Below are 109,163 nucleotides of genomic sequence, written 5' to 3' on the forward strand. Positions count from 1 at the left end.
GGATGGCGCGCGGGCGCAACGCCGATCATCGAATCCCGGCTCACCAATGTCGCGAGCCGCGCCTCGTCCCAGCCTTGCGTCCCCGCCGGGCGCGCCGGCACCACCAGGTAGCGCAGCTCGGCATTGCTGTCGTGGACGCGCAGCTCGACATCCTCGGCCAGCACGGTGCCGAATTCCGCCAGCACGCCGCGCGGGTCGCGCACCGCGCGTGCCCGGTATGCGCGCGACTTGTACCAGGCCGGCGGCCGCCCCAGCACGCTGCGCGGGTAGCAGGAACACAGCGTGCAGACGACCAGGTGGTGCAGGCGGTCGGTGTTGAACAGCGCGGTCAGCACGGTGTCGCCGCGCGCCAGGCCCAGTTCCTCGACGGCGTCGCCGGCGCTGGCGGCCAGCCGCGCCGCATAGGCCGGGTCCGCCCAGGCCTTCGCCACCACCCGCGCGCCGTTATGGGCGCCGCGTGCATCCATGCGCTCGATCTCCGTGCGGATGTCCTCCGCCGTGATGATGCCGCGCGCGACCAGCAGGTTGCGCATCGCCATGCCGCGCAGGCGCAGCGGCGAGATCTCGGTGATCCCCGCGTCGTCGTCCGCCTGATAGGGATGATCGTCGTGATCATGGTGATGATCATGGTCGTGGTGGTGGTGATGCCCGGCCGGCTCGCCCTCGACACGGTGCGCGCCGGCCTCGCGCAGCCGCGCCTCCTCCGCCTCGAATTCGGCGAGGCTGATCACGCCCTTCTGCTGGACCATGGTCGACACGCCATGGATCCACCGCTCGTAGTAGGGCGTGCCCCAGTAGGTCTCGGAATCGAGGCTCTCCTGGATGTGGCGGTTCTCATCGGTGGTGAAGATACGCCGCGTGCGGTCGGCCAGCAGGATGCGCATCGCGTCGGCCTCCTTTTCCCAATGGGCGGCCTGGTGTTCCGTCTGGTCGATCGGGCCGTCGAAGCGGCCGCCGACATCGTGCGGCGCGTGGTCATGGTCGGTCATGCAATCCTCCGGATGGCCCATGGTGCCAGCAGGATCGGCGTCTCGACAGGGGGCGCCGCGGCCAGCATCCTCCGGCCACCGACCGGGAGAGCCAACCATGACGACAATGACACGACGCGCCGCGCTGGGCCTGGCGGGCGCGGCCATCGCCGCCGGCACGGCGCGCGCGCAGCCCGCCTGGCCGGCGCGCGACCTGCGCCTGGTCTGTCCCTTCCCGCCGGGCGGCACCACCGACGTGGTCGCGCGCCTGATGGCCGCGGCGATGCGCGAGCCGCTCGGCCGCGTCATGGTGGTCGAGAACCAGCCGGGTGCGGGCAGCACGCTCGCCGCCGGCCGTTTCGCGCGCGAGGGCGACGACCACGCGCTGTTCCTCAGCCAGATCGCATCGCACGCGATCGGCCCCGCGCTCTATCCCAACCTGCCCTATGACCCGGAAGCGGATTTCCGCGCCGTGACGCTGCTGGTGACGGTGCCCAACGTCATCGTCGCGAACCCGCGCAAGGTGCCCGATGGCGACATCCGCGCCTTCCTGCGCGCGGCGCGCGCCACGCCCAACGAACGCAACTTCGCCTCGGCGGGCAATGGCACCTCCACGCATCTGAGCGGCGAACTGATCGGCCAGCTGGCCGGCGCGCGGCTGACGCATGTGCCCTATCGCGGTGCCGGGCCGGCCATGACGGCGGTCATCTCGGGCGAGGTGGACACGCTGATCGACAACCTGCCGACCGCCCTGCCGCAGATCCGCGCCGGCACTGTGCGGGCGCTCGCCGTCACGGCGCGCACGCGCGTGCCGGACCTGCCGGACGTGCCGGCGCTGTCGGAACTCGGCGCCGAATTCGGCCTGGACGGGTTCGAGGCCGAGGCCTGGTTCGGCCTGCACACGCACAAATCCGCCTCGGATCCGGTGGTCGCGCGCATGGCGGCCGCGGCGCAGGCGGCGCTGGCCGACCCCGCGGTGCGGCGGCAACTGGCCGAGCGCGGCACCACGCCGCGCGGTGGCCCGCCGGCGGACTACGCCGCGCTGGTGACCAGCGAGCGCGCCCGCTGGCGGCGCGTGGTGCGCGACGGCAACGTCCGCGCCGATTGATGCGGCCGGCCGTTCCGCGCGCCGTCCGCAGCCCTCGGCACGGCCCCCTTTGACCGAAGCTGCCGGGCGGTCGATGCTGTCGCCAACGGAGGAATCATCGCCATGCCCTATCCCTTCACCGCGGCTGATCTTGAAGCCCTGCGCGAGTGGGACACGCCCACCATCTGCAACGCGCTGGAGGTCGTGGCCCCGCATCGCCGCGGCTACGGCTTCACCGTGCGGCCGATGACCGCGGTGTTTCCGAAGCTGAAGCCGATCTGCGGCCTGGCACGCACCGGCACGCAGCGCGCCGCCTTCCCCTCGGGCCGCAGCAAGGATGCCGACAAGGCCACGCGCATCGCCTGGTACAGCTACGTCGCGGATGCCGAGCTGCCGACCGTGGTCTGCCTGCAGGACCTCGATGACACGCCCGGCGTCGGCGCCTTCTGGGGCGAGGTGAATTCCGCCGTGCATCTGGGCCTCGGTGCGCAGGGCGTCGTGACCAACGGGTCGGTGCGCGACCTGGACATGTTCGCGCCGGGCTTCCAGGGCATCGCCGGCGTGGTGAACCCCTCGCACGCGCACGTCCACATCGTCGCGGTGAACGTGGATGTCACGATCCACGGCATGCAGGTGAAGAACGACGACGTGGTGCATGCCGACCTGCACGGTGCCGTGGTCATCCCGCATGACGTGGTGACCAGGATCCCCGCCGCGATCGACCTGCTGACGCGCAAGGAGAAGGTGATCCTCGACATGGCGCGTTCGCGCGGCTTCAACATCGAGAAGCTGAAGCAGGCCCTCGCGCAGTCCGAGGACATCCACTGAGCACACCGCGCACGCCGCTGTGTTCCGTGCTGCCCGGGTGGGTCGACCACTATGGGCACATGAACCTGGCCTACTACCTGGTGGGCTTCGACCTGGCGACGGACGCGCTGTGGCCGTCGCTGGGGCTGGGGCCTGCGTTCCACGCGCGCGGCCTCGGCACCTTCGCCGCCGAATCCTGGCAGGCCTACAATCGCGAGGTGACCGAGGGCGCGCCGCTCGCCTTCGACAGCGAGGTGCTGGCCCATGACGCCAAGCGCCTGCTGTGCCGCCACACCATGTTCCACGCCACCGAAGGCTGGCAGGCGGCGGAGAACGAGGTGCTGTACCTCTGCATGGACCTCGGTGCGCGCCGCGTGGGCGCCTGGCCGGAGGATGTGCTGGCACGCTTCGCCGAACGCGCCAGGGGCGGTGCGCCGAAGCGGCTGGCGTTGAAACGCTGACGCCTCCGCGGGCCGGGCGGCGAACACACCGCCCGCACCGGGGTCAGTTCAACCGGTCGCGGATCCGCTCGATCCCCGCCTCGGCGCATTGGTCATCCAGGTGGCCGCCGGGCGCGCCGCCTACGCCGATGGCGCCGACCACGTCCTCCCCGGCGCGGATCGGGATGCCGCCGCCCACCACCAGGAAGCCCTCGATATCGGGCAGCCGCGCCGCGGCGGGGTTGGTGCGCACCGTCTCCAGGATCTGCGTGGTGTTCGCGCGCATGCTGGCGGCCGTGTAGGCCTTGGCGCGCGCGGATGCGATGGTGTGCGGCCCGGCGCCGTCGGCGCGCAGCAGCGCGCGCAGCACGCCCGACCGATCGACCACCGCCGCCGTCACGCGAAACCCGCGCCCGGCGCAGGCCTCGACCGCCGCCGCCACGGCTTCGGCCGCCAGCCCGGCGCTGAGGGTGCGTTCCGTGACCAGCCCCTGCGCGCCGGCAGGAAGCGGAGCGATGGCAAGGCCGACAAGCAGAAGCAGACGACGCATCGAGGCACCCTTTCGGCGCGCGGTGATGCGCCGGATGTTGCGCCGCTCCGCCACGGGCGGGAAGGGGGCATCACCCGCCGTGGCGCAGCACCCCGCCCACCACCGTCGCCACCACCCGGGTGTCGCGGATGGCCGCCGCATCGCCGCCGAGGATGTCGGTGTCGAGCACCGCGAGGTCGGCGAGCTTGCCGACCTCCAGGCTGCCCTTTTCGTGCTCCTCGCGCTGCGCCCAGGCGCCGAGCGTGGTGTAGGCGGCCAGCGCCTGGTGCGGCGTGACGGCCTCGCGGGCATCGAGGTCGGCGCCGGTCTGGCTGCGCCGCGTGACCATGGCGCCGATCGCGGTGAAGGGATTCACGCGGCACACCGCGAAGTCGGAATGCCCCGGCGCGGGGATGCCGGCGGCGATCAGGCTGCGATGCGGCCACATGTGGCGCATGGCGTCCTGCCCGCGATTGGCGACATAGGCCTCGCCCAGCTCGTCCATGAAGCCGGTGGCGGAGGAATCGACGAAGCCGCCGCGCTTCAGCCGGTCGAGGATCGGCGGCGTGACGTAGCAGCAGTGTTCGACCCGCATGCGATGGTCGGCCACCGGATGCGCGGCGAGTGCGGCCTCCATCACATCCAGCGCGAAGTCGATGCCGCGGTCGCCGACACCCTCGATCATCACCTGCAGCCCGGCCTTGTGCGCGGCGGTCGCGCGCTGCGTCAGGTCGTCGCGGTCATGCAGCAGCATGCCCGTGTTCGGCACCGGTTCGCCGGGCACCGCGGCGCCACGATAGGGCTCCCAATAGGCCGCGGTGCGCCCGGAGGTCGAGCAATCCGGGCACCATTCCACGCCCACCAGCCGCAGCCATTCGTCGCCGAAGCCCGACCGGATGCCCGCGCCGATCAGATGCGGGATCAGCGGTTCGTCGCGCCCCGAGGCGATGATGCCCATCCGCATCCGCCAGCGCCTGTCGCGGTGCATGTCCTGGTAGGCGCGGATCGCCTTGGACGGCGTCAGCGAATTCGCCACCGACGTGATGCCGTGGCGCAGGCATTCGTCCTGCACCATCTCCATGCCCTCGGCGATGTCCGCTTCGCTGTCGGCGCCGTGCACGGCATTGAGGAAGACATGCGCGGCGGTCTCGCGCACCAGGCCGGTGAAGGTGCGGGTGGCGGGGTCGCGGTCGAAGGCGCCGAAGGGCGGGTCGGGCGCATCCGCGGCCACGCCGCAGGCGGCGAAGGCGGCGCGATTGGCCAGGCCCAGATGGCCATCCGTGCGCAGGATGAAGACGGGATGCCCGGCGCTCGCTGAATCCAATTCGTCCAGCGTCGGGTAGCCGCCGGATGCACGTTCGTTCAGCCGGTAGAAGGCGCCCCAGCGCCCCGGTGGCAGCGCGCTGCACACGCGGTTGATGGTCGCGAGCAGCTCGGACCGCGACGCCACGCGATCCGGCGACACCAGCGTCCAGGTGCGCAGCCGCACGGCATAGGAATCCGGATGAGCGTGGCTGTCGACGATGCCGGGGATGACGCGCCGGCCCTGCGCGTTCAGCACGCGCGTGGCGGGGCCGATGTGCTCGCGCATCGCATCGCTGCTGCCCAGCGCCACGATCCGCCCGCCGAGCGCCGCAAGCGCTGCGACCTCGGTGCCCGCCGCGTCCATCGTCGCGACGCGGCCATCGAGCAGGACGAAATCTGCGTTCATGCCGCAGCCCTGTCGATGTGGTCGCGCAGCCGGTACCAGCCGCCGATCAGCGGCAGGAACCAGTTCGGGTTGCCGTTGTAGAGCGGCACCGTCGGGAAGCGCAGCCCGTCCAGCGCGAAGGGTTCGTTCTCGGCGCCGGCGATCTTCAGCGCCGCGCGATGGCCGAGCCAGGTCGCCATCGCGACACCCGACCCCTGGCAGCCGGCGGCGTAGTGCACGCCGCCCTGCACGCCGATATGCGGCAGGAAGTCGAAGGTGAAGGCCACGTTGCCGGTCCAGGCATGGGTGATCTGGACATCCTTCAATTCCGGGAAGACGGCGGTCATGAAGCCGTGCAGCACCGGCGCCGCCTGGTCGGGCGCGACCGGCCCGAAGCTCGCCCGCCCGCCCCACAGGATGCGGTTGCCATAGGGCGAGGGGCGGAAGTAGTTCAGCACCCGCTTGGTGTCGCTGATCATGCGGCGGCCGGGGAAGAACTTGTCGATGGCGTAGTGCGGCAATTCCTCGGTGGCGATGATGTAGGAGCCCACCGGGATCATGCGCCGCGCCAGCCAGGGCATGGCGGACCGCCCCTTGCCGTCGCGCGAATAGCCGTTGGTCGCGACCAGCACCGCCCCGGCGCGCAATTGCCCGCGGTCGGTCGCCAGGCGGAAGCCCGACCCGTCGCGCTTGATGGCATTGACGCGCACGCCATCGACCAGCCGCGCGCCGGCGCGGTCGGCGGCGGTGGCCAGGCCGCGCGCATACTTGCCCGGATGCAGGCTGCCGGACGCCTCGGCGATCATGCCGCCATGGTAGTGGTCGCTGCCCAGCGCCTCGTGCTGGCGGTCCTTGGGCACCATCGCGGTGGGCAGGCCGGTGACCTCGGCGATGAAGTCGGCGCGTGCGGCCAGCGCGTCGTAGTGCTTGCGCGTCCAGGCCGGCACGAAGCGGCCGCAGCGCACGTAGTCGCAGTCGATCGCCTCGCGCGTGATGGTTTCCTCGATGAAGGGAAAGGAGGCCGCGGCGGCCTGCGCGATGGCCTTGGCGCCGGCCGCGCCGTGCGTCTTCTCGAGCGCGCCGGAGGCCACCTTCAGCCCGCCCGAGACCATGCCCCCATTGCGCGAGGATGCCCCCCAGCCGATGCGCTCGGCATCCAGCACCGCGACCTCGTGGCCCAGCCGCCGCAGCGTCAGCGCCGCCGAGAGCCCGGCATAGCCGCCACCCACCACCGCCACGCCGATGTCGGTCGGCATGGTGCTGTCGCGCGTCGGCGGCTCGGCCGCCTCCCACCACCACGGGGTGGTCTTGAAACCGGGCGCGAGGAGCGCCTGCGCAGAGGTCATTGCCGGATCAGCCCGCCCATGGTGAGATTTCGTCCGGGAGAGTTTCACGCCGGCACGGCGGCAACCGCAAGTGGTGCCGCCAGGCGCCGCTGCACCTGGGCGTATTTCAACCCATGCGCAAGCGACAGGACCCGCCATGAATCGAGGAGAGACCGTGATGCAGAGCTTCCAGCAGGATTGCGTGGACCTTGCCCTGGCGAAGTACCGGCGTGGCGAGGTGGATCGCCGCACGCTGCTGGCCGGCCTGGCCGCCCTCGGCGCCGCGGTCTTCGCCGGCAACGACGCGCAGGCGCAGGCGGCGCGGCAGCTCGTCATGGTCAATTGGGGCGGCATCGCCAACCAGGGCTTCGGCAACTTCTACGGCGCGCCCTTCGTGGCGGCCAATGCCGGCTGGACCGTCGCGCAGGACAGCACCGGCCCGTCCGCCGGGCGCATCCGGTCGATGGTCGAGAGCGGGCGCGTCACCTGGGACCTGTGCGATTCCTCGGCGACCTCGTCCTTCCTGCTCGGCGGGCTGAACCTGCTCAACCGCATCGACTACAACATCGTCAACCGGGAGAACGTGATCGGGCCGGTCTTCGCGCTCGAACATGGCGCGGCGCCGTATTCATTCTCGAACGTGCTGGTCTATGACAGCAGCAAGTTCCCCACCGCGCCGACCGGCTGGGCGGATTTCTGGGACCTGCAGAAATTCCCCGGCACCCGCCTGCTGCGCCGCGACGCCGCCGGCACGCTCGATGCCGCGCAGCTGTCGCTCGGCAAGGACCCGGCCAATCTCTATCCGCTCGATGTGCGCGCGACCCTGGCGCGCGTGCGCGAGATCCGGCGCAACCTGGTCTTCTGGACCGGCGGCGCGGAATCCGAGCAGTTCATCCGCACCGGCGAGGCCGTGATGGGCCAGATCTGGCACACCCGGGCGAAGGTGCTGGAGCAGGAGAGCAACGGCCGCTTCAAGTTCATCTGGAACCAGGGGATCCTGCAGCCGGGCATCTTCGTGATCCCGCGCGGCAATCCGGGCGGCGAGATGGCGCAGCGGCTGCTGGCCTCGATGCTGGCCAATGCCGAACCGCAGGTGGAGCTGCTGAAGTTCCTCGGCAATGGCCCGACCAACCCGCGCGCCGCCGCCCTGGTGCCCGAGGAGTTCAAGCGCTTCAACCCGACCGAACCGGCCAATGCGCGCGTCCAGGTGGCGCAGAACGGCCGCTGGTGGGGCGAGAACTACGCGCGGGTGAACGCCGACTATATCGACATGGTGACCGGCTGAGCGCAGTCTTGCTGCGGCGCAGCAAGGGGCGGGCATCGGCGTGATCCTGGTGGTGAAGTCGGGCGGCGAGCAGGCATTGCCGGATTGGCAGGCCTGCTTCGCCGAGGTGGCGCCGCAGTTGCGATTGCGCTGGTGGGATGATCCGTCGGTCGACCCCGCCAGCATCGACTACGCGCTGGTGTGGGACCCCGAGCCGGGGCGGCTCGCGCAATTCCCGCGCCTGCGCGCGATCTTCGGGTCGGGCGCCGGGGTCGATTTCATCGCCGCCGATCCGCTGCTGCCGCGCAACCTGCCGCTGGTGCGCTGCGTGCCGCCGGAAGCGACGCAGCGCATGGGCGAGCATGTCGCCTGGGCGGTGCTGTCGCTGGCGAAGGATGCGCGGCGCATGGCACTGGCGCAGTCCCGCGGCGACTGGGACTATTTCGAAGCGCCCTTCGCGGCTGCGGCGCGTACGGTCGGCGTGATGGGCCTGGGTGCGATGGGGCTGCGCAGCGTCGCGATGCTGCAGGCGCTGGGCATCCCGGTGGTCGGCTGGTCGCGCACGGTCAAGGCGGTGGCGGGGGTTGATACCTTCGCCGGCGCGGCGGGGCTGCCGGCCTTCCTGGCGCGCAGCCGGGTGCTGGTCTGCCTGCTGCCGGCGACCGACGAAACCCGCGGCATCATCGCCGCGCCGCTGCTGGCGCGGCTGCCACCTGGCGCCGGCCTGGTGCATGTCGGGCGTGGCGTGCAGATGGTGTTGCCCGATGTGCTGGCGGCGCTCGACAGCGGGCACCTCGCCGGCGCGGTGCTGGATGTCTTCGACCCCGAGCCGCTGCCCGCCGACAGCCCGGCCTGGGCGCATCCGCGCATCACCGTCACGCCGCATGTGGGGTCGCTGCCGAGCCGCCTGGAACGCGCGCGCTACGTCGCCGACTGCATCGCGCGTTTCGAGCGCGGCGACCCCCTGCCCAACATCTACGATCCCGAGCGAGGCTACTGATGCCCCTGCCGCCCCCGCCGGTGAAGCCGGACCCCAGCCGCGTGCAGACCGAACGGGAGGTGCGCGAGGACCTCGCGGCCGCCTATCGCCTGGTGGCGCATTTCGGCATGACCGACCTGGTCTTCACGCACCTGTCCGCGCGCCTGCCGGGCGAGGGGCATCGCTTCCTGGTCAACCCCTATGGCCTGTTGTTCGAGGAGATCACGGCGTCCTGCCTGGTGGTGGTCGATGCCGATGGCGAACCGGCGCAGCCGACCGACTGGCCGGTGAACCCGGCCGGCTTCGTCATCCATTCCGCGCTGCATCGCGCGCGCGGCGATGCGATGTGCGTGATGCACACGCACACGCTGGCCGGCATGGCGGTGGCGGCGCAGACGGGCGCGCTGCTGCCGCTGAACCAGATCAGCATGGAATTCGACGGCCGCGTCGCGCTGCACGACTACGAGGGCATCGCCGATGACGACAACCTGTCCGAGCGCGACCGGCTGGTGCAGGACATGGTCAACCGCCCCTGCATGATCCTGCGCCACCACGGCTTGCTGACCGTGGGCAACACGGTCGCGGAGGCCTTCTACTGGATGTACTACCTGGAGCAGGCGTGTCGCATCCAACTGGCCGCGCAATCCTCCGGCGTGCCGCTGGCGGTGCCGCCGGCGCCGGTGGTGCGCCGCGCGCGCGACCAGTTCGGCACCGGCCCGACCAAGGGCTGGCTGCCCTGGCAGGCGCTGCGCCGCAAGCTGGATCGCGAGCAGCCGGACTACGTCGCGTGAGCGCCGCCGGGCACGCGCTGGCGATCCGCGGGCTGACCAAGCGCTACGGCGACTTCACCGCGGTGGATGACGTGTCGCTGGAGGTGGGGCAGGGCGAGTTCCTCACGCTGCTCGGCCCGTCGGGGTCGGGCAAGACCACCATCCTGATGGCGGTGGCGGGCTTCGTCGCGCCCAGCGCGGGATCGATCCTGCTGGACGGGCGCGACATCACGCCGCTGCCGCCGGAGAAGCGCAACTTCGGCATGGTGTTCCAGGGCTATGCCCTGTTCCCGCACATGAGCGTGGCCGACAACGTGGCCTTCCCGCTGCGCGTGCGCGGGCTCGGGCGGGCCGATCGCGACGCCAAGGTGCGCGCGGCGCTGGACCTGGTGCAGCTCGGCCAGTTCGCCGGGCGCCTGCCCAGGCAGCTGTCGGGCGGCCAGCAGCAGCGCGTCGCCCTGGCCAGGGCGCTCGTCTTCGACCCCAGCCTGCTGTTGCTGGATGAACCGCTCTCCGCACTCGACAAGAAGCTGCGCGCCGAATTGCAGGAGGAGCTGAAGGCACTGCACCGGCGGGTCGGCCGCACCTTCATCAACGTCACGCACGACCAGGACGAGGCGCTGTCGCTGTCCGACCGCATCGCCATCCTCAACCACGGCAAGCTGATCCAGTCCGGCGCGCCGGGGGAATTGTACGAACGCCCGCGCACGCGCTTCGTCGCCGACTTCCTCGGCAAGTCGAACTTCATCGAGGGCAGCGTGGCGTCGTCGGATGCCGGCGGCTTCGTGCTGGCGGCGGGCCCGGAGCGCATCGCCGTGCGCGGCCAAGGCGCGCCGGAGGGCACGCGGCGCCTGCTCTCCCTGCGGCCCGAGAAGATCGTGCTGCTGGGCGAAGGCGCCGGCGCCGACAACGTCGTCGAGGGCCGCCTGCTCGCCTGGTCGTATCTCGGCGCCGATTTCGCGCTGCGTGTCGCGACGCCGGGCCTGGGCGAGATCCGCGCCGTGCTGCCCGCCTGGCAGGCCGCCTTCGCGCCGGCCGAGGGCCTGCCGATCCGCCTTGGCTGGTCCGCCGATGCCGCCGTGCCGGTCGAGGACGACGCGCCATGACCGCCGCCGGGCGTCCGGGCATCGGCTGGTGGCTGCTGATCCTGCCGGCGCTGCTCCTGCTGCTGGCCTTCTACATCGCGCCGATCGTGCAGGTGCTGGCGATCAGCGTGACCGAGCCCGAACCGGGCCTGGGCAACTACGAACGCATCTTCACCTCGGAATCCGTGCAGCGCGTGATCCTGACCACGCTGCGGATCTGCCTGATCACGACGGTGCTGGCGCTGCTGCTGGGCTATGCCATTGCCTATGCCGTGACGCTCGCCACGCCGCGCGCGCGGGGGTGGTGGATCCTGGCGGTGCTGGTGCCGCTGTGGATATCCGTGCTGGTGCGCGCCTTCGCCTGGGTCACGCTGCTGCGCCGCCAGGGGCTGGTGAACAACACGCTGATCAATGCCGGCGCCATCACCGAACCCCTGCCGCTGGTGTGGAACGAATTCGGCATCATCGTCGGCATGGTGCACTACATGGTGCCCTTCGCCGTGCTGCCGATGATGGCCTCGATGCGCGAGATCGACCCGCGCCTGCTGGCCGCCGCGCGCGGATTGGGCGCATCGCGCGGGGAGGTGTTCCGCCGCGTCTTCTTCCCGCTGTCGATGCCCGGCGTGATCGCCGCGGCGGTGCTGGTCTTCATCTTCTCGCTCGGCTTCTACATCACGCCGGCGATCCTGGGCGGCGGCAAGACGCTGATGGTGGCGGAATGGATCAGCCTGCAGATCCTCGACCTGATCCGCTGGGGGCTGGGGACCATGATGGCGACCATGCTGGTGCTGACCATCATCGCCACGCTGGCGGTGTTCTCGCGCCTGGTCGACCTGCGGCGCATCTTCGGGTCGGGGGCCTGAGGCGATGGACGGCATCCATCCGCCCGGACCGGCGGCGCGCGGCCTGGCCTGGGCCACGGCGCTGTACCTGCTGCTGCCGATCCTGATCATCGTGCCGGTGGCGCTGACCGACCAGCGCTATCTGTCGCTGCCGCAGGATGGCATTTCCTTCCAGCATTTCCGCACCGTGCTGGCCTCGCCGGAATGGCTCGGGTCGATCTGGCAATCCTTCACCATCGCGGTGGCGGCCACGATCCTGTCGGTGGTGGCGGGCACGCTCTGCGCCATCGGCTGCTGGCGCATCTCGCGCCGCGCGACGGAACTTGTGCGGGTGCTGATGCTGCTGCCGCTGATCATCCCGTCGATCGTCTATGCCATCGGGCTGTACCGGTATTTCGGACCGCTCGGGCTGCTCGACCGCTTCGCCGGCGTGGTGATCGCGCATGGCGTCACCGGCATTCCCTATGTGGTCATCACCGTCTCGACCGCGCTGGCGGCCTTCGACCCGCGGCTTGAACAGGCGGCGCGCGGCATGGGCGCGTCGCTGTCGCAGACGCTGCGCTGGGTGATCCTGCCGCGCATCGCGCCGGGCATCTTCTCCGGCGCCATCTTCGCCTTCATCCATTCCTGGGACGAGCTGGTGATGGTGCTGTTCATCGCCTCGCGCGATGTCTTCACCCTGCCGCGCCGCATCTGGGACGGCATCAACGAGAACCTGGATCCCGCCATGGCCGCGGTCGCGGTGCTGCTGGTGCTGTTCACCACCCTGCTGCTGATGGTCGACCGCGCGCTGCGCCGCCGCAGCGAAGGCTGACGCGCTTCAGCCGCGCGGCGCCGCCCGCCGGCGCCGCCAATGGCCCAGCGAGATCCACCCGCAGCCCAGCAGCGGCAGCGCCATCGCGCCCAGGATCAGCGGCCGCAGCAGGGCATCGAGGAACCACCGCTCGGCCTCCTGCGGCCGGCCGGGCGGGATGTACAGGCGCAGGCGGTCGCCTTCGCCGAGCCGGTTCAGATCCTCGGCGACGGGGCGCAGGGTGATGGTGACCTCGCCCGTGCCGTCGGGGCTGAAGAAGCGCAGCACCGGCGCGACGGTCGGGATGGTCACGCTGCGGTCCAGGTGGTCGCGCGATTCGGCGGTGCCAGGCTCCAGGCGCACGACTTCCGCATCCACCAGGTCGGCACCGAGGATGCGGACCGCCGGCCCCAGGCTGGCCATCGCCGCGACCAGCGGGAAGGCGGCGATGACGAAGAAGGCGATCGTGCCGGGCAGGCCGAAATCCAGCAGCGCCCGGGGGCCGGGCGGCGGCGGCCGCTCCGCCTGCATCAGCGCGTGGAACAGGGCGATGCGCTGCGCGTCCTGCAGCACGCCGCCGGCTTCCTCGAAGCGCAGCAGGTCGCGCGCGCCGATCCCCGCCCGCTCGGCGACCTCCAGCGTGGTCAGGCCGAGCGCCACCCGGCGTTCGCGGAACTGCGCCGGCGTGATGGCGAAAAGCGGGTCGGGCGGCGTCTCGCGCATGCTGTGCCCCGGTTGCTGCGGCCGGGCGGCGGCGCCCCTGTGCCTGCCGCCATGATGGCGTAGTCTGGCGCAGAAGCTTCGCCGCTTCACCAATCGAAAGAGGACGCCCGATGGCCCAGGCGATGAGCGAATTCGACCACCGCTACAACATGCTGATCGAACGCTTCGCGTCCGAACCCGAGCCGGCCTTCAACAGCGACGCCGAGCAGACCGCCGGCTGGGGCCGCCGCTGGGGCTGCGCCAACGACATCGGCCGCCTGCGCGTGGTGCTGATGCACCGCCCCGGGCCCGAGATGGCCGTGCTCGACACCCTGCCGCTGATCCCGGAACTGGGCGCCCATGGTGATCCCGCGACGGGTGCCTATTGGCGCGGCGAGGTGATCCCGAGCCTCGCGGAACAACAGGCGCAGCATGATGCGCTCGTTGCCGCGCTGCGCGAGGAAGGCGTCGAGGTCGTGATGCTCAACGCCGCCGCCCCCGGCCGCCACAAGTCGATCTACACGCGCGATTCCTGCATCGCCGTCGATGGCGGCGCCGTGGTCACCCGCATGGGCCCGCGCATCCGCCGCGGCGAGGAACGCCCCGTCACGCAGACCCTCGCCGCGCTGGGCATGCCCATCCTGCGGACCATCCACGGCACCGGGCTGATGGAGGGCGGGTCCTTCGCCTATATCCGCCCCGATGTCGCGGTGGTCGGCGTCTCCTCCCGCGTCAACGAGGAAGGCGCGCGGCAGCTGGAAGAAGTCCTCGCCGTGCAGGGCACGCGCCTGATCCGCGTGCAGATCCCCGGCTACCGCCTGCATATCGACGGCGCCTTCGTGATGATCCACCACGACGTCGCGCTGGTGAATCCCTCCACGCTGCCCTTCGTCTTCATGGAGGAACTGAAGCGCCTGGGCGTGAAGATGATTCCGCTGAACCACCAGGACCCGTCCTGGGCGATCAACTGCCTGGCGGTGGCGCCGGGCCGCGTGCTGATGAGCGACCAGGTCGGCCCGCGCACGCAGGAGGCGCTGGACAAGGCCGGCATCAGCGTGCGGCTGGTGACCTACGACAAGGTGTATCTGGGCGGCGGCGGCATCCATTGCTCGACCTCGCCGCTGGTGCGCGACGCGGTGTGATGGCTGGGGCGGTGTCCGCCCGGCCGGGCTCGCGGCAGGGCCTTGGTCGCGGCGTGCCGCGCGGCGCCTTCGCCCGATCGGATGAAGCCGCCTGATCGGGGCCTGCGCTACGGCAGCGCCGCCAGCACCGCCTTTGCCGCCGCGACCGAGGGCAAGCCCTCCGGCGCGCGCAGCAGCGCCAGCGCCTCCGCGAACCCCGCGCGCTGCGCCGCCGCCACGGCGGGATCAAGCATGGGGCGCAGCAGCGCCTCGGCCAGGGCCTCGGGCGTGCAATCCTCCTGGATGCGTTCGGGCACCACCTCGCGCTCGGCCAGCAGGTTCACCAGGGAGGCATGCGGCACCTTCACCAGCCGCCGCACGATCGCCGCCGTGATCGGGTTCACGCGATAGGCGACGACGTGCGGAATGCCCGCCACCGCCATCTCCAGCGACGACGTGCCGGACTTGATCAGCCCCGCCCCGCCGGAGCCCGCCACCGCGGCGAAGGCATCGTGCTTGGCGTCATTGCCATCCAGCAGGATCGGCGCGGCGGGCCAGTCGGCGGCGGCGGCGCGCACCGCATCCGCCACGATGGGCGCGACCGGCAGCACCGCGCGCAGGCCCGGCAGGCGCTGCGCGGCGATCCGCAGGGCGGCGCCGAACACCGGCAGCAGGCGCGTCGCTTCCATCCGCCGGCTGCCGGGCATGACGATGACCGGGCGCTCGCCCTCGGCCAGCGCGTGCGTCGCGCGGAAGCGCGCGGCATCGCCGGCATCGGCACCGCTTTCCAGCACCGGATGACCCACGAAGGTGACCGGGATGCCGGCAGCCTCGAAGAAGATCGGCTCGAAGGGCAGCAGGCAGAGGATGCGGTCCACCTTGCGGCGCAGCTTCACGACGCGCCCCGGCCGCCAGGCCCAGACCTGCGGCGCCACGTAGTGCACGATGGGCTGGCCGATCGGGCGCACCATTTCCGCCAGGCGCAGCGTGAAGCCGGGGCTGTCGATGGTGACGATCACATCCGGCCGGCGCGTCGCGACATCCGCCGCGGCATCGGCCAGCAGGCGCTTCAGCCGGAAGACCTTGGGCAGCACTTCCAGCAGCCCCATCAGCGCCAGTTCGCGATAGTCGAACAGGCTCACCACGCCCTGTTCCGCCATGCGCGGCCCGCCGATGCCGGCGAATTCCAGTTCGGGCCGCTGCGCACGCAGCGCCGTGATCAGCCGCGCGCCCAGCACGTCGCCGGAGGCCTCGCCCGCCACCACATACACCAGCGTCATGCGAAGGCCGCCGGCGCGGGGCGCGCGAAGGGCGCGCGTGGCCAGTCGCGGTGGTTGCGGACCTGGCCGTCCTCGCGCACACGGTCGATGCGCGCGGGGTCGAGCTCGCAGAACACCCATTGCTCGGTATCGGGCGCGCCGCGCGCCAGCACGCCGTCCTCGGGGAAGCCGCGGTCGATCGGGCCGAACACCGCCGCATGGCCGCGGTTCACATCCAGCGCGGCGGACCAGGGTGCGACGCCCACGGTCGGCGTGATGGCGACGTAGCACTGGTTCTCCATCGCCCGCGCCGCCGCGCCGATCGCCACGCGGTTGAAGCCATGCACCGTGTCCGTGCATGACGGTGCGAGCACCAGCCAGGCCCCGGCCTCGACCTGCGCGCGCACATGCTTGGGGAACTCCACATCGTAGCAGATGGAAATGCCGATCCGCCCCCAGGGCGTGTCGAACACCGCCGGGTCGGCGCCGCGCGTGACGCCCCAGCGTTCCGTCTCGAAGCGCGTCATGGCGCGTTTTTCCTGGAAGGCGAGGCGGCCATCCGGGGCGATCAGCGGCGCGCGGTTCACCACGGCGCCGTCGTCGCGGCGCATCGGCAGCGTGCCGGGCAGCAGCCATACGCGCAGCCGTTGTGCGGCCGCGCGCATCGCCGCCAGGATCGCCGGTGCGGCATCGACCATGGCGGCGAGTTCGCGCGCCTCGTCCGTGGCGCCGCCGGCCAGCGCGGCACCCAATTCGACACAGGCGTATTCCGGCAGCACCAGCAGGTCGGCGCCGGCGCGCCCGGCGTCGAGCCGCGCTTCCAGCGCGCGCGCGAAATCCGCGACGCAGCCGGGCCGCGCCACGCCGTATTGCAGCAGCCCCAGGCGCAGCGGCGCGGTCACAGCGGGTCCTTCACCCAGAAGCCGAGCGCATGCGGGCTCTCGCGCGCATCGCCCACTTCCTTCCAGTCGAAGACCACCGAGATATCGGCGCGGCGCACGAAGCCGCGCTTCGTCCAGAAGGCATCGAGCGGCACGTAGCCGGGCGGCGTCCGCGGGTCGTTCACGTTGCGCACCACCGCGCAGAAGGCCGCGGCCGGCAGTCCCAGCGCGCGGGCATGCGCTTCGCGCTCGATGAAGAACCGCACGCCGGCGCCGCGGCCGCGATAGTCGGGCAACAGGACGCTCTCGCCGAAATAGCAGAAGCGCGCGGGGTCCAGGCCGCGTCCGCGGAAGGCAGCCTGCACGCGGGCATTCGCCTCGGCCATCGGCTGGCAGGTGGCGCAGCCGACGGCGCGGTCGCCATCGATCGCCGCGACCACCGCGGCGCCCGGGCTGGCGGCATAGGCTGCCAGGTAGCCTTCCTCGTAGCCGGCCTCGCCCTCGTACAGATAAGGCCAGTCGCGGAACACCGCGATGCGCAGCCCGGCCAGGCGGGGCAGCCAGGCGCGCAACGCGTCGCCCTGCAATGTCTCGAAGCGAAGGGCGTCGGGCATGGCGCGATGATTAGAGCAGATCCCGATCGGATGGAATTATCCGAACGCGTGAAGTTGCTCGTGGAAACAAGGGTCTAGAGCATGCTGCGTTCGCCCGCGCTCACTTAGCAGGCTCTAGCCTGCTGTTTTCAGGGCATCGTCACGCGTTCGGATGATCCCATCTGAACGCGATCGGCTCCAGAGGCATCGAAGCGAGCGAGGGCGAGCGCACATGGCTGTGGGCGCGCACGAGACCTGGCCGGGACGGGCGCTTGGGCCCGGCACGGGCAGGGCCATGCAGGCCGGTGCCAGGTGTTCCGGCCCTGCGTTCAGCGGTCGCGCACCACCCGGAAACCGGCGAAGGCGAAGCGGTCAGCCGCACCGCCGCGCACGCGGTTGCCGGCACGCACATACCAGGGCAGGTGGCTCCAGGACCCACCGCGCATCGCGCGCGTCGAGCAATCGCCCGTCACCCGCGCCGTGCCGTTCTGCGGCTGGCCTTCCAGCGAGGGGTTCAGGCAGTCCTGCGACCATTGCCAGACATTGCCCAGCATGTCGTACAGCCCAAACGCATTGGGCCGGAAGCTGCCGCCGGGCGACGTGTAGACGTGGTTGTCGGTGCACCGGAAGGTGAAGGCCGGCCGGCGATCGAGGTTCAGCGCATTGGCCAGCGTCAGGTCGGCGACATTGGCGTATTGGCAGGCGATGGTGCTGCTGTCGCCCCAGAACCGGGCCGTGGCGGTGCCCGCGCGCGCGGCGTATTCCCATTCGGCCTCGCTCGGCAGGCGATAGCGCCGGCCGGCCTTGCGGGTCAGCCAGTTGGTGTAGTTGGTGGCGTCCTCCCAGCTCACGCAGACCACCGGATGGTCGTCGCCCTGCGGAAAGCCCGGGTCGCGCCAGGACAGCCCTCGGCGCTCCAGGTATTCGTAGCTCGCGCCGTTGTTCACGAAGGTCCAGCAGCCGGTGCCCGGCTCGAAGCCGGTCTCGGCGACATAGGCGGCGAATTCGCCGCGCGATATGGCGCGCTGCCCCATACCGAGGCCGGCCGGAATGACGATCCGCAGTTGCGGCGCGGATCGCCCGCGCACATCCGCCGGCACGCCCTCGCGCTCTTCCTCGATGGGCGGCACGCCCATGGTGAAGGACCCGCCGGGCAGCATCACGACCTCGGGGCAATCCGGGCAGTCGCGGAACGGCGTGCGGGAGGCCGGCTGCGCCGAGGCCGGCGCCGCCCACAGGATCGCGGCAACGAAGACACCCGCCAGAACAGACAGGACGCGGGCGACCTTGGCTGCGAGCATTCGAACCTCCCGATGGCGGTCGCAGCGTAACGCAGCGACATGAGGAAATGGTAGTCACGCAACGAACAGCGCCCGGCGTTTGTCGGTTTTTCTGCCATGCCACGCCCAAGGCGGCGCGGTGTTGCGCCATCATTTCCGACGCGGGGTTGTGCCATGCAGGGATCAGCCGTGACTTGCGGTCGCTGCGAACGGTTCACACTGCCAGCATGGCGCGTGCTTGCGGCATCCGATGCACGCGCCGGACGACCAGGGGCCAGGCAGCACGCGCGCCCCGTGGCGCGGGGTCAGGCGCCGTACAGCGCCTTCGGATCGACCAGCGGCGCGGCGATCTCGGCGATCGCGTCGTCGCGGATGGCGCGGAAGAAGCAGGTGCGCCGGCCGGTGTGGCAGGCGACGCCGACCTGGTCGACCAGCGCCAGCAGCGTATCCCCGTCGCAGTCGATGCGCAGGTCCACCAGCGACTGCACCTGGCCCGAGGTCTCGCCCTTGCGCCACAGCCCGCCGCGCGAGCGCGAGAAGTAGCAGACCCGCCCGGTCGCCAGCGTCTCGGCCACCGCCTCGGCATTCATCCAGGCCATCATCAGCACCTCGCCGGTATCGTGCTGCTGTGCGATGCAGGGCACGAGGCCGGCGGCATCGAAGCGCAGCGCATCCAGGAAGCGGGCGGTGGTGTCGGCACTGGTCATCCCCAGATGATACAGGATCATCGGGACCGGAGGCGAGGATCACCCATGCTGGACGCGGCGGCACGCGATCGGGCCCTGCAGGAAGCCGAGCAGGCCTGCCTGCGCCGCGGCGCGCAGCTCACGCCGCTGCGCCGCCAGGTGCTGGAGCTGGTGCTGGAGGCGCAGGCCCCGGTCGGCGCCTATGCCCTGCTGGACCGGCTGAAGGCGCAGCGCCCGGGGGCGGCGCCACCCACCGTGTACCGCGCGCTGGATTTCCTGCTGGAGCACGGGCTGATCCACAAGGTGGAGCGGCTGAACGCCTTCATCGGCTGCACAGATGCCGGGCATGGCCACGCCCATGACCACGGCCATCCACACCAGTTCCTGATCTGCCGGAACTGCGGCGCCACGGCCGAGATCGCCGACCATGCGGTCTCCCACGCCATCGAATCGGCGGCGCGGCGCGCCGGCTTCGTCCTGGCGCTGGCAACGGTCGAGATCGAGGGCACCTGCGCGCGCTGCGCCGCCGCCTGATCCCCCGGCTTGGCGCTGCGTCCCGCCGTGGCGTTGCGCGCCTCCGGCCGTCGCCTTGCGATGTATCATTGCCCGGCGCGCCGGCCGGACTAGTCTGCCCCCGGTGCGAGAACGACCGCGGCCATGACGGCCGGGGCAAGGAGGACGACAGCCGCCATGCTTTCCCTGAACCCGATCCGCGCGCTCCGCCGGGGGGGGCTCGCCCTCGCCGTCGCGGGCTGCGCCTTCGCCGCGCCCGCCGTCGCGCAACCCGCCGCCCCGTCCGGCGGCTTCACCGCGGCCGACCTGGCGCGCGCCTGCGGCCCGGCGGCGAACGACGCCAATGCGCCGGCCTCGCGCGCGGCGTGCTACGCCACCCTGGTCGCGATCGGCCAGACCCATGCGATCTACACCTCCGGCCGCCAGGCAGCGCGGCCCGTGTTCTGCCTGCCCGAGCCCTCGCCGCAGATCGAGACGGTCTCGGCGGCCTATGTCTCCTGGGTCGCGGCGAACCAGCAATATGCCGGGGTGCGCGCGGCCGAGGGCGTGCTGCGCTTCGCCGCCGCCACCTATCCCTGCGCCGCGCCCGCCGCCGCGCCGCGCCGCCGCTGAGCCGGAGGAGAACGCCATGACGACCTTCAAGTCCCTTCGCCTCGTCGCCGTGCTGGCGGCCGGCCTTGGCCTGGCCGGCTGCGCGGGCATGTCCGACAGCCAGCGGGCCACCGCCACGGGCGCGGGCATCGGCGCGCTGGGCGGTGCCGCGATCGGCTCGCTGTCGGGCAATGCCGGCTGGGGTGCGCTGATCGGTGCCGGCGTCGGCGGTGTCAGCGGCTACGCGATCGACCGCGGCCGCCGCTGATACACGCTTCGGACGGCGCATCGCGCGCCGTCCGCGGCGCGGCCATGCCCGCCATTGCGGCCGGCCGGGCCGCTTCCGGGCGCCGCGCCGCCACCGCAGGGCCCGCGAGGCGCGTCGCCGCAGCGCCTGGCGCTGCGGCCGCGAGGATCTGGCGGCCTGGCGCCACCCGCGCCATCGCGCTGCGGCCCGCCCGCTGCCACGTCCGATTGCACAGGCCCGACGGCGACGCTTGCGACCGCGCGCGCCGCTGCCGATGCTGTGGGCCGGCGGGCGAGTCGCACCAGGCCCCGCCGCATGGCGCAGCAGGCGCCAGTGCAGGAGGAGATCAGCCCGGATGCGACTTCCCCAGATCCTGGCGGTGGCTTTGGTCGCCGCCGCGCCGGCCGCCGCGCAGGCACCAGCGCGCGGGTCACACACCGCGACGGTGGGCGAACTCGCGACGCTCTGCGCCGTGCCCGCCGGCGACCCGTCCTTCGCCCATGCCAGCGGGCTGTGCCGCGGCTTCATCGGCGGCTTCGCGCAGTACCACGCCGTGATGACCCAGCCCGGCACGCGCCACCGCCCGCTATTCTGCGTGCCGACGCCGCCGCCGTCGGGCGAACAGGCCGCTTCCGCCTTCGCCGCATGGGCGCGCAGCAATCCGCAGGCGGCGGGCGAACTGGCCGTGGACGGCCTGGCCCGCTGGTTCATCGCCACCTATCCCTGCCCGGCCGCGCCCCCCGCGCGCCGCCCGGCGGCACGCTGAGACGGAGGGCGCAGATGCGCAGGATCATCATTCTTCCCGTCGCGGCGCTGGCAGTCGGCCTCGGCGGCTGTGCCGGCAACGACCACATGACCGCGGGCGGGCGCGACGTGCTGCTGGGCGGCGCCGGCGGCGCGCTGGCCGGTGCGGCGATCGGGTCCTTCACCGCCAGTGCGGGGGCCGGCGCGCTGATCGGCGCCGGGGTCGGCGTGGTCGGCGGCTACCTGTGGCACCAGCACGAAATCGCCGAGCGCCAGGCGGCCGAACGCCGGCAGGCGCAGCTCAACGCGGCGTATCAGCGCGGCGTGCAGCAGGGCGAGCGCAGCCGCACCACCACGCGCACCCAGTAGCGCCGGCGTCGCGCCGGGTTTCCCCGGCGCGGCCTGGCGTCAGCGCGGCAGCGTCGCCATGCCCTGTTCGAGGTCGGCGATCAGGTCGGCCACGTCCTCCAGGCCGATATGGATGCGCATGGTCTGCCCGCCCAGGTCCTCGCTGGTCGCGGTGCGCGTGATCGACCCCGAGGTCGGCAGCGCCAGGCTCTCGTAGCCTCCCCAGGACGCGCCGATGCCGAACAGCTTCAGGCTGTCGATCAGGCGGAACATGTCGGCTTCCGTATAGACCGGCTGCAGCACCACGCCGAACAGCGAGCACGACCCGCGGAAATCCCGCGCGAACAGCGCGTGCTGCGGATGCGACGGCAGGCCCGGATGCAGCACGCGCTGCACTTCCGGCCGGCCTTCGAACCAGCGCGCGACGGCCAGGCCGCTCTGTTCCTGGTGCTTGAGGCGCACCGGCATGGTGCGCGCGCCGCGCAGCGCCAGCCAGCAATCGTCGGGGGCGGCGAAATGCCCCATCTGCGAGGCCGCGGTGCGGACCTTGAGGTAGTCTTCCTCGGTATTCGTCGTGATCGACCCGAGCAGCACGTCGGAATGCCCGCCGACATACTTGGTCAGCGCCTGGATCGAGACATCCACGCCGTGCTCGAAGGGCATGAAGTTGTGGATGCCCCAGGTGTTGTCCATCATCACCGTGCAGCCGCGCGCATGGGCGGCGCGGGCGATCGCCGGGATGTCCTGGATCTCGAAGGTGTGGGAGCCGGGGCTCTCGGTGTAGACCACCTTGGTGTTGGGCTGGATCAGCGCGGCGACCTCGGCCTCGCCGATCACCGGGTCGTAGAAGGTGGTCGCGATGCCGTATTGCGCGAGCAGGCCGTTGGCGATGTTGCGCGCCGGGCCGTAGCAGCTGTCGGGCAGCAGCAGGTGGTCGCCGGTGCTCAGATACGCCATCAGCGGCACGGTCACGGCCGCGAGGCCCGTGCCGACCAGCACGCAGCGGGTGCCGCCCTCGATCTCGCAGATCACGTCCTCAAGCGCGTAGTGCGTCGGGCCGCCGGCGGTGCCGTAGGTCATCACCCGGTTGAAGCGGTCCTTGGCGTAGTCGCGCCGCGCCTGGGTATTGGGCATCAGCACGGTGGAGCCGCGATGCACCGCCGGGTTCACGAAGCCATGCGCGCGCGTGCCGGCGCGCCCGGCATGGGACATGCGCGTGGCGAAGCCCTGCGACTTGTGCGGAGGGGTCAGGTCATCGGGCATGGTCAGGCGCTCTTCTGCTTGATGGTTTCGGGCCGCGAGGCCCATTCGGTCCAGGATCCGTCATAGACGGCGGGTTCGGGCAGGCCGGCACGCACCATGCCGAAGGCCAGCACGCAGGCGGTCACACCCGACCCGCAGGAGGTCACCACCGGCTTGCCGCCGGTCGCACCCGCTGCGGCGAAGATGGCGCGCAGCGTCGCCGGGTCCTTCGCGCGGCCATCGGGGCCGGCCATCTCGCTGACCGGCACGTTCGCCGCCCCCGGCATGTGGCCGGAGGGCAGCCCGGCGCGCGGTTCCGCCGCGCTGCCATCGAAGCGGCCCTTGGCCCGCGCATCGATCACCAGCGCCGAGCCATCGGCCACGATGCGCTTCACGTCGCCGATGCCCGCCAGCATCGACGCCCGGAAATCCGGCACGAAGGTCGTGGCTGCCGGGGCAGGGGCCTCGCCGGTCTCGACCGGACGGCCGTCCTTCACCCAGGCCGGCAGCCCGCCATCCAGCACCGCCACCTTGTCGTGGCCGAACAGCCGCATCATCCACCAGCCGCGCGGCGAACCCCGCAGCCCGTGCTGGTCGTAGAACACCACGCGCGTGTCGTTCGCCACACCCAGCGCGCCGACCATGCGCGCGAATTTCGCCGGCGTGGGCACCATGTGCGGCAGGTCGGTCTCGTCATCGGCGATCCTGTCGATGTCGAACAGCCGCGCACCCGGGATGCGCGCCGCGCGGAAGGCATCGTGCTTGTTGCCGGCTTCGTTGGGCAGGAAGGTCGAGCAGTCGAACACCACCAAGTCCGGCTTGCCCAGTTCGCCCGCCAGCCATTCCGTCGTCACCAGCATGTCCATGCGCGTCACTCCCCCGCCAGCACCAGCGTCACGCGCCGGTTGGCCTTGCCCTTGTTCTCGATCCTGGTCACGTCGACACGCCCGATCTCACCGGTGCTGCGAACATGCGTGCCGCCGCAGGGCTGGAGATCCACCGGCGCGGCGGGATCGCCGATCCGCACCAGCCGGATGCGCCCCGACCCGCGCGGCGGCTGCACCGACAGGGTGCGGACCAGGGACGGGTTGGCATCCAGCTCCGCCTCGGTGATCCAGGTGTCGGTCACCGCATGGTCGGCCGCGACGAGCGCGTTGAGCGCTTCGGTCAGTGCTTCCTTGGTCGGCGGGTCCGGCAGGTCGAAATCAAGCCGCGCCTTCTCCACCGCGATCTGCCCGCCGGTCACGCCGGCGCCGGGGATCAGGCTGCACAGCAGGTGCATCGCCGTGTGCAGGCGCATGAAGCGATGGCGGCGGTCCCAGTCCAGCACCGCGGTCACCTCGGCGCCGACATCCGGCAGCGCGGCGCCAGGCACCGGGACGTGCAGCACGGTGTCGTCGGGGCCCTTCACCGCCTCGGCGATGGCGGCCTCGCCGCCCGCCCAGCGCAGCACGCCCGCATCGCCCGGCTGGCCGCCGGCGCGCGCGTAGAAATTCGTGCGGTCCAGCACCACGCCCTCGGGCGAGCTTGCCACCACGCGCGCGGTGGCCTCCCGCGCATAGGCATCGTCGCGATACAGCAATCCGGTCGGCATTCAGGCGGTCCAGTCGTTGAGAAGTGCCGCGCGCCGGCGCGCGAAGCCGGACAGGCAGAGCGCGCCGGTGGCGTTCGACATGCGGTTGTCGTCCAGCATCGCGATCGCGTCGGCGGCGTCCAGCACCAGCAGGCGGATATCCTCGTGCTCGGCATGCAGGCCATGGGTGCCGGCGTGGCCGGGCCCGGGCAGGCGGCAGCGCGCGAGGAAGATCGTGATGCCCTCGTCGCAGCCGCCCTGACTGAGGATGTAGCGGCCCATCGGCAGCAGGCGGTCGGCGACCAGGCCGGTTTCCTCGGCCAGTTCGCGGCGCGCGGCCTCGGCGGGGTCCTCGCCCTCCTCCAGCAGGCCGGCGGGGCATTCCACCATCACCGGGTCGAAGCCGCCGGCCAGGGCGGGCAGGCGGAACTGTTCGATCAGCGCGACGCGGTCGGCCCAGGGATCCCACGGCAGCACCGCCACCGCCGGGCCGCGGCGCCACAATTCCCAGGTCTGCAGCCCGCCCTCATGGCCGTCGAAGCGGGTGCGGCGGAAACGGATGCGCTGCAAGGGGAAGCGTCCGTCCCAGACGACCTCGTCCGAGAGCACGCTCAGGCCGGGATGCGCGGGGATGGGCTTCGCCTTGGGCGGTCTGGCGCTCATGCGCGGCGGAAACTACCCTCCGCGCCAGGAACCGTCCATGACCCCCGAATCCTCCAAGCGTCCCGACGCGGCCCCAGGCGACGCGGCCTGCCACGGCGCGACCGCGGACCCGGCCGCGATCGCGCGGGCGCGGCGCCGGGGCATCATCCTGGTGGTGATCGCGACCTTCACCTTCGCGCTCTCGGCCGCCTGCGCGAAGGCGATCGGCGCCGCCATCCCGGTCGCCGAGGTCATCCTTTTCCGCAACCTGTTCGCGATCCCGGCCCTGCTGCCGGTGGTGCTGGCCGCCGGCGGCTGGGCGGCGTTGCGCACGCGCAATCCCATGAGCCACGCCGCGCGCACGGTATTCGGCATGATGGGCATGGTCGGCGCCTTCTACGGCTACGTGCACCTGCCGCTGACCACCGTGACGGCGCTCGGCTTCACCATGCCGCTGTTCCTGACCGTGCTGTCGGTGCCGCTGCTGGGCGAACGCGTGGGCTGGCGGCGCGGCCTGGCGGTGCTGGTCGGCTTCCTGGGCGTGCTGATGATGGTGCGCCCGGGCGGCGAGGGAATGCGCGGGGAGGGGCTCGCGGTCACCCTGTGCCTGCTGGGGTCGGTCGGCTGGGCGCTGGCCATGATCACCATCCGCCGCATGGGCGAGGCCGGCGAGAGCGCCGTCGCGATCGTCTTCTGGTTCGCGGTGGGGTCGGCGGTGCTGGCGGGGATCGCCTCCGTGCCGGTCTGGGTCTGGCCGAGCCCCTGGCACTGGGCGTTGCTGGCGGGGATCGGGCTGATCTCGGCCCTGGCGCAGGTGCTGATGACCGATGCCTACCGGTCGGGCGAGACGACGCTGCTGGCCCCCTTCGAATATGCCGGGATCGTCTGGACCACGGCGCTGGGCGCCTTCATATGGGCGGAATTGCCCGACGGCTGGGATTTCGCCGGAATCGCCGTGCTGGTGGGGGCGGGGCTGTACATCTGGCACCGCGAAGTCACGCTCGGGGTCCGGCGCTGATCCCCGCCACGGCACGGCATCCGACGATCGACTTGTCGGCGCGCGCCCCCGCAAGCAAAGGTCTCCGTCGATGACCGCCGCCGCGCCCCGGCCGCCCGCACCGCCCGCACCGCCCGACCCGCCTGCGCGCACGAGCTGGCGCGAGGCCGACCGCCTCGCCGCGCTGCGCCGCTATGGCATCCTGGATGCCGAGGCGCAGTTCGACGACTTCGTGAAGATCGCCGCGCAGATCTGCGATGCCCCCATCGCGGTGGTCAACTTCATCGACGAACACCGCCAGTGGTTCGCGGCGGAACTCGGCCTGGGCGTGCGCGAGACGCCGCTCGATGTGTCGATCTGCGCGCATGCCATCCTGCAGCCGGGCGTCTTCGTGGTGCCGGACCTGACGCAGGACCGGCGCTTCGATGGCAACCCGCTGGTCACCGGCGACCCGCGGCTGCGCTTCTATGGCGGCGCCCTGCTCGAGACCGCCGCCGGCCTGCCGCTCGGCACCATGTGCGTGCTGGACTACCAGGCGCGGCCGCAGGGGCTGACGGAACACCAGGCCTTCGCGCTGCAGGCGCTGGCGCGGCAGATCATGGCGCAGCTCGAGATGCGCATCCTGGTCGCCGAGAAGGAGCTGCTGGTGCGCGAGGCGCATCACCGGGTCAGCAACAGCCTGCAGATGGTCCAGTCGATCCTGACGCTGCAGGCCGGCAAGGCCGGCGACTCCGAAGCGGGCTTCCTGCTGCACGACAGCGCGGCCCGCGTGCAGGCCTTCGCCGAGATGCACCGGCATCTGTACAAGTCGGGCGCCGGCATCGATGTCGGCCTCGCCGACTATCTCGGCCGGATCATCGACCAGCAGAACGCCGCGCTCGGGTCGGCATCCGGGGGCAGGCGCGTCGTGCTGTCGGCCGACCAGGCGCGCTGGCCGGCGGCCGACGCCCAGGCCATCGGCCTGGTGGTGCTGGAACTGGTGGCGAACGCGATCAAGCACGGCCAGGGCGTGGTCAGCGTGACGGTCGGCAGCGCCTGCGGCCGGCTGCAGCTGTCCGTCGCGGATGAAGGCACCGGCCTGCCCGCGGCGTTCGACCCCGCCGCCGGCATGGGGCTCGGCATGGTCATCCTCGGCGGGCTGGTCAGCGCGCGTGGCGGCGAGATCGCGGTGGATCGCTCGCGAGCCCAGACCCGCTTCGTCGTCACGCTCGCCACGCCGGCGGAGGCGTAACGGGGCGGCCGACGCGATCCGGACGGGTCCGAGCGCCGCGCGGTGGCGGTCGTGGCGGTGGTTCTTGCGCTGCGGGATCTGATGCGCATTTCGCTTGCGAGGGGCGTGCGACGTCGGGTTAGTGGCCGCGCGGCGCCTCGGCATCGCCAAGCAAGCCCAGGGACACGCATCATGAACACCGCCGTTCCACCCGGCCGCGGCGGACCGGCCGGGACTTTCGCGGCCGCGCCGGTCGCCAGCCAGCCGGCACCCCGCACGGGCTTCACCACGGCCGGGCTGCCGCCGGCGCAGCAATTCGATGCCTGGCGCCACCAGGCCGTGCCCTTCCTCGACATCACGCCCCCGGCTGCCGGCGCCGCGGCCGGCTTCGAGGCCGGCGCCACGACCCTGCGGTTCGGGCCCTTCCTGATGTACGCGTCGCGGCTGCCGGCCCATGGCCATGCGCGATCCGCCGCCCGCATCCGCCGCGATTCGCTCGACCACTGGATCATCGCCATGTGCCGGCGCGGCACGCACCGCCAGCGCAGCGGCGAGACGATGATCGAATGCCGCCCGGGCGTCCCCTACGTGCTCAGCATGGCCCGTGCCTTCGAGGCGCAGCGCAGCGGCGGGGAGATCGACTGGGTCACGCTGCATGTGGCGCGCGACTCGGTGCCGGAACTGGAGGCGACGCTGGCCTCCTCGCTCCATGCGCCGCTCGATGGCGCGGCGGGGGTGCTGCTCGCGGGCTTCATGGCCGGGCTGCGCGACGGGGTGGACAGCGTGCAGGCGGCGGACCTGCCGCATCTCGCGACTGCCGCCCAGGCCTTGCTGCACGGCGCGCTGCACCCGGCCGGCGCGGGCGGCGCGCTGCAGCTGGAACAGCTCCAGCTCGCGCGGCTGCGGCGCATCATCCGCGACAACCTGGGCGCCGCGACGCTCACGCCCAGGCGTCTCGCGGCGCTGGCGGGCATGTCGCGATCGCAGCTCTATCGCCTGTTCGAACCGATGGGCGGCGTCGCGCACTTCATCAAGCGCGAGCGCCTGCGCCGCGCGCGCCGCCTGCTGTCGGACCCGTCGGAACGCCGGGACATAGCAACGCTGGCCGAGGAGGCCGGCTTCTTCGACCCGTCATCCTTCAGCCGCGCCTTCCGCCGTGAATTCGGCTGCACCCCGCGCGAGGCCCGCGCGGCGGAGCTGGCCGGCGGCGCGCCGGCAGCGGCCGCACCGGCGCGCGGCACCGTTCTGGCGCTGCTGCGGGACCTGTAGAGCAGATCGCGTTCAGATGGGGTCATCTGAGCGCGTGAAGATGCTCTGAAAACAACAGGCTAGAGCAGATCGCGTTCAGATGAGGTCATCTGAGCGCGTGAAGATGCTCTGAAAACAACAGGCTAGAGCCTGCGACGCGAGCGCGCGCGAACGCCGCATGCTCTGGCGCCGGGCCTGCCGGAACACCCGCGCGACATCGGCGGCGCGGCGCAGCGGCCGCGGATCCGCCGCGACCGCGGGCGGCATGGTCAGGCCGCCCGCGCGCGGCCCTCAAGGAATTCGATCACCACCGCGTCGGCGCCGATCTGCAGCGCGAGCCCCGTGCGCTGCGGCCGCAGGGCCAGGCGGACGCCCTGCGAATTGACCAGCCACAATGTGCCGGGGATCTCCGCGCCGGGAACCACCGCCCCGCCGCGCAATTGGCCATAGACGCCGGCGAAATCCTCGACCCGCCGCAGGTTGTACACTTCTCCTTCGGCGCGGATGCGGGCCATGCCCGCGCCGCCGGCGCCGACGCCGCGCATGCGGAACGGGCGGCCCACGCCCTGCTGCGTCAGGACACCGCTGCCCCAGGAGACCTGGCCGATGACGCCGACGCGCCAGTTGCGCAGCACGACCGTGGCATCGGGGGTCGGCGGCGGTGGCGGGGTAGTTGCCGCCTGCGGCGCGGCCGGCGGTTCGGCGGCGCATCCGGCGATCACCAGGGCCGGCAGGGCGAGCAGGAGGTGGCGCCGCGTGGCGATGGGCGAGTGCATCCGATGTTCCCCTTGGCGACGGCAAAGGCGCCTTGGCGCCCACGACAGGAGCTACTGCCCCTCTGACCCCGGCGTAAGCGCGCGGCGACCGGGCTGGACCACCCGGCCCAGTGCCCGGACGCAGGGCCAAGCGGCCGGCGGTGCTACAGCGCCTTGCGGAACCATACCCGGGCATGGCCCGCCGGCATGCCATCGAGCCGGCCGAATTCGGCATACCCGTTGCGCTGCCAGAAGCCCGGCGCCTGGAAGCTGAAGGTGTCGGTATAGGCGTTGGTGCAGCCGCGTTCGCGCGCGATGGCTTCGGCGCGGGCCAGCAATTCGCCACCGACGCCCTTGCCGCGCATCTCCGGGCTCAGCCACAGCCAATCCACGAACAGCCAGCCCCAGAAGGTCAGGCCGAGCAGCCCGCCCAGCGTCTTGCCCTCCGGGTCGTGCACCAGCAGCGTGACGGGCTCGCGGTCGTAGTCGCCGCCCATTTCCTGGTTGAAGGCGTGCAGGCCGCGCTGGATGGCGCCCACCGCCTCGAATTCCGGCGCGGCGTCCTCGACGATCTCGAAGCCGCGCGTCTCAGCCATGCTCATCCGCCGAATCGTCCCCATGCCGCGACCGCCACGGTGAGCAGGCCGAGAGCCAGATTGACACTGACGCCTTTCCGGATCCTGTCCAGCGCGGCCGCTGCCGCCGGCCCGTCGCCCGCCGTCAGCGCCGCCTGCATCGCCCGCCCGGGGCCGAGCGCCACCGCGGCGAAGATGCCGGCCATGAGCAGCGCGGTCAGGTGCATCAAATGGACATGCCAGATGCTGCTGCCGAAGCCCCAGTACCAGCCCAGCCACAGCGCCCAGCCGGTCAGCAGCATGATCGGCACGACATGCCACAGGATGCGGAAGAAGCGGCGGAACACGCTGCCCATCAGCGCCAGGCGCTGCGGCCCCTCCAGCGCCTCGTGCGCGGCCGGGCGCAGGGCCAGCAGGGCGAAGGCCATCCCACCCACCCAGACCACCGCGCCCAGCACGTGCAGCACATAGATCAGCGTGGCCATGTCAGCGATCCTTCAGCGCGCGCAGCGCGGCGGCCAGCGCCCGCGCCTCGGCGGCGGCGACCCCCTTCGGCGCGGCCTCGACCGCACCCAGGCCGGCCATGAAGGCCTGCGCGAAGGCGGTCCGGTTGCCCAGCGCCGCACCCACCAGCGGCAGGTCGCGCTCGCGGATGGCGGCATGCACCTGGTCGAGCAGCCTGCCCGAGGACGGCGCGCGGTTCAGCACCAGCGCCACCCGGCGCCCTTCCTTCTTCGCGAGGTCGAGCGTCGCGTCCATCGACCACAGGTCGGCCGCGGAGGGTTGCAGCGGCACCAGCACCAGGTCGGCGCCGCGCACCGCGGTGCGGGCATCGCTGTCGTCGTGCGGCGCGGTGTCGAGCAGCACGACATCGCTCTCAGCCCGCAGCCGGTCGAGGATGGAGGGCAGGCGCCATCCGGTCGGCGCCTCGAAATGCAGCGGCCGGGCCTTGGCCGAGCGCCCGCGCACATCGTCCCAGCGCGCGAGCGAACGCTGCGGGTCGATGTCGAGCAAGGCGACGCGCGCACCTTCCTCGGCGTAGGCCGCGGCCAGGTTGGCGGCGATGGTGGACTTGCCGGCGCCGCCCTTGCGCTGCGCGACGGCGATGACGAAGGCCATGCGCGACTCCGTGTGTGGCGGCGCAGCATAGCAGAACGTCGCCCGTCGCTCAGGCCGCCAGAAGGCGCCCCGCCTGACCGCCCCCTCGGCGGCGCCTCACGCGGCGCGACGCAGTGGCTGGTCCGGCGACGTTTGCATGCCGATGGCGGCGAGGAACCGATCGACCTCGGCGCGCAGGTCGTCGCACACGCGCGCCACTTCGCCGGCCGTCGCCAGCACGGCCTCCCCGGCCGCCCCGGCGCGTTCGGCACCCTGCGCCACCTCGCTCAGTTGCGCGGTGGCGGCGCTGCTCTGCTCGGCCACGGCGCGCACCTGGCCGGCGATATGCGTGGTTGCCGCGCCCTGTTGTTCGACCGCGGCGGCGATCGCGGTGGAGGCGCTGCTGACGCGCTCGATGGCGCCGCCGACCTCGGCGATGGCACCCACCGCCTGTTCGGTCACCGCGCGGATGCCGGCCACCTGGCGGCCGATATCCTCGGTCGCGCGGGCGGTCTGCGCGGCCAGCTGCTTCACCTCGGAGGCGACGACGGCGAAGCCCTTGCCGGCATCGCCCGCCCGCGCCGCCTCGATCGTGGCATTGAGCGCGAGCAGGTTGGTACGCCCGGCGATGTCGGCGATCAGGCGCACCACCTCGCCGATCTGGGCGGCCGCCTCGGACAGGCCGCGCACCGTCGTGTCGGTGGCGCCGGCGCGTTCCACCGCCGCGCCGGTGGCGCTGGCGGCCTCGGCGACCCGGCGGGTGATCTCGCCCACGCTGGCCGAGAGCTGCCCGCCCGCCGCCGCGACGGCGTCGAGGCCCCTGGCCGACAGGGCGGCGCTGGCGCTGCTGGCCGCGGTGCCTTCGCGCGTGCGCGCCGCGGCTTCGGCCATCGCGTCCGCGGCCTGGCGCATCCGCCCGGCCGACGCGCCCAGCGTATCGAGGATGGTGCCGACCGACGCCATGAAGTCCCGCGTCGCGGCGTCGCGCGCGGCCTGGCGCCGGTCGCGCTCGGCCTGTTCGTCCGCTGCCGCGGCTTCCAGCCGCGCGCGTTCGTCGATGGCGGTGCGGAACACGCTGACCGCCGCGGCCATGCGCCCGATCTCGTCGGCCCGGCCGCTGCCCGGCACCTGCGCGACCTGCTGCCCGGCGGCCAGCGCCTGCATGGCGCCCGCCAGGCCGCGCAGCGGTGCCGCCAAGCGCTGGGCCGCGCGCGCGCCGATGGCGCCGGCCAGCAGCAGCAGCAGCAGCGCCGATCCGCCGATCCAGCCCATCGCCTCCCAGGCCACCGCTTCGAAGCTGCTCATGGGCAGCAGCACCACCACCGCCCCGGTCGGTGCGCCGGCCAGGTCCAGCAGCGGGCGCTGGGCGATGCTGTAGCGCAGGCCCGCCACGGTGCCCGGCGCCACGCCGGTGCGCGCGGCCTCGATCGCGGCGCGCGTCGCCTCGGGCAGCGCCGCGATCTCGAGCCCGGCGATCGTCGTCTCGCGCAGCCGCCCGGCGCCGATCAGCACGATCTCCCCGCCGGTGGCGCGCGCGATCTGCGCCGCCGTCGCGGCATCCAGGTAGCCCGCCGCCTTCAGCGTGCCGATGATGCGCCCGCCCTGGCGCAGCGGCACGGTCGCGCCGATCGCCATCTCCCCGGTGGCCGGCGAGACCACGCCGCCCAGTGCATCCTGCCCGCGCAGCGCCAGCGCCACGTCGGGCACGCGCGCCTTGTCATCGCCATGGCGCGATGGGTTGTGCGCGCGCAGCACCACGCGCCCGGCGGCGTCGGTCAGTTCCAGCACGCGCAGCCGCGGGTCGGCGGCGCGGCTCGCGGCGAAGACCGGCACCAGCAGGGCCGCCAGGCGGTCGCGCTCGCCCGCCGCCATGGCGGCCAGCAGGTCCTCGCGCACGGCCAGCGCGGCGGCCTGCGCGCCCATCGCGCGGGTCAGCCGGGCGCCTTCCTGTTCGGCGAGTTCGGCGGCGCGCGACGCCGCGTCGGCGGCCTGGGTGCCGAGCGCGCGCTGCACGCCATAGGAACCCGCAAGCGCGGCGGCGAGCGCGACCGCCAGGGCCGGCACGATCGCCAGCAGCAGCAGTCGGAGGGAGAGGGATGCGCGCATCGGGATCTGGACTCCGGGAATACCGCCCGCAATCTCGCGCCGAAGGGATGAATGCCGCGTTTGCGGGCACCGCCCAGGTCAGTCCAGGAACGGATTGCCCCCGCGCGGCCCGCGCGCCCGCGGCCCGTAGTGCTGCGCCAGGTAGTCCACGATGGTGGCGCGGAAGTCGCCGTCGATCGGGTTCATGCCGTGCTTCTCGGCCATCCAGTCCATCAGCTCGTCCCAGCGGTCGCGCGAGAAGGCCGAGCGGCGGATCAGCGCCGTGTTGTGGCAGGCGGTGCAGTAGGCGAAGGTTTCCGACCGGCCTTCACCCTCGGCCAGCACGGTCTCCGCCTCGGCGCGGGCGGCGATCTCGGCCGCTGCCTCGGCCTGGCGGCGCGCCAGGTCGGCATCCTGCGCGAAGGCAATCGAGGCGGTGAGCAGCGCGCCCACCGCCAGCACCATCAACCCCCGCATCAGCCGACCAGCACCGCCGCGCGGCTGATCGGGTTGGCACCATAGCCCTGCGGGTTCCAGTTCGCCGCGACATGGGGCTGCATGCGGCCGTTGCTGTCGGTGGCGCGGTACCAGATCTCGAAATAGCCATCGGAAGGGAAGGCGATGCGCCCGCTCCAGCGTTGCCAGGCGTGGCGGTTGGGCGGCGCCGCCACCGCCATGGCCTGCCAGGATTGCCCGAAATCGACCGAGACATCGACTGCGCGGACGGTCAGGTCCCCCGCCCAGGCCTGGCCGCGGATATCGAGGGCGCGCGTGCCCGCCGGCAGGCGCGACCCGTGCGCGTGGCTGGTCAGCACCGAGCGCACCGGCATGCTCTCCATGTCGGTGAAATCCGCGCCGTTGTTGCGGCTGCCCGGCACGATCGGGCGCACCGGCACCCGGTACGACGTGCCACCCATGCCGCGCCCGGCATGCGGCGTGGCGCGCAGCTCGATCCGCGTGAACCACTTCTGGCTCAGCGAGCCCGGCCAGCCCGGCACGATCAGGCGCACCGGCGCGCCATGCATCTGAGGGATGGGCTGCCCGTTCATGCGGATGGCGATGATCGTGTCCTCGTCCATCGCCTTGTCGATCCGCATGCCGCGGCTGATCGCCGGCCCCTGCGCCGAGAGATGCGTGTCGGCGCCGTGCTGGCCGGTGAATCTCGCGCTCTCCTTCAGGCCGGCGGCGCGCAGCACGTCGCGCAGGCGCACCCCGGTCCATTCCGCGCAGGAGATCGCGCCATTGCCCCATTGATTGCCCGCCGCCTGCGGGGTGAAGCCGGCGCGGCCATTGCCGCCGCATTCCATCTGCAGGCGCAGCGTGACCAGCGGGAAGCGGGATTCCAGCTCGCCCACGCTCAGCTCGAGCGGCGTGTTCACCTCGCCATCGATGGCGACCTTCCAGGCGCGCGGGTCCGCGGCGGGGTCGGGCACGGAGCCATTGTTGCGGATGAAGAACTTGTCGGCCGGGGTGATGTCGTCATCCAGCAGTGCCTCGGGCGTCTCGGCGTTCAGCGGGCGCTCGCCCTGCAGGATCAGGCGCGCCTTGCCTTCCATCTGGAGGAACTGCGGCGCGGCGCCCTGCGCGAGGGCGGCCGGCAGCAGCCCGCCGGGCAGGTGGCGCGCGAAGGGGATGGCGCCGCCCAGCGCCACGCCCATGGCCGCCAGCGCCGCGCCCTTCAGCGTGTCGCGTCGGCCCCAGACCAGCGCATCGGCGCGCTCGGGGTCGTCGCGGTAGAGTTCCTCGACCGAGCGTTCCGTCCTGCTGGGTCCCGGCATCGGTTCCTCCTGTATTGATTGCGTGTTTATGCATGAAGGATGTCGCATCCATGTCCCCCGCGGCAAGTCCCCTGGAGATCCTCACGCCCGCCGAGATGGCGCGCGCCGATGCGCTGGCGGTCGCGGCGGGCATCCCGGTCACGCGGCTGATGGAGGCGGCCGGCCGCGCCGTGGCGCGCGCGGCGATGCGCCGCTTCCGGCCGGTCCGCACGCTGGTCCTGGCCGGCCCGGGGAATAATGGCGGGGATGGCTATGTCGCGGCGCGGCTGCTGGAGCAGGCCGGGTGGCCGGTCGCGGTGGCCGCGCTGGCGCCGCCGCGCGATGGCGCCGCCGCGGTCGCGGCCGCACGCTGGCGTGGCCCCCTGCGGCCCTTCGCGCCCGTGGAAGCGGCGCGCGCGGGCCTGGTGATCGACGCGGTGTTCGGCGCCGGCCTGGCGCGCCCGGTCGAGGGCCTGGTCGCCGCCACGCTGGCGGCCGCCGGCGGGCCGGTGCTGGCGGTGGACATGCCATCCGGCCTGGATGGCGCGACCGGCCAGGTGCTGGGCCATGCGTCGCAGGCCGCGCTGAGCGTGACCTTCTTCCGCCGCAAGCCCGGCCACCTGCTGCTGCCCGGCCGTGCCCTGTGCGGCGAGGTGGTGCTGGCGGATATCGGCCTGCCGGCCGCCGTGCTGGCGGAGGTCGCGCCGCGCTGCGCGCACAACCAGCCCGGGCTGTGGCGCCTGCCGCCGCTGCAACCGGACGCCCACAAATACGGCCGCGGGCACGTCACGGTGGTCGCCGGCGCGGGCATGACCGGCGCGGCGCGGCTGGCGGCGGCCGGCGCGCGGCGCGGCGGGGCAGGGCTGCTGACGCTGCTGGCGCCCGACCGCCGATCCGCCGAGGTGCTGCGTGGTGGGGCGCCCGGCGTGATCGTGACCGAGGCGCCGCTGGAGGAGTTGCTGTCCGATCCGCGCCGCGCGGTCTGGGTGATCGGCCCCGGACTGCCGGCCGAGGCGGCGACGCTGGCGCAGCTGCGCCGCGTGGTGGTGGCAGGTCGCGCGGTGGTGGCCGATGCCGGCGCGCTGGGCGCGGCCGCCGGCGATCCCGCGGCGCTGTCGGGTTGCGCCGTGCTGACACCGCATGAGGGCGAATTCACCCGGGTGTTCGGCGCGATCGGCGGCGACCGGCTGGCGGCGGTGCGGCGCGCGGCGGCGACGACCGGTGCGGTGGTGCTGCTGAAGGGGCCGGATACCGTGATCGCCGCCCCTGATGGCCGAACCGCGATCAACGATCATGCGCCCGCCTGGCTGGCGACCGGCGGGACGGGGGATGTGCTGGCGGGGCTGATCGCCGCGCTGATCGGGGCTGGCATGGCGCCCTTCGAAGCAGCGGCGGCGGGCGCGTGGTTGCATGGCGAGGCCGGTTTCGCCTGCGGGGAAGGGTTGCTGGCCGAGGACCTCGCCGGGCGGTTGGCGGCGGCGCGGCTGCGTGCCTGCGGGGTGTCCGTGGCGGCGGCGCGGGGTTGAAAATTCGGGTGAGAGATAGTGACAAAACAGGAGGTTACCGTCGACAGCTTAGAAAGAAAATGAGCTGGGCTCGCCCAATGATGAGTCTCCGTCTCAACTTTCCGTGTAACGCGATAGGCTGGAGGTCCCGAAACTACCATTGCGCGAACCACATCTTGTGATGCGCCAAGGTCTTATCCACAAGATCAAGGGGAATTCCAAATTTATAGCAATTCGTCACGAATGTGTTGAAAGGCCGAATTCTCTCACGATAGATTAACCTGCGGGAAAACCCCGGGGGATGATCCATGAGCAGCACTCTCGTCAGCGCGCTTCACACCGAGGAGCGTTCCATCATCGCGGAACTTCGCGCCTCCAGGCCGTTCCAAAGGCTGGAAGGCATCCACAAGTTGCTGTCGCTGTATGACGCACAGCCGTCGGTGGCAGTGAGCCTGGGGATCGCTTCGGCAGAGCCCGAGCGCAGCGCCGCGCCGGTCATCCAGCTCGCCCCGCCGCCCGCCGGCGGCACGCCCATCCCGATGCCCGGCCCGGTCGGTGCCGCCCTCGAACCCGCCATGATGGAGGTGGCGCGCGCCGCCGGCGGTGGCTCGGCGGTCGCGACGGCCAGCGTGTCGCAGGAAGAACCGGCGGGGGTCGTCTCCTCCGTGCGCGCGGCGCTGCTGGGGATCGGCAAGGCCTGACCACCGGGCCGCGGCGTCGCCGGCGACCGCGCGCACAGCTGCGCCGGCCGGCGCGATCGCAGGTGAGGCACGGCAGGGTGTGATGATGCGTCTGGCAGGGCCGCGCACCGCAGGGTGGCGCGGCCTTGTCGTGCCGGGTGCCGGCGAGCGTCGCGCGGTGACGCGCGCTGGTATCGATGGCCGCGGTGACGCGCGCTGGTATCGATGGCCGCGGTGACGCGCGCTGGTATCGATGGCCGCGGTGACGCGCGCTGGTATCGATGGCCGCGGTGACGCGCGCTGGTATCGGTGCGCGCGGTGACGCGCGCTGGTATCGGTGCGCGCGGTGACGCGCGCTGGTTGCGGTAAGCGCCGTCGCGCGCGCCGGTTGCAGCACTGGCGGTGACGCGGTCTTGCCGCGCATCCGCCCACCCGCCTGCTGAAATCCTGGCGCTTCACGGTATGTGTCGCTAGGTTTCAACCCCGACGGGAAACGGGGTGGCGCATGTCAGACGTCGCGGTGCAGGCCGGGTTGATCGACAGGGCGATGAAGCGCGTCACCACGCTGTGGCGCGACGTCGCCGCCGCGGTCGGCGTGGCCGATCCCGACCCCGACCTGGCCGCCCGCCTGGCCGCCTGCCTGGAAGCCCGCGGCGGCGAGGTCTCCGCCCGCAACCGTGCCGCCGGCCTGGCCGAGGCCTACCGCACGCTCGATGGCCCTGGGCGCACCGATTTCCTGCGCGCGCTGGCCTTCTTCGATTCCGATGCCGATGCCGTCGCCCGCGCCATGGAGAAGGTCGTCGCCGCGGCCGATGCGGCCGAGCGTGCCGTGGCCACCGCCCGGCTGCGGCGCGCGCTGGAGCCGCCGCGCATCCGGCTGCTGACCGCCTTCGCCGCCATCCCGGACGGGGTGAAGTTCCTGGTCGACCTGCGCGCCGACCTGCTGGCGCGCATGGACGGCGACAAGCTGCTCCAGGCGCTGGAGACCGACCTCAAGGGCCTGCTGGCCGCCTGGTTCGACGTGGGCTTCCTGGAGCTGCGCCGGATCGACTGGCATTCGCCCGCCATCATCCTGGAGAAGCTGGTCCAGTACGAGGCGGTGCACCGTATCCGCACCTGGCGCGACCTGCGCAACCGGCTCGATTCCGACCGCCGCTGCTATGCCTTCTTCCATCCCCGCATGCCGGAGGAGCCGCTGATCTTCGTCGAGGTCGCGCTGGTCCAGGGCATGTCGGACAGCGTGCAGCGCGTGCTGGATGAGAAAGCGCCCGTGCTCGACCCACGCAGCGCGGATACCGCGGTGTTCTATTCCATCAACAACTGCCAGCGCGGGCTGGATGGCATCTCGTTCGGCAATTTCCTGATCAAGCGCGTGGTCGGGCTGCTGTCCGACGAATTCCGCAACCTCAAGGCCTTCGGCACGCTCTCGCCGATCCCGGGCTTCCGGCGGTGGCTCGATGGCGCGCTCGCGACCGGCGCGGTGGCGCTGAGCGAGGAGGAGCGCAAGGCGCTGCTCACCGCCGCGCCGCCCAGCCTGGCCTTGCCGGCCCCGCAGGCCGAGGCGCTGGCCGAACCCGCGGCCTTGCGGACCGACGATGCGGTGGCGGCGCTGCAGCGGCTGATCGCGCGGCGTGGCTGGTCGCGCGACGAGGCGGCCGCGAAGGTGCTGGAGCCGCTGCTGACACGCCTGTGCGCGCGTTACCTGGCCAAGGAGGATACGCCGGGCCGCGCCGGGCGCGCGCGCGACCCGGTGGCGCATTTCCACCTGTCCAATGGCGCGCGGATCGACCGGCTGAACTGGCGCGGCGACACCTCGGACAATGGCATGCGCCAGGCGCTCGGGCTGATGGTGAACTACGTCTATGACCCCGACCGCATCGAGGAGAACCACGAGGGGTATGTCGGCGAGGGCAAGCGCGCGGTCTCGGCGGCGCTGAAGAAGCTGGCGAAGGGCTGACCGACCGTTCGGGACGGCGTGGGGCGGCGCGTTCCCACGCCGTCGGCGTTCTCGAATGGTCTGCGTGCGCGCTGCGCTGCGGCATGGGCGAGGTGATCCGGGACACGGCGGGCATCCCGGCGTTCCGCCACAACGGGTCGCCTCGACAGGGAAGACGCCCATGGTGCCACTCGCGCAATTCGCCTTCGTGCTCCTGCTCGCGGCCGCGCCGGTCCTGCTGGCGACCGTGGTCGCGCGGCGCGCCGCCCCGCCACGGCCAAGGCGCGGCGGCGATCCGGTCGCCTTTCCGCTGCGCCGCGGCCTGGGCTGACCGACCGGCCGTCGCGCCGGCACCGGCACTCGCGGACGATGCCCGAGCACCGGGCCGCGGCATCGGGCGGCGCGCCGCACCCCGGCGCGGGCAGCGTCGCGGGGCGCGAAGCCGCCATGCCGCCAGGCGGGGCCGCCCGGCGGCGACCTCCGTCATCGCGGCAGCGACGCCCGGCGGCGGCGGCCTTCTCGGCGCCGGGTCGAACGCCCATACTCCGCGGCGGATGTGGCGGGGGGATGCGGATGACCGTGCAGGGCAGGGGACAGCGCCTGGACACGCCGGATGCGGCGCGGCGCGTCGAGATCCTGCACGCGCTGGAGCGCAAGCTGCTGTGGCTGTCGGCCTGGATGATCCACCACGCCAACCACATCCGCCCCAACCGCGACGGGCTGAAGGTGGGCGGGCACCAGGCCTCCTGCGCGTCGTCTGTGTCGATCCTCTCGGCGCTGTATTTCGGCATCCTGAAGCCGGCAGACCGCGTGGCGGTGAAGCCGCATGCCGGGCCGGTCTTCCATGCCATCAACTACCTGCTGGGGCGGCAGGACCGCGAACGGCTGTCCACGCTGCGCGCCTTCGGCGGCATCCAGCCCTATCCCTCGCGCGTGAAGGACGGGGCGGAGGTCGATTTCTCCACCGGGTCGGTCGGGTTGGGCGTGGCGCTCGCCTCCTTCGGGTCGCTGGTGCAGGACTATGTGCGGCTGCACGAATTGGCGCCCGAAGGGCTGCCCGCCGGCCGCCATGTGGCCGTGGTCGGCGATGCCGAACTCGATGAGGGCAACATCTACGAAGCCCTGCTGGAAGGCTGGAAGCACGACATCCGCAATGTCTGGTGGGTGGTGGACTACAACCGGCAGTCGCTTGATTCCGTGGTGCCCGACCGGCTGTTCGGCCGGATCGAGGGCCTGTTCCGCGACATGGGCTGGAACGTCGTCACCATCAAATATGGCCGCAAGCTGGAAGCCGCCTTCGCGCGGCCCGATGGCGAACACCTGCGCCGCTGGATCGATGACTGCCCCAACAGCCTCTATGCCGCGCTGACCTTCCAGGGCGGGGCCGCCTGGCGCGCGGCGGTGCTGGCGGAACTCGGCCGCATCCCGGGCATCCGCGCCATCATCGACCCGCTGACCGATGACGAACTGGCCGCACTGATGACGAACCTCGGTGGCCACGACATCGAGACGCTGGGCGACGCCTTCCGCGCCCAGGATGCCGAGGGCGACCAGCCGACCTGCTTCATCGCCTATACCGTGAAGGGGATGGGCCTGCCCTTCGCCGGCCACAAGGACAACCATTCGGGGCTGATGACGCGCGAGCAGATGGGCAGCTTCCGCGAGCTGATGCGCATCCGCCCCGGCCATGAATGGGACCTGTTCGAGGGCCTCGACATTCCCGAGGCCGAATTGCGGGACTTCCTGGCCGACATCCCCTTCGCGCAGCCGTTGACACCCGCGGGGCGGCGGCTGGCCTCGCCCACCATCCATGTGCCGGCGGTCTTCGCGGCGCCCAAGGTGGCCGAGGGCCGCAAGCAGTCCACCCAGGCCGCCTTCGGCGAGATCCTGGCCGAGATCGGACGCGGCAGCGGCGAATTCGCGGACCTGTCCAGGCGTATCGTCACCACCAGCCCCGATGTGACGGTCAGCACCAATCTCGGCGCCTGGGTGAACCGGCGCGGCATCTTCGACCGGCACAAGAAGAACGACGTGTTCCGCGACGCCAAGCTGGCCTCCGCGCAGCGCTGGGGCATGTCGCCCGAGGGCCAGCATGTCGAACTGGGCATCGCCGAGCAGAACCTGTTCCTGGTGCTGGCGGGCCTTGGCCTGGCGGACCGCCTGTATGGCGCGCGGCTGCTGCCGGTCGGCACGGTGTACGACCCCTTCGTGAACCGTGGCCTCGATGCGCTGATCTACGCCTGCTACCAGGATGCGCGCTTCCTGCTGGTCTCCACACCGTCCGGCCTGACCCTGGCGCCGGAGGGCGGGCAGCACCAGTCGGTCAATACGCCGCTGATCGGCATGGCGGCGGACCGGCTGGCGAGCTTCGAGCCGGCGCATGCGGATGAACTCGCCATCCTGCTGCGCCACGCCTTTGACCACATGCAGAAGCCGGATGGCTCGGCCGTCTGGCTGCGGCTGTCGACGCGCGGGCTGGAGCAGCCGGCGCGACCGCTGGACCCCGCCGCGGTGATCGCGGGCGGGCATTGGGTGGTGCCGCCGGCGCCTGGTGCGCGCATCGCCATCGCCTACCAGGGCGCGGTCGCGCCCGAGGCCGTCGCCGCCTTCGAGGAACTGCGCGGCGAGGACCCGGCCGCCGGCCTGCTGGCCATCACCAGCCCCGACCGCATGCACGCGGATTGGCTGGCCTCGCGCCGCGCGGCGCGCAGCGGCGTGCGCCTGGGGTCGCATGTCGAACGGCTGCTGGCGCCGCTGGCGCGCGATGCCGCGCTGGTCACGGTGCTGGACGGCCATCCGGCGGCGCATGCCTGGATGGGCGCGGTGCGCGGGCAGCGGGTGGTGCCGCTGGGCGTGGATCGGTTCGGGCAGGCGGGCGATATCCCGGACCTGTATCGGGAATACGGGCTGGATACCGACGCGATCCTGGATGCGTGTGCGGAGGCGCTGCTGGGCTGACCCGGAACGGCACGCGCGCGGCTGTCGCGGCGGCAGTCCGGGGCGCGGCCGTGGCCGACCGCGCCCCGCCATTCGCTACTGCTGCTGGCGCTGCTTCGTCTCGCCGGATGCCGACTGCCGGGCCTCCTGCGCCGAGCAGTTGAGCTGGACCTGCTGGCCCGAGACGCCCTGCACCGACTGCAGCGGCAGGTAGTGGTGCTGCTGGTCGTCGCCCTTGGTCAGCTTGATGCGATCGCCTTCGACGCGGTCCACCGTGCCGACATTCTGGCCGTCATTGCCGACGACGCTCATGTGCTCGCGGATCTGGTTGGCGTGTGCGCTCATGCGTTCTCTCCTGTTCGGTCAAGAGACCCGTGTGCGGTCCCGTCGAAGGAACGTGCGGGCGGGGCAGGGGATGCGCCCACGCGCGGAAGCGTGTTGTAACGCGGGCCGGGCGCGGCGGCGGACGTTGTGGCGCGGCGTTGTGGGCGACGCGGCGTGTCCGCCGCGCCGACCGAATCCACCCTGCCGCCGGCGACGCCTTGGGCGCGCCCGCGCGATCCGACATGCCCGCTGCGTCGCGGCGCCGGCGGGGCGTGGCGCCGGCGGGCCGCCGTTCCTCCGCCGGGAGGGGCTTGCCGCCAGGCCGGCCGGCGCGGGCGCATCGGCGCGCCGCATGCCGGGCTGGCCGCTTGCCGGCGCAGGGCCGCCCAAACCGCCTTGGAAACCCCGCCATCCTGCGCTAAACCCCCGGCCCTGCCGCCCAATGGCGCCTTGCGGGCGTGGTGGAACTGGCAGACACGCCGGATTTAGGTTCCGGTGGCGCAAGCCGTGGGGGTTCGAATCCCTTCGCCCGCACCAAAGGCGCCGCCGGTTTTCTCTAGCTGTTGGAAGTCTCTCGATGCAGGTCACCGAGCTCGCGAATGACGGGCTGAAGCGCGCCTATTCCGTCGTCGTCACCGCGGGCGACATCGCCACCACGCGCGACAAGCGGCTGGCCGAGATCGCCAAGACCGTCTCCATGCCCGGCTTCCGCCCCGGCAAGGTGCCGATGTCGGTGGTCAAGCAGCGCTACGGCGCCGCCGTGCTGGGCGAGGTGCTGGAACAGCAGGTGTCGGACGCCTCGCGCCAGGTGGTCACCGACCGCGGCCTGAAGCCGGCGCTGCAGCCCAAGATCGACATCGTGAACTTCGCCGAGGGTGCCGACCTCGAATTCCGCATGGACCTCGAGGTGCTGCCCGAGGTGCCGATGCCCGAATTCGCCGGCATCGAGCTCGAGCGCCTCAAGACCGAGCCGACCGACGAGGCGATCGACAAGGCGCTGGCCTCCATCGCCGAGCGCAACGGCACGCTGGAGGATGCCGAGCCCCGCGCCGCCGGCACCGGCGACATCCTGGTCTGCGACTTCACCGGCCGCCTGCCGGTCAACCTGCTGAAGAACGGCATCGGCCTGGGCGCGCGCCCCGGCAACCCGGGCGAGGTCCCCGGCGAATGGTCGGTCGATGTCTCGACGGGGCTCGCCAGCGTGGTGGACGCCATCGGCACCGAGCGCGGCCTGCCGTATTTCGACGCCAAGGTAAGCGGCACCGCGACCGTCGACGGCTACATCCGCGTCTTTGCGGCACGGCCCAACGGCTTCGCGGTGAAGCCCGGCGGCGTCTATACCTTGTCGGTGCAGGCGCATGTCGCGGCCGGCGCGCTGCCGAGCGCCATGTCCGCGCATTTCGGCTTCAACGAGCGTTCGGCCGACGCCTTCCTGCGATCGACCCGCGCCAATTGCAGCCTGAACCCGCATGGCGACCGCGCGACCTTCACGCTGGCGGACGACGCGACGCTGGCCTTCGCCCGCCCGTTGATCGAGGTCCCGGTCCCGGCCGGCGCCGTGGTCGACCTCACGCTGCGCGTCGGCCCGATGCGCGTGGTGGCCGGCGCCGAGGAAGGCGAGGCCCCGGCCTTCGCCGGCGGTGCCGCGACCGACATGCCGATCGAAGTGGGCGGCCAGGGCTTCATCCCCGGCTTCACCGAGCAGATGGTCGGCATGGCACCTGGCGACAGCCGCGACATCGATGTGACCTTCCCGGCCGACTACGGATCGGCGGACCTGGCCGGCAAGCATGCCCGCTTCACCATCGCCGCCAAGGCGCTGAAGGCGCGCAAGCCGGTCGCGATCGACGACGACCTGGCGAAGGCCGTCGGCATGGCCGACCTGGCGGCGCTGAAGGATGCGATTCGCGGATCCCTGCAGCGCGAATACGACGCGCTGTCGCGCATGAAGGTGAAGCGCGCGCTGCTGGATGTGCTCGCCGACCGTGCCTCCTTCCCGGTGCCCGAGGGCATGGTCGAGGCCGAGTTCACCCAGATCTGGCAGCGCGTCGAGGCCGACCTCAAGGCCGGGCGGCTCGATGCCGACGACCAGGGCAAGGACGAGGAGACGCTGAAGGCCGAATACCGCACCATCGCCGAGCGTCGCATCCGCCTCGGCCTGATGCTGTCGGAGATCGGCCGCGCCAACAACGTGCAGGTCGGCCCGGAGGAGATGACCCGCGCCGTGCGCCAGGAGGCCTCGCGCTATCCGGGCCAGGAGCAGCAGGTGCTGGAGTTCTTCCGCAAGAACCCCCAGGCCGCCGAGAACCTGCGCGCGCCGATCTTCGAGGAAAAGGTCGTCGACTTCATGCTGGAGCTCGCGAAGGTCAGCGACCGCCAGGTGACGCCGGAGGAACTCTCCGCCGCCGTCGCCTGAACCGGGCGGGCGGTGCCGGGATGACGGGGGGCGGCCGGGCGACCGGCTGCCCCTTTTTCGTGCAGGCGCCGCGGCCGCAGGGCAATGCAGCGCGCGGCGCGTGGAAATTCATGCGCGTCGCGCCGGCCGGCTTGCGCGGCGCACCGCGCCTCGCCTACATCGCAGTACCGAAGTGCGATCGGCCATCCAGGCCGGCGGGTAGGGGAGCGGTTCAAGCGTGGCTGACGCGATTCTGGAAACCAGCGGCCTGACGAAGGAGTTCCGCGGCTTCGTGGCCGTGAACGACGTGAACCTGTCGGTGAAGCGCGGCACGATCCACGGGTTGATCGGCCCGAACGGCGCGGGCAAGACCACCTGCTTCAACCTGCTGACCAAGTTCCTGCCGCCCACGCGCGGCACCATCCGCTACGACGGGCGCGATATCACCGGCATGAAGCCGGCGCAGGTGGCGCGGCTCGGCCTGGTGCGGTCGTTCCAGATCTCGGCGGTGTTTCCGCACCTCAGCGTGCTCGAGAATGTGCGCGTGGCGCTGCAGCGCCAGCGCGGCGGGTCGTTCGACTTCTGGCGGTCCGATGCGGTGCTGCGCTCCTACGATTCGCGCGCCCGCGAACTGCTCGAGGATGTCGGCCTGTCGGGCTACGCCAACCTGACCGCCGGCGAGTTGCCCTATGGCCGCAAGCGCGCGCTCGAGATCGCGACCACGCTGGCGCTCGACCCGGTGATGCTGCTGCTCGACGAACCGACCGCCGGCATGGCGCATGACGACGTGGACCGCATCGTGGCGCTGGTGCGGCGCGTGGCGGCCGGGCGCACGGTGCTGCTGGTCGAACACAACCTCAAGGTCGTCTCGGGCCTGTGCGACACCATCACGGTGCTGGCGCGCGGTTCCGTGCTGGCCGAGGGCGACTACGCGACGGTCGCGCGCAACCCGGATGTGATCGCCGCCTATCTCGGCAGCGAAGCCCCCGCGACGGAGGCCGCCCATGGCTGACGCCATCGCCACCCTGCCGATCGCCGCCCAGGATGGCGGTTCCCCCCTGCTGGTCGTGAAGGGCCTGGAGGCCTGGTACGGCGAAAGCCACGTGCTGCACGGCGTGACGCTGGACATCCGCGAGGGCGAGGTGGTCACGCTGCTCGGCCGCAATGGCGCGGGCAAGACCACGACGCTGCGGTCCATCATGGGGCTGGTGCCGAAGCGGTCGGGGTCGGTGCATTACGCGGGGCGCGAGCTGATCGGCGCGCGGTCGGACATCATCGCGCGATCGGGCATCGCCTATTGCCCGGAGGAGCGCGGCATCTTCGCCTCGCTGGACGTGACCGAGAACCTGATGCTGCCGCCGGTGGTGCGCCCTGGCGGGCTGCCGGTCAGCGAGATCTACGAGCTGTTCCCCAACCTCAAGGAACGCGCGCGCAGCCAGGGCACCAAGCTGTCGGGCGGCGAGCAGCAGATGCTGGCGATCGGGCGCATCCTGCGCACCGGTGCCAAGCTGCTGCTGCTCGATGAGCCTTCGGAAGGCCTCGCACCGGTCATCGTGCAGCAGATCGGCCGCACCATCCGCGAGTTGAAGCGCCGCGGCTTCACCGTGCTGCTGGTCGAGCAGAACTTCCGCTTCGCGCAGACCGTCGCCGACCGTCACTACGTGATGGAACATGGCCGCGTGGTGGATATGGTCCGCAACGAGGATCTCGAATCCTCGATGGACCGGCTGCACCAGTATCTCGGCGTCTGACCGCGCCGCGCCACACCACGGCGCATCGCGCCGAGACGTCCAGGAGAGTATTCCATGAGCCAGCCCACCCGTCGCGGCATCCTCGCCGGCACCGCCGCGACCGCCGCATGGGGCGCCTTGCCCTACCGCGCCGCGCGCGCGCAGGCGGCCAATACCATCAAGATCGGCGTGCTGGGCGATGGCTCGGGGCTGTATCGCGACCTCGGCGGGCCGGGGTCGACCGTGTGCGTGCGCCAGGCGGTGCAGGAATTCGGCGCCCAGGGCTTCAATGTCGAGGTGATCGAGGCCGACCACCAGAACCGCCCCGATGTCGGTTCCACCATCGCGCGGCAGTGGATCGACCGCGACGGCGTGGACATGCTGACCGACTGCACGACGTCGTCCGTCGCACTCGCGCTGAACCAGCTGGTGCGCGAGAAGAACAAGGTGATGCTGAATTCCGGGGCCGCCACGTCGGACCTCAGCGGCGCGGCCTGCACGGCCAACACCATCCATTGGACCTACGACACCTGGATGCTGGCGAATTCGACCGGCGGCGCGATGGTGCGCGCGGGCGGCGACAGCTGGTTCTTCATCACGGCCGACTACGCCTTCGGCCATGCGCTGGAACGCGACACGGCGAATTTCGTGCGCAATGCCGGCGGGCGCGTGCTGGGCCAGGTGCGCACGCCCTTCCCGGGCACCACCGATTTCAGCAGCTTCCTGCTGCAGGCGCAGGCGTCGCGCGCGAAGGTCATCGGCCTGGCGAACGCCGCGGCGGACACCACCAACTGCATCAAGCAGGCGGCGGAATTCGGGCTGACGCGGCGCGGCATCAAGCTCGCGGGGCTGCTGGTCTTCCTCAGCGACGTGCATGCGCTGGGGCTGCAGACCGCGCAGGGCCTGGTGCTGACCGAGACCTTCTACTGGGACCTCAATGACCGCACCCGCGCCTTCACCACCCGCGTGCGCCCGCGCATGCCCAACCAGGCGCCGCCCACCATGGTGCAGGCCGGCTGCTATTCCGCCACGCTGCACTACCTGAAGGCGGTGAAGGAACTGGGCGTTGCCGCGGCCAAGGCCGATGGCGCGGCGACCGTCGCGCGCATGAAGGCAATGGCGACCGAGGACGACGCCTTCGGCCCCGGTTCGGTGCGCGCCGATGGGCGCAAGCTGCACCCCGCCTACCTGTTCGAGGTGAAGGCGCCGGCCGAAAGCCGCGCCGCCTACGACTACTACAAGCTGCTGCAGACCGTGCCCGCCGACCAGGCCTTCCGCCCGGTGGCCGATGGCAATTGCGCGCTGGCGCGCAGCTGAACCAGCCCATCACAACGGCGCGGCGGGGATGGCCCCGCGCGCCCGGACCTGCCGATCGAGGGAGATACGAATGACCGGGATCAATCGTCGCGCAATGCTGGCCGCCGGCGCGGCTGCCGGCGCGCTGCCCTGGCGCAGCGCCCGCGCGCAGGCCGCCAATACCATCAAGATCGGCGTGCTGAACGACCAGTCCGGCCTGTACCGCGACGTGAACGGGCCGGGCTCGGTGGTCTGCGTGCGCCAGGCGATCGCCGACCTTGGCCTGGCCGCGCGCGGCATCAACGTGGAAGTCGTGGTGGGCGACCACCAGAACCGCCCGGATGTCGGCGTGAACATCACGCGCCAGTGGATCGACCGCGATGGCGTCGACATGATCATCGACGTGCCGACCTCCTCGGTCGCGCTCGCAGTGAACACGGTCGTGCGGGAGAAGAACAAGGTCTACATCAACTCCTCGGGCGCCACCTCGGACCTCACGGGGTCGGCCTGCTCGCCCAACACGGTGCACTGGACCTACGACACCTACATGCTGGCGAAGTCGACCGGCGGCGCGATGGTGCGCGCGGGCGGCGACAGCTGGTTCTTCATCACTGCCGACTACGCCTTCGGCCATGCGCTGGAACGCGACACCGGCAATTTCGTGCGCGCCGCCGGCGGGCGCGTGCTGGGCCAGGTGCGCACGCCCTTCCCGGGCACCACCGACTTCAGCAGCTTCCTGGTGCAGGCGCAGGCGTCGCGCGCCAAGGTGATCGGGCTGGCCAATGCCGGCGGGGACACCATCAACTCGATCAAGCAGGCGGCCGAATTCGGCGTCACGCGCCGCGGCGTGAAGCTGGCCGCGCTGCTGATGTTCATCTCGGACGTCCATTCGCTGGGCCTGCAGACGGCGCAGGGGCTGGTCTGCACCGAGACCTTCTACTGGGACCTGAACGACCGTACCCGCGCCTTCACCGGCCGCGTCGTGCCGAACATGCCGCAGGGGCTGCGCCCGGGCATGGCGCAGGCCGGCTGCTATTCGGGTGCGATGCACTACCTGAAGGCGGTGATGGAACTGGGCGTCGCGGCGGCCAAGGCCGATGGCGCGGCGACCGTCGCGCGCATGAAGGCGATGCCGACCGAGGACGATGCCTTCGGCGCGGGGTCGATCCGCGTCGATGGCCGCCGGCTCTGCCCGGCCTACCTGCTGGAAGTGAAGACCCCGGCCGAGAGCCGCGGTCCCTGGGACTACTACAAGCTGCTGCAGACCACCCCGGCCGACGAGGCGTTCCGCCCGCTCGCGGAGGGTGGCTGCGCGCTCGTGCGGAGCTGACGCGCGCGCCGCTGCGCCTGCCGTCCCGGCCCGTGCTTGAAGGCCGGGCCGGGCCGCGGGACGCGGCGGCGCCGATCATCGGGCCACGCAGTCCCGATGGATGCCGTGCCTGACGCCCCGGGCGGGAGCCAACCCAGCCCGGGGACGACGACAATCAACAGGAGGATGTCCCGATGGAGCTGACCCGCCGCAGTGCCCTGGCCGCCGGCACCGCCGCCGCGATCGCGCCGCTGAGCCGCGCCCGCGCGCAGGCGAACACGATCCGCATCGGCGTGCTGACCGACATGTCGGGCACCTACCGGGACAATACCGGCCCGACCTCGGTTGCCTGCACGCGCGAGGCAGTGGCCGAGTTCGGCGCCAGCCACGGCTTCACCGTGGAAGTGGTCGAGGCCGACCACCAGAACCGCCCCGATGTCGGCTCCAACATCGCGCGCCAATGGTACGACCAGGGCGTCGATGTGATCGTCGACGTGCCGACGTCGTCGGTCGGGCTCGCGGTCAACCAGATCGCGCGGGAGAAGAACAAGGCCTACCTGAATGTCGGCTCCGCCACCGCGGACATGACCGGCCCCGCCTGTTCGCCCAACACAATCCACTGGGCCTACGACACCTACATGCTGGCGAAGTCGACCGGCGGGGCGATGGTGCGCGCGGGCGGCGACAGCTGGTTCTTCATCACGGCCGACTATGCCTTCGGCCATGCGCTGGAACGCGACAACGCGAATTTCGTGCGCGCCGCGGGCGGGCGGGTCGTGGGGCAGGTGCGGACACCTTTCCCCGGCACCACCGACTTCAGCAGCTTCCTGGTGCAGGCGGCGGCGGCGCGGCCCAAGGTGATCGGCCTGGCGAATGCCGGCGCGGACACCGCCAACTGCGTGAAGCAGGCCGCCGAATTCGGCATCACGCGGCGCGGCATCAAGCTGGCGGCGCTGCTGCTGTTCGTGAACGACGTCCAGGGCATCGGCCTGCAGACCGCGCAGGGGCTGGTCTGCACGGAATCCTTCTACTGGAACACCAACGACAAGACGCGCGCCTGGACGCAGCGCGTCATCCGCCGCACGCCGACCAACTACCCGAACATGATCCATGCGGGCTGCTATTCGGCGACGCTGCATTTCCTCAAGACCGTGGCGGCGATGGGCGTGCCGGCGGCCAAGGCCTCGGGCCTCGAACTGATCAACCGCATGAAGGCCACGCCCAGCGAGGATGACTGCTTCGGCACTGGCACCATCCGCGCCGATGGCCGCCGCCTGATCCCGTCCTTCCTGTTCGAGGTGAAGTCGCCGGCCGAGAGCTCCGGCCCGTGGGATTTCTACAAGCTGCTGCAGACCACGCCGGCCAACGAGGCATTCCGCCCGCTCGCCGAGGGGAACTGCCCGCTCGTGCGGAGCTGACAGCCCGCCGCACCACGATCGACGCGCATCAAGACGCGGCAACACCACAGGGAAGGACACCACGACATGACCGAGATCAACCGCCGGACCGTACTGGCCGCCGGCGCAGGACTGGGCGGGCTGCCGTTCACCCGCGCCCGCGCGCAGGCGGCCAACACCATCAAGATCGCGCTGCTGTGCGACTTCTCAGGCACCTATCGCGACGTGACGGGGCCGAACGAACTGGCCTGCGTGCGCCAGGCTGCCGCCGAATTCGCCAATCGCGGCTTCAACATCGAAGTCACCTTCGCCGACAACCAGAACCGCGCGGATGTGGGCTCCAATATCGCGCGCACCTGGTTCGACCGCGACGGCGTCGATTGCCTGGTCGATGGCGGGGCGTCGTCGGTCGCGCTCGCGGTCAACGACGTGGTGCGCGAGAAGAACAAGGTCTACGTCAATTCGTCCTCCGCCACGTCGGACCTGACGGGGCGCGCCTGCTCGCCCAACCTCGTGCACTGGACCTACGACACCTACATGCTGGCGAAGTCGACCGGCGGCGCCACGGTGCGCGCGGGCGGGGACAGCTGGTACTTCATCACGGCGGACTATGCCTTCGGCCATGCGCTGGAACGCGACACCGCGAACTTCGTCCGCCAGGCCGGCGGGCGGGTGCTGGGGCAGGTGCGCACGCCGTTTCCGGGCACGTCGGATTTCTCCTCCTTCCTGCTCCAGGCGCAGACCTCGCGCGCCAAGGTCATCGGCCTGGCCAATGCCGGCAGCGACACCATCAACTGCATCAAGCAGGCGGCGGAATTCGGGCTGACGCGGCGCGGCATCAAGCTGGCCTCGCTGCTGATGTTCATGCCGGACGTGCATTCGCTGGGCCTGGAAGCCACGCAGGGGCTGATCTGCACCGAGACCTTCTACTGGGACCTCAATGACCGCACCCGCGCCTTCACCAACCGCGTGCGCGCAAACCTGCAGCCCAACGTGCCGCTGTGCATGAACCACGCGGGCGGCTACGCCTCGGTGCTGCACTACCTGAAGGCGGTGGCCGACATGGGCGTGGCGCAGGCCAAGGCGAATGGCGCCGAGGTGGTGGCGCGCATGAAGGCGATGCCCTGCGACGATGACTGCTTCGGCCCCGGCAGCATCCGCCAGGACGGGCGCAAGCTGCACCCGGCCTATCTGTTCGAGGTGAAGTCGCCGGCCGAGAGCCGCGGCCAGTACGACTACTACAAGCTGCTGCAGACCACCGCCGGCAACGACGCCTTCCGCCCGATGGCGGAGGGCAATTGCTCGCTGGTGCGCAGCTGATCCTGCACCGATGACCACGCGGCGGCGCCGAACCACCGGCGCCGCCCAGCACGCAAGGGAGAACGGAGTGATGCACGCCAGTCGCCGAAGCCTTCTCGCCTCCGCCGCGCTCGCGGCGCCGATCTCGCGCGCCCGCGCCCAGGGCGGCACCATCCGCATCGGTGTGCTGACCGACATGTCGGGGCCGTATCGCGACACCACCGGTCCCGGCAGCGTCGTCATGACGCAGGCGGCGGCGGCGGAATTCGCCAATCGCGGTTTCACGGTCGAGGTGCTGCAGGCCGACCACCAGAACCGCCCCGATGTCGGCGCCAACCTGGCGCGGCAATGGTACGATCAGGGGGTGGATGCGATCGTCGATGTGCCGACATCCTCGGTCGCCTTCGCGGTCAACACCATCGCGCGCGAGAAGAACAAGGTCTTCCTGAATTCCGGCGCGGCCAGTTCCGACCTCACGGGCGCGCAATGCAGCCCGAACACGGTGCACTGGACCTACGACACCTGGATGCTGGCCAAGGGCACCGGGGCGGCCATCGTGCGCACCGGAGGCGACAGCTGGTTCTTCGTGACCGCCGACTACGCCTTCGGCCACGCGCTGGAACGCGACACCGCGAATTTCGTGCGTGGCGCGGGCGGGCGCGTGGTGGGGCAGGTGCGCTACCCGTTCCCCGCCACCACCGATTTCTCGGCCTTCGTGCTGCAGGCGCAGGCGTCGCGCGCCAAGGTGCTGGGCATGGCCAATGCCAGCACCGACACGGTGAACACCATCAAGGCGGCGCGCGAATTCGGCCTGCACCGGTCGATGAAGTTCGCCGCCCTGCTGATGGGCGTGATGGACATCCACGCGCTGGGGCTGGAATCCGCGCAGGGGCTGCTGCTGACGGAATCCTTCTACTGGGACCTCAATGACCGCACCCGCGCGCTGACGCAGCGCACCCGCGCCGCCAACCAGAACCGCCCGCCCGCCATGGTGCCGGCGGGCTGCTATGGCGCCACGCTGCACTACCTGAAGGCGGTGGCGGACATGGGCGTGGCCGCCGCCAAGGCCGATGGCCGCGCCGCGGTGGCGCGCATGAAGGCGATGCCGACCGATGACGACGCCTTCGGCCCCGGGCGCATCCGCGAAGATGGCCGCAAGCTCCATCCGGTGTATCTGTTCGAGGTGAAGTCGCCATCCGAATCCCGCGCGCCCTTCGACTACTACAAGGTCGCCGCCACCACGGCCGCGGAGGAAGCCTTCCGCCCGCTGGCCGAGGGCGGTTGCTCGCTCGTGCGTTCCTGACAAGGATCTGACTGCCCATGCTCGAAATCATCGAGAACTTCCTCGGCATCCCGGCGCCGCTGCTGTTCGGGCAATTGCTGCTCGGCCTCATCAACGGCGCCTTCTATGCGATGCTCTCGCTCGGGCTCGCGGTGATCTTCGGGCTGCTCAACATCATCAACTTCACCCATGGCGCGCAGTTCATGATGGGCGCCTTCGTCGCCTGGATGCTGTTGGCCTGGGGGGGCTTGGGCTATTGGTGGGCGCTGCTGATCGCGCCGCTGATCGTGGGTGCCACCGGCGTGGTCATCGAACGGCTGATGATCAGCCGGCTTTACAAGCTTGATCACCTGTATGGCCTGCTGCTGACCTTCGGCATCGGCCTGATCATCGAGGGGCTGTTCCGCAACCACTTCGGCTCCTCCGGCCTGCCCTACCGCATCCCCGCCGAGCTCTCGGGGGCGTGGGACCTCGGCTTCATGTTCATGCCGGTCTATCGCGGCTGGGTGGTGGTCTTCGCGCTGGCCTGCTGCCTCGCGACCTGGCTGGTCATCGAGAAGACGCGCCTGGGCGCCTATCTGCGCGCCGCGACCGAGAACGCCGCCCTGGTGCAGGCCTTCGGCGTGAACGTGCCGCGCATGATCACGCTGACCTACGGGGCAGGGGTGGCGCTGGCCGCACTCGCCGGCGTGCTGGCCGCGCCGATCTATTCGGTGAACCCGCAGATGGGCACCAACCTCATCATCGTGGTCTTCGCGGTCGTCGTGATCGGCGGGATGGGGTCGATCCTGGGGTCGGTCATCACCGGCTTCGGGCTCGGCATCGTCGAGGGACTCACCAAGGTGTTCTGGCCGGAGGCCTCGGCCACGGTCATCTTCGTCATCATGGCGATCGTGCTGCTGGCACGTCCCGCCGGCCTGTTCGGGAGGGCGTGAGCCATGGCGTCCGAAACCACCGCCGGCGCGATCGCGCCCACCACCCGCGACGAGGGCGGCATCTGGGGCTTCTCGACCGCGCAGCTCGCGGCCCTGGGCGTGCTGGTCGCGTTCCTCGCGGTCGCGCCGTTCTTTCTCTACCCGGTCTTCCTGATGAAGCTGCTGTGCTTCGCGTTGTTCGCCTGCGCCTTCAACCTGCTGATCGGCTATGTCGGACTGCTGAGCTTCGGCCATGCCGCGTATTTCGGCATGGGTGGCTACATCGCCGGCCACGCGGCGAAGGTCTGGGGCCTCAGCCCCGAGGTCGCGGTGCTGGCCGGTGCGGCCGTGGCCGGCCTGCAGGGCTGGGTGTTCGGCTGGATCGCGATCCGCCGGCAGGGCATCTACTTCGCCATGATCACGCTGGCGCTGGCGCAGATGATCTACTTCGTCTGCGTGCAGGCGCCCTTCACCGGCGGCGAGGACGGCATCCAGGCGATCCCGCGCGGCTCGCTGTTCGGCTCGGTCAGCCTGTCCTCCGACATGAACATGTACTGGTTCGTCGCCGCCATCTTCCTGGCCGGCTTCCTGGCCATCCACCGCATCATCCATTCGCCCTACGGCCAGGTGCTGAAGGCGATCCGCGAGAATGAACCGCGCGCCACGTCGCTGGGCTACCGCACGGATGACTACAAGCTGGTGGCCTTCATCCTGTCGGCCACGCTGGCCGGTGTCGCGGGTGGCGTGAAGTCGCTGGTCTTCGGCATCGCGACCCTGACCGACGTGCACTGGGCCATGTCGGGCGAGGTGGTGCTGATGACCCTGGTCGGCGGCCTCGGCACGGTGTTCGGCCCGGTTGTCGGCGCCGCGGTGATCGTGACGATGCAGAACTACCTGGCGGAGATGGGCGCCTGGGTCACGGTGATCCAGGGCGGCATCTTCATCACCGTCGTGCTGGCCTTCCGGCGCGGCATCGTCGGTGAGATCGCCAACCTGTTCCGGGTGAAGCTGTAGCCCGGCACGCAACGCGCGAGATGGCGGCATGGCCAAGGCGTATTGGGTCGCAACCTATCGTTCGGTCGGCAACCCGGAGGCGGTTGCGGCCTATGCCGCGCTCGGCGGCCCGGCGCTGACCGCCGCCGGCGGCCGCATCCTGGCCCGCGGGATGCCCGCGCACCTCTACGAGGCCGGGTTGCAGCAGCGCACCGTGGTGATCGAATTCGACAGCGTCGATCAGGCGCGCGCCGCGCATGACAGCCCGGCCTACCAGGCGGCGCTTGCCGCGCTGGGTGACGGCGCGGTGCGCGACATCCGGATCATGGAAGGCGCCTGACCGCCGGCGCGCTTGCCCGCGCCTGCGGCTCGCGCCACGCTGCACCGCAGCACAGCGGTGAGGCGATCATGGCGGCGAAGAAATTCCACCTCGGCTGGTTCCTCCAGGGTTCCTCGGTGCAGGCCTGGGGCGAGGATTGGACCGGCAATATCGGCACCGAATGGATGGTGCCGGAATTCTTTGTCGAGATGACGCGCAACCTCGAACGCGCCTGCTTCGACTACGTGCTACTGGAAGACAGTTCCTACATCGGCGAATCCTACGGCGGGTCGCGCGAGATCTACCTGCATCACGGCCTGTCCACGCCACGGCAGGACCCCTCGGTGGTGGCGGCGATCCTGGCGCGCGAGACGTCGCGCATCGGGATCGTCGCGACCTTCGGCACCTTCGCCTATCCGCCGTATCTGCTGGCGCGGCTGGTGGCGTCGCTCGACCAGGTCTCCTCCGGCCGGATCGGCTGGAACGCGGTGACCGGGTCGTCGGACTATGCCGCGCGCAATTTCGGCCTGGACGGGATGCCCCCGCACGACACGCGCTACGACATCGCCGACGAATACATGGAGGTGGCGCGCAAGCTCTGGGGCAGCTGGGAGCCCGGCGCGATCGTCGCCGACCGCGAGAGCGGCATCTTGGTGGACCACACCAAGGTCCATGCGATCGACCATGCCGGCCAGTACTTCAAGGTGCGCGGGCCGCTCAATTCCGGTCCCTGCCCGCAGGGCCAGCCGGTCATCGCCCAGGCCGGCGGGTCGCCGCGCGGGCGGGAATTCGCCTCCCGCCATTCCGACACCATCGTGGCGATGGTGAAGGGCACGGCCGGAATGAAGGCCTATCGCGACGACATCCGCGCGCGGATGGTCGCGCACGGTCGCAACCCGGACGACTGCAAGGTACTGTTCCTGGTCTCGCCGGTGCTGGGCGATACCGAGGAAGAGGCCCGCGCCCGCCACAAGCGCCGCCTGGCCACCACCGAGGAGGAGATCGCGCGGCGCCTCGCGCATCTGTCGAAGATCACCAACCTCGATTTCGGCGCGCTGCCGCTCGACAAGCCGCTGGGCAGCCTGACCACGAACGGCCACCAGCAATCGCTCGACGAATTCCTGCGCAAGGCCGGCAACAGGACGTTGCGCGAGGCCGCCGAGATCTACTCGGACGCCGGCTCCATCCCGCTGGTCGGCACGCCGGCGCAGGTGGCGCAGCAGATGGGCGCGGCCATGGAGGAGATCGGCGGCGACGGCTTCCTGATCACCACCAACCAGACCTCGCGCCGCGTCATCGCGGAGATCGCCGACGGGCTGGTGCCCGAGCTCCAGCGCCGCGGCCTGACGCGCCGGTCCTACGACCACGCGATGTTCCGCGACAACCTGCTGGCGTTCTGAACCGGGCGCAGCCGTCCGGGCGTGGCCGGCGGGGCTGGCGCCGGACCGCCGCGCGGCGGGTATCAGCCCGTCTTCGGCCCGTAGACATCCGGCACGTACAATTCGCGCGGCAGCGTCGCGCGCTCGTAGTTCGGGTTGAACACGCGCTCGGGCAGCACGACGGGTTCGTGCGGCACCTCGCCATAGGGGATGACCGACAGCAGGTGCGCGATGCAGTTCAGCCGCGCCAACTTCTTGTCGTTGCCTTCCACGATGGTCCACGGCGCCTCGGCGATGTTCGTGCGCGCGAACATGTCCTCCTTGGCCTTGGTGTACTTCTCCCACCGCACGCGCGACTGCAGGTCCATCGGCGAGAGCTTCCACTGCTTGATCGGGTCGTGGATGCGCATCAGGAAGCGGAACTGCTGTTCCTCATCGGTGATGGAGAACCAGTACTTCACCAGCACGATGCCCGACCGCACCAGCATGCGCTCGAACTCCGGCACGTCGCGGAAGAATTCCTCGACCTGGTTCTCGCTCGCGAAGCCCATCACGCGCTCGACGCCGGCGCGGTTGTACCAGGACCGGTCGAACAGCACGATCTCGCCGGCGGCGGGCAGGTGCGGGACGTAGCGCTGGAAGTACCATTGCGACTTCTCGCGTTCGGTGGGGGCGGGCAGGGCGACCACGCGGCAGGACCGCGGATTCACGCGCTGGGTGATGCGCTTGATGACGCCGCCCTTGCCGGCGGAATCGCGCCCTTCGAACAGCACCACCAGCTTCAGGCCCTGGTGCGCCACCCAGTCCTGCAGCTTCACCAGCTCCGACTGCAGGCGCAGCAATTCGCGGAAGTAGAAGGCGCGCTCCAGCGTCGCCTTCTTCCGCTTGCCCAACAGCGCGCGCAGCTCCGCCGGGATGCGCGCGTCGTCGATCTCCTGCTCCAGCTCCTCGTCGAAATCATCCTCGAGTTCGAGGTCGAGCCAAGGGCGGTCATCGGCGTGGTCGGTCATGCGGCGGCTCTCGGATACGGTGCGGCGGTGCGGGCGCAACGCGCGGTCGGGGAACATGGCTGCGCCGGGTCGCGCGACCCGGCCGGCCGCCGCTGTAGCGCCTTCGCGCGATGGCGGTGTGACGGTTCCGCGTCAGTCCCGCGAAACGCCGCCGAAGGGGCTCAATCCGCGAAGGACCCCGCGGCGGTGATGATCGGGCGCCAGCGCGCGATCTCCTCCGCATGGAAACGCCGATGGAAGGCCAGGCTGGCGCGTTCCGGCGTGGCCGGGTCGGTCACCAGCTCGGCGAAGCGCGTGCGCAGGCGTTCGTCCTGCAGGGCCAGCAGCAGCGCGGCGTTCAGGCGCTGCTGCACCGCCTCCGGCGTGCCGGCGGGCGCATAGAGGCCGTGCCAGGTGCTCATGGTGATCGCCGGCGCGCCGGCCTCGGTGGTGGTGGGGATGGCGGGCAGGCCGGCCAGCCGCTGCGGGCTGGTCACGCCATAGGCGCGCACCCGGTTGTCGCGGATGAAGGGCGCGGTGTTGGTGGCCTGGTCACACAGCAGGTCGAGCCGCCCGGCCATGAGCTCCGTGATCGCCGGCGCGGTGCCGCGAAAGCCCACGATGGTGGCGCGGTTGCCGGCGGCCTGTTGCAGCAGCAGCCCGCACAGGTTGGCCGCCGAACCGAGGCCCGCGGTGCCAAGGTTCAGCGCCTCGCCGCGCCGGTTCAGCTCGGCCACCAGCCCGGCCAGGTTCTCCGCCGGGAAGCCCGGCTTGGCGATGATCGTCATCGCCGCATCGGACACCAGGCCGAGCGGCGCGAAGCCGTTCAGCGTGTCGAAGGACAGGCGGCGGAACAGCGTCGCGCCGGCCGCCATGCCGACATTGGTCATCAGCAGCGTGTAGCCGTCGGGCCGCGCCTGCGCGACGCGCTGCGCGCCGACATGGGCGGGGCCGATATTCTCGACCACCACGGGCTGCGGCAGGTGCTTGCCCAGGGCTTCCGCGACCAGGCGGGAGATCACGTCGGTCGGCCCGCCGGCGGCGGCGCCCGCGACGATGGTGATGGTGCGGGACGGGTAGTCCTGCGCCAGCGCGGGTGATGCGAGCATCAGGGCGGCCGCGGCCAGGGCGGTCCTGCGGGAAGGGGTCATGGCGGTTCCTCCGGCGCGATCCCGTTGGCCGGGCCGTCGCTGAGGCAATCGCAGCATCTTTCGGGGGCGCCGTCATCCCGGCCCGGGGCCGATGGAACGGCGCTGTCCGCCTGCATGCTAGACCGGCAGCCCCGCCGGCGGCTTCACGCTGCGCAGCACGAAGGCGCTTTTCGTGTCCTTCACCCCCGGCAGGCGCAGCAGCCGGCGCGTCGCGAATTCGCCATAGGCTTCGAGGTCAGCGGCCACGACCTGCAGCAGGTAGTCGGTCTCCCCGCTCATGGCCCAGGCGGCCAGCACCTCGGGCATGCGGCCGATGGCGGCGTGGAAGGCCTCGACCGTTTCCTCCGACCGCGAGGCCAGGCTGACCTGCACGAAGGCCGTCAGCCCCAGCCCGAGCCGCGGCGCGTCCAGCACGGCGGCATAGCCGGCGATGACGCCCGAATCCTCCAGCCGCTTCAGCCGGCGCTGGCAGGGCGTTGCGGACAGCCCGACACGTTCGGCCAGCGCGACCACCGGGGCGCGGCCATCGCGCTGCACCTCGCGCAGCAGCTTGCGGTCGATGGCATCGAGGGTGATGGCGGAATTCGTCATGGATCGGGCTACCTGTAGAGAAATTCCCTCAATTTACCGCGAATCGACATCGGCTTCGCCCGTTTTTCGCGTCGATCCGCTGCGATCCTGCTGCGAACGCAGGAGGCTTCGACCATGGACATCCCGCCCGACCGCACGGCCGTCGCCGGCATCGCCTCCGATGCCAACCCGATGGGCACGGATGGCTTCGACTTCGTCGAATTCACCGGCCCCGACATCGCGCAGATCGAACGCGTCTTCGCCAGCCTGGGCTTCGCGCCGGTGGCGCGGCACCGCTCCAAGCGCGTGACGCTGTGGCGCCAGGGCGACGTGAACTTCGTGCTGAATGCCGAGCCGGAATCCTACGCCCAGGCCTTCGGGCGCATCCATGGCCCCTGCGCCTGCGCCATGGCGTTGCGCGTGGCCGACGCGGCCGCCGCCTTCGACCGCGCGGTGCGGCTGGGCGCACGCCCCTTCCATGGCCGCGTCGGCCCGATGGAGCTCAACATCCCGGCCATCGAGGGGATCGGCGGGTCGCTGATCTATTTCGTCGATCGCTACGGCCCGGCGGGCAGCATCTGGGATGTCGATTTCCGCTGGATCGATGGCGCCGAGCGCAACCCGAAGGGCGCCGGGCTGACGCTGATCGACCACCTGACGCACAACGTCCATCGCGGCCGCATGGAGGCCTGGGCGGGCTTCTACGAACGTCTCTTCAACTTCCGCGAGATCCGCTACTTCGACATCGAGGGCAAGCTGACCGGCCTGAAGTCCAAGGCCATGACCAGCCCCTGCGGCCAGATCCGCATCCCGATCAACGAGAGCAGCGACGATCGCAGCCAGATCGAGGAATACCTGCGCGCCTACAATGGCGAGGGCATCCAGCACATCGCCATGGGCACGGCGGACATCCACGCGAGCGTCGAGGGCCTGGCCGCCGGCGGGGTGCGCTTCCTCGACACGCCGGACACCTATTACGAATTGCTGCCGCAGCGCCTGCCCGACACCGGGGAGGACATGGCGCGCCTGGCCCGCAACCGCATCCTGATGGATGGCTCGCCCTCCGGCGGGCGGCTGCTGCAGATCTTCACCGAGACGGTGATCGGCCCGATCTTCTTCGAACTGATCCAGCGCAAGGGCGACCAGGGCTTCGGCGAGGGCAATTTCCGCGCCCTGTTCGAATCCATCGAACTCGACCAGGTGCGGCGCGGCGTGCTGAAGCCGGCGGCCGAATAGACCCGCGCCGCCAGCCGCGGGCGGCCGCCGCCCAGCCGGCCGCGATCGTCCCGACAACCCGGGCTTAACCCGGTGCCGTCATGATCCCCGCGGTTCCTCGGGGGGCGCGGATGCAAGGCTGGCTTGGCTCGATCGCGGTGCGGATCTACCTCGTGCTCGGCGCCTTGACGCTGCTTGCCGCGGGTGGCGGCATCGCCGCGCATGTCACGCTGGTCGACTACGGGCGGGACGTCGCGACGGTCGGGCGGCTGCAGGAACGCGCCTACCTCGCGCAGCGCATCGATGCCGGCGTCTATGCCGTCGTGATGGAAAGCCGCGGCCTGTACATGGCGAAGGACCGCGCGGAATCCGAACGCTTCGCCGCCGGGCTGCGCCGCCACCTGGCCGATATCCGCCGCGATGCCGGCCGTCTGTCGGTCGTCGCCGCCGGCGTCGAGACCGTCCCGCCGCTGCTCGCGGCCCTGGCCGACTTCATCCGCTTTCGGGACGAACTTGCGCGGATCGGCGTGGAACAGGGCGCGCCGGCGGCCGACGCCATGGGCAACAACGCCGCCAACCGCGCCAACCGCGGGCGGGTGAACACCGCGCTCGCCGCCGCCGCGGCAGGCTTCAACGACGCCGCGCAGGCCGCCGCGCAGGACATCATCACCTCGGGCGAACGGCTCGCCTTCCTGCTGCTGGCGGCCATGCTGGGCGGCGCGCTGCTGGCCGGCGGGATCGCGCTGTGGCTGGTGCGTTCGCGCATCGCCCTGCCGCTCGCGCGGCTGAACCGCGGCATGGAGGACCTGGTCGCCGGCCGCCCGGGCACCGAGCTGCGCGATGCCGCTCGGCACGACGAGATCGGCGACATGGCACGCGCGCTGCTGGTCTTCCGCCGCAACGCCGCCGAGAACGACGCGCTGCGCACCGCGCAGGAGAACGCGCGCGAAGCGGCCCAGCAGGAGCGCATCCAGGCGCTGCGCGGCATGGCCGACCGGCTCGAGACCGAGACGCGCCAGGCGGTCGAGAGCATCGGCGATCGCATCGCCGCCATGGCCGACGAGGCCGAGCGCATGGCCGAGGGCGCGGCCTTCGCCGCGACTGGCACCCAGACGCTGGCCGTGGGCGCGCAATCGACGCTCGACCACTCGACCGGCAGCGCCGCGGCGGCGGAGCAGATGTCCGCCTCGATCCGCGAGATCACCACCCGCGTCGGGGAGGCCGCGTCCGCCACCCGCCGCGCCGTTGCCGGCACCGAGGACGGCAACCGCGCCATCGCCGGCCTGCAGCAGTCGGTCGAGCGCATCGGCGAGGTCGCGCGCCTGATCTCCGATATCGCCGCGCGCACCAACCTGCTCGCGCTCAACGCGACCATCGAGGCGGCGCGCGCGGGCGATGCCGGCAAGGGCTTCGCGGTGGTGGCCGGCGAGGTGAAGTCGCTCGCCGCCCAGACCGCCCGCAGCACCGAGGAAATCGGGCAGCAGATCGAAGCCGTGGTCGCCGCCACCGGCCAGGCGGTGCGCGCGGTGGGTGGCATTGCCGCCACCGTCCAGCAGGTCGATGCGGCTGCCGCGGCGATCGCCGATGCCATGCAGCAGCAGGCCGCGGCAACCACCGAGATCGCCCGCGCCGCGGCCGGCGCCGCCGGTGCGGCGCGCGACATGACCGGCCAGACCACGACGCTGGACGGCATGACCCGGGGTGTCGAGACGCGCGCCGACGCGCTGCGCCGCGCCGCGCGGGAGACCGAGGCCGCGATGGTGGAGCTGCGCGCCACGCTGATCCGCCTGGTGCGGGAATCCACCGAGGAAGTGGACCGCCGTCGTCATCCGCGCCTCGCGACCGAGGCACCAGCCTGGTTCGAAACCACCGCGGGCCGGCACGCGGTGCGCCTGGTCAATCTGTCGGCCGGCGGCGCCGCCGTCAGGGGTGCGCCCACGCTGCCGCCGGGCGCCCGCGGCAGCCTGTCGCTGGGCGGTGCCGCGCCGGTTGCCGCGGTGGTGGTCGATGCCGAGGTCGACTTCATGCGGCTGCGCTTCGCCGACCCGGCGGCGGGCGACGCGCTGGTCGCCACCCTGGACACTCCCGCGGCAGATCTGCGAGCGGCTTAGGCAGCAGGCGCCGCGGTGCCGCGGATCGACCGCGCCATCCCCCTTGCGCGCCGGCCCGGGGCGCGGTTACTCGCGACATGGCTTGCGAAGCGGCGCGAACCTCCGGCGGGCAGGGCGGCACGGGCATCCCCGTGCTCGAGGTCGCGGGGCTGACCCTCGACTTCCGCCAGGATGGGCGCAGCCTGCGCGTGCTCGATGGCGTGTCGTTTCGCGTCGATGCGGGGCGCACCCTGGCGATCGTGGGTGAATCGGGCTGCGGCAAGTCGGTCAGCGCGCTGGCCGTGATGGGGCTGCTGCCCGACAGCGCCAGCATCGGCGGTGCCATCCGCCTGGCCGGGCAGGACCTGACGACGCTGTCGGCCGAGCAACGGCGCTGCCTGCGCGGCGGCGAGATGGCGATGATCTTCCAGGAGCCCATGACCAGCCTGAACCCGGCCTTCACCGCCGGCGAACAGGTGGCCGAGGCGCTGCGCCTGCACCAGGGCCTGGACGATGCGGCGGCCTTCGCGGAAGCCGTGCGGATGATCGACCGCGTCCGCATCCCCGACGCGGCGCGCCGCGCCCGGCAGTACCCGCACCAGCTCTCGGGCGGGATGCGCCAGCGGGTGATGATCGCGATGGCGCTGGCCTGCCGGCCGAAGCTGCTGATCGCCGATGAACCGACCACCGCGCTGGACGTGACGGTGCAGGCGCAGATCCTCGCACTGCTCGATGAGATGAAGCGCGAGACCGGCACCGCGGTGGTGCTGGTCACTCACGACCTGGGCGTGGTGGCCGACCATGCCGACGAGGTCGCGGTGATGTATGCCGGGCGCATCGCCGAACAGGCGCCGGCCGCCACGCTGTTCGCGCGGCCCGAACATCCCTACACCGCCGGCCTGCTCGGCGCGGCACCCGGCGAGGGCGCGCCCGGCCAGCGCCTGGCCAGCATCGAGGGCACCGTGCCCGACCTGCGCGCGCCGCCGCCCGGCTGCCGCTTCGCCCCGCGCTGCCCCTTCGTGATTCCGCGCTGCGACAGCGTGCCGCCGCTGGCGGAGGTCGCGCCCGGGCATCTGTCGGCCTGCTGGCGGGCGCCGCTCGACCAGGTGCTGGCCGCATGACCGCGCTGCTGGAACTCGACGGGCTGGTGAAGCGCTTCCCGGTGCGCGATGCGCTCGGCCGCCGCGCCGGCGCGGTGCATGCGGTGGATGGCGTGTCGTTGTCGGTCGCGCAGGGGGAGGTGCTGGCGATCGTCGGCGAATCCGGCTGTGGCAAGTCCACGCTCGGCCGGCTGATGCTGAACCTGATCACGCCCGATGCCGGCAGCGTGCGCTTCGGCGGGGATGACCTGGTGAAGCTCTCGCCCGCCGCGCTGCGGGCGAAGCGCCGCGACATGCAGCTGATCTTACAGGACCCCTTCGCGAGCCTCGACCCGCGCATGACGGTCGAGCAGGCGGTGGCCGAGCCGCTGCGCCTGCACCGCATCGTGCCGCGCGACCAGGAACGCGCGGAGGTGGCGGGCCTACTGTCGCGCGTCGGGCTGCGGCCGGAGCTGGCGCGGCGCTGGCCGCATGAGTTCAGCGGCGGGCAACGCCAGCGCGTGGCGATCGCGCGCGCGCTCGCCTCCCGCCCGAAGCTGATCGTGGGCGATGAGCCGGTCTCCGCGCTGGATGTCAGTGTGCAGGCGCAGGTGGTGAACCTGCTGGGCGACCTGATCCGCGACCTGGGCCTGACCTTCGTGCTGATCAGCCACGATTTGGGCGTGGTGCGCCACGTCGCCGACCGCGTGGCGGTGATGTACCTCGGCCGCATCGTCGAGGAAGGGCCGGCGGAGGCCGTGCTGTCCGCGCCCAGGCATCCCTATACCCGCGCGCTGCTGGCGGCGGTGCCCGGCCACGGCACCAAGGCGCCGCCGATCGACGGCGACGTGCCATCGCCCATCGCGCCGCCGCCCGGCTGCCGCTTCCACACGCGCTGCCCCTTCGCCGAAGCCGCCTGCCGCGAGGCAGCACCGGCGCTCACCGCCCCGCCGCACCGCGTCGCCTGCCACCTGGATGGCCGCCTGCCGCCCGCCGCGCCGCGGGCGGAACGCCTGGCGGGTGGCGAAAGGCTGAAGCGCCTGCAATCCTTCTTCCGGGCCCCTGGCCCGCAACCGGGAGTGCCACGACCATGAAGACCACGCTCCGCACCCTGCTGGCCGCCGCCGCCATCGTCGCCGCCGCCACATCGGCCAGCGCGCAGAACCTGCGCATCGGCCTGCGCGAGGACCCGGACATCCTCGACCCCACCCTGTCGCGCACCTATGTCGGGCGCATCGTCTATATGGCGCTGTGCGACAAGCTGTTCGACATCAACGAACGGCTGGAGGTGGTCCCACAGCTCGCGACCGCGCATCGCTGGGAGAACCCCACGACGCTGATCATCACGCTGCGCGAGGGCGTGCGTTTCCACGACGGCGAGGCGATGGACGCCGAGGCCGTGCGCTATTCCATCAACCGCCACCTGACGATGCAGGGGTCCTTCCGCCGCTCCGAGATCAGCGAGGTCGATCGCGTCGAGGTGGTGGATCCGCGCACCGTGCGCATCGTGCTGAAAACGCCGTCGGCATCGTTCCTGTCGGCACTGACCGATCGCGCCGGCATGATCGTCAGCCCCAAGGCGGCCGAGGCGTTGGGCCGCAACTTCGGCACGCGCCCGGTATGCGCCGGCCCCTTCCGCTTCGTCGAGCGCGTGGCCCAGGAACGCATCGTGGTGGAGCGCTTCCGCGACTACTGGGATGCCGCAAACATCCACTTCGACCGCGTGACCTACCTGCCGATCCCCGACAACACGGTGCGCCTGGCCAACCTGCAATCGGGCGCGGTCGAATTCGTCGAGCGCATGGAACCCGACGACACCCGCACCATCCAGCGCGCCCGCAACCTGCGCGCGGTGAACGTGGATGAGCTCGGCTACCAGGGCATCACCATCAATGTCGGCAATGGCGAACGCGCCAATACGCCGCTCGGCCGCGATGCGCGGGTGCGCCGCGCCTTCGAACTGGCGATCGACCGCGCCGCGGTCAACCAGGTGGTCTATGAGGGGATGTACACGCCCACGCGCCAGCCCTGGCCGCCGGCGAACCCCTTCCATGTGCGCGACTTCCAGCCCGAGCCGCGCAATGTCGAGCGCGCCCGCGCCCTGCTGCGCGAGGCCGGCGTGACCACGCCGCTGGCTATCGAGATGACGGTGCCCAACAACCCCGACCTGCGCCAGGTCGGTGAGGTGATCCAGTCGATGGCCGCGGAAGCGGGCTTCGCCGTCACGCTGCGCGCGATGGAATTCGCCTCCTCGCTGCAGGCGGCGCAGCGCGGGGAGTTCCAGACCTACCTGGTCGGCTGGTCGGGGCGCACCGATCCGGACGGCAACATCTTCAGCTTCAGCCGCACCGGCGGCGGGCAGAATGACGGGCGGTATTCCAACCCCGAGGTGGACGCCCTGCTGGACGCGGCGCGCGTCGAGTTGGATATCGAGAAGCGCCGCGACCTCTATGCGCGCATGATCCGGCTGTCGATCGGCCAGGATGCCAACCGCATCTACCTGTGGCATCGCAAGAACATCATGGCGCACCAGGCGCGCCTGGTGGGCTACCGGCCGATCGCCGATGGCATGATCCGCCTGCAGGGGATGCGATTTCAATGATGCGCGCCGCTGAAGCGGCGCCCTCAGGCGCCGGTGCCATGCATCCGCATGGCGTGGCTCTCCTTGTGCCTCGGGCGCCGGCGTCCGCATCCGCGGCCTTGGCTTGCGCGCCGCGCACTGGCGCGCCTGGCATGTCTGTCGCTCTGGGCGCGGTCGCGCCTTGCGCTCCCGGACCGCGCGGGCGCGCGATCCGCTGGGGTGCGCCGGCTGGCGCGGGAGGCTAGCCCGGCGATGGGCCTCTGGCTGCTACGCCGCATCGGGCAGGTCATCCCCACCCTGGTGATCCTGTCCATCCTGATCTTCGGGTTGCAGCAGCTCATGCCCGGCGACCCGGCGCTGATCCTGGCCGGCGAGGAACGCGGCGACCCCGCGGTGCTCGCCGCCATCCGCGCCGAGCTCGGCCTCGACAAGCCGGTGTGGCAGCAATACCTGCTCTGGATGGGCAAGGTGCTCACGGGCGACTTCGGCTTTTCGTGGCGCATCCGCGTGCCGGTTTCGGAACTCATCCTCACCAAGCTGCCGGTGACGTTCCAGCTCGCCAGCATGGCCTTCATCATTGCCATCCTGATCGGCGTGCCGCTCGGCATTCTCTCCGCCGTGAAGCGCGATACGCCGGCGGACTGGGCGGCGAATGGCGCCGCACTGTTCGGCATCTCCACGCCGAATTTCTGGCTCGGCATCATGATGATCCTGCTGTTCAGCGTGGAGCTCGGCTGGCTGCCGCCCTCGGGCTATGTGCCGCTGTTCGAGGACCCGGTGCAGTCGCTCGCCACCACCATCATGCCGGCCTTCGTGCTGGGCACCGGCGTGGCATCCGTGCTGATGCGCCACACCCGCGCGGCGATGCTGACCGCGCTGTCCCAGGACTACGTCCGCACCGCGCGCGCCAAGGGCCTGCGCGAGCGCGTCGTGGTGTGGAAGCACGCGCTGCGCAACGCGCTGATCCCGGTGGTCACGCTCGGCGCCATCGAATTCGGCCGGCTGCTGGCCGGTGCCGTGCTGACCGAACAGATCTTCACCATCCCGGGCTTCGGCAAGCTCATCGTCGATGCGGTGTTCAACCGCGACTACCCGGTGGTGCAGGGGGTGGTGCTGGCCACCGCGCTGATCTTCGTGCTGCTGAGCCTGGTGGCCGACATGCTCTACATGGCCATCAACCCGCGGCTGCGGCAGGCCTAGGCGCGCATGTCCGCCCTCGGCCCCAGCTTCACCGCCCGCATGCCGCGATCGCTGCGGCAGTCGGGCTTCCGCGGCGCGACCGTCACCGTCGTGCTCGCCGGCGACCTGGTCGGCCTGGTGGGGGCCGAGGCCGGTGACCGGCCTGCCCCCATCGACCACATCGCCGGCCTGCGCGCCGGCTTCGTCCAGACGACGCGCGGGCAGTATCCCGAACTCCGGCTGTTCTTCACCGATGCCAGCACGCTGCGTCTCGAGCCGATGGCAGACCCGGGCGATGCGGCCGCCGTCCGGCGCTCCTATCCGGACTTCGTGCGCGGCCTGGCGGCGCGGCTGGCCGGGGCAGGGCGCCTGGCCGGCGTCGAGGTCGGCGTCGATCGCGCCTGGACCGTCGTCTTCACCGCCCTGCTGGCGCTGCCGGCCGCCGCCATGGTCACGCTCGCCGCCTTGACCTGGCTGGACCCGCCCTACGCCACGATCGAGCGCGGGATCGCCCGTGGCTTCACCAGCCTGCTCGCGCTGCTGTTCGTCGCGTTCGTCGTGTGGTTCTGGCGGGCGCAATGGCCACGCCGCATCAGCGACCTGTCTGGGCTCGACGCCGGGCTGCCGCGCCGATGAGCGCGACCTCCATCGCCGCCGAAAGCCCGACGCGCCGCGCCATCCACCGCTTCCTGCGCCATCGCCTGGCGGTGTTCGGCCTGGTCATCGTCGTGCTGTTCATCGCGGTCGCCATCCTCGCGCCGCTCATCGCGCCCCATGACCCGCTGCAGACGTCCTGGTCGCGCATCCGCAAGGAGCCCTCCTGGGCGCATTGGATGGGCACGGACGAGAACGGGCGCGACGTCCTCTCGCGCGTGATCTGGGGTGCGCGGGCCTCGCTGATGGCGGGCGTGATCTCGGTGCTCGGCGCGCTCATCATGGGCGTGCCGCTCGGGCTGCTGGCGGGGCTGGCGGGCGGCTGGGTCGATGCGGTGGTCTCGCGCATCGCCGATGCCATGCTCTCGGTGCCGTTCCTGATCCTGGCGATCGCGCTCGCGGCCTTCCTGGGGCCGGCGCTGGAGAATGCGATGCTCGCCATTGCCATCACCGCGTCGCCGGTCTTCGTGCGCCTGGCGCGCGGCATGGCGCTGGACGCGAAATCGACCGACTGGGTGGAAGCCGCGCGCGCGCTGGGCAACCCGCCCTGGCGCATCGCCTTCGTGCATGTGCTGCCCAACATCATCCCCCCACTTCTGGTGCAGGCGACACTCGCCATCGCGGAAGCGATCATCGCCGAGGCCGCGCTGTCCTTCCTCGGCCTGGGGATGCAGCCGCCCAACCCGTCCTGGGGGTCGATGCTGAATTCCTCGCAGCGGTTCCTGACGCAGGCGCCGTGGCTGTCGATCTTCCCGGGTGTGACCATCATGATCGTGGTGCTGGCCTTCAACCTGATGGGCGACGGGCTGCGCGACGCGCTCGACCCGCGGGCCGACAAGAAATGATCGCCCTGCGGCCTGCGCCCGCCGCCCTGCCGCGTGGGCGGCGCATCTACGCCATCGGCGACATCCACGGCTCCATCGCGCAGCTGCGCGACCTGCACGTGCAGATCGCCGCCGACCTGCGCGCGCGGCCGGTGCCCTCCGCGCTGCTGATCCACCTGGGCGACTACGTCGACAAGGGCGGCGACAGCCGCGCCGTGCTCGATCACCTGATCGAGGCCGACCCGGTGCCGGGCATCGACACGCTCAACCTGACCGGCAACCACGAGGAGACGATGCTCGCGGCGCTGGATGGCGACGGTGCCGCGGCGGCGGATTGGCTGTGGGGCGGCGGCCGCGCCACGCTCGATGCCTGGGGCATCCCGCCCGAGACCCCGCGCGAGGACTGGCCGCAGCACTTCGCACCCGGCCACCTGCGCTTCCTGCGCCGGCTGCATGTGTACCACCAGGAGGGCGGCTACCTGTTCGTGCATGCCGGCATCCGGCCGGGCATCGCGCTGGAAGACCAGTCGCGCGAGGACCTGCTGCGCATCCGCCACGACTTCCTGGGCAGCGAGCGCGACCACGGCATGGTGGTGGTGCACGGCCACACCGCGGGCTTCCAGCCGGTGGTGCGCGACAACCGCATCTGCCTCGACACCGCCGCCTGGTCCGGCGGACCGCTCACCTGCGGGGTGTTCGAAGGGGAGACGCTGGGCTTCCTGCAGGCCTGACCCTCAGCCGCGCCGCTGCACCACCGTCGCATCCGCATCGGGCTCGCGCAGGAAGGACAGGTCCATCCAGTACGGCCCGTCCGGCTGGCCGGGGTCGAAGGCGACATTGACCGCCGACATGCTGCGCATCTGCGGCACCGGGTCGAAGGGCAGGGGCTCGCTTTCGAACAGGCGCTGCACGCCGCTGCGCGGGTCGGCCCAGCGCGCCTGCAGGATCCAGCGCATGGCGCCGTCGCGCCGCAACCCCGCCAACGGCACGCTGAACGTCATCGGCGCGCCAGGCGCCGGGCCGTTCGCCATCGGCAGCGGCGGCGCCACGCCAGCGAAACCCGGCTTGGCCACCCGCATCACCGCCGAGGCGATCAGCGTCAGCACCAGCCCGAAGCCGCCCAGCATGGTGGCGACGAACCAGCTTTCCATGAAGCCGGTCATCTGCGCGCGCTCCGGCGCCTCCGGCCGGTAGCGCACGCGGATGGTGTCGCCCACGCGGCAGCAGGGCGGGTTGGAGAACACGCCCCCCTCGGCGCGCTGCAGCTTCCCGCTGGGCAGCGCGAAGGTGAAGACCGGCGCATAGGTGCGCGAGGTCCCGCGGTCGCGGTCGCGGCTGGTGCTGGTGATCATCTCGACCACCCGCCCGTCGGTCTCGATCGCGCCGCGGCGGAATTCCACCTCGCGCCAGGCGGCGTAGCCCGACCCGGCCAGCAGAGCGATGCCCAGCAGCAGCAGGACCCAGGGGATGATGCGCTTCATGGCGTACCGACCCGCCGCCGCTTCGCCCGGTGCCGCATCGTCGCCTCCCGACCCATCGACGCGCGAATCATGGACGCGGCGCCGCGCGCTGTCACGCGGCGCCGCCGGCCGGCGCCAGCGCCGTGCCGGTCAGCGCCTCCCACAGCGCCGCGGTGTCGTGGAACACCTCGTAGCCCGCCACCCGCCCATCGCGCAGGGTGAAGATGTTGACCACCCGCGCCGCCACCTCGCGCCCCGTGGCGCGCGCGCGCCAGCGCCCGTCCAGCAGCACGATCACCCGGTCGCCGTGCTCGATGCGCGCTGCCGGCGTCACCTCCAGGATCTCCAGCGCGGCGCCGACGCGGCCGAGGAAATCCCGATACGCCTCGAAGCCGCGCCACACCCCGGTCCAGGGCAGCAGGCCGGGGCGGCCGTGGTAGGTCACGACCACGTCGTCGGCCACCACCGCGCGCAGCGCCGCCACGTCGCCGGCCTTGAGCGCGGCGTAGTAGGCATCCAGCACCGCGGTCACGAAGGTTGCCCGCGCTTGTGCGCCGCCAGCGCCATCAGCCGCCGGTCGCGCCAGCCCGACCGGTCCGCGATGCCCTCGCGCGGCAACATCGACCGCCGCGCCGCATCCACCGCCGCGACGGTCGGCGCGTCGTAGTCATACGGCGCCTGTTCGGCCGTGATGCCGCCCATCAGCGCGCCGAAGCGCGCCGCGTAGTCCGCCACGCCGCCCGGCGCGTTCATGTCGATCGTCTCGAACGGACCCATGAAGGACCAGCGCAGGCCCAGCCCGTCCTTCACGCAGGCATCGACATCCTCGACCGACATCACCCCGTCGCGCACCAGGCGGAAGGCTTCGGCCACCAGCGCCGCCTGCAGCCGGTTCAGCACGAAGCCGCGGGTTTCGCGCAAGGCCACCACCGGCACCTGGCCCACGCGCGCCATCAGGTCGCGCGTGCGCGCCACCACGCCCGGATCGGTCCAGGGGGCGCCCACCAGCTCGACCAGCGGCACCAGGTAGGGCGGGTTGACCGGATGCGCGACCAGGCAGCGCGCGCGCCCCGCCAGCCCCTCGGTGAAGGCGCTCGCCGGGATGCCGGAGGTCGAGGAGGCCAGCACCACCCCCGGCCCGCACAAGGCATCGAGCCGCGCGAAGGTCTCGCGCTTGACCTCGACACGCTCGGGCCCGTTCTCCTGGACGTGGTCGGCGCCATCGAGGCAGTCCTCCAGCGTCGCCGCCACCGCGATGCGCGCGGCGACGGCGCCCGGCGCCTCGCTGATCAGGCCGGCGGCGTGCAGGTCCGGCAGGCGGGCGCCGATCACGGCCATCGCGGCGTCGGTCGCGCCCGCCGCGGGGTCCCAGATGCGGACCGGATGTCCCGCGCGGGCGAAGACCATCGCCCAGGCGCTGCCGATCAGACCCGCGCCCACCACCGCGATGCGTTGCATGCGTCACCTCCCGCGCCCGCGTGCCTTGATCGGCCGGGGCAGGGGGGCGATGTAAGGCCGCGAGATGACCCTTCGCAACGCACCCCTGCCGCCGACCACCGCGCCGCCGCCCTTCGGCACGCGGCTGCTCGGCTTCTTCCTGCTCGGGGGCACCATGTGGATCGCCGGGCTGCTCGCGCTGTTCGGCTCGATCATGGCGGTGGTGCCCGGATGATCAACGCCTTCTGGCGCCGCTGGATCCTGCCCTTCACCGTCGTGCCGCTGCTGCCCGCGACGCTTTTCAACCTGTTCGCGGGGCGCGAATGGGCGCTGCTGGGCTGCGTGCTCGGCATCGCGCTGCCGTTGGTGGCGGCCTGGCTGGTGCGCCGCGGCGTGAAGGGCGATGCGCAGCGCGCCGCGCTGCTGATGGGCGGCGCGGTCGCGGCGGTCGGCTTCCTCGGCGCCGAGGCCGGGCCGGTCGCCTCGCTGGTCCTCGCCCTGGGCGCCTGGGGCGGCACCCGCCTGCTGTATCACGAGATCGCGGAGGCGCCCGCGCCGCCGCCGCCGCCGGCCCCCGCCGCCCCTGCGCCGCCGCGCCCGCTGGACGATGCCCGCGCCCGGCTGCTGGCCATCACGGCGGCGGCGCAGCGCATCCCGGAGCCGCGCCTGCTGCCGGTGGCCGCCGCGATCGGCGCGGTGCTCGACGCCTTCGAGCGCCGTCCCGAGCGGCTCGAGGAAGCGCGGCGCTTCCTGGGCGTGAACCTCGATGGGCTGGAACGGATCGCCGCGCGCCTGTCCGCCGGCGCCGAACCGCCCCCCGGCCTGCCCTCCCTGCTGCGCGAGATGGAGGGCGCGGCGACCGGCCTGCGCTCCCGCCTGCGCGAGGAGGAGAGCGCGGCCCTGGCGGTCCAGGTCAACGTGCTGGGCGGCAAGCTGCGCGAGGCCGGCTACGGCTGACCCCGTGCGTTCCATCAACATGGCCACCGGCGTTCGTGCCAGGATGTGCCGCCTTCCGGAGGAACCCGCCATGATCCGTCGCACGGTCATCCTGGGCGCGCTCGCCGTCGCCGGCTGTGGGCCGACGGCGCCGCCGCCCACCATCCCGGCCAGCGCCGCGCCGGGCGAACGCGTGATCGAACCGATCACGCGCGCCGCCAACAACGCGACCGCCTTCTTCCGCCGCCCCCAGCCCAACCAGCCGGCCGCGGCGGCGCGCGCCATCGCCGATATCGAATTCCTCGCCGGCGCCGTGCCGGCGGACCCGCGCTGGCAGACCAGCCAGGCGACCGTGCAACTGGTCCAGGCGCGCAACCAGGGGCGCCAGGCGCTGGGCATTCCCGCCGCCGCGCCGGCGCAGGGCGTGATCGACGGGCTGACCCGCGCGGCCGATGCGCTCGACGCCAACGACCAGGCCGCCGCGGCGCAGGCGCTGCCGGCCAGCATCTTCACCGCCGGCCCGCAGCAGACCCTGCGGCGGCTCGCACAACCGCCGCGCATCCCGACCGCCAGCGCCGCGCTGTTCGCGCTCACGGTCGGCCCGCCGCCGCGTTGACCGCGCACTCCCCTTGACGGGCCCGGCACCGCGGGCACCCTCGGTGCCGGAATACCCCGGGAGGACAACAACCATGATCCGTCGACGCCCGCTGGTGGCGGCCACCGCGATACTGGCGGCGCCGGCCATGGCCCGCGCCCAGGCCGCCTGGCCGAATGGCCCCATCCGCATCGTCGTGCCTTTCCCGCCCGGCGGGTCGACCGATGCGCTGTCGCGCATGTTGCAGCCGCGGCTGCAGGCGGAATTCGGCGTGCCGATCGTGGTCGAGAACCGCGCCGGCGCCTCGGGGTCGCTGGGCACCGGCGTGGTGGCGCGCAGCGCGCCGGACGGCAATACCTGGGTGCTGGTCTTCGACACCCATGCGGTGAACCAGGCGCTGATCCCGACCATGGGCTTCGACACCCAGCGCGACCTGACCCCGCTGCTGCTGTTCGGCACCGCGCCGATGGTGCTGACCGCCCACCGCACGCGGCCCTACCGTTCGGTGGCGCAAGTGGTCGACGCCGCCAAGGCGCGGCCCGAGACCGTGACCTATGGCAGCATCGGCAACGGGTCGGTCGCCCACCTGACCATGGAACTGGCGCAACGCATCGGCGGGTTCCGGCTGGTGCACGTGCCCTATCGCGGCGGCGGGCCGCTGGCGGTCGCGGCGGTGGCCGGCGAGGTCGACCTGCCGATCGCGACGCGCCCGGCGATCGGCGTCCATGTCGATTCCGGCGCGCTGGTGCCCCTGGCGCAGACCGGCGCCACGCGGTCCCCCTCCATGCCCGACATCCCGACGCTGGCGGAATCCGGCATCCCCGGGATCGATGCGCGGGCCTTCTGGGGGTTCCTCGGCCCCGCCGGCCTGCCGCCGGCCATCAAGCAGCGCATGGAGGCCGCCATCCGCAGCGCGCTCGATGTGCCGGAACTGCGCCAGCGCGTCATTGGCCTGGGCATCGACCTCGATCCGCAGGGCGAGGCGGTCTTCGCGCCGTTCCTCGCGCGGCAGATGGAAACCTGGGCGCGCGTGGTGCGGGAGAACAACATCCGCCCGGATTGATCGGCGCGCGGCGCGGCGCCGCCACATGCGCGCCCGCTTCGCCTGGCAGGATGCAGGGATGAAGGCTCACCCCATTGCCCTTGGCGGCATTGTCCTGGCCCTGGCGGGCTGCGTGAGGGTGCAGCCGGTCGCCGTGCCCCTGCCACCGGCCGGGGTCTGCGACGACCCGCTGGGCGGAGCGGCCTATGGCGCGGCGATCGGGGCGGGGATTGGCGCGGTCGCCGGGTCCGCTTCCGCCGATGCGGGGCGGGGCGCGCTGGTGGGGGCCGGGGTGGGGGCATTGGCGGGGGCGGCGATCGGGAGCGTGCCGTGCGAGCATCCGAAATAGAAGGCCAGGGGCGCCGCCGCTGGACCCCGCCAGGGCACACGGTGCACTGGATCGCGCGAATATGCGTCGCTTGCTGACCATCATCGGGGTCATCGCGGCCCTGCCAGTGCTGGTGGCGGGGGCGCTTTGGGCAGGGCAGGAACGGCTGATCTTCCTGCCGGATGCGCGCGTGATCGCGGCACCCCAGGGTTGGGAACGCGCCAGCATCCGCACGCTGGATGGGTTGGACCTCGCCTTCCTGGTCGCGCCGGGTCGGCCCGGCGCGCCGGTCGTGCTGCATTTCCACGGCAATGGCGGCAATGCCGAGGACCGCAGCGGCCTCGGCGCCCTTCTGCACCGCGCCGGCTACAGCGTTGTGCTTGCGGAATACCGTGGCTACGGCGGCAATCCCGGCCGGCCGGGCGAGGAGGCCATCGCGGCCGACGCCGCCGCCATCCTGGCCTGGACCCAGGCCCGCTTCGCCGCATCGCCGCTGGTGCTGTGGGGCGAGAGCCTGGGCACCGGCACCGTGACGCGCCTGGCGCAGAACCGGCCGGGCATCGCGGCGGTGGTGCTGGAAAGCCCGTTCACCTCGGTGGCCGACCTGGCGCGCGGGATGTACCCCGTGCTGCCGACGGACTGGCTGCTGCGCCACCGCTTCGAGAGCCTGTCCCGCCTGCCGGGCATCGCTGCCCCGGTGCTGGTGGTGGCGAGCGAGCAGGACCGCATCACCCCGCCCGGCCATGCGCTGCGGATGGTGGCGGGGGCGCGGGAGGGGCGGCTGGTGATGCTGCCGGGCGGGGCGCATCCGGCGGTGCTGAATGATGCGACGGGCGAGGGGGTGCGGGCGGTGCTGGGATTTTTGGCGGCGCTGCCACGCTGATCCCCGTCCCGCTCCGGCGCATGACGTGCCATGATGATACGGCAACCCAACGGATCGGCGGATCGGACATGAGCGACGGCAAGGGACAGAGCGGCGGCGTCAATATCGCCGGCATCGTCGGCTCGGTCGGGGGCGACATCGTGGGCGGCGACAAGATCACCGGGGCGATCACCCCCGCGGCGCTTGCCGAGGCGATGCGCCCGCTCACCGAGGCCATCGCCGCCGCGCCCCCGGCCAGCAAGGCCGAAGCCGAGGCCAGGCTCGCCGACCTCAAGAAGGAGGCCGAGAAGGGCAAGGCGGCCAATGACGGCGTCATGGCGAAGCTGGTCGATGGGCTGGTCGCCCTGGTGCCGGGGGCCGCCACCGCGGTGGTGAGCGCCTTCGCGACGCCCATCCTGGCTGGCCTGGTCGGGCCGGTGACCAGCTTCGTGCTCGACAAGCTGCGCGCGAAATAGGCGCCCGGCCGCGATGCCGCCGCCCCAGGCCGAACCGACGATGCCGGTCGGCGGCGTGGTCATCTCGGGCCAGGTCGGCGGGGTCGGCGGCGATATCGTGGGCGGCGACAAGATCGTCCACGGCTTCACCATCGACGAGGTACTGGAGGCGCTCGACCGGCGGGGCGCGCTGCAACGCGCCGCAACCGGCGGCCTGGAGCGCGCCGCGGTGATCGGCCTGGCGCAGCGCTTCAGGCCGGACGAACGGCTCGACACCGACCTCGCCATCGCCGAACTGGAACGCGCGGTCGAGATCGCGCTGGACGTGATCGCGCGCGGCGAGCGCGGGACCAACCTCGGCGAGTTCGTCGACACCGTATTGCGACGGGTTGGCGACGACACCCGCAAGGGCGACTTCGACGAAGGGGCGGCGCGGATCGATGCGGCGCTGGGGGCGCTCGAAGCCGGCTATGCGATGTCGCGCATCGCGCTGCTGGAGGAAGCCATCCGTATCGACACGCTGCGCCGTGACGCCCCGGCCGCCGCAGCCAGGATCGAGGCGCTGCTGGCGGCCCGCCACCCCGGCGACCCTGCCGCAGGCGCGGAGGCGATCGCCGCGGCCATACAGCAGCGCATCGAGGAAGGCGACCGGCGCGGCCACCGCGTCGCGCTGGAGATCGCGGCTGAACTGGCGCGGCGCCTGCTCGACCAGGTTGCGGATCCCGCAGCGCGGGCCGCCGCGCAGAACAGCCTGGGATCGGCGCTGCTGCGCCTGGGCGCCGCGGAGAGCGGCACCGCGCGCATCGCGGAGGCCGTGACCGTGCTGGGTGCCGCGGCCCAAGCCTTCGCCGCGCTCGGACTGGCGGCGGCGCATGCGGCCGCCCTGATGAACCTGTGCGACGCGCTGCGCAGTCTCGGCGAGCGCGCGGCGCAGACCGACATCCTTCAGGCCGCCGTCGCCACCGGCGAGGAGGCGCTGGCGGCGCTGGACCTGGCGGCCGACCGGGACTTGCGGCTCAGGGCGCTGACCAATGTCGGCGCGGCGCTCGCGGCGCTGGGCGAACGCGAGATCGGCATCCACCACATCGACCGGTCCTGCGCGGTCTTCGATGAAGCGATCGCGCTCTGGATCGAGGCCGATGGCGACGACACCTGGGGCGTGTTGCAGTCGAACCGCGGCAATTCGCTGCGGATGCTGGGCCAGCGCACGGGCAGTCTGCGCAGCCTGCAGCAGGCGGTCGCCGCCTGTCGCGCCGCGCAGCGCGTGCTGACACGCGACGGTGCGCCGGAACGCTGGGCGCTGGCGCAGACCAACCTTGCCATCTCCCTGCAACTGATCGCCGAGCAGGCGGCGACGCCGGCACTGCTCCTCGACGCCATCGCCGCGGCCGAGGCGGTGCTGGAGGTGTGGCAGGAGGCGTCCGCGCCCTCTCGATGGGCCACCGTCCAGTTGAACCTGGCGGATGCCCACCGCTCGCTGGCCACCATCCGGCTGAACGCCGACGATCGGGCGGCGGCCGAGGCGTCAGCCCGTGCATCCGTGGCGGCGTCGCGCGCCGCGCTGCGTGTCTGGCGGCAGCCGACGGATCCGGTCCGTTGGGCGCTGGCGCAGGGCAACCTGGCCGATGGGCTGACGTTGCTTGGCGCCATTACCAGGGACCGCGCCCCGCTCGACGAAGCGGCTGCCGCGCAGACGGCGGCGATCGAGGTCCTCGAGGCTGCCGGAGCGGTTCACGACTGCGCGCGCCTGGGTACCAACCGGGGCTACACGCTGCGCCTGCTGGGCGCGCATGAGCCAGGCCCCGCGGCGCTGACCGCCGCGATCGAATCCTGCACCCGCGCGCGCGACGGCTGGCCGCGCGAAACCCATCCCGCGCTCTGGGCCATCGCGACGGAAAACCTCGCGCTCGCAAGGGCCGAGCTGGCCTGGCGGACCGGCGATCCGCACCTGTGGGCCACGGCGATCGGCGAATTGGCGGAGGCGGCTGCGGTCTTTGCGCAGGTGGGCCATGCCCAGGCCCTGGGCCGGATCCGACAGGTGCAGGATCGGCTCGGCACGCTGCCGGTGCCCGGCCAGGTGGGCTGACCCCGACCGCGTGACGCGCGCGGCCAGCCGGCGCGCCTCCGGGCCTGGCCTTGACCCACCCGCCCCAGCGCGATCCGATGCGCGCCGACACGCACCCCATCGGAGGAATCGCCATGCGCGCCTGGGCCGTCATCGAGACCGGCAAGCCCCTGCAGGAGATCGAACTGCCCACGCCGGAGCCCACCGGCAAGCAGGTCCTGCTGGAAGTCACCCATGCCGGCGTCTGCCATTCCGACCTGCATATCTGGGAGGGCGAATACGACCTCGGCTCGCGGGGCAAGATGCGCCTGACCGACCGCGGCGTGACCCTGCCGCTGGCGATGGGCCACGAGATCGTCGGCCGCGTGCTGAAATGGGGGCCGGAGGCCAATGGCGCGGGCCTGAAGGTCGGCGAGCAGATGATCGTCTTCCCCTGGGTCGGCTGCGGGACGTGTGCGAAGTGCCTGGCGGACGAGGACAACATGTGCCTCACGCCGCGCAGCCTCGGTGTCTATCAGCATGGCGGCTACGCGACGCATGTGCTGGCGCCGGAACCGCGCCACCTGGTGCCGGTCGGCGGCCTCGACCCGGCCCTGGCCGCGACCTATGCCTGTTCCGGCATCACGGTGTTCAGCGCCATCAACAAGGTGATGCCGATGGACGCCGACGACCCGATCGTGCTGGTCGGTGCCGGCGGGCTCGGGCTGAACGCGATCGCGGTGCTGAAGGCCAAGGGGCACCGGCGCATCGTGGTGGTGGACGTGGCGCAGGCGAAGCTCGATGCGGCCAGGCAGGAAGGCGCGTCGGAGACGGTGCTGGCCAACGGCCCCGACACCGCCAAGGCCATCATCGCCGCCGCTGGTAGGGCGGTGGGCGCCATCATCGACCTGGTGAACGGCACCGAGACCGCCCGCTTCGCCTTCGATGCGCTGCGCAAGGGCGGCAAGCTGATCCAGGTCGGGCTGTTCGGCGGCGAGATGAACATCCCGCTGCCGCTGGTGCCGATCCGCGCCCTGACCATCCAGGGCAGCTATGTGGGCAATGTGAAGGAACTTCGCGAACTGGTTGGGATTGCGGCATCCGGCGCGCTGCCGGGCATCCCGGTCACGACCATGCCGCTCAACCAGGCCGATGCCGCGCTGAACCGGCTGAAGGATGGCAAGGTGGTCGGGCGGATCGTGCTGACGGCGGCCTGATGGCGCGGCGCGGCCGGCGCCCGGTTCAGCGCGCCGGATAGGCCGCGCCCGTCACCGGGTCGCTTGCCGGGTCGGGCGTGGCGGCGATGGCGTGGCGCGCCCGCGCGGCCTCCTGCGGCGCGCCATGCAACTGGTCCGGCGGTTCGGCGCCCTGCGGATAGGCGCCGACCACCAGCAGCGCCGGATCGGAGGCGAGGTTGCGGTGCCCGGTGCCGGCCGGCAGCACCACCACGTCGCCTGCCGCCAGGTCGATCGCCACCCCGCTCTCGCCGCCAAGCTGCACGCGCACATGGCCGGCGACGATCGCCAGCGCCTCATGCGCGTTCGAATGGTAGTGGTGAAAGTCGAAGATCCCGTCGCGCCAGGCCGGGCGCCAGCCATGGCGGCGGAACAGCGCCTCGGCCGCCGCGGCATCCCCGGCCGCGACGGCGCCGCGGTGCAGCACCACGGGCAGGCGCGGGTTGTTGGGGATGGCGGGATCCTCGCGGAGGAACAGCAACTCCGCGCCGTCGTGCCGATGCTCGTGCATTCCCTGCCTACCGCCCGTGGTGAAATCCTGGTCCCATCCTGCCCTCGACCGACGGGGCCGCTCCAGCATGACCGACATCACGCCCTTGCACGACTTCATCCGCGCCATGACGCGCCTGGCCGAGGACGGCGCCACCGAGGCGCGCTGGCTGGCCGAGGGTGGCGCCCTGCTGCGCCGCCTGGTCGCGACCGACACCTGGCTGCCCGAGGCCTGCGCCGAGCCCGGCCCGCGCTACCGCCAGTACCTGCTGCATTGCGACCCGGTGGAACGCTTCAGCGTGGTGTCCTTCGTGTGGGGGCCCGGGCAGCGCACGCCGGTCCACAACCACACCGTCTGGGGCCTGGTCGGCATGCTGCGCGGGGAGGAGATCTCGACCGAGATGGTCGCAGGCACCCCGATGCGGCCCGGCCAGGTCGATCGCCTGCACCAGGGGGAGGTGGTGGCGGTCAGCGCCGATACCTACGACATCCATGTGGTCGAGAACGCGCTGCCCGACCGTGCCTCGATCAGCATCCATGTCTATGGCGGCAACATCGGCGCCATTGCCCGCAGCGTCTTCGACCCCGGGACTGGCGCGCGGACACGCTTCGTCTCCGGCTACGACAACGCGGCCGTGCCGAACCTGTGGGATCGCAGCCGGGAAATGGCGGCCGCCTGAATGCACGAAGGGCCGCCCCATTGCCCGGGGCGGCCCTTCGGCATGGCGTCGCGGCGGGGGTCAGCGCCGGCGGTAGGGGGCCTGCGCAACTTCCTCGAGGCCGAGGCTCGCGGCCTGCGCCGCGTTCACCCGCAGCGGATTGCGCCCGGCCATCATGGTGCCGCCCGTCACGTCCGGCCGGTTGTAGATGAAGCCCTGCAGCGGATAGGTGCGGCCGTAATTGTCGTCGTTGTGGCCGACCTGCACGCGCACCTGCGACCAGTCATTGGCCGGCGAGGCATCGATCACGGACACGCCGCGCATGATGGAGCCGCGACGGATGCCCGGGCCGCCCCAATTGGCGTGATGGATATGGACCTCGCGCGCCGAGACGACGCGCTCGACCACCGCGACGTGGCCGGCGCGCATGCCGCCATAGCCCGGGAAGGCCATGATGGAGCCGACTTCGGGCCGGTTGCCGCGGGCATAGAGGCCGGCGGCATTGTACCACCACTGGCCGCCATTGCCGCTGATGTCCATGCCGGTGGCCTGGCGCGCATAGGGCACGCAGGAGATGCCGCCGCCGCCGCCGCCGCCGCGGGCTGCGTGGCCACGCCGGCCGTTGCGGGTGGTGGCATTGCCGCGACCGGTCGCGGCGACCTGCACCGCGCGGTTCGGGCCACGCTGCGCGGCGGCGCGGGCGGTCGGGTTGGCGGGCCGTGTGGCCTCGCGCCGGGCGGCGGGGGCGGCTGGGGCGGCGGCGGCCCGCGCCGATGGCTTGCCCTGCCGCCCGTCGGGTGCCCGTGCCGCGGCGTCCTGCGCCGTCATGCCGAAGCCGCCGAACAGGATCGCCAGGGCGATCGCCGCGCCTTTTGCCGTCATATGTGCCCAGTGCCCCCAGAAACCCCCTGGCCGGGTGCCGAAGCGCCCCGCCGTGTGACGTGGCTAACAACCCGGCCGGCGGGCAGGCAACCCGAACCTCTGTAACAGGGGGAAATCTGCGGTGATTTGCGAGCAACGTGCATCGCGCCCGCGGCGTAACGGGAAACTATTCCCGTAATTCGGGCAGGATCGGGACACGGCCACAGTGTGGTGGCCGGAAAGCAACAACGCCCGGCGCGAGGCGCCGGGCGTTGAACGTCAGAGTCGAGGAAAGGTTTCCAGCCATCACGCGGCCGGCCGCAATTTACCGGCAGGCGGTGACCATGATCTCAACCAGGTGGCGAGGATCGGCCATGTTCGCCTCGACGCAGGCGCGCGCCGGCGCCTGGCCCTCGGCCAGCCAGGGCGTCCAGAGCTCGTTCATCGCGGCGCGGTCGGCGATGTGCTTCACCCAGATGGTCGCGGTCAGCAGGCGGGTCTTGTCGGTGCCGTTGGCTTCCAGCGCGGCGTCGATCTTGGCCAGCACCTCGGCCGTCTGGCCCTTGATGTCCTTGGACAGGTCATCGGCGGTGATGCCCGCGAGGTAGACGAAGTTGTGGTACTCGACCGAGGTCGAGAGGATCTTGTTGGTCCCCTGGCGGGTGATCTTGCTCATGCGGGCCGTTCCTTTGCGACTTGCGCCCCGGGCGCCGGGGGCAATGGGCGCCCCGGGCGCGGGGGCGATGCTGCGCTCGCGCGCGGCTCGCTTCTAGAACAGGTTGCGCAGGTCGGGAATGTCCCGTGGCGTGCCGGTGGCGCCGAACAGCGCGCAGGCGCAGCGCGGGCAGCGCGCCTGCGCGAGTTCGTGTGCCGCGGGTGCGGGTAGCGGCGCGGGGCCGGCGCGGCGCAGCAGGTCGGCGCGCAGCGTGTCGTGCAGGTCGGCTGTCTCGCAGGCCTGCGCGGCCGGCAGGTCCGGGCGCAGCGCGCGGGCTGTGCCGGGGAACAGCAGCGCGCTGGCGCAAGCGAGGCGGCGGGTTGTCGTCATGCCGGGATCATGCCGTGCAGCGCGCGCCGACGCACGCGCTTTCGGTCAGCGCTGGCCCTTGCTGGCGGCCGCGCAATGCGCGCAGGCGAATTCATCCTGCCCGCCATCGGCGACGAAGCGGGCCTTGGCCTCGGCGCAAGCCTTCGACGGTGCGCCCGCGGTGCAGGCGCCAGGCATCTCGGGCCCGGCGGACTTGGCCGAGGCGGCGCGCAGGCCGGCGCCGAGCGTCAGCAGCGGGAGGGCGGTGGCGGCGATGCCGCGGCGGGTGATGTTCATGGCGCGATGCTGCACGGCGCCGAACCGCCCGGGAACGAAACGCTTCACCGTGTGACCGGCACGCGATGTGCCCCGCCGCAGAGCGGGCAGCGCCCGCCATTGGCCATCGGCAGGGTGTCCTGCAATGCCTCGCAGGCGATGAAGCGGCCGCCCGGGTCGCCGCAGTTGCGCCGCGGCTCGGGCCCCGCGACCGCGGCGGCGCGCCCCACGGAGCGCGGCACCGCCAGCAGCGGCAACAGCAACGAAAGCCCGGCAAACCGACGCGCGATCATCGCAGGCTCCGTTCGAGTCGGCGCGATGCTACCGCGCGGATCGTTACCGCCGTACTGCTGATTCACCCGGCGCCGGCGCGCGGCCCGTCAATTCGCCATCATCGCGCCGGCGTTTCACGCCACGCGATAGGTGCTGCCCGAGGCCGCCGCGCCGATCATCGCCTCATAGACCGCGACGCCGTGCACCGCGTCCTCCACCGGCAGCGGATAGGCTGGCCCCCCGCATACCTCAATTGGGCGATGTGCCGCTTAGCCGAAGCTGGAACCGTCCCTGCAACGACAATGACGTGACCGGCCCAGGAAAAGAGGAGCGACCTAATGTTGTTGCGGGTGATGCGGTTCCTGAAAGACTACGCGGGCGTGATCTCACTTCTCTCGGTGCCGATTTCACTGGGAGCAATATGGCTGGCCAACGAGGCCACAGCCTATCTTCGGCCGACGCTTGAAATCGAGACGCGCCGAGGGATCGCGACGAGCATCACCCCCATCAACACGCCGACTGCGGGTGCCGAGCAGCCGGATTCCGCGCGATCAAGCGCGAACGTCGACTGCAGCCCCGGCTTCGTGGTTCTGACCGGTCAGTGCTATTTCGAGAACGCCAATGGTCCGTTCACGCCGGTTGGGACTCCAGCGAGCCACGTATCGCCGGAAGCTCTCGCCACTCGAATCAACCTGCCGTACGTGCGCGAGGTCCGGACGACGGACAGGAACGGTATTTCGCGCTTTTCCTGCTTCATTGCCGCGGAATTCCACGACGTGGACATCCGGGCCAGGGCCGAGGCCGTTTGCATCAACCGTCGGCATGTGAGGCCCGAATTCGGACGCGGTCAGTGACGCCACGATGGCGCAGGCCAACACAGCGCCTGGGGCTCATATGGTGACGGCAGGAAGTCGTTGACTTCGGATCACCACGGTTTCGGAAGGTATGCGGGCGACGCCATGGCGGACCAGGCTTCGCTGTTCCAAGGGTCTTCCAAGACGGATAAATGAAGCACGAACTGTCACGGGCACCCAGCGACACCGCCCATTCCGGCATCCGCGACCCATGCGCGTTGCGTCAGGATGACCCCAGCAACCTCCGTGCGATCAATCCCGCAGCCATTCCGGAAATAGGCCCTGAAGGCTATGTTTTGCGATGGATCGGAATACGCCCCCCACCCATCTGCCACGCCGTTGACCCAATTGCCTTCATAGCGGGAGCCGCGAGGCCATACCTGCACGCCATAGCCGTTTTTCTCGCCATTCGCCCAATTGCCCGTATATCGCTGTCCATCCGGGAGGACCAACGTGCCGGCGCCGCTTTGCCTTCCATTCAGGAAGCCGCCTTCGTAGCGGCCTCCATCGGCACCGACGTTAACCCCGTGGCCAGACAGACGATTGTCGACAAACCGACCCGTCAATGTGCCGCCATTCGCGAAGCGGACGTTGCCCTGGCCATTCAAGCGATCGTTCGCGAACTCGCCCTCATAAACATCCCCGCCGACATGCTCCCATCGACCACGCCCCTGCCGCCAGCCTTGCCGCATGTCGCCAACGTAGCGCTGCGTCTGCTCGCCGCCTTGATCCGTGTAGCGCCAGGTAGCTGTCCCCCGGCCCTGCGCACGGCCATTCACGCAAGGCCCAGACCAATTCACGACGGTCGTCGCGTTCACCCAACCGGTCCACACTTGGCACCGCGTACGCGCATCGGTGAGGAAGCCGGGCTGCGGCGCGGGTGAGGCCGGTGCCGCGGCCGGTGCTGCCACCGCCTGCACTGGCGCCGCCTGTGCCATCGGCGTCGGTACGACGACAGGCGTGGACGAGGAGGAATCGCAGGCCGTCAGCGCCGACAGAAGTGGCAGTGCCAGCGCGAACCAAGCGTTGACAGCCGGCGCGCGCAGGCCAAATCCCCGCCCGGCAACACCCAAACCCGCTTGCCCCAGCACGCCCTTGGCAAACCCACGCGTCGCATCCTCCATAGGCCGTCCTCCATCAACCCGGGACACCCCAGGTTGCCAGGACGAGGATTCACGGACGTAGCAGCGATCGCATCCCCAGTTTGGGGGATCTTTGCCTCGACCCGCACGCGTTCCCAACTCTCATCCGAGCGTTTCATTTACTTCGCGCAACATGACTGCCACCTTCAACCGCGAACAGCCTCCTCCGGTGCTTGGGAGCTTCGTCGTGGCCGATCGCCTTGAACGCCTCTATGGCCTAGTGGATCTGGTGTATGGGGCCGCGCTGGACGAGAGCGAATGGGCGGGCGCTGCCGCCCGGATCGCCGATGCCTTCGGCACCCACAGCGCAGGGCTGCAGATCGTTGGCGGGGATGACGGTTCCACCGATATTCTGTCCACGACGGCCAATCTGACGGTGCAGGCGGTCGAAGCCTACCGGGCGCACTACGTGTCCACCGACGTCTGGATCAGGCGCGCATCCAGCCTGAAGCCGGGTACGGGCGTTCTGGGGCAGGAACTGATCTCCGACGCCGACCTTATCCGATCGGAGTTCTGGCAGGACTGGGCACGGCATCAGCGCCAGTTTCACGTCTTGGGCGGGCTGATGCCTGTGTCGGAGGACCAAACCCTCGTCTTGGCCGTTCATGCCGATCGCTTCTGGAGAGGCTTCGACGAGGACGACCGTCAACTGTTTGGCGCTTTCCTGCCGCATCTTCAGCGCGCCTTGAAGATCCGGAGGAAGGGGCTTCTGGAAGGGGAGCGTGCCGCAGGCCTGTCAGACGCCATCGACCGCTTCCGGACTGCGGTCTGGGTTGTCGGGCGGCATGGACGCATCCTGGCGATGAACGGCGCCGCGCAAGACGTGCTTGAACTTCCAGCTTCGCCACTCGTGATGCGGAACTCCGTGCTCGCGACGCGCCGGGGCGAGACGACGAACCGGCTGCTGGCCGCGATCTCGGCGGCGTGGGCGGAGGACAGATCAGACCGCATGCGGCAGCCGCATCCTCCCATCAGGCTTGAATTCCTGGATGCCTCCGGATGCCTTCATGTCGTGGTCGCACCGTCACGGCAGGACGGGGGGCGGCACGCGCTGGTCTTTGCCTCACAGCCTCGGCTTCAGCGTACCGATGCCGCGATGCTCAAGGCTCTCTTCGGTCTTTCGACAGCGGAAGCCGACATCGTTGCGCGGCTCGTTGCAGGCGACAGCATCCGGGAGATCGCGCAGTCGAGGCGTGCCTCCGTGCAAACAGTCCGAAGCCAGGTCAAGACGGTGCTCTCGAAGACGAATACCCGAACGCAAGCTCAACTTGTCGGGTTGATCATGGGCAGCTTGGCGAACTTGCGTAGCGCGTAACGACCCGCGCCAACGGCTGGAAGCGACCTGCCTGCGCGCAGGACTGAGCAGGCGCGTCATGCCACGCGATAGGTGCTGCCCGAGGCCGCCGCGCCGATCATCGCCTCATACACCGCGACGCCATGGATCGCGTCCTCGGCCGGCAGCGGATAGGCCGGGCCGCCGGCGACCGCCGCGGCGAATGCCGCAAGTTCCGCGGCCTCGATGTCGACCCTGGGGAACACCTGCTCCTGCGGCGTGCCGTCGCGCGTGCAGGTCACCAGGTTCTCGTGGCCATGCAGCACCGCCCAGGCATCGGTGCCGAACAGCCCGACGCGCCACAGGCGGGGCGCATAGGCCAGCGTCGCGAAATTCGCCGTCGCGCCGCTCTCGAAGCGCATCAGCGCGGCGGTGGTGTCGTCCAACCCGTTGTCGATGACGCGGGCGTGCGACTGCACGGTCACCTCGGCGATGCGCCCGGCGAGGTTGATGAACATGTCGACCATGTGGATGCCCATGCCGCCCATGCCGCCGAGCGGGCTTTCCTTCGGATCCGCCCGCCACATGCCCGGCGTGTAGGCGAGCGCGCCCGGCCCGCTGAACTGGCCCTCGACATGCAGCAGCGTGCCCAGGCGGCCATCCGCCAGCATTGCCTTCATCTGCGCGATGGCGGGCAGGAAGCGGCGGTTGTGGCCGAGCGCCAGCACCACGCCGGCGGCGCGGCAGGCCTCGACCGCGGCCTGCGCGCTGGCCTTGGTCATGGTGAAGGGCTTTTCCACGAACACATGCTTGCCGGCGCGCGCGGCGGCGATCACCTGGTCGGCATGCATCCCGTGCGGGGAGGCGATCGCGACCGCCTTCACCGCCGGGTCGGCCAGCACCGCTTCGAAGCTGGGCAGGATGCGGATGCCCTGGCGCGCGGCCCAGTCGGCGGCGCGCTCGGGCCGGCCGGTGCACCCGGCGACGAAGCGGATGCCGGCGTCGTTGCGGCCCTGCACGCTGTCGACCAGCGTCTGGCCCCAGCGGCCCATCCCGATGATGGCGGTGTCGAGCATGAAACGTCCCCTGGGCTGCTGTGCCGCGCGGTGTCGCACGCACCCCCGGCGCCGGCAATCCGGGTGGCGCCGTGCCAGGAGGCGCGCCGCCCGGAAGCGGCGCCCGCGACATCCCGGGCGGACCGCGCCGTCGCGCGCCGTCGGGGCGGCGCCGGTCAGTCCAGCCGGATCGGCGGCGGGGCCATGCGCGCGACCTCATCCGCCACCCGGGCGGCGAGGGCCTCGGCGAAGCCTGCGGCGAAGTCGGCACCCATGACGGTCGCGATGGCCGCCTGCGCCGGGGCGCGGCCGGCGCCCTCGCCTGGCCGGGCCAGCTCGTTGACCAGCGCGACCTCGAGCGCGATGGCGAGGTCGGTGGCGCGCGCGACACCCAGGGCGGCCTCCATCGCCGCGTACAGCGCCTGGTCGGGGCCGTGGCGCTCGGGGGCTGGCACCGGCAGGTCCGGCGGTGGTTGCCACCACAGGCCGCGTGGCGCGGCCGCGGCGACGATCGCGGCGTAGTCCTCGCCCGCCGGCGCGATGTCGCCGGGCAGCAGCAGGATGCCGCGCGGGTCGTCATGCGCGTCGATCGCGTCGCCGAACACCAGGCGCAGCGCGAAGGCGGCTTCGGCCAGGCCGTCCGGGCGGAAGGGGATGTCGAGCGTGACCAGGCTGGCATCGCCGCGATGGTCCACCGGCGTGGCGGCGCCGAAGCCCTCGGGCGCCGGGGCCAGGGCGCGGATGGCGAGCAGCGCCGCGGTCCGCGCGGTCATGCCGTGGCGCCCGCGGCGGCGGCAGGCCGCCGCTGCCGCATCGCCGGGCGCGATCGATCAGCGCGCCGCCGGCCCATCCGCGCCCTCCAGCGCGTCGCGCATGCGCGGCAGCCGCCACATGCCCCAGGCCACCACCAGCAGCGAGACCAGCACCGCGAACAGCGTCGGCAGCGCCAGGCCCCAGACCTCGCCGGCGGCGCCCAGCAGCAGGGCGCCCAGCGCCGGGAAGGCGCGGGTGATCAGCCCCCACAGGCTCAGCACCCGCCCGCGCATCGACGGGTCGGAGGCGTTCTGCGCCAGGGTCTGCACGCTGATGCCGTGCACCGATCCCGCGGCCCCCATCAGCGCCGCGCACAGCACCCCGAAGGCGAACCACCCGGTCGCCGCGAAGCCCGCGGTGGCCAGCGCGAGGCCCAGCACGCCCAGGATCGCCAGCCGCGTCGTCCCCTCGATCCGCCCGCGCGCCGCCACCAACAGGCCCGAGATCAGCGCCCCGACCCCGAAGGCCGCGGTCAGCACCGCGAGCGATTCCGCGCCGCGGCCGAAGGCGCGCTCGACGAAGGGCGGCAGGATCTCCTGCACGCCGCGCAGCAGCAGCGCCGAGACCGCGGCAAACAGCAGGATCGGGCCGAGCCCCGGGTGCCGCGCGGCATAGCGGATGCCATCCAGCGTTTCGCCCATCAGGGAGGCGGTCGCGGCATGCCCGCGCCGCGCCGCGGCTTCCACGCGCAGCATCGGCGTGGTCAGCGTGGCCAGCAGATACGCCGCGGCATTGGCGGCGATGGCGGGCCATACGCCGGCCACCGCGATGATCGGCCCGGCCAGGGCGGGGCCGATGAAGCGCGCCACGTTGAAGGTGAGGGAATTCAGCGCCACCGCCGCCGGCAGGTCGGCGCGCGGCACCAGCCCGGGCATCAGAGATTGCCGCGCCGGCTGCGCGAAGGATGCGGCGACGCCGCCCACCACCTCCAGCACCAGCAGCAGCCAGATATCCATCAGGCCGAGCGCCACCAGCAGCGCGATCAGCGCGGCGTTCAGCCCGATCGCGGCCTGGCTGAACATGGTCAGGCGCAGCCGGTCGGCGCGGTCGGCGATCGCACCCGCGATCGGGCTGACCACCACGGCGGGCGCGAGGTCGCAGAACGCCACCATGCCGACCCAGAAGGCGCTGCCGGTCAGTTCCCAGGCCAGCCAGGACACCGCGATGCGGTGCATCCACAGCCCGGTCCAGGCGGTGAGCGAGGCGCCGAAGAAGATGCGCGCATTGCGGTGGGACAGCGCGCGCGTGAGCGTGGAGAGGCGGGCCATGGCGGGGCGGTCCCCGCGCCGTCAGCTCCGGCGGCCGCGCGCCGCCGGGGTGGCGGGGTCCTGCGGCTGCGGCCCGGCGGTATTCGCGCGGATGCATTCGCGGATCAGCTCCTCGCGCAGGACGCGGCGGTTGAACTGGTCGGATTGCACGCGCAGGGTCGGGATGTTGTTGGTCTGGTCGGTCATGAACATCGCCTGGTCCTCGCGCGCGGTATTGCCGCGTTCGCGGAAGTTCACGGCGCGCTCGGCCTCGGCGGTGCACTGGGAGCGCAGCACGCTGTCGCTGCCCGCGCCGGCGGTGGCGGAGGACAGGCTGCGCGGCGCATCGGCGGTGGCGCAGGCCGCGAGGACCAGCACGGCGGGAAGCGACAACAGGGGCGCCAGGCGGGTCATGCGGATGCTCCGGTGGGAATCGGGCGCGACAATAGTCGCCGCAGACCCGTTTCGTCGAACCGCGCGGCGGCGTCCAGCGGCATGGCCGCGGCGGCGCGCAGCAGTTCCGGATGCAGATCGATCCCCTCCGCCGTCACGCTGTACAGGCCCATGAGCCAGCGCGCCCGGCCCAGCACCTCGACCAGCGCCAGCAGCCGCAGGCACAGCGCCAGGCCGGCGGCGGTGCCGAGGTCGTGGCGCGCATCGACGGCCTCGGCCCAGCAGGCGGCATCGGCATCGGCCAGCAGCAGCTCCTGGGCCTCGCCGTCCGGGCGGCGGAACAGCAGGCGGCGCGGCGCGCCCCAGCGTTCGGCGGTGGCGGCCGCGCGGGCGTGGTCCCAGGCGGCCAGCAGGTCGCGCGGGGCGACGGCGGGCAGCGCCTCGGGCGCGAGGGGAATGGCGTAGGTCAGCAGCCCGTCCGGGGCCTGCGCGACCCGGATGCGGGCTGGCATGGGCGGAATGTGGGCCGCATGGCGCGCCGGCGCCACCCCATGCGCCGCCGCCGCGCGGTGGCGCGGAGGCCGCGGGCGGACCGGGACAGGCCCCGGCGCCGCGATGGCTTGACCGCGCCGGCGCGGCGCGCCGACATGCCGCCATGACCGAGACCGCTGACCTGACCGCCACCGCCGCCCTTGCCCAGATCCGCGCCGGGCGGCTGTCCGCCGCCACGCTGATGGATGCCTGCCTCGACCGCATCGCGCAGCGGGAGGACACGATCCGCGCCTTCGCCTGGATCGACCCGGCCCAGGCACGCCGCGCGGCGGCGGCGGGGCAGGGCGGTTCGCTGGCCGGCCTGCCGATCGGCGTGAAGGACGTGATCGATGCGGCCGACATGCCGGCGCAATACGGCTCGCCCGCCTGGGCGGGGCACCGGCCGCGGGCGGATGCCGCCTGCGTGGCCGCGGCGCGCGCCGCCGGGGCGGTGGTGATCGGCAAGACCGTGACCACCGAATTCGCCACCCGCCATCCCGGCCCGACCGCCAATCCTGCCAATCCGCGGCACACCCCGGGCGGGTCGTCCTCCGGCTCCGCCGCCGGGGTGGCGGCCGGGTTCTTCCCGCTGGCCTTCGGGACGCAGACGGCGGGCAGCATCGTCCGCCCGGCGGCCTATTGCGGCGTGGTCGGCTTCAAGCCGTCCTACGGCACGCTGCACCGGGCGGGCATGAAGGTGATGAGCGAGAGCCTGGACACCATCGGCGTCATGGCGCGGTCGCTCGGCGATTGCGCGCTGGCGATGGCGGCGATGACCGGCGGCGACTACGGCGCGCCCGAGGCTGCCGCGCCGCGCGCGCCGCGCCTGGCGCTGGTGATGGGCCCGTCGGCCGACCAGGCCGCGCCCGAGACGCTCGCGCTGATGGACCGGGCCGCCGAGGCCTGCCGGCGCGCCGGTGCCACCGTGACGCCGGTGACCCTGCCGGAGGTCTTCACCGCCGCCTATGCTGCCCATCCCACGGTGATGAACGCGGAATCGGCCGAGGCGCTGGGCTGGGAACTGGCGCATGCCCGCGCGCAGATCTCCGCGGTGCTGCAGGAACGCATGGATTGGGGCCGCGCGCAGGGGGCCGCGGCGCTGGCCGAGGCACGCGCCGCCTTCGCCGCCGCCCGCGGCGCCTTCCCCGCCGCCATCGAGGGCTTCGACGCGGTGCTGACCCCCGCCGCGCCGGGCGAGGCGCCGGAAGGCCTGGGCTGGACCGGCGATCCCGCCTTCAACACGCTCTGGACGCTGCTGCACGGGCCCTGCGTGACGGTGCCGGCGGGGGCCGGGCCGCGCGGCCTGCCGCTGGGCGTGCAACTGGCCGGGCGGATCGGCGACGACGCGGCGGTGCTGGGCTGGGCGGCCTGGGTCCGCGCGGCGCTGGGCTGAGGGGCGGGCCGATGGGCGCCGAATTGCGCGCCGTGCTGCTGGCGCATGCGCGCTCGGGCTCGACGTTGCTGATGGATGTCCTCGACGCGCAGCCGGACACCAGCTTCGCGCACGAGATGTTCCACCAGAAGACCGTGAACCTGCCCGACTACATGGGCATCGCGCGCCGTGACGCCGCCGCGCTGAAGCCCGAGCGCGACGCCGACCCGAACGGCTTCCTGGACCGTGTGGTTGCCGCCTGCCCGACGCGGATCTTCGGCTTCAAGTGGTTCCGCGGCCATGCGCCGGCGGTGCGCGACCGGCTGGTGGCCGACCCGGCCTGGCGCGTGGTGATCCTGCACCGGGAGAACTTCCTGGCGCTGTTTGCCTCCCAGCGCACCGCGCGGATCACCGGGCGCTACATGGCGCGCGATGCCGGCGCGATCCCGCCCACCGCGCCCCCGCTGCCCTTCGACGCCGACGAATTCCTGCGTGAACACCGCCGCTACCGCGACTACTACGACGGGCTGCTGCGGCAATGCGATGGCGCGGGCAAGGCCTTCCACCTGGTCGAGTACCGGCAGCTGTCGCACCCTGCCGTGCTGCGCAATGTCGCGCGCCATATCGGCGTCGAGGCACCCACCCTGCCGGCGCCGCGGCTGGTGAAGCAGGGCAGCGCCAGGCTGCTGGCGCGCTTCGCGGACCCTGGCCAAGTGCAGCGCACGCTCGACCGGCTGGGCCGCCCGCAATGGGCGATCGAGGAGGAAGGCTTCCTGCGCGACCCGGAGGCCGCGCAGGACGATCCGGCTCAGCGGTAGCCGAAGGCCGCCATCGCTTCATCCAGGATGTTCTCGACCTGGCGGATGGTCTTGGCGTCCATTTCCGTGCGGTGGTTCCCCGGATGCACCTGCCGGATGTGGCGCGCCGGGTCGGCGGTATCGGGCACGATGTCGAACCGCGCGACGATGCGCTGGCGCGTCTCGGCGGGAATGCGCCACTGGTACCAGTCGCAGATGTCGTCGACCCAGGCGGCCTTGCGGAAGATCACGTCCTCGTAGCGGTGCACCGCCACATTCGGGCGCCAGGGAAAGCCGAGGGCGAGGTAGGCCTCGAACCGCCGGGCGTAGCGCTGGGCCGAGCTGGTGGCGAATTGCGCGAGGGTCTGCTGCGCGGTCGCGGCGCGGGCCATGGCCATGGGGTGGTCCGGCCCGGCGCCGGCGGGCACCGTGTGGCTTTCGCGGAACGAATAGTATTGCGAGACGATCATGTCGCGCGGGTCGCGCACCAGCAGCAGCACCCGGCTGTCGTTGAGCGGCGGGATGACGTGCCGCGGCAGGCCGCGATAGCCGCCGTAGCAATAGCCGCGCGGATGGAACAGTCGCGCCGCGCCAGGCCAGGCGGTCGGCAGCGGCTGGCCCTGCTTGAACATCAGGTCGTCGAGCGAGAAGAACACCGACCCCGCCGCCGGCGCGAGGCCCCGCAACAGGTTGAACAGCAGTGTCGATCCCGCCTTCGCCAGCGAGAAGGCGAAGACGCTCGGGATGTCGGAGACCGGGGGGGGCAGCTCGGGCAGCGGGCCGTCGACGAACGGGACCTGCCAGCGGAGCGGCGGGCCGGAGCCAGCAGCGTTGCTCATGGCGGTATTTGCACAGGGGCGCCGGATTCCCGCAAGCCACGCGCCTCCAGCGCCGCCGCCAGCGCCGGGTCCTGCCGCCGCGCCAGGCAGGACGCCAGGGCGGCGGCCGCGAAGGCCCCGGCGGCCGCGTCCCCGGCCAGGCGCCGCCAATGCGCGACATAGGCATCGATGTCGGCGCGCAGCCGGGCGCTGTCGTCGAGGAAGCCCGATGCCGGCACCGTCGCGATGAAGCCGGCCTCGCGCAGGGCGCCCAGCACCTCCAGCGGGTCGATGAAGGTCAGCGCATTGGCGCGCGGGTTGCGCCGGTGCAGCGTGCCGATGATGAAGGGCGGGCGGATCAGGTGCAGCGCGGCGGCCTTCTCGGCCAGGCAGCCGCGCGGGATCGCCATGCCGCGGCGCCGGCCGATCACCGCGATTCGCGCGCGCACCGGCGGCAGCAGGTCGAACAGGTGCAGCGCGCTGCCCTCGGCGGCGACGATGCGCTCGGCCCCGGCCAGGGCGGCGATCTGCTCGGCCAGGCTGTGCTGTTCGGGGCGGAAGATGCGGTAGCCCTCCGCCGCCAGGTGCTCCTCGATCCAGGCCTCGCCGATGCACCGCCCGGTCTGGAGGTGGCCGCGCAGGATCGCGAGGTCACGCGCCTGGCCCTGCGGGACAAGCAGCGCGGGCGGCAGCATCGCACCCACCACGCGCCCATAGGCGGCCGTGCAGGTGGCGCCGAGCAGCCGGCCGGGCTCGCCCACCACGATGTCGCCGACCAGTCGGGGGCGATCGACCAGCACGGGCTCCGGCGCGCCGATCAGGCGAAGGTAGTCGGCGACGAAGGACGGGATGGCCGGGCGGGGCTCGGCCGCCACCAGCAGCGGGCGCAGCCCGGGGTCGCGGCGCAACACCCAGGCCCGGTGCAGGAATTCCGCCACCATGTGCCCGAAATGCGTGACCGCGGGGCCGATGAAGGCGTAGCGCCCGGGCAAGGGGTCGAAGGCGATCCCCGGCGGTGGCGCCGTGGGCCCGCGCACCCAGTCGCGGCCGCCCTGCATCGGCATGTGGACCCAATCCGGCGCGCCGGCCGGAAACACCGGCCCGCCATCGAGGTCGCCGCCCGGCAGGGCGGGGCGCCAGCCGCCATAGGGCAGCACGGGCAGGGCCTCGAACCGGACAAGGCGCAGGTCCGGCGCCGCGCCCGCCGGCTGGATCACCCGCGCGCCGCCCCGGGCAGCCCCTTGAGCGCATCCGTGGTGTCGAAATCCCGCAGCACCGCATCATCCGCCATCTCGACCTCGACCATGCGGTCGCCGTGGCGGCCGACCAGATGGCGGGCGCCGACATCGCCGGTGATGGTCATGATCTCGGCGATGAACTCGCGCGCCCAGAGCATCGGGTTGCCCTGCTTGCCGCGGAAGGTCGGCATGACGATGGCGCGGCCTTCCTCCGGGTCGAAGGCGGCGATCAGGCGGTCGAGCATGGGCCCGGCCACCAGCGGCATGTCGCCCAGGCAGATCAGCACGCCCTCGGCATCGGGCGGCAGCGCGGCGATGCCGGCCTTGAGCGAGGCCGAGAGCCCTTCCGCGTAGTCGTCGGCATGGGCGGAGATGACCGGCCGGCCAGCGAGCGCCTCCTCGACCCGGTCGCGCTCGTGGCCGGTGACGACGATGATCGGCCGGGCGTGCGAGGCGAGCACATTGTCCACCACGCGCGCCACCATCGGCGTGCCCTGCGCGTCGGCCACCAGCAGCTTGTTGAGCGGCGCCATGCGGCGCGACCGCCCGGCGGCCAGCACGATGGCCGCGACGGTGCGCGCGCGGCGCGGCGCCAGCGCCGGCGGCGCGACGCGCGGGGCCTGTTCGCGGGGCAGGGGCCGCACCTCGATCTCCTTCAGCAGCCCGCCCACGCCCATTGCCATGATGTCCGCGGGCGCCACCGGCACGCCGGCAAACAGGCGCTGGAGCACCCAGTCGAAGCCATTGAGCTTCGGGCTGCGCGCGCAGCCGGGCAGCACCATGGCCGGGATGTCGCCGATACGGCCGAGACACAGCAGGTTGCCCGGGTCCACCGGCATGCCGAAATGCTCGATCCGCCCGCCGGCGCGCACGATCGCGGCGGGACCGACATCGCGCCGGTCCACCACGGCGGAGGCACCGGCCACCAGCAGCATCTGCGCCCCGGCGCGCTTGAGGCGCGACAGCGCCTCGGCGACCGGACCTTCCTCGTGGCGCACGCGCTCGACCGGCAGCATGGTGCCGCACAGCGATTCGACGCGCGCGGAGGTCGCCTCCACCGCGCCTTCCATCACGCTTTCCTTGACGCCGGGCAGTTCGGTGAGCACCAGGCCGACCTTCAGCGGGCGGAAGGGATGCACGGCGAAGGCCGGGCCGCGGCCGCCGCGGGCCACCGCCTCGACCACGCCCAGCACCGCGCCCGGCACCGCGAAGGGGATGACCTTGATGGTCGCGATCATCTCCCGCGGCGTCACGGGCGTGTGGTTGGGCAGGGTCGCGACGGTCAGGCTTTCGTCCACGGCGTTCACCGCGTCGATGCGCCTGGCGTCGAGCACCAGCAGCCCGGCGGTCTCGGCCAGCAGGTTGACGCGGCCGGTGGCGGCGCGCGATCGCGCGATCAGCGGCGCCGTCAGCGTGGTGGCGAGGCGTTCGGCGGCTTCGTTCTCCGGCACGTCGCCGGCTTCCAGGCGGGCGGTGATGACGTCGCGCTTGCCGGCCTCCTTCAAGGCGGCGACCGCGTCGTCGTCCAGCACCGTGCCCTTCTTGAGCACGCGGCCGGGCAGGCGGAGCGAATGCGCGAGGATGGCACCCTTGGCTTCCTCGAGCGGGGTGGGGCCGAAGATCATGCGGTGATGCCGATGCTGACGCGCGGTTCCGATGGCACCGCCGGACGCGGCGCGCCGAGCGATGCTCCGCGCCGCGCGGCGACGATTTCCGCCATCACGGACAGCGCGATCTCGGGCGCGGTGACGGCGGCGATGTCGAGGCCGACCGGCGCGTGGATGCGCGCCATCGCCGCGTCGTCGTGGCCGAGGTCGCGCAGCCGCGCGACGCGCTTCGCATGGGTGCGCCGGCTGCCGAGCGCGCCGATGTAGAAGGCCGGCGAGCGCAACGCGGCATCGAGCGCGGGGTCGTCGAGCTTCGGGTCATGCGTCAGCGTCACCACCGCGCTGCGCGCATCGGGCTTCAGCGCGGCCATGGCGTCGTCCGGCCAGTCGGTGTTCAGCGTCACGCCGGGCAGGCGTTCGGCGGTGGCGAAGGCGCCGCGCGGGTCGACCACCACCAGCTGGAAGCCGAGCGGGCCGGCCATCGGCGCCATGGCCTGCGCGATGTGCACCGCGCCCACCACGATGATGCGCAGCGGCGGGTTGTGCGGGTGGATGAACCAGGGCTCGTTGGCGATCGTGACAGACCCGGCCTTCTCGCTGCCCAGCGCGGCGCGGGCCGCATCGGCCAGCGCATCGGGCACCGCATCCTGCGGCCAGAGGTGCTGCGCGCCGTCGGACAGGCGCGTCAGCAGCACGACCGGGTTCTGCGCGGCGCGTTCGGCCTGCAGCCGCGCGAGGGTGTCCGCCTTCACGTCAGCGGCTCCACGAAGACCTTCACCTTGCCGCCGCAGGACAGGCCCACTTCCCAGGCGCGTTCGTCGGAGACGCCGAAGTCGAGCAGCTGCGGCGTGCCGCTGGCCATGGCCTGCTTCGCGGCATCCGCCACCGCGCCCTCGATGCACCCGCCCGAGACCGAGCCCATCAGCCGCCCGGAGGCGGTGACCGCCAGGCGCGAGCCTGCCGGGCGCGGGCTGCTGCCCCAGGTCTCGACCACGGTGGCGATCGCGACCTGCTCGCCCGCCGCGCGCCATTGCGCGGCGATGGCGAGGATGTCCTCGGAGTGCGTCGTGTCGGTGGTCATGCCGCCATCCTCCCGCGCTGCGCGGCGTGGGGGTCGGACAAGGTCGCGACCAGCGCGCGCAGGCTGTTCAGGTTATGCACCGGGCGAAAGTCGTCCACATGGGGCAGCATCGCCCGGATGCCCTGGGATTTGGGCTGGAAGCCATCGAACCGCAACAGGGGGTTCAGCCAGATCAGCCGACGGCAGGACCCGCGCAGGCGTTCCGTGGCCTCCGCCAGGCCCTTGGCGCCTTCCCGGTCGAGGCCATCGGTGATCAGCAGCACCACCGCCCCCTGGCCCAGCACGCGCCGCCCCCATAAGCGATTGAACAGCGCGATGGATTCGCCGATGCGCGTGCCGCCCGACCAGTCCGGCACGATGGAGCCGATCATCTCGAAGGCGATTTCGGGGTCGCGGTGCTTCAGCTGGCGCGTCACGTTGGTCAGCCGCGTGCCGAACAGGAAGGTCTGCACGCGGTCGCGGTCATTCGCCACCGCATGGAGGAAATGCAGCAGGATCTGCGCGTAACGCGACATGCTGCCGGAGATGTCGCACAGCGCCACCAGCGGCGGCGGGCGCGTGACGCGGCGGCGGCGCGCGATGTCCAGGATCTCGCCGCCGGTGCGCAGCGACCGGCGCACGGTGGCGCGCAGGTCGGTGACGGGGCCGTGCGCGTCGGGGCGGAAGCGGCGCGTGCGCTGTTCATCGAGAGGCAGGGCCAGGCGGCGGATTTCCTGCTTGGCGCGGGCGATGTCGTCGGCGGACATCGCCTCGAAATCCATCTGCTGGAGGCGTTCGCGCTCGCTGACCGTGAAGCTCATGTCGTGGCGTGGCGGGGGTTCCTCGGGCGGCTTGGGCTTGGGCGCATTGTGCTGCATGGCCTCGGCCAGGCGGCGCGAGGCCGGGGGCGGCTTGTCGTCCTTGGGCTTGTTGCCGTCCAGCAGGGCCATGGCGGCGGCGTGGGCGGCGGCTTCGGGGTCGCGCCAGAACAGCTGGAAGGCCTGGTCGAAGACCTCGAAATGCTCGCGGCGATGGACCATGACGGCGCGCAGCGCGGCATGGACCTGGCGGCGGTCTGGCAGGTCTATCTCGGTCAGCGCGGTGAGGCCGGCGATCGCCTCGCCGGGGCCGAGCGGCAGGCCGGTGCGCCGCAGCAGCCGCGTGAAGGCCAGCAGGTTGGACGCCAGGTGCCCGCCGGGCGCGGTGGCCGCCCCCGCCGCGCGGGCCTGCACGGCACCGATGATGCGAGACGCATCGCGGTCGGGCGTCAGTGCCATCGCGCGCCTGCGCGCGTGGTGGACGGCATCGCGCCTGCGCGCGTGCTGGACGGCATCGCGCCTGCGCGCGTGGTGGACGGCATCGCGCCTGCGCGCGTGGTGGACGCCGCCGCGCCTGCGCGGGTGGTGGACGCCGTCGCGCCTGCGCGCGTCAGCCGCATCGTGGCGCTCTCACCCGGCTGCCTCGGCCAGCAGCCGGGCGGCCTCCGCGCCGCGCAGCTTGGCGATGTCGTCCTGGTACTTCAGCAGCACGCCGAGCGTTTCATCGACCGCGCCGGGCTCCAGTTCCTTGGCGTCAAGTGCCGCGAGCGCCTGCGCCCAGTCGATGGTCTCCGCCACGCCGGGCAGCTTGAAGTAGTCCCCCTCGCGGACCTTCTGCACGAAGGCGACGATCTGCGCCGACAGGCGTTCGGGCAGGCCGGGCGCGCGCAGCGCGAGGATGGCGCGTTCGCGTGCGGCGTCCGGGTAATCCACCCAATGGTACAGACAGCGCCGGCGCACCGCATCGTGCACTTCGCGGGTCCGGTTGGACGTGATGACGACGACCGGCGGCGTGGCGGCGCGGATGGTGCCGAGTTCGGGGATGGTCACCTGGAAGTCGGCGAGGATTTCCAGCAGGAAGGCCTCGAAGGGTTCGTCGGCGCGGTCGAGCTCGTCGATCAGCAGCACGGCGGGCGCGCCCTCCAGCGCCTGGAGCAGCGGGCGGGGCTGGAGGAAGCGGCGGTCGTAGATCCCGCGTTCCAGCGCCTCGCGGTCCGTCTCGCCGGCGGCTTCGGCCAGGCGGATCGCCATCAGCTGCTTGGCGTGGTTCCACTCATAGGCCGCGGCCGACAGGTCGAGCCCGTCGTAGCATTGCAGCCGCACCAGGTGGCGCGGCAGCATCCTGGCCAGCACCTTCGCGATCTCGGTCTTGCCGGTCCCGGGCTCGCCTTCGAGGAACAGCGGCCGGCCCATGCGCAGCGCCAGGTGGATGGTGGTCGCGAGCGCGCGGTCGGCGACATAGCCGCCGGCCGCAAGCAGCGCCTGGGTGTCCTGGACGGTCGCAGGACTCGTCACAGGAACATCAGCGCCAGGATCACCAGCCACACCGCGCCGCCGACCCAGGCCAGCAGCGGGATGCCCATCGGCGCCTCGGGCAGCAGGTCCAGGATCGAGATGCCGGCCGGCGTGGTGAGCGGCGCGCGCGCGGCGGCGGGCGCCGCGACGGGCGCGGCCTCGGGCACCGGCGCGGGCGGCGTCAGCGCCGCGGCGAAGCGGTCGAAGAACTGGTCGGACATCTGCTTGGCCGTGCTGTCGATCAGCCGCGCGCCCAGCTGCGCCATCTTGCCGCCGACCTGCGCCTTCACCGTGTAGCGCAGCAGCGTCTCCTCGGGCGCGATCTCATCCAGCGCGACGTCGGCGCCGCCCTTGGCGAAACCCATGGCGCCGCCATTGCCCTCGCCGGAGATGGTGTAGGAGACCGGGGCGTTGATGTTCTCGAGCTTCACCTTGGCGCCGAACTTGGCGGCCATGGGGCCGATCTTCAGCGCCAGCTTCGCCTCGAAGGCGTCGTCGGCGGTGCGCGTCACGCTCTCGCAGCCGGGGATCGCGGCGCGCAGCATCTCGGGGTCGTTCAGCGCATCCCAGACCCGCTGGCGGGCGGCGGGGATGCGGCGCTCGCCGCTCATGTCCATTCGGGGTCACTCCTGTTCGGGGGGCAAACTAGGGCCGGGGCCCAGGGGGGAAAAGGGGGGGGCGGAAAAGGCGGGCGCCCCCTTGTGGTGCCGCCGATCATCCTGCAAGGCAGGAACCGGCCGCACGGCACGCCGGCCGAAACGGGAGAGCCGATCGAGAATGCGCCTGCGCCCCCCCATCGTCGCGACCGCCACCGCGAGCCTGGTCCTGGCCACCACCGCCGGTCCCGCCGCCGCGGCGGGGGCGGCGGGGGCGCACCTGTCGCTCGCCTGGGGCATCCCCTTCGCCGGGCTGCTGCTGTCGATCGCGCTGATGCCGCTGGTGGCGGGGCATGTCTGGCACCACCACTACGGCAAGATCGCCGCCGGCTGGGCGACGCTGCTGGTGATCCCCTTCGCCATCGCCTACGGGCCGCAGGTCGCGGCGGCCGAGGTGTGGCACATCGTGCTGCAGGAATACGTCCCGTTCATCGCGCTGCTGCTGGCGCTGTATGTCACGGGCGGCGGCGTGCTGCTGAAGGGGGCGCTGGTCGGCACGCCGGCCACCAACACGGCGCTGCTGGCCTTGGGCACGGTCATCGCGTCGGTCATGGGCACCACCGGGGCGTCGATGCTGCTGATCCGCCCGGTGCTGCGCGCCAATGCCTTCCGCAAGCGCAAGACGCATACCTTCGTCTTCTTCATCTTCCTGGTCAGCAACATCGGCGGGTCGCTGACACCGCTGGGCGATCCGCCGCTGTATCTGGGCTTCCTGAAGGGCGTGTCGTTCTTCTGGACCACCACGCACCTGTTCTGGGAATTCGTGGTCTGCGCGGTGATCCTGCTGGCGGTTTACTACCTGCTCGACAGCCTGGCCTGGGCGCGGGAGAAGCCGGTCGTGCCGGGCAGCGGCGCCGGCGAACCCTTGCGCGTCGAGGGGCTGGTCAACCTGGCGCTGATCGGCGCCGTCGTCGCGATGGTGCTGGCGCAGGGCTATTGGCGGCCAGGCGAGGCGCATCTGCTGGGCGAGACCATCGGGATCGAGCGTCTGGTGGGCATCGCGGTGTTCGTCGGCATCGCCTGGCTGTCGATGCGCCTGACCAGCGCGGAACTGCGCGAGGCGAACGGCTTCGCCTGGGGCGCCATCGCCGAGGTCGCGAAGCTGTTCGCCGCCATTTTCGTGACCATGGCGCCGGTGCTGGCGATCCTGCGCGCCGGGACGGATGGCGCGGCGGCGCCGCTGGTGGCGCTGACCACGGATGCGGCCGGGCAGCCGATCCCGTGGGTGTATTTCTGGCTGGCGGGCGGGCTGTCGTCGTTCCTCGACAATGCGCCGACCTACCTGGTGTTCTTCAACCTGGCCGGCGGCGACCCGCACTACCTGATGACCCAGGGCGCGCTGACGCTGGCGGCGGTCTCCTGCGGGGCGGTGTTCATGGGCGCCAATTCGTACATCGGCAACGCGCCCAACTTCATGGTCAAGGCGATCGTCGAGGAGAATGGCGAGCGCATGCCCTCCTTCTTCGGCTATTGCGGCTGGGCGGTGGTGTTCCTGATCCCGCTGTTCGTGCTGGTGACCTTCATCTTCTTCTGACCACGCGCCATGGACGATCCGGTTGCATCCGCCGGATCGCCTGTGCTGGTGTCTGCCAAAAGCCGGTATCAGGGAGGACGCCAGGATGCATCGTCGTACGCTGCTTGCCACCGGTATCGCGGGCCTCGCGGCGCCCGCCTTCGCGCAGCCCTCCGGCGCGCGAACGCTGCGCTTCGTGCCCTTCGCCGACCTCAGCAGCATCGACCCGATCTGGACCACCGCCTTCAATGTCCGCGACCACGGCTACCTGGTCTATGACACGCTGTTCGGCACCGATGCCGAGCACGCCATCCGCCCGCAAATGGCCGAGGGCGCCGCGCCGAGCGCCGACGGGCTGACCTGGACCCTGCGCCTGCGCGAGGGCCTGCGCTTCCACGACAACGAACCCGTGCGCGCGCCGGACGTGATCGCCAGCCTGGCGCGATGGTCCAAGCGCGACGGCTTCGGCCAGGCCTGGGCCGCCGCGGTCGCCGAGATGATCGCGACCGACGACCGCACCGTCACCTTCCGCCTGAGCCGACCCTTCCCGCTGTTCATGGCGGCGCTCGGCAAGCCCAGCTCGGTCGTGCCCTTCATCATGCCCGAACGGGTGGCGCGCACCGATGCCTTCCAGCAGATCACGGACGCGACCGGCTCCGGGCCGTTCCGCTTCCTGCGCGACGAATGGCGGCCGGGCCATGGCGCGGCCTATGCGAAGAACGACCGCTACGTGCCGCGCAACGAGGCGCCGTCCGGCACCACCGGCGGCAAGGTCGTGCATTTCGACCGCTTCGAATTGCGCTTCATCCCCGATGCCTCGACCGCCGCCGCCGCCTTGCAGACCGGCGAGGTCGATTGGTGGGACCAGATGCAGCCGGATGTGGTGCCGGTGATCCGCCGGTCCCGCGGCGCCCGCGTGTTCGTGCGCAACACGCTCGGCACCTTCATGACGATGCGCTTCAACTGCCTGCATCCGCCCTTCAACAATGCCGCGGTGCGCCGCGCGGTGATGCTGGGCATCAACCAGCGCGACTACGGCCTGGCGATCATGGGCAACAATGCCGAATTGCAGGATGTCTGCCCGAGCTTCTTCACCTGCGGCACGCCCTATGGCGACCTGCGCGCGATCAACGACTTCAACGCCCCGCTGCGGAGCGGCGACATCGAGGCGGCGAAGGCCGCGCTCGGCCGGTCGGGCTATGCCGGCGAGAAGGTGATCGTGATGCAGCCGAGCGAGATCCCGGACAATGTCGCCATGAGCCAGCTCTCCTACGACCTGATGCGGCGCATGGGCATGAACGTGGAGCTGGCCGCGATGGACTGGGGCACGCTGGTGCAGCGGCGCGCCAACAAGGCGCCGGGGCAGTGGAACGTGTTCTGCACCGGCTTCACAGGCGCCGACCAGATCGACCCTGCGTCCAATGTCCAGATGCGCGCCAATGGCGAGAATGCCTGGTTCGGCTGGCCGAGCGTGCCGGGGATCGAGGCGGCGCGCGAACGCTGGTTCAACGCCACCGACCGCGCCGTCCAGAGGCAAGCGGCGCTGGAGATGCAGCGCCTCGCTTTCGAACACGCGCCCTATGCGACGCTGTCGATCATCCGCTTCCCCTCGGGCCTGCGCAACGAGGTGCAGGGCGCGCTGACCGGCACCGTGCCGGTGTTCTGGAACGCGCGGAAGGGGTAGGGCAGGCCGGCCGGGTCAGCCGCGCCCCAGCAGGCGGGCGATCCAGCCGGACGCCGCAGGACGGCGCAGCCTTTCGAAGCGCAGGGCCTGGTCCTCGTCGGGCCGGAAGCCGCTCAGCGCGGCCGAGGCGCGCAACGGGATGTCGTGGTCGTCCTCCGCCGCCGCGCGCCAGGCCGCGAGGTCGCCCGGCGGGTCGCCGCGGACCACCAGCTCGGCCGCGTCCTCGTGGCCTTCGTAGGTCAGGCGCCAGGCGAGCGCGCCCGCGCGCCACAGCGCCAGGTCGGTGGTGCCGACCACGTCGAAGACGAAGCCGGCCAGCAGGTCGAAGCGCCGGGACGCCTGCGCAAGCGCGGCATCGCGCAGCCGCGGCGGGTTCTGCGTCGCGTCCTCGAGGACCAGGTAGTGGCCGGGCAGCGCGGCGCCGAGCGGCAGGTCCCGCATGTCGTAGCCCGCGCCGGGCAGGGGCTGCGCGCTGTGCGCGAAGCCCAGCAGGGCGGTGGCGTCCGCCGGCGACGCATCCGCCACCGCGATCCAGCGCAGGCGCAGGCCCATGGGCGGTCCCTCCCTCGCGGCCGGGCCCCTGGCGTTTCCGTCGCCGGCGGGCTGGCCTATCCTCAGCGCATCCTACCGGAGAAGACCCTGCCATGCCCTACGTGATCGGTGCCGACCTGCCTGACCTGCCGGCCGGCCAGCGCTTCCGCGCCTTGCTGGATCGCCCGGGGATCCTGCAGATGCCCGGCGCGCATCTGGGGATCGCCGCGCTGCTGGCGCAGAAGGCGGGGTTCGAGGCGCTGTACATGTCCGGTGCCGCGATGTCCGCCACCATGGGGTTGCCGGACCTCGGCATGATCACGGTGGACGACGTGGCCTGGCACATCCGCCAGGTGGCGCGCGCCTCGGGCCTGCCGGTGCTGGTCGATGGCGACACCGGCTATGGCGAGGCGCTGAACGTCATGCACATGGTCCGCTGCTTCGAGGAAGCCGGGGCAGGGGCGGTGCATCTGGAGGACCAGCTGCTGCCCAAGAAGTGCGGGCATCTGAACGACAAGAAGCTCGCCTCCGCCGAGGACATGGCGGCGAAGGTCGCGGCCGCGCGGAAGGCACGCCGGCACCTGGTGATCATCGCGCGCACCGATGCCGCGGCCAGCGAAGGGATCGACGGTGCGGTGGCGCGCGCGCGGATGTACCTCGATGCCGGGGCGGATGCGATCTTCCCCGAGGCGCTGACCACCCGCGAGATGTTCGTGGAATTCGCGGCCCGCATGCCCGGCGTGAAGCTGCTGGCGAACATGACCGAGTTCGGCCGCACGCCCTTCTTCACCGCCGATGAGTTCCAGGCGATGGGCTACGCCATGGTGATCTGGCCGGTAAGCCACCTGCGCGTCGCCGCGCGCGGCATGGAGGAGCTGTACGGCGCGATCAGGCGCGACGGCGGCACGCAGAACATGGTCGGGCGCATGCAGACCCGCGCGCAGCTGTACGAGACGATCGGCTACCACGCCTACGAGGCGCTGGACGCCAGCCTGATCCGCACGGTGGTGCCCGAGGGGATGCCGCAGGGCTGAGCGCGCCGCCACCAGGCCTGACGGATCGTGCGCAGGCACGATCCGCGACCGCGCCCGGACCTTCAGCCGCGCACCGGCGCATGGCGCGAAGCCAAGGGCCGCCGATGCGGCCCGCCCGCCGCCTGAGGAATCAACTGACCAGCAAATTCCCGAGCGCGAAGCGGATCGTCGTCTCGTCGGCGATCGGCGGGCGATTGAGGAACTGGCAGAAATCGGCGATCTGCTGCGGGATTTCCGTCGCCTGGTAATAGGCCAGCGGCGTCCCGTGCCCCATCACCTGCTGGACCGTGTAGGCGACCGCCTCGTTGGTATAGGCGACGCCGTGCTCGGCCGCGTTGGAGCGCAGCAGCGAGGCGAATTCCTCCGGCGAGGGCCCCTGCACGTTGATCTTGTAGGGCAGGCGCCGCAGGAAGGCCGGGTCCATCAGGTCGCGTGGGCTGAGATTGGTCGAGAACACCAGCAGCTGGTCGAAGGGGATCTGGAAGGACTGGCCGGTATGCAGCTTCAGGAAGTCGATGCGCCGGTCCATCGGCACGACCCAGCGGTTCAGCATGGCTTCCGGGCGCACCAGCTGGCGGCCGAAATCGTCGATCAGCAGCACGCCGTTCATCGCCTTCACGTGCAGCGGGGCCTCGTAGAAGCGGGCCGTCTCCTCGAACTTCAGGTCGAGCATGTCCAGGCTGAGCTCGCCGCCCGCCGCCACGAAGGGCCGCCGGCAGGGGATCCAGCGCGGGTCGAATTCATCCGCCAGCAGGGAGGAGGCCATGGTCGCCTCCATGCGCGTGCCCAGGCGCTTGTGCACCGACGGATCGTAGACTTTCACGATCTGCCCGCCCACCTCGAAGCAATGCGGGATCAGCACCATGGCGCCGAACACCTTGACCATGCGTTCGGCGATCGAGGTCTTGCCGTTGCCCGGCGCGCCGTACAGCAGGATGGAGCGCCCCGCATTGGCGGCGATGCCGACCTTGGCGAGCAGTTCCTCGTTGACCACCAGCGGCTGCATGGCCTGCAGCACGGCATGGGCGGTGACGGTCTCCCCGCGGATGGTCTGGCGCAGCACGCGCGCCGAATATTCCTTCAACGAGACCGGCAGCGGCCCGATATAGGCGTTGTTGGCGAAGGCCTCGACCGCCATCGACCGCCCGCGCGGCGTCAGTTCGATGCGCAATTCGCCCGCGACGATGCCGGGCTTGAGCTCGACGATGCCCTGCGCGCGCGCCTGTTCGATCAGCACCGAGGCAAGCCGGCGGGAGATCGCGAGCGTCTCGGCGATGGTCGCCGCATTGCCCTGGCCCGCGGTGCTGAGGAACTTCACCATGATGTCGAAGACGATGCGCGGCTCGATGCCCAGTTCGAGCACGCTGTCGGGCGGCGCGGGCAGCCCGTCCTCCAGCTCGTGCACCTGGTGGGCGCTGAGCATGCCGAGCTCGACCAGCACCTCGCCGAATTTCCGCCCGGTGCGCGCCTGGCGCTCCAGCGCCTCGTCCGCGTCGTGGCGCGAGATAAGCTCGAGGGCAACGATCAGGTCACTGAAACGCAAGGGCCACCTCCAGCCACGCGGGCGCCCGGGCCGCCCTGCCGGCGCCGCGGGCCGAATCGCGGACGCGACGGAACGCTAATCGCGGTCGCGTCATCGGTCCATGCGGTTGTATTGGCCGACCATGCTGCACGCCCCATGACATGGCCATGACGCCACTCCTGATCGGTTCCGAGATCTATCGCGGGTCGACCTACGGGGCGAAGCATCCGCTCGCGATCCCGCGCGTGTCGACCATGCTCGACCTGGTGCGGGCGCTGGGCTGGGTGGACGCGGCGCAGTATCGCGACAGCCCGCGCGCGGGCATCGACGACCTCGCGCGCTTCCACGACCGCGACTACCTGGAGGCCTTGCTGCGCGCCGAACGCACGCAGGCGGTCAGCGCCGAGGACCGCGCGCGCTTTCGCATCGGCGCCGACGGCAACCCGGTGTTCCGCGAGGTGTTCTCCCGCCCCGCGACCGGTGCGGGCGGCACGCTGCTGGCGGCGCGACTGACTGCCGATGGCGGCGTGGTGCATGTGCCCGGCGGCGGCACGCATCACGGCCGGCCCGACCGCGCGAGCGGCTTCTGCTACCTGAACGACGCCGTGCTGGGGCTGCTGGCGTGGCTCGACCTGGGGTTGAATAATATCGTCTATCTCGACCTCGACGCGCATCACGGCGATGGCGTGCAGGATGCCTTCCACGACGATCCGCGCGTCTTCACCCTCAGCATCCACGAGGCCGGGCGCTGGCCCTTCACCGGCGCGGGCGACGACCGCGCCGGCGGCCATGCCGCCAATATCCCGGTGCCGCCCGGCTTCAACGACACCGAGATGGCCTGGGTGCTGCACGAGGCGATCCTGCCGATCATCCGCGGACTGCGCCCGCAGGCGATCATGATCCAATGCGGCGCGGATGCGCTGGAGGAAGACCCGCTGGCCAAGCTGTCGCTGTCCAACGCGGCGCATCGCGCCGTGGTGGCGGCGGTGATGGGCCTGGCGCCGCGGCTGATCGTGCTGGGCGGGGGCGGCTACAACCCGTGGTCGGTGGCGCGCTGCTGGGCCGGGGTCTGGGGCGTGCTGGCCGGGCATGCGATGCCCGACCGCCTGCCGCCGGCGGCCGAGGCGGTGCTGCGGGGGCTGGCGTTTCATCGCGCCCTGGCGCCGCGCGCCGCCTGGCGCGACCCGCCCGAGCATTGGTTCACCACGCTGGCGGATGCACCGCGCCCGGGCGTGGTGCGCGCCGTGGTGCGGCGTGCCGCGGCCGCCGCCCTGGCCGGCCTTCCCGCCGACCGCGCCGGCGTGGCATGACGGGGGCATGATCCTCCGCCGCGCCGTCCTCGCCCTTGCCGCCCTGTCGCCACTGCCGCTGCGCGCGCAGCCGGGGGTGGACCGCCCGCAGCCGCGCCTGCCGACCGAACCGCTGGTCATCGCGCTGCGCGACGGCCGCCGGCTGCCCTTCACGGTCGAGATGGCGGTGGCGCCCGAGCACCAGATGATCGGCCTGATGTTCCGCCCCGAGGTGAAGCCCGACGAGGGCATGCTGTTCGACTGGGGCACCCCGCGCGAGAGCAGCATGTGGATGCGCAACACCATCACCAGCCTGGACATGGTGTTCATCGCCGCGGATGGGCGCATCCACCGCATCGCGGAACGCACGGTGCCGCTGTCGCTCGCGACGGTGTCCTCCGGCGGGCCGGTGCGCGCGACGCTGGAGCTGCGCGCGGGCATCACGGAGCAACTGGGGATCAGCGCCGGCGACCGGGTGCTGCACCGGATCTTCGGCACCGCCCCCTGAACCGCCGCGCTTGCCCCGGCGCGGCACCCTCCCTAGGGTGCGCCGCGACGGGGCGTAGCGCAGTCTGGTAGCGCACTTGGTTTGGGACCAAGGGGTCGCTGGTTCGAATCCAGTCGCCCCGATTCTTTGCAGGGAGCCGCGCGCATGGCGCAGCACAAGGGCCTGGCCCGCATCTTCCAGCCGCCGAAATCGGCCATGCAGTCCGGCCGCGCCAAGGCCCATGGCTGGATGCTGGTGTTCGAACCGGCCGAGGCCAAGGCGATCGACCCGCTGACCGGCTGGTATGGGTCGGGCGACATGCTGGGCCAGCTGCGCCTGCATTTCGACACGCGGGACCAGGCGGTGGCCTATGCCCAGGCGCAGGGCATCGCCTACGAGGTCGAGGCCGCGCCCGCGCGCGCCGCGATGAAGCCCAAGGTCTATGCCGAGAATTTCCGCTTCGGCCGGGCCGAGAACTGGTCCCACTGACCCGCCCGCGCCGTGCTAGTCAGCACGAGACGCGTCCTTAGCTCAGCTGGATAGAGCAACGAGCTTCTACCTCGTGGGTCGGGGGTTCGAATCCCTCAGGGCGCGCCATTTCTTCCCGACCAAGGCCAGCCGGCCGGCGGCACCCCGCACGGGATGCCGCCGCACCGCGCATCACTCAGCCGCGCGCCGCAGCCCGCGCGCCGCGCGGTCGATCACATCCGCCACCGGGCGCGGCTGCGCGATGAACACCACATGGCTGCCCTGCAGCTCCAGCGTCTCGGCGCCGATGCGCCGGGCGGTCTGGTGCAGCAGGCGCGGGTCGATCGCGCGGTCCTGCGCGGGCACCACGGCCCAGCTCGGCCGGCTGCGCCAGGCGGCCTGGCTCACCCGCTCGCCGAAGGCGGACATCGCGATCGGCACCTGCGAATCGCGCAGGAAGGCGGCGTCGGCGTCGCTCAGGTCGGCCGCGAAGCCGGCCTTGAAGCGGTCGAGGTTCAGGAAGCCGAAGCCATCCGCCTGGGGTTCGATGACGAATTCCGGCGGCGGCGGGATCACGGCGAGTTGCTCGCCCGTGCTCTGGCCGGCATCCGGGGCGAAGGCCGCGACATAGACCAGGCCCACCACCTTGGGGTCGTTGCCGGCCTCGGTGATGACGGTGCCGCCGTAGGAATGGCCGACCAGGATGGTCGGGCCGTC

Annotated in this window: 114 protein-coding genes, 3 tRNA genes and 2 pseudogenes (2 of these 119 only partly in view); 68 read left to right on the forward strand and 51 right to left on the reverse strand. The window is 71.8% G+C overall.

The features are described 5' to 3' along the window. Positions 1-989, reverse strand: the 5' portion of a protein-coding gene (locus LQ222_RS07530; RefSeq protein WP_230165534.1) for a nitrile hydratase subunit alpha. Its footprint begins 4 nt before the window's first position; 989 of the gene's 993 nt are visible here — the first part of the coding sequence; its start codon is at positions 987-989; its stop codon lies off the left edge, out of view. Between the two features lie 97 nt (positions 990-1,086). Between LQ222_RS07530 and LQ222_RS07535 the strand changes: the two genes are divergently transcribed. From LQ222_RS07535 to LQ222_RS07545, 3 genes are all read left to right on the forward strand, one after another. Continuing rightward, on the forward strand, positions 1,087-2,076 hold the full coding sequence (locus tag LQ222_RS07535) for a tripartite tricarboxylate transporter substrate binding protein (protein WP_230165535.1): 990 nt from the start codon (positions 1,087-1,089) through the stop codon (positions 2,074-2,076). Between the two features lie 102 nt (positions 2,077-2,178). Beyond that, the gene (locus LQ222_RS07540) at positions 2,179-2,883 is read left to right on the forward strand and encodes an RraA family protein (protein WP_230165536.1); all 705 of its coding nucleotides are present in this window, start codon (positions 2,179-2,181) and stop codon (positions 2,881-2,883) included. A 26-nt stretch (positions 2,884-2,909) separates the two neighbouring features. After that, entirely contained in the window at positions 2,910-3,323 is a 414-nt protein-coding gene (locus tag LQ222_RS07545; protein ID WP_256444010.1) for a thioesterase family protein, read from the forward strand. Between the two features lie 43 nt (positions 3,324-3,366). Here the strand turns inward: LQ222_RS07545 and LQ222_RS07550 are convergent, their stop codons facing one another. From LQ222_RS07550 to LQ222_RS07560, 3 genes are all read right to left on the reverse strand, one after another. Next, a complete protein-coding gene (locus LQ222_RS07550; protein ID WP_230165539.1) occupies positions 3,367-3,852 on the reverse strand; it encodes a heme-binding protein in 486 nt (161 codons plus the stop codon). A 70-nt stretch (positions 3,853-3,922) separates the two neighbouring features. After that, positions 3,923-5,542, reverse strand: a complete 1,620-nt coding sequence (locus tag LQ222_RS07555) for an amidohydrolase (protein ID WP_230165540.1) — start codon at positions 5,540-5,542, stop codon at positions 3,923-3,925. Continuing rightward, the gene (locus LQ222_RS07560; protein ID WP_230165541.1) at positions 5,539-6,867 is read right to left on the reverse strand and encodes an FAD-binding oxidoreductase; all 1,329 of its coding nucleotides are present in this window, start codon (positions 6,865-6,867) and stop codon (positions 5,539-5,541) included. Before LQ222_RS07560 ends, LQ222_RS07555 begins: the two co-directional genes overlap by 4 nt. 157 nt (positions 6,868-7,024) lie before the next feature. Between LQ222_RS07560 and LQ222_RS07565 the strand changes: the two genes are divergently transcribed. Genes LQ222_RS07565 through LQ222_RS07590 form a run of 6 tightly spaced genes read left to right on the forward strand, consistent with a single transcriptional unit; the run spans position 7,025 to position 12,600 of the window. Then, positions 7,025-8,131: an extracellular solute-binding protein gene (locus tag LQ222_RS07565; protein WP_230165542.1), complete on the forward strand. Its 1,107-nt coding sequence runs from the start codon at positions 7,025-7,027 to the stop codon at positions 8,129-8,131. Positions 8,132-8,171: 40 nt separating this feature from the next. Then, the gene (locus tag LQ222_RS07570) at positions 8,172-9,110 is read left to right on the forward strand and encodes a glyoxylate/hydroxypyruvate reductase A (protein ID WP_230165543.1); all 939 of its coding nucleotides are present in this window, start codon (positions 8,172-8,174) and stop codon (positions 9,108-9,110) included. Beyond that, positions 9,110-9,880, forward strand: a complete 771-nt coding sequence (locus LQ222_RS07575) for a class II aldolase/adducin family protein (protein ID WP_230165544.1) — start codon at positions 9,110-9,112, stop codon at positions 9,878-9,880. Before LQ222_RS07570 ends, LQ222_RS07575 begins: the two co-directional genes overlap by 1 nt. Further along, positions 9,877-10,965: an ABC transporter ATP-binding protein gene (locus LQ222_RS07580; RefSeq protein ID WP_230165545.1), complete on the forward strand. Its 1,089-nt coding sequence runs from the start codon at positions 9,877-9,879 to the stop codon at positions 10,963-10,965. Before LQ222_RS07575 ends, LQ222_RS07580 begins: the two co-directional genes overlap by 4 nt. Then, positions 10,962-11,807, forward strand: coding sequence for an ABC transporter permease (locus tag LQ222_RS07585; RefSeq protein ID WP_230165546.1), 846 nt, complete (start codon positions 10,962-10,964; stop codon positions 11,805-11,807). The genes LQ222_RS07580 and LQ222_RS07585 overlap by 4 nt, the downstream gene beginning before the upstream one ends. A gap of 4 nt (positions 11,808-11,811) precedes the next feature. Continuing rightward, complete coding sequence (locus LQ222_RS07590) at positions 11,812-12,600, forward strand: ABC transporter permease (protein WP_230165547.1); 789 nt, start codon at positions 11,812-11,814, stop codon at positions 12,598-12,600. Between the two features lie 6 nt (positions 12,601-12,606). Here the strand turns inward: LQ222_RS07590 and LQ222_RS07595 are convergent, their stop codons facing one another. Continuing rightward, positions 12,607-13,302, reverse strand: coding sequence for a DUF3592 domain-containing protein (locus tag LQ222_RS07595; protein ID WP_230165548.1), 696 nt, complete (start codon positions 13,300-13,302; stop codon positions 12,607-12,609). A 110-nt stretch (positions 13,303-13,412) separates the two neighbouring features. Between LQ222_RS07595 and LQ222_RS07600 the strand changes: the two genes are divergently transcribed. Further along, positions 13,413-14,423, forward strand: coding sequence for a dimethylarginine dimethylaminohydrolase family protein (locus LQ222_RS07600; RefSeq protein WP_230165549.1), 1,011 nt, complete (start codon positions 13,413-13,415; stop codon positions 14,421-14,423). Positions 14,424-14,530: 107 nt separating this feature from the next. On the opposite strand, the gene lpxB is transcribed toward LQ222_RS07600, so the two are convergent. The 5 genes from lpxB to hisI all read right to left on the reverse strand — a co-directional run bounded on the left by lpxB (position 14,531) and on the right by hisI (position 19,122). Beyond that, positions 14,531-15,682, reverse strand: a complete 1,152-nt coding sequence (lpxB, locus tag LQ222_RS07605; protein ID WP_230165550.1) for a lipid-A-disaccharide synthase — start codon at positions 15,680-15,682, stop codon at positions 14,531-14,533. Then, complete coding sequence (locus LQ222_RS07610) at positions 15,679-16,563, reverse strand: carbon-nitrogen hydrolase family protein (protein WP_230165551.1); 885 nt, start codon at positions 16,561-16,563, stop codon at positions 15,679-15,681. Before LQ222_RS07610 ends, lpxB begins: the two co-directional genes overlap by 4 nt. After that, positions 16,560-17,156 carry a GNAT family N-acetyltransferase gene (locus LQ222_RS07615; RefSeq protein WP_230165552.1) on the reverse strand — a complete coding sequence of 199 codons (597 nt, stop codon included), beginning with the start codon at positions 17,154-17,156 and terminating at the stop codon, positions 16,560-16,562. Before LQ222_RS07615 ends, LQ222_RS07610 begins: the two co-directional genes overlap by 4 nt. 308 nt (positions 17,157-17,464) lie before the next feature. Beyond that, positions 17,465-18,436, reverse strand: a complete 972-nt coding sequence (locus LQ222_RS07620) for an SUMF1/EgtB/PvdO family nonheme iron enzyme (protein WP_230165554.1) — start codon at positions 18,434-18,436, stop codon at positions 17,465-17,467. Positions 18,437-18,720: 284 nt separating this feature from the next. Next, entirely contained in the window at positions 18,721-19,122 is a 402-nt protein-coding gene (gene hisI, locus LQ222_RS07625; protein WP_230165556.1) for a phosphoribosyl-AMP cyclohydrolase, read from the reverse strand. A gap of 45 nt (positions 19,123-19,167) precedes the next feature. On the opposite strand from hisI, the gene LQ222_RS07630 reads away from it, so the two are divergent. From LQ222_RS07630 to LQ222_RS07650, 5 genes are all read left to right on the forward strand, one after another. Further along, entirely contained in the window at positions 19,168-19,635 is a 468-nt protein-coding gene (locus LQ222_RS07630) for a Fur family transcriptional regulator (protein WP_230165558.1), read from the forward strand. 156 nt (positions 19,636-19,791) lie between these two features. Beyond that, a complete protein-coding gene (locus LQ222_RS07635) occupies positions 19,792-20,226 on the forward strand; it encodes a Rap1a/Tai family immunity protein (protein WP_230165560.1) in 435 nt (144 codons plus the stop codon). A 16-nt stretch (positions 20,227-20,242) separates the two neighbouring features. Beyond that, positions 20,243-20,473 carry a glycine zipper family protein gene (locus LQ222_RS07640; protein WP_230165561.1) on the forward strand — a complete coding sequence of 77 codons (231 nt, stop codon included), beginning with the start codon at positions 20,243-20,245 and terminating at the stop codon, positions 20,471-20,473. A 334-nt stretch (positions 20,474-20,807) separates the two neighbouring features. After that, positions 20,808-21,218 (forward strand): Rap1a/Tai family immunity protein, encoded by a 411-nt coding sequence (locus LQ222_RS07645; protein ID WP_230165562.1) that lies wholly within the window; start codon positions 20,808-20,810, stop codon positions 21,216-21,218. 14 nt (positions 21,219-21,232) lie between these two features. Continuing rightward, positions 21,233-21,565, forward strand: a complete 333-nt coding sequence (locus LQ222_RS07650; protein ID WP_230165563.1) for a glycine zipper domain-containing protein — start codon at positions 21,233-21,235, stop codon at positions 21,563-21,565. 39 nt (positions 21,566-21,604) lie between these two features. On the opposite strand, the gene metC is transcribed toward LQ222_RS07650, so the two are convergent. From metC to LQ222_RS07670, 4 genes are read right to left on the reverse strand one after another with little or no spacing between them, the layout of a single operon-like run. Continuing rightward, positions 21,605-22,807, reverse strand: a complete 1,203-nt coding sequence (metC, locus tag LQ222_RS07655) for a cystathionine beta-lyase (protein ID WP_230165564.1) — start codon at positions 22,805-22,807, stop codon at positions 21,605-21,607. Positions 22,808-22,809: 2 nt separating this feature from the next. Next, entirely contained in the window at positions 22,810-23,652 is an 843-nt protein-coding gene (locus LQ222_RS07660; RefSeq protein WP_230165565.1) for a sulfurtransferase, read from the reverse strand. Positions 23,653-23,657: 5 nt separating this feature from the next. Further along, on the reverse strand, positions 23,658-24,380 hold the full coding sequence (locus LQ222_RS07665; RefSeq protein ID WP_230165566.1) for an alanyl-tRNA editing protein: 723 nt from the start codon (positions 24,378-24,380) through the stop codon (positions 23,658-23,660). Further along, complete coding sequence (locus tag LQ222_RS07670; RefSeq protein ID WP_230165567.1) at positions 24,381-25,022, reverse strand: NUDIX hydrolase; 642 nt, start codon at positions 25,020-25,022, stop codon at positions 24,381-24,383. Positions 25,023-25,059: 37 nt separating this feature from the next. Here LQ222_RS07670 and LQ222_RS07675 point away from each other — a divergent pair, with 37 nt between their 5' ends. The 3 genes from LQ222_RS07675 to LQ222_RS07685 all read left to right on the forward strand — a co-directional run bounded on the left by LQ222_RS07675 (position 25,060) and on the right by LQ222_RS07685 (position 28,477). Next, on the forward strand, positions 25,060-26,019 hold the full coding sequence (locus LQ222_RS07675; protein WP_230165569.1) for a DMT family transporter: 960 nt from the start codon (positions 25,060-25,062) through the stop codon (positions 26,017-26,019). Between the two features lie 70 nt (positions 26,020-26,089). Then, complete coding sequence (locus tag LQ222_RS07680) at positions 26,090-27,229, forward strand: sensor histidine kinase (protein WP_230165570.1); 1,140 nt, start codon at positions 26,090-26,092, stop codon at positions 27,227-27,229. 171 nt (positions 27,230-27,400) lie between these two features. After that, a complete protein-coding gene (locus tag LQ222_RS07685) occupies positions 27,401-28,477 on the forward strand; it encodes a helix-turn-helix domain-containing protein (protein WP_230165572.1) in 1,077 nt (358 codons plus the stop codon). 248 nt (positions 28,478-28,725) lie between these two features. Here LQ222_RS07685 and LQ222_RS07690 read toward each other — a convergent pair whose 3' ends face one another. From LQ222_RS07690 to LQ222_RS07720, 7 genes are all read right to left on the reverse strand, one after another. Then, positions 28,726-29,232 carry a hypothetical protein gene (locus LQ222_RS07690; protein ID WP_230165574.1) on the reverse strand — a complete coding sequence of 169 codons (507 nt, stop codon included), beginning with the start codon at positions 29,230-29,232 and terminating at the stop codon, positions 28,726-28,728. A gap of 143 nt (positions 29,233-29,375) precedes the next feature. After that, a complete protein-coding gene (locus LQ222_RS07695) occupies positions 29,376-29,807 on the reverse strand; it encodes a GNAT family N-acetyltransferase (protein WP_230165575.1) in 432 nt (143 codons plus the stop codon). 2 nt (positions 29,808-29,809) lie between these two features. Further along, positions 29,810-30,271 (reverse strand): CopD family protein, encoded by a 462-nt coding sequence (locus LQ222_RS07700; RefSeq protein WP_230165576.1) that lies wholly within the window; start codon positions 30,269-30,271, stop codon positions 29,810-29,812. Position 30,272: 1 nt separating this feature from the next. Beyond that, entirely contained in the window at positions 30,273-30,905 is a 633-nt protein-coding gene (gene parA, locus LQ222_RS07705) for a ParA family partition ATPase (RefSeq protein WP_230165577.1), read from the reverse strand. A 96-nt stretch (positions 30,906-31,001) separates the two neighbouring features. Beyond that, positions 31,002-32,990 (reverse strand): methyl-accepting chemotaxis protein, encoded by a 1,989-nt coding sequence (locus tag LQ222_RS07710; protein ID WP_230165578.1) that lies wholly within the window; start codon positions 32,988-32,990, stop codon positions 31,002-31,004. A gap of 78 nt (positions 32,991-33,068) precedes the next feature. After that, complete coding sequence (locus LQ222_RS07715) at positions 33,069-33,446, reverse strand: hypothetical protein (protein WP_230165579.1); 378 nt, start codon at positions 33,444-33,446, stop codon at positions 33,069-33,071. Beyond that, the gene (locus LQ222_RS07720) at positions 33,446-34,747 is read right to left on the reverse strand and encodes a sulfite oxidase (RefSeq protein WP_230165580.1); all 1,302 of its coding nucleotides are present in this window, start codon (positions 34,745-34,747) and stop codon (positions 33,446-33,448) included. The genes LQ222_RS07715 and LQ222_RS07720 overlap by 1 nt, the downstream gene beginning before the upstream one ends. A 50-nt stretch (positions 34,748-34,797) precedes the next feature. Here LQ222_RS07720 and LQ222_RS07725 point away from each other — a divergent pair, with 50 nt between their 5' ends. The 5 genes from LQ222_RS07725 (at position 34,798) to LQ222_RS07745 (ending at position 41,805) form a co-directional block, all read left to right on the forward strand. Next, positions 34,798-36,252, forward strand: coding sequence for an NAD(P)H-hydrate dehydratase (locus LQ222_RS07725; RefSeq protein WP_230165581.1), 1,455 nt, complete (start codon positions 34,798-34,800; stop codon positions 36,250-36,252). 287 nt (positions 36,253-36,539) lie between these two features. After that, positions 36,540-36,932 (forward strand): hypothetical protein, encoded by a 393-nt coding sequence (locus LQ222_RS07730; protein WP_230165583.1) that lies wholly within the window; start codon positions 36,540-36,542, stop codon positions 36,930-36,932. A gap of 484 nt (positions 36,933-37,416) precedes the next feature. Continuing rightward, positions 37,417-38,868 carry a malonyl-CoA decarboxylase gene (locus LQ222_RS07735; RefSeq protein ID WP_230165585.1) on the forward strand — a complete coding sequence of 484 codons (1,452 nt, stop codon included), beginning with the start codon at positions 37,417-37,419 and terminating at the stop codon, positions 38,866-38,868. Positions 38,869-39,028: 160 nt separating this feature from the next. After that, positions 39,029-39,178 carry a hypothetical protein gene (locus LQ222_RS07740; protein WP_230165586.1) on the forward strand — a complete coding sequence of 50 codons (150 nt, stop codon included), beginning with the start codon at positions 39,029-39,031 and terminating at the stop codon, positions 39,176-39,178. 242 nt (positions 39,179-39,420) lie between these two features. Next, on the forward strand, positions 39,421-41,805 hold the full coding sequence (locus LQ222_RS07745) for a 1-deoxy-D-xylulose-5-phosphate synthase N-terminal domain-containing protein (protein WP_408906405.1): 2,385 nt from the start codon (positions 39,421-39,423) through the stop codon (positions 41,803-41,805). 75 nt (positions 41,806-41,880) lie between these two features. On the opposite strand, the gene LQ222_RS07750 is transcribed toward LQ222_RS07745, so the two are convergent. Beyond that, positions 41,881-42,129, reverse strand: coding sequence for a DUF2171 domain-containing protein (locus LQ222_RS07750; protein WP_230165587.1), 249 nt, complete (start codon positions 42,127-42,129; stop codon positions 41,881-41,883). 431 nt (positions 42,130-42,560) lie between these two features. Here LQ222_RS07750 and LQ222_RS07755 point away from each other — a divergent pair. The 14 genes and pseudogenes from LQ222_RS07755 to LQ222_RS07820 all read left to right on the forward strand — a co-directional run bounded on the left by LQ222_RS07755 (position 42,561) and on the right by LQ222_RS07820 (position 56,442). Next, a tRNA-Leu gene (locus LQ222_RS07755) sits at positions 42,561-42,645 on the forward strand. A gap of 40 nt (positions 42,646-42,685) precedes the next feature. Beyond that, positions 42,686-43,102, forward strand: a pseudogene (locus LQ222_RS07760) (trigger factor); the annotation flags it as partial. A gap of 636 nt (positions 43,103-43,738) precedes the next feature. Beyond that, a pseudogene (gene tig / locus LQ222_RS07765) lies at positions 43,739-44,524 on the forward strand (trigger factor); the annotation flags it as partial. Positions 44,525-44,741: 217 nt separating this feature from the next. Then, positions 44,742-45,515 (forward strand): ABC transporter ATP-binding protein, encoded by a 774-nt coding sequence (locus tag LQ222_RS07770; protein WP_230165588.1) that lies wholly within the window; start codon positions 44,742-44,744, stop codon positions 45,513-45,515. Then, positions 45,508-46,254: an ABC transporter ATP-binding protein gene (locus tag LQ222_RS07775; protein ID WP_230165589.1), complete on the forward strand. Its 747-nt coding sequence runs from the start codon at positions 45,508-45,510 to the stop codon at positions 46,252-46,254. The genes LQ222_RS07770 and LQ222_RS07775 overlap by 8 nt, the downstream gene beginning before the upstream one ends. A gap of 54 nt (positions 46,255-46,308) precedes the next feature. Continuing rightward, entirely contained in the window at positions 46,309-47,550 is a 1,242-nt protein-coding gene (locus LQ222_RS07780) for an ABC transporter substrate-binding protein (RefSeq protein WP_230165590.1), read from the forward strand. A gap of 70 nt (positions 47,551-47,620) precedes the next feature. After that, entirely contained in the window at positions 47,621-48,859 is a 1,239-nt protein-coding gene (locus LQ222_RS07785; protein WP_230165591.1) for an ABC transporter substrate-binding protein, read from the forward strand. A gap of 173 nt (positions 48,860-49,032) precedes the next feature. Next, entirely contained in the window at positions 49,033-50,256 is a 1,224-nt protein-coding gene (locus tag LQ222_RS07790) for an ABC transporter substrate-binding protein (RefSeq protein WP_230165592.1), read from the forward strand. Between the two features lie 66 nt (positions 50,257-50,322). Continuing rightward, positions 50,323-51,555 carry an ABC transporter substrate-binding protein gene (locus LQ222_RS07795; protein ID WP_230165593.1) on the forward strand — a complete coding sequence of 411 codons (1,233 nt, stop codon included), beginning with the start codon at positions 50,323-50,325 and terminating at the stop codon, positions 51,553-51,555. Positions 51,556-51,625: 70 nt separating this feature from the next. Then, on the forward strand, positions 51,626-52,837 hold the full coding sequence (locus tag LQ222_RS07800; RefSeq protein WP_230165595.1) for an ABC transporter substrate-binding protein: 1,212 nt from the start codon (positions 51,626-51,628) through the stop codon (positions 52,835-52,837). Positions 52,838-52,854: 17 nt separating this feature from the next. Next, complete coding sequence (locus LQ222_RS07805) at positions 52,855-53,751, forward strand: branched-chain amino acid ABC transporter permease (protein WP_230165597.1); 897 nt, start codon at positions 52,855-52,857, stop codon at positions 53,749-53,751. A gap of 3 nt (positions 53,752-53,754) precedes the next feature. Then, positions 53,755-54,744, forward strand: coding sequence for a branched-chain amino acid ABC transporter permease (locus LQ222_RS07810; protein WP_230165598.1), 990 nt, complete (start codon positions 53,755-53,757; stop codon positions 54,742-54,744). A 28-nt stretch (positions 54,745-54,772) separates the two neighbouring features. After that, a complete protein-coding gene (locus LQ222_RS07815) occupies positions 54,773-55,063 on the forward strand; it encodes a DUF1330 domain-containing protein (RefSeq protein WP_230165600.1) in 291 nt (96 codons plus the stop codon). Positions 55,064-55,131: 68 nt separating this feature from the next. Beyond that, positions 55,132-56,442 carry an NtaA/DmoA family FMN-dependent monooxygenase gene (locus tag LQ222_RS07820; RefSeq protein WP_230165601.1) on the forward strand — a complete coding sequence of 437 codons (1,311 nt, stop codon included), beginning with the start codon at positions 55,132-55,134 and terminating at the stop codon, positions 56,440-56,442. Between the two features lie 62 nt (positions 56,443-56,504). On the opposite strand, the gene ppk2 is transcribed toward LQ222_RS07820, so the two are convergent. The 3 genes from ppk2 to LQ222_RS07835 all read right to left on the reverse strand — a co-directional run bounded on the left by ppk2 (position 56,505) and on the right by LQ222_RS07835 (position 59,152). After that, positions 56,505-57,431, reverse strand: a complete 927-nt coding sequence (ppk2, locus tag LQ222_RS07825; protein WP_230165602.1) for a polyphosphate kinase 2 — start codon at positions 57,429-57,431, stop codon at positions 56,505-56,507. Positions 57,432-57,592: 161 nt separating this feature from the next. Further along, a complete protein-coding gene (locus LQ222_RS07830) occupies positions 57,593-58,561 on the reverse strand; it encodes a tripartite tricarboxylate transporter substrate-binding protein (RefSeq protein ID WP_230165603.1) in 969 nt (322 codons plus the stop codon). 117 nt (positions 58,562-58,678) lie between these two features. Then, positions 58,679-59,152: an Lrp/AsnC family transcriptional regulator gene (locus LQ222_RS07835; RefSeq protein WP_230165604.1), complete on the reverse strand. Its 474-nt coding sequence runs from the start codon at positions 59,150-59,152 to the stop codon at positions 58,679-58,681. Between the two features lie 114 nt (positions 59,153-59,266). Between LQ222_RS07835 and hppD the strand changes: the two genes are divergently transcribed. The 9 genes from hppD to LQ222_RS07880 all read left to right on the forward strand — a co-directional run bounded on the left by hppD (position 59,267) and on the right by LQ222_RS07880 (position 69,484). Next, the gene (gene hppD, locus LQ222_RS07840; RefSeq protein ID WP_230165605.1) at positions 59,267-60,367 is read left to right on the forward strand and encodes a 4-hydroxyphenylpyruvate dioxygenase; all 1,101 of its coding nucleotides are present in this window, start codon (positions 59,267-59,269) and stop codon (positions 60,365-60,367) included. Positions 60,368-60,477: 110 nt separating this feature from the next. Further along, positions 60,478-62,457, forward strand: coding sequence for a methyl-accepting chemotaxis protein (locus LQ222_RS07845; protein ID WP_230165606.1), 1,980 nt, complete (start codon positions 60,478-60,480; stop codon positions 62,455-62,457). Positions 62,458-62,534: 77 nt separating this feature from the next. Continuing rightward, positions 62,535-63,557: an ABC transporter ATP-binding protein gene (locus tag LQ222_RS07850; protein ID WP_230165607.1), complete on the forward strand. Its 1,023-nt coding sequence runs from the start codon at positions 62,535-62,537 to the stop codon at positions 63,555-63,557. Beyond that, on the forward strand, positions 63,554-64,609 hold the full coding sequence (locus LQ222_RS07855; RefSeq protein ID WP_230165608.1) for an ABC transporter ATP-binding protein: 1,056 nt from the start codon (positions 63,554-63,556) through the stop codon (positions 64,607-64,609). Before LQ222_RS07850 ends, LQ222_RS07855 begins: the two co-directional genes overlap by 4 nt. Beyond that, a complete protein-coding gene (locus tag LQ222_RS07860) occupies positions 64,606-66,117 on the forward strand; it encodes an ABC transporter substrate-binding protein (RefSeq protein ID WP_230165609.1) in 1,512 nt (503 codons plus the stop codon). Before LQ222_RS07855 ends, LQ222_RS07860 begins: the two co-directional genes overlap by 4 nt. 231 nt (positions 66,118-66,348) lie before the next feature. Further along, positions 66,349-67,296 carry an ABC transporter permease gene (locus tag LQ222_RS07865; protein WP_230165610.1) on the forward strand — a complete coding sequence of 316 codons (948 nt, stop codon included), beginning with the start codon at positions 66,349-66,351 and terminating at the stop codon, positions 67,294-67,296. Positions 67,297-67,302: 6 nt separating this feature from the next. Beyond that, the gene (locus LQ222_RS07870) at positions 67,303-67,911 is read left to right on the forward strand and encodes a hypothetical protein (protein ID WP_230165611.1); all 609 of its coding nucleotides are present in this window, start codon (positions 67,303-67,305) and stop codon (positions 67,909-67,911) included. Further along, positions 67,908-68,774, forward strand: a complete 867-nt coding sequence (locus LQ222_RS07875) for an ABC transporter permease (RefSeq protein WP_230165612.1) — start codon at positions 67,908-67,910, stop codon at positions 68,772-68,774. The genes LQ222_RS07870 and LQ222_RS07875 overlap by 4 nt, the downstream gene beginning before the upstream one ends. Beyond that, positions 68,771-69,484 carry a metallophosphoesterase gene (locus LQ222_RS07880; RefSeq protein ID WP_230165613.1) on the forward strand — a complete coding sequence of 238 codons (714 nt, stop codon included), beginning with the start codon at positions 68,771-68,773 and terminating at the stop codon, positions 69,482-69,484. Before LQ222_RS07875 ends, LQ222_RS07880 begins: the two co-directional genes overlap by 4 nt. A gap of 3 nt (positions 69,485-69,487) precedes the next feature. Here LQ222_RS07880 and LQ222_RS07885 read toward each other — a convergent pair whose 3' ends face one another. The 3 genes from LQ222_RS07885 to LQ222_RS07895 form a co-directional block, all read right to left on the reverse strand. Next, positions 69,488-70,234 carry a DUF3592 domain-containing protein gene (locus tag LQ222_RS07885; protein ID WP_230165614.1) on the reverse strand — a complete coding sequence of 249 codons (747 nt, stop codon included), beginning with the start codon at positions 70,232-70,234 and terminating at the stop codon, positions 69,488-69,490. Positions 70,235-70,325: 91 nt separating this feature from the next. After that, a complete protein-coding gene (locus LQ222_RS07890; protein WP_230165615.1) occupies positions 70,326-70,745 on the reverse strand; it encodes a nuclear transport factor 2 family protein in 420 nt (139 codons plus the stop codon). Next, a complete protein-coding gene (locus LQ222_RS07895) occupies positions 70,742-71,671 on the reverse strand; it encodes a 3-hydroxyacyl-CoA dehydrogenase (protein WP_230165617.1) in 930 nt (309 codons plus the stop codon). Before LQ222_RS07895 ends, LQ222_RS07890 begins: the two co-directional genes overlap by 4 nt. Before the next feature lie 64 nt (positions 71,672-71,735). Here LQ222_RS07895 and LQ222_RS07900 point away from each other — a divergent pair, with 64 nt between their 5' ends. The 9 genes from LQ222_RS07900 (at position 71,736) to LQ222_RS07940 (ending at position 79,129) form a co-directional block, all read left to right on the forward strand. Further along, positions 71,736-71,885, forward strand: a complete 150-nt coding sequence (locus LQ222_RS07900) for a hypothetical protein (RefSeq protein ID WP_230165619.1) — start codon at positions 71,736-71,738, stop codon at positions 71,883-71,885. Continuing rightward, entirely contained in the window at positions 71,882-72,607 is a 726-nt protein-coding gene (locus tag LQ222_RS07905; protein ID WP_230165620.1) for a hypothetical protein, read from the forward strand. The genes LQ222_RS07900 and LQ222_RS07905 overlap by 4 nt, the downstream gene beginning before the upstream one ends. A 70-nt stretch (positions 72,608-72,677) precedes the next feature. Next, on the forward strand, positions 72,678-73,202 hold the full coding sequence (locus LQ222_RS07910; RefSeq protein ID WP_230165621.1) for a hypothetical protein: 525 nt from the start codon (positions 72,678-72,680) through the stop codon (positions 73,200-73,202). A gap of 73 nt (positions 73,203-73,275) precedes the next feature. After that, positions 73,276-74,244, forward strand: a complete 969-nt coding sequence (locus tag LQ222_RS07915; protein ID WP_230165622.1) for a tripartite tricarboxylate transporter substrate binding protein — start codon at positions 73,276-73,278, stop codon at positions 74,242-74,244. Between the two features lie 25 nt (positions 74,245-74,269). Further along, positions 74,270-74,572: a YMGG-like glycine zipper-containing protein gene (locus tag LQ222_RS07920; RefSeq protein WP_230165623.1), complete on the forward strand. Its 303-nt coding sequence runs from the start codon at positions 74,270-74,272 to the stop codon at positions 74,570-74,572. A gap of 61 nt (positions 74,573-74,633) precedes the next feature. Then, positions 74,634-75,434: an alpha/beta hydrolase gene (locus LQ222_RS07925; protein ID WP_230165624.1), complete on the forward strand. Its 801-nt coding sequence runs from the start codon at positions 74,634-74,636 to the stop codon at positions 75,432-75,434. 68 nt (positions 75,435-75,502) lie between these two features. Further along, entirely contained in the window at positions 75,503-75,889 is a 387-nt protein-coding gene (locus tag LQ222_RS07930) for a hypothetical protein (RefSeq protein ID WP_230165625.1), read from the forward strand. A 13-nt stretch (positions 75,890-75,902) separates the two neighbouring features. Continuing rightward, positions 75,903-77,954 carry a hypothetical protein gene (locus LQ222_RS07935; RefSeq protein WP_230165626.1) on the forward strand — a complete coding sequence of 684 codons (2,052 nt, stop codon included), beginning with the start codon at positions 75,903-75,905 and terminating at the stop codon, positions 77,952-77,954. Positions 77,955-78,067: 113 nt separating this feature from the next. Beyond that, positions 78,068-79,129, forward strand: a complete 1,062-nt coding sequence (locus LQ222_RS07940) for an alcohol dehydrogenase (RefSeq protein ID WP_230165627.1) — start codon at positions 78,068-78,070, stop codon at positions 79,127-79,129. Between the two features lie 25 nt (positions 79,130-79,154). On the opposite strand, the gene LQ222_RS07945 is transcribed toward LQ222_RS07940, so the two are convergent. Beyond that, complete coding sequence (locus LQ222_RS07945) at positions 79,155-79,658, reverse strand: cupin domain-containing protein (protein WP_230165629.1); 504 nt, start codon at positions 79,656-79,658, stop codon at positions 79,155-79,157. A gap of 67 nt (positions 79,659-79,725) precedes the next feature. Here LQ222_RS07945 and LQ222_RS07950 point away from each other — a divergent pair, with 67 nt between their 5' ends. After that, complete coding sequence (locus tag LQ222_RS07950) at positions 79,726-80,316, forward strand: cysteine dioxygenase (RefSeq protein ID WP_230165630.1); 591 nt, start codon at positions 79,726-79,728, stop codon at positions 80,314-80,316. Between the two features lie 60 nt (positions 80,317-80,376). Here the strand turns inward: LQ222_RS07950 and LQ222_RS07955 are convergent, their stop codons facing one another. From LQ222_RS07955 to LQ222_RS07975, 5 genes are all read right to left on the reverse strand, one after another. Continuing rightward, entirely contained in the window at positions 80,377-81,177 is an 801-nt protein-coding gene (locus LQ222_RS07955; protein ID WP_230165631.1) for a CHAP domain-containing protein, read from the reverse strand. A gap of 304 nt (positions 81,178-81,481) precedes the next feature. Next, entirely contained in the window at positions 81,482-81,832 is a 351-nt protein-coding gene (locus LQ222_RS07960; RefSeq protein WP_230165632.1) for a RidA family protein, read from the reverse strand. A gap of 93 nt (positions 81,833-81,925) precedes the next feature. After that, a complete protein-coding gene (locus tag LQ222_RS07965) occupies positions 81,926-82,201 on the reverse strand; it encodes a hypothetical protein (RefSeq protein WP_230165633.1) in 276 nt (91 codons plus the stop codon). A gap of 45 nt (positions 82,202-82,246) precedes the next feature. Next, entirely contained in the window at positions 82,247-82,477 is a 231-nt protein-coding gene (locus LQ222_RS07970) for a hypothetical protein (RefSeq protein WP_230165634.1), read from the reverse strand. A gap of 44 nt (positions 82,478-82,521) precedes the next feature. After that, complete coding sequence (locus LQ222_RS07975) at positions 82,522-82,749, reverse strand: hypothetical protein (protein WP_230165635.1); 228 nt, start codon at positions 82,747-82,749, stop codon at positions 82,522-82,524. Between the two features lie 318 nt (positions 82,750-83,067). Between LQ222_RS07975 and LQ222_RS07980 the strand changes: the two genes are divergently transcribed. Continuing rightward, positions 83,068-83,583: a hypothetical protein gene (locus LQ222_RS07980; RefSeq protein ID WP_230165636.1), complete on the forward strand. Its 516-nt coding sequence runs from the start codon at positions 83,068-83,070 to the stop codon at positions 83,581-83,583. A 167-nt stretch (positions 83,584-83,750) separates the two neighbouring features. On the opposite strand, the gene LQ222_RS07985 is transcribed toward LQ222_RS07980, so the two are convergent. Next, positions 83,751-84,707, reverse strand: a complete 957-nt coding sequence (locus LQ222_RS07985; protein ID WP_230165637.1) for an MORN repeat-containing protein — start codon at positions 84,705-84,707, stop codon at positions 83,751-83,753. Between the two features lie 151 nt (positions 84,708-84,858). On the opposite strand from LQ222_RS07985, the gene LQ222_RS07990 reads away from it, so the two are divergent. Further along, positions 84,859-86,040: a hypothetical protein gene (locus LQ222_RS07990; RefSeq protein ID WP_230165638.1), complete on the forward strand. Its 1,182-nt coding sequence runs from the start codon at positions 84,859-84,861 to the stop codon at positions 86,038-86,040. Positions 86,041-86,096: 56 nt separating this feature from the next. Here LQ222_RS07990 and LQ222_RS07995 read toward each other — a convergent pair whose 3' ends face one another. From LQ222_RS07995 to LQ222_RS08015, 5 genes are all read right to left on the reverse strand, one after another. Next, positions 86,097-87,074, reverse strand: a complete 978-nt coding sequence (locus LQ222_RS07995; RefSeq protein ID WP_230165639.1) for a Gfo/Idh/MocA family protein — start codon at positions 87,072-87,074, stop codon at positions 86,097-86,099. A 155-nt stretch (positions 87,075-87,229) separates the two neighbouring features. Then, positions 87,230-87,826: a hypothetical protein gene (locus LQ222_RS08000; RefSeq protein WP_230165640.1), complete on the reverse strand. Its 597-nt coding sequence runs from the start codon at positions 87,824-87,826 to the stop codon at positions 87,230-87,232. Positions 87,827-87,883: 57 nt separating this feature from the next. After that, the gene (locus LQ222_RS08005; protein WP_230165641.1) at positions 87,884-89,134 is read right to left on the reverse strand and encodes an MFS transporter; all 1,251 of its coding nucleotides are present in this window, start codon (positions 89,132-89,134) and stop codon (positions 87,884-87,886) included. A 21-nt stretch (positions 89,135-89,155) separates the two neighbouring features. Further along, the gene (locus tag LQ222_RS08010; RefSeq protein ID WP_230165642.1) at positions 89,156-89,527 is read right to left on the reverse strand and encodes a hypothetical protein; all 372 of its coding nucleotides are present in this window, start codon (positions 89,525-89,527) and stop codon (positions 89,156-89,158) included. Continuing rightward, complete coding sequence (locus tag LQ222_RS08015) at positions 89,524-90,018, reverse strand: hypothetical protein (RefSeq protein WP_230165643.1); 495 nt, start codon at positions 90,016-90,018, stop codon at positions 89,524-89,526. Before LQ222_RS08015 ends, LQ222_RS08010 begins: the two co-directional genes overlap by 4 nt. Before the next feature lie 143 nt (positions 90,019-90,161). On the opposite strand from LQ222_RS08015, the gene LQ222_RS08020 reads away from it, so the two are divergent. Both LQ222_RS08020 and LQ222_RS08025 read left to right on the forward strand, forming a co-directional pair. Beyond that, complete coding sequence (locus LQ222_RS08020) at positions 90,162-91,430, forward strand: amidase (protein ID WP_230165644.1); 1,269 nt, start codon at positions 90,162-90,164, stop codon at positions 91,428-91,430. Positions 91,431-91,441: 11 nt separating this feature from the next. Beyond that, complete coding sequence (locus tag LQ222_RS08025) at positions 91,442-92,227, forward strand: hypothetical protein (RefSeq protein ID WP_230165645.1); 786 nt, start codon at positions 91,442-91,444, stop codon at positions 92,225-92,227. Here the strand turns inward: LQ222_RS08025 and LQ222_RS08030 are convergent. The 8 genes from LQ222_RS08030 to LQ222_RS08065 form a co-directional block, all read right to left on the reverse strand. Beyond that, complete coding sequence (locus tag LQ222_RS08030) at positions 92,218-93,045, reverse strand: sulfotransferase domain-containing protein (protein ID WP_230165646.1); 828 nt, start codon at positions 93,043-93,045, stop codon at positions 92,218-92,220. The genes LQ222_RS08025 and LQ222_RS08030 overlap by 10 nt on opposite strands. Continuing rightward, positions 93,042-94,241, reverse strand: a complete 1,200-nt coding sequence (locus tag LQ222_RS08035) for a glycosyltransferase 61 family protein (protein WP_230165647.1) — start codon at positions 94,239-94,241, stop codon at positions 93,042-93,044. Before LQ222_RS08035 ends, LQ222_RS08030 begins: the two co-directional genes overlap by 4 nt. Further along, positions 94,238-95,887 (reverse strand): NTP transferase domain-containing protein, encoded by a 1,650-nt coding sequence (locus tag LQ222_RS08040; protein ID WP_230165648.1) that lies wholly within the window; start codon positions 95,885-95,887, stop codon positions 94,238-94,240. Before LQ222_RS08040 ends, LQ222_RS08035 begins: the two co-directional genes overlap by 4 nt. Beyond that, the gene (locus LQ222_RS08045) at positions 95,884-96,621 is read right to left on the reverse strand and encodes an XdhC family protein (protein WP_230165649.1); all 738 of its coding nucleotides are present in this window, start codon (positions 96,619-96,621) and stop codon (positions 95,884-95,886) included. Before LQ222_RS08045 ends, LQ222_RS08040 begins: the two co-directional genes overlap by 4 nt. Beyond that, positions 96,618-96,950: an XdhC family protein gene (locus LQ222_RS08050; RefSeq protein ID WP_230165650.1), complete on the reverse strand. Its 333-nt coding sequence runs from the start codon at positions 96,948-96,950 to the stop codon at positions 96,618-96,620. Before LQ222_RS08050 ends, LQ222_RS08045 begins: the two co-directional genes overlap by 4 nt. Beyond that, positions 96,947-98,206 carry a VWA domain-containing protein gene (locus LQ222_RS08055; RefSeq protein WP_230165652.1) on the reverse strand — a complete coding sequence of 420 codons (1,260 nt, stop codon included), beginning with the start codon at positions 98,204-98,206 and terminating at the stop codon, positions 96,947-96,949. The genes LQ222_RS08050 and LQ222_RS08055 overlap by 4 nt, the downstream gene beginning before the upstream one ends. 171 nt (positions 98,207-98,377) lie before the next feature. Further along, positions 98,378-99,262 (reverse strand): MoxR family ATPase, encoded by an 885-nt coding sequence (locus LQ222_RS08060; protein ID WP_230165654.1) that lies wholly within the window; start codon positions 99,260-99,262, stop codon positions 98,378-98,380. Further along, positions 99,259-99,879, reverse strand: a complete 621-nt coding sequence (locus LQ222_RS08065) for a carbon monoxide dehydrogenase subunit G (protein ID WP_230165655.1) — start codon at positions 99,877-99,879, stop codon at positions 99,259-99,261. Before LQ222_RS08065 ends, LQ222_RS08060 begins: the two co-directional genes overlap by 4 nt. Before the next feature lie 160 nt (positions 99,880-100,039). Between LQ222_RS08065 and LQ222_RS08070 the strand changes: the two genes are divergently transcribed. Together LQ222_RS08070 and LQ222_RS08075 are read left to right on the forward strand one after the other, a co-directional pair. Further along, on the forward strand, positions 100,040-101,452 hold the full coding sequence (locus tag LQ222_RS08070; RefSeq protein WP_230165657.1) for a sodium:proton antiporter: 1,413 nt from the start codon (positions 100,040-100,042) through the stop codon (positions 101,450-101,452). Between the two features lie 85 nt (positions 101,453-101,537). Next, positions 101,538-103,115 (forward strand): ABC transporter substrate-binding protein, encoded by a 1,578-nt coding sequence (locus tag LQ222_RS08075; protein ID WP_230165659.1) that lies wholly within the window; start codon positions 101,538-101,540, stop codon positions 103,113-103,115. Positions 103,116-103,130: 15 nt separating this feature from the next. On the opposite strand, the gene LQ222_RS08080 is transcribed toward LQ222_RS08075, so the two are convergent. Further along, on the reverse strand, positions 103,131-103,667 hold the full coding sequence (locus tag LQ222_RS08080) for a hypothetical protein (protein WP_230165661.1): 537 nt from the start codon (positions 103,665-103,667) through the stop codon (positions 103,131-103,133). Between the two features lie 92 nt (positions 103,668-103,759). Here LQ222_RS08080 and prpB point away from each other — a divergent pair, with 92 nt between their 5' ends. After that, positions 103,760-104,680 (forward strand): methylisocitrate lyase, encoded by a 921-nt coding sequence (prpB, locus tag LQ222_RS08085; RefSeq protein ID WP_230165662.1) that lies wholly within the window; start codon positions 103,760-103,762, stop codon positions 104,678-104,680. A gap of 130 nt (positions 104,681-104,810) precedes the next feature. Here prpB and LQ222_RS08090 read toward each other — a convergent pair whose 3' ends face one another. Beyond that, positions 104,811-106,223 (reverse strand): hypothetical protein, encoded by a 1,413-nt coding sequence (locus LQ222_RS08090; RefSeq protein WP_230165663.1) that lies wholly within the window; start codon positions 106,221-106,223, stop codon positions 104,811-104,813. 140 nt (positions 106,224-106,363) lie between these two features. Between LQ222_RS08090 and LQ222_RS08095 the strand changes: the two genes are divergently transcribed. From LQ222_RS08095 to LQ222_RS08115, 5 genes are all read left to right on the forward strand, one after another. Continuing rightward, entirely contained in the window at positions 106,364-107,512 is a 1,149-nt protein-coding gene (locus LQ222_RS08095; RefSeq protein ID WP_230165664.1) for an acetoin utilization protein AcuC, read from the forward strand. A 7-nt stretch (positions 107,513-107,519) separates the two neighbouring features. After that, complete coding sequence (locus LQ222_RS08100) at positions 107,520-107,999, forward strand: DUF192 domain-containing protein (RefSeq protein ID WP_230165665.1); 480 nt, start codon at positions 107,520-107,522, stop codon at positions 107,997-107,999. A 48-nt stretch (positions 108,000-108,047) separates the two neighbouring features. Continuing rightward, positions 108,048-108,121 (forward strand) — tRNA-Pro (locus LQ222_RS08105). A 22-nt stretch (positions 108,122-108,143) separates the two neighbouring features. After that, a complete protein-coding gene (locus tag LQ222_RS08110; protein ID WP_230165666.1) occupies positions 108,144-108,467 on the forward strand; it encodes an ETC complex I subunit in 324 nt (107 codons plus the stop codon). 31 nt (positions 108,468-108,498) lie between these two features. Continuing rightward, positions 108,499-108,575: transfer RNA gene (locus LQ222_RS08115), tRNA-Arg, on the forward strand. Positions 108,576-108,638: 63 nt separating this feature from the next. Here the strand turns inward: LQ222_RS08115 and LQ222_RS08120 are convergent. Further along, on the reverse strand, positions 108,639-109,163 hold the 3' portion of the coding sequence (locus LQ222_RS08120; RefSeq protein ID WP_230165667.1) for an alpha/beta hydrolase. 270 nt of this gene lie beyond the right edge of the window; only the last 525 of its 795 coding nucleotides appear in the window; the start codon falls outside the window, past its right edge; its stop codon occupies positions 108,639-108,641.

Source organism: Roseomonas sp. CECT 9278 (genome assembly GCF_918698155.1).
GTDB lineage: Bacteria > Pseudomonadota > Alphaproteobacteria > Acetobacterales > Acetobacteraceae > Neoroseomonas.

Coding starts and splice junctions, on each gene's coding strand:
- LQ222_RS07535 (WP_230165535.1), top strand. CDS start 1,087: ATGACGACAATGACACGACGCGCCGCGCTGGGCCTGGCGGGCGCGGCC.
- LQ222_RS07540 (WP_230165536.1), top strand. CDS start 2,179: ATGCCCTATCCCTTCACCGCGGCTGATCTTGAAGCCCTGCGCGAGTGG.
- LQ222_RS07550 (WP_230165539.1), bottom strand. CDS start 3,852: ATGCGTCGTCTGCTTCTGCTTGTCGGCCTTGCCATCGCTCCGCTTCCT.
- LQ222_RS07555 (WP_230165540.1), bottom strand. CDS start 5,542: ATGAACGCAGATTTCGTCCTGCTCGATGGCCGCGTCGCGACGATGGAC.
- LQ222_RS07560 (WP_230165541.1), bottom strand. CDS start 6,867: ATGACCTCTGCGCAGGCGCTCCTCGCGCCCGGTTTCAAGACCACCCCG.
- LQ222_RS07565 (WP_230165542.1), top strand. CDS start 7,025: ATGCAGAGCTTCCAGCAGGATTGCGTGGACCTTGCCCTGGCGAAGTAC.
- LQ222_RS07575 (WP_230165544.1), top strand. CDS start 9,110: ATGCCCCTGCCGCCCCCGCCGGTGAAGCCGGACCCCAGCCGCGTGCAG.
- LQ222_RS07585 (WP_230165546.1), top strand. CDS start 10,962: ATGACCGCCGCCGGGCGTCCGGGCATCGGCTGGTGGCTGCTGATCCTG.
- LQ222_RS07590 (WP_230165547.1), top strand. CDS start 11,812: ATGGACGGCATCCATCCGCCCGGACCGGCGGCGCGCGGCCTGGCCTGG.
- LQ222_RS07595 (WP_230165548.1), bottom strand. CDS start 13,302: ATGCGCGAGACGCCGCCCGACCCGCTTTTCGCCATCACGCCGGCGCAG.
- LQ222_RS07600 (WP_230165549.1), top strand. CDS start 13,413: ATGGCCCAGGCGATGAGCGAATTCGACCACCGCTACAACATGCTGATC.
- lpxB (WP_230165550.1), bottom strand. CDS start 15,682: ATGACGCTGGTGTATGTGGTGGCGGGCGAGGCCTCCGGCGACGTGCTG.
- LQ222_RS07615 (WP_230165552.1), bottom strand. CDS start 17,156: ATGCCCGACGCCCTTCGCTTCGAGACATTGCAGGGCGACGCGTTGCGC.
- LQ222_RS07620 (WP_230165554.1), bottom strand. CDS start 18,436: ATGCTCGCAGCCAAGGTCGCCCGCGTCCTGTCTGTTCTGGCGGGTGTC.
- hisI (WP_230165556.1), bottom strand. CDS start 19,122: ATGACCAGTGCCGACACCACCGCCCGCTTCCTGGATGCGCTGCGCTTC.
- LQ222_RS07630 (WP_230165558.1), top strand. CDS start 19,168: ATGCTGGACGCGGCGGCACGCGATCGGGCCCTGCAGGAAGCCGAGCAG.
- LQ222_RS07635 (WP_230165560.1), top strand. CDS start 19,792: ATGCTTTCCCTGAACCCGATCCGCGCGCTCCGCCGGGGGGGGCTCGCC.
- LQ222_RS07640 (WP_230165561.1), top strand. CDS start 20,243: ATGACGACCTTCAAGTCCCTTCGCCTCGTCGCCGTGCTGGCGGCCGGC.
- LQ222_RS07645 (WP_230165562.1), top strand. CDS start 20,808: ATGCGACTTCCCCAGATCCTGGCGGTGGCTTTGGTCGCCGCCGCGCCG.
- LQ222_RS07650 (WP_230165563.1), top strand. CDS start 21,233: ATGCGCAGGATCATCATTCTTCCCGTCGCGGCGCTGGCAGTCGGCCTC.
- metC (WP_230165564.1), bottom strand. CDS start 22,807: ATGCCCGATGACCTGACCCCTCCGCACAAGTCGCAGGGCTTCGCCACG.
- LQ222_RS07660 (WP_230165565.1), bottom strand. CDS start 23,652: ATGGACATGCTGGTGACGACGGAATGGCTGGCGGGCGAACTGGGCAAG.
- LQ222_RS07665 (WP_230165566.1), bottom strand. CDS start 24,380: ATGCCGACCGGATTGCTGTATCGCGACGATGCCTATGCGCGGGAGGCC.
- LQ222_RS07670 (WP_230165567.1), bottom strand. CDS start 25,022: ATGAGCGCCAGACCGCCCAAGGCGAAGCCCATCCCCGCGCATCCCGGC.
- LQ222_RS07675 (WP_230165569.1), top strand. CDS start 25,060: ATGACCCCCGAATCCTCCAAGCGTCCCGACGCGGCCCCAGGCGACGCG.
- LQ222_RS07680 (WP_230165570.1), top strand. CDS start 26,090: ATGACCGCCGCCGCGCCCCGGCCGCCCGCACCGCCCGCACCGCCCGAC.
- LQ222_RS07685 (WP_230165572.1), top strand. CDS start 27,401: ATGAACACCGCCGTTCCACCCGGCCGCGGCGGACCGGCCGGGACTTTC.
- LQ222_RS07690 (WP_230165574.1), bottom strand. CDS start 29,232: ATGCACTCGCCCATCGCCACGCGGCGCCACCTCCTGCTCGCCCTGCCG.
- LQ222_RS07695 (WP_230165575.1), bottom strand. CDS start 29,807: ATGGCTGAGACGCGCGGCTTCGAGATCGTCGAGGACGCCGCGCCGGAA.
- LQ222_RS07700 (WP_230165576.1), bottom strand. CDS start 30,271: ATGGCCACGCTGATCTATGTGCTGCACGTGCTGGGCGCGGTGGTCTGG.
- parA (WP_230165577.1), bottom strand. CDS start 30,905: ATGGCCTTCGTCATCGCCGTCGCGCAGCGCAAGGGCGGCGCCGGCAAG.
- LQ222_RS07710 (WP_230165578.1), bottom strand. CDS start 32,990: ATGCGCGCATCCCTCTCCCTCCGACTGCTGCTGCTGGCGATCGTGCCG.
- LQ222_RS07715 (WP_230165579.1), bottom strand. CDS start 33,446: ATGCGGGGGTTGATGGTGCTGGCGGTGGGCGCGCTGCTCACCGCCTCG.
- LQ222_RS07720 (WP_230165580.1), bottom strand. CDS start 34,747: ATGCCGGGACCCAGCAGGACGGAACGCTCGGTCGAGGAACTCTACCGC.
- LQ222_RS07725 (WP_230165581.1), top strand. CDS start 34,798: ATGTCCCCCGCGGCAAGTCCCCTGGAGATCCTCACGCCCGCCGAGATG.
- LQ222_RS07730 (WP_230165583.1), top strand. CDS start 36,540: ATGAGCAGCACTCTCGTCAGCGCGCTTCACACCGAGGAGCGTTCCATC.
- LQ222_RS07735 (WP_230165585.1), top strand. CDS start 37,417: ATGTCAGACGTCGCGGTGCAGGCCGGGTTGATCGACAGGGCGATGAAG.
- LQ222_RS07740 (WP_230165586.1), top strand. CDS start 39,029: ATGGTGCCACTCGCGCAATTCGCCTTCGTGCTCCTGCTCGCGGCCGCG.
- LQ222_RS07745 (WP_408906405.1), top strand. CDS start 39,421: ATGACCGTGCAGGGCAGGGGACAGCGCCTGGACACGCCGGATGCGGCG.
- LQ222_RS07750 (WP_230165587.1), bottom strand. CDS start 42,129: ATGAGCGCACACGCCAACCAGATCCGCGAGCACATGAGCGTCGTCGGC.
- LQ222_RS07775 (WP_230165589.1), top strand. CDS start 45,508: ATGGCTGACGCCATCGCCACCCTGCCGATCGCCGCCCAGGATGGCGGT.
- LQ222_RS07780 (WP_230165590.1), top strand. CDS start 46,309: ATGAGCCAGCCCACCCGTCGCGGCATCCTCGCCGGCACCGCCGCGACC.
- LQ222_RS07785 (WP_230165591.1), top strand. CDS start 47,621: ATGACCGGGATCAATCGTCGCGCAATGCTGGCCGCCGGCGCGGCTGCC.
- LQ222_RS07790 (WP_230165592.1), top strand. CDS start 49,033: ATGGAGCTGACCCGCCGCAGTGCCCTGGCCGCCGGCACCGCCGCCGCG.
- LQ222_RS07795 (WP_230165593.1), top strand. CDS start 50,323: ATGACCGAGATCAACCGCCGGACCGTACTGGCCGCCGGCGCAGGACTG.
- LQ222_RS07800 (WP_230165595.1), top strand. CDS start 51,626: ATGCACGCCAGTCGCCGAAGCCTTCTCGCCTCCGCCGCGCTCGCGGCG.
- LQ222_RS07805 (WP_230165597.1), top strand. CDS start 52,855: ATGCTCGAAATCATCGAGAACTTCCTCGGCATCCCGGCGCCGCTGCTG.
- LQ222_RS07810 (WP_230165598.1), top strand. CDS start 53,755: ATGGCGTCCGAAACCACCGCCGGCGCGATCGCGCCCACCACCCGCGAC.
- LQ222_RS07815 (WP_230165600.1), top strand. CDS start 54,773: ATGGCCAAGGCGTATTGGGTCGCAACCTATCGTTCGGTCGGCAACCCG.
- LQ222_RS07820 (WP_230165601.1), top strand. CDS start 55,132: ATGGCGGCGAAGAAATTCCACCTCGGCTGGTTCCTCCAGGGTTCCTCG.
- ppk2 (WP_230165602.1), bottom strand. CDS start 57,431: ATGACCGACCACGCCGATGACCGCCCTTGGCTCGACCTCGAACTCGAG.
- LQ222_RS07830 (WP_230165603.1), bottom strand. CDS start 58,561: ATGACCCCTTCCCGCAGGACCGCCCTGGCCGCGGCCGCCCTGATGCTC.
- LQ222_RS07835 (WP_230165604.1), bottom strand. CDS start 59,152: ATGACGAATTCCGCCATCACCCTCGATGCCATCGACCGCAAGCTGCTG.
- hppD (WP_230165605.1), top strand. CDS start 59,267: ATGGACATCCCGCCCGACCGCACGGCCGTCGCCGGCATCGCCTCCGAT.
- LQ222_RS07845 (WP_230165606.1), top strand. CDS start 60,478: ATGCAAGGCTGGCTTGGCTCGATCGCGGTGCGGATCTACCTCGTGCTC.
- LQ222_RS07850 (WP_230165607.1), top strand. CDS start 62,535: ATGGCTTGCGAAGCGGCGCGAACCTCCGGCGGGCAGGGCGGCACGGGC.
- LQ222_RS07855 (WP_230165608.1), top strand. CDS start 63,554: ATGACCGCGCTGCTGGAACTCGACGGGCTGGTGAAGCGCTTCCCGGTG.
- LQ222_RS07860 (WP_230165609.1), top strand. CDS start 64,606: ATGAAGACCACGCTCCGCACCCTGCTGGCCGCCGCCGCCATCGTCGCC.
- LQ222_RS07865 (WP_230165610.1), top strand. CDS start 66,349: ATGGGCCTCTGGCTGCTACGCCGCATCGGGCAGGTCATCCCCACCCTG.
- LQ222_RS07870 (WP_230165611.1), top strand. CDS start 67,303: ATGTCCGCCCTCGGCCCCAGCTTCACCGCCCGCATGCCGCGATCGCTG.
- LQ222_RS07875 (WP_230165612.1), top strand. CDS start 67,908: ATGAGCGCGACCTCCATCGCCGCCGAAAGCCCGACGCGCCGCGCCATC.
- LQ222_RS07880 (WP_230165613.1), top strand. CDS start 68,771: ATGATCGCCCTGCGGCCTGCGCCCGCCGCCCTGCCGCGTGGGCGGCGC.
- LQ222_RS07885 (WP_230165614.1), bottom strand. CDS start 70,234: ATGAAGCGCATCATCCCCTGGGTCCTGCTGCTGCTGGGCATCGCTCTG.
- LQ222_RS07895 (WP_230165617.1), bottom strand. CDS start 71,671: ATGCAACGCATCGCGGTGGTGGGCGCGGGTCTGATCGGCAGCGCCTGG.
- LQ222_RS07900 (WP_230165619.1), top strand. CDS start 71,736: ATGACCCTTCGCAACGCACCCCTGCCGCCGACCACCGCGCCGCCGCCC.
- LQ222_RS07905 (WP_230165620.1), top strand. CDS start 71,882: ATGATCAACGCCTTCTGGCGCCGCTGGATCCTGCCCTTCACCGTCGTG.
- LQ222_RS07910 (WP_230165621.1), top strand. CDS start 72,678: ATGATCCGTCGCACGGTCATCCTGGGCGCGCTCGCCGTCGCCGGCTGT.
- LQ222_RS07915 (WP_230165622.1), top strand. CDS start 73,276: ATGATCCGTCGACGCCCGCTGGTGGCGGCCACCGCGATACTGGCGGCG.
- LQ222_RS07920 (WP_230165623.1), top strand. CDS start 74,270: ATGCGCGCCCGCTTCGCCTGGCAGGATGCAGGGATGAAGGCTCACCCC.
- LQ222_RS07925 (WP_230165624.1), top strand. CDS start 74,634: ATGCGTCGCTTGCTGACCATCATCGGGGTCATCGCGGCCCTGCCAGTG.
- LQ222_RS07930 (WP_230165625.1), top strand. CDS start 75,503: ATGAGCGACGGCAAGGGACAGAGCGGCGGCGTCAATATCGCCGGCATC.
- LQ222_RS07935 (WP_230165626.1), top strand. CDS start 75,903: ATGCCGCCGCCCCAGGCCGAACCGACGATGCCGGTCGGCGGCGTGGTC.
- LQ222_RS07940 (WP_230165627.1), top strand. CDS start 78,068: ATGCGCGCCTGGGCCGTCATCGAGACCGGCAAGCCCCTGCAGGAGATC.
- LQ222_RS07945 (WP_230165629.1), bottom strand. CDS start 79,658: ATGCACGAGCATCGGCACGACGGCGCGGAGTTGCTGTTCCTCCGCGAG.
- LQ222_RS07950 (WP_230165630.1), top strand. CDS start 79,726: ATGACCGACATCACGCCCTTGCACGACTTCATCCGCGCCATGACGCGC.
- LQ222_RS07955 (WP_230165631.1), bottom strand. CDS start 81,177: ATGACGGCAAAAGGCGCGGCGATCGCCCTGGCGATCCTGTTCGGCGGC.
- LQ222_RS07960 (WP_230165632.1), bottom strand. CDS start 81,832: ATGAGCAAGATCACCCGCCAGGGGACCAACAAGATCCTCTCGACCTCG.
- LQ222_RS07965 (WP_230165633.1), bottom strand. CDS start 82,201: ATGACGACAACCCGCCGCCTCGCTTGCGCCAGCGCGCTGCTGTTCCCC.
- LQ222_RS07970 (WP_230165634.1), bottom strand. CDS start 82,477: ATGAACATCACCCGCCGCGGCATCGCCGCCACCGCCCTCCCGCTGCTG.
- LQ222_RS07975 (WP_230165635.1), bottom strand. CDS start 82,749: ATGATCGCGCGTCGGTTTGCCGGGCTTTCGTTGCTGTTGCCGCTGCTG.
- LQ222_RS07980 (WP_230165636.1), top strand. CDS start 83,068: ATGTTGTTGCGGGTGATGCGGTTCCTGAAAGACTACGCGGGCGTGATC.
- LQ222_RS07985 (WP_230165637.1), bottom strand. CDS start 84,707: ATGGAGGATGCGACGCGTGGGTTTGCCAAGGGCGTGCTGGGGCAAGCG.
- LQ222_RS07990 (WP_230165638.1), top strand. CDS start 84,859: ATGACTGCCACCTTCAACCGCGAACAGCCTCCTCCGGTGCTTGGGAGC.
- LQ222_RS07995 (WP_230165639.1), bottom strand. CDS start 87,074: ATGCTCGACACCGCCATCATCGGGATGGGCCGCTGGGGCCAGACGCTG.
- LQ222_RS08000 (WP_230165640.1), bottom strand. CDS start 87,826: ATGACCGCGCGGACCGCGGCGCTGCTCGCCATCCGCGCCCTGGCCCCG.
- LQ222_RS08005 (WP_230165641.1), bottom strand. CDS start 89,134: ATGGCCCGCCTCTCCACGCTCACGCGCGCGCTGTCCCACCGCAATGCG.
- LQ222_RS08010 (WP_230165642.1), bottom strand. CDS start 89,527: ATGACCCGCCTGGCGCCCCTGTTGTCGCTTCCCGCCGTGCTGGTCCTC.
- LQ222_RS08015 (WP_230165643.1), bottom strand. CDS start 90,018: ATGCCAGCCCGCATCCGGGTCGCGCAGGCCCCGGACGGGCTGCTGACC.
- LQ222_RS08020 (WP_230165644.1), top strand. CDS start 90,162: ATGACCGAGACCGCTGACCTGACCGCCACCGCCGCCCTTGCCCAGATC.
- LQ222_RS08025 (WP_230165645.1), top strand. CDS start 91,442: ATGGGCGCCGAATTGCGCGCCGTGCTGCTGGCGCATGCGCGCTCGGGC.
- LQ222_RS08030 (WP_230165646.1), bottom strand. CDS start 93,045: ATGAGCAACGCTGCTGGCTCCGGCCCGCCGCTCCGCTGGCAGGTCCCG.
- LQ222_RS08040 (WP_230165648.1), bottom strand. CDS start 95,887: ATGATCTTCGGCCCCACCCCGCTCGAGGAAGCCAAGGGTGCCATCCTC.
- LQ222_RS08050 (WP_230165650.1), bottom strand. CDS start 96,950: ATGACCACCGACACGACGCACTCCGAGGACATCCTCGCCATCGCCGCG.
- LQ222_RS08055 (WP_230165652.1), bottom strand. CDS start 98,206: ATGGCACTGACGCCCGACCGCGATGCGTCTCGCATCATCGGTGCCGTG.
- LQ222_RS08065 (WP_230165655.1), bottom strand. CDS start 99,879: ATGGACATGAGCGGCGAGCGCCGCATCCCCGCCGCCCGCCAGCGGGTC.
- LQ222_RS08070 (WP_230165657.1), top strand. CDS start 100,040: ATGCGCCTGCGCCCCCCCATCGTCGCGACCGCCACCGCGAGCCTGGTC.
- LQ222_RS08075 (WP_230165659.1), top strand. CDS start 101,538: ATGCATCGTCGTACGCTGCTTGCCACCGGTATCGCGGGCCTCGCGGCG.
- LQ222_RS08080 (WP_230165661.1), bottom strand. CDS start 103,667: ATGGGCCTGCGCCTGCGCTGGATCGCGGTGGCGGATGCGTCGCCGGCG.
- prpB (WP_230165662.1), top strand. CDS start 103,760: ATGCCCTACGTGATCGGTGCCGACCTGCCTGACCTGCCGGCCGGCCAG.
- LQ222_RS08095 (WP_230165664.1), top strand. CDS start 106,364: ATGGCCATGACGCCACTCCTGATCGGTTCCGAGATCTATCGCGGGTCG.
- LQ222_RS08100 (WP_230165665.1), top strand. CDS start 107,520: ATGATCCTCCGCCGCGCCGTCCTCGCCCTTGCCGCCCTGTCGCCACTG.
- LQ222_RS08110 (WP_230165666.1), top strand. CDS start 108,144: ATGGCGCAGCACAAGGGCCTGGCCCGCATCTTCCAGCCGCCGAAATCG.